This window comes from Pseudomonas sp. GW101-3H06, assembly GCF_059424605.1.
In genome coordinates this window covers 5,968,052-6,082,145 of sequence record NZ_JBWKZO010000001.1, presented here as the reverse complement: position 1 = coordinate 6,082,145, position 114,094 = coordinate 5,968,052, and the positions used below count along the sequence as shown (strand labels likewise).

The 114,094-nt window shown below is 59.8% G+C and carries 99 protein-coding genes, 2 pseudogenes and 1 riboswitch (2 of these 102 cut by a window edge); of the genes and pseudogenes, 54 read left to right on the top strand and 47 right to left on the bottom strand.

Features of this window, described 5'->3' with window-relative positions:
• From AC07ZE_RS28025 to gshB, 3 genes are all read right to left on the bottom strand, one after another.
• Nucleotides 1–452 carry the 5' portion of a YqgE/AlgH family protein gene (locus AC07ZE_RS28025; RefSeq protein WP_207267599.1) on the bottom strand. It extends 121 nt beyond the left edge of the window, so only the first 452 of its 573 coding nucleotides appear in the window; its start codon is at nt 450–452; its stop codon lies beyond the left edge, outside the window.
• A 180-nt stretch (nt 453–632) separates the two neighbouring features.
• A complete protein-coding gene (locus AC07ZE_RS28020; protein ID WP_207267598.1) occupies nt 633–1,532 on the bottom strand; it encodes an energy transducer TonB in 900 nt (299 codons plus the stop codon).
• Between the two features lie 64 nt (nt 1,533–1,596).
• Nucleotides 1,597–2,550 carry a glutathione synthase gene (gshB, locus tag AC07ZE_RS28015; protein WP_207267597.1) on the bottom strand — a complete coding sequence of 318 codons (954 nt, stop codon included), beginning with the start codon at nt 2,548–2,550 and terminating at the stop codon, nt 1,597–1,599.
• 235 nt (nt 2,551–2,785) lie between these two features.
• Between gshB and pilG the strand changes: the two genes are divergently transcribed.
• The 6 genes from pilG to AC07ZE_RS27985 all read left to right on the top strand — a co-directional run bounded on the left by pilG (nt 2,786) and on the right by AC07ZE_RS27985 (nt 12,913).
• Nucleotides 2,786–3,190 (top strand): twitching motility response regulator PilG, encoded by a 405-nt coding sequence (pilG, locus tag AC07ZE_RS28010; protein ID WP_046053663.1) that lies wholly within the window; start codon nt 2,786–2,788, stop codon nt 3,188–3,190.
• Nucleotides 3,191–3,247: 57 nt separating this feature from the next.
• Nucleotides 3,248–3,613: a twitching motility response regulator PilH gene (gene pilH, locus AC07ZE_RS28005; RefSeq protein ID WP_095196378.1), complete on the top strand. Its 366-nt coding sequence runs from the start codon at nt 3,248–3,250 to the stop codon at nt 3,611–3,613.
• Between the two features lie 10 nt (nt 3,614–3,623).
• Nucleotides 3,624–4,163 carry a chemotaxis protein CheW gene (locus tag AC07ZE_RS28000; protein ID WP_207267596.1) on the top strand — a complete coding sequence of 180 codons (540 nt, stop codon included), beginning with the start codon at nt 3,624–3,626 and terminating at the stop codon, nt 4,161–4,163.
• A 150-nt stretch (nt 4,164–4,313) separates the two neighbouring features.
• Nucleotides 4,314–6,374: a methyl-accepting chemotaxis protein gene (locus AC07ZE_RS27995; RefSeq protein WP_207267595.1), complete on the top strand. Its 2,061-nt coding sequence runs from the start codon at nt 4,314–4,316 to the stop codon at nt 6,372–6,374.
• Between the two features lie 49 nt (nt 6,375–6,423).
• On the top strand, nt 6,424–12,453 hold the full coding sequence (locus AC07ZE_RS27990) for an Hpt domain-containing protein (protein WP_207267594.1): 6,030 nt from the start codon (nt 6,424–6,426) through the stop codon (nt 12,451–12,453).
• The gene (locus AC07ZE_RS27985; protein WP_095196382.1) at nt 12,446–12,913 is read left to right on the top strand and encodes a chemotaxis protein CheW; all 468 of its coding nucleotides are present in this window, start codon (nt 12,446–12,448) and stop codon (nt 12,911–12,913) included. The genes AC07ZE_RS27990 and AC07ZE_RS27985 overlap by 8 nt, the downstream gene beginning before the upstream one ends.
• Nucleotides 12,914–13,017: 104 nt before the next feature.
• On the opposite strand, the gene AC07ZE_RS27980 is transcribed toward AC07ZE_RS27985, so the two are convergent.
• Nucleotides 13,018–13,377: a DUF6124 family protein gene (locus tag AC07ZE_RS27980; RefSeq protein ID WP_207267593.1), complete on the bottom strand. Its 360-nt coding sequence runs from the start codon at nt 13,375–13,377 to the stop codon at nt 13,018–13,020.
• Between the two features lie 431 nt (nt 13,378–13,808).
• Between AC07ZE_RS27980 and AC07ZE_RS27975 the strand changes: the two genes are divergently transcribed.
• The 11 genes from AC07ZE_RS27975 (at nt 13,809) to madM (ending at nt 22,312) form a co-directional block, all read left to right on the top strand.
• Complete coding sequence (locus AC07ZE_RS27975; RefSeq protein WP_207267592.1) at nt 13,809–14,438, top strand: transcriptional regulator; 630 nt, start codon at nt 13,809–13,811, stop codon at nt 14,436–14,438.
• Nucleotides 14,401–14,826 (top strand): hypothetical protein, encoded by a 426-nt coding sequence (locus tag AC07ZE_RS27970; protein ID WP_207267591.1) that lies wholly within the window; start codon nt 14,401–14,403, stop codon nt 14,824–14,826. Before AC07ZE_RS27975 ends, AC07ZE_RS27970 begins: the two co-directional genes overlap by 38 nt.
• Before the next feature lie 231 nt (nt 14,827–15,057).
• Nucleotides 15,058–16,728, top strand: coding sequence for a malonate decarboxylase subunit alpha (mdcA, locus tag AC07ZE_RS27965; protein WP_207267590.1), 1,671 nt, complete (start codon nt 15,058–15,060; stop codon nt 16,726–16,728).
• Nucleotides 16,728–17,603, top strand: coding sequence for a triphosphoribosyl-dephospho-CoA synthase (locus AC07ZE_RS27960; RefSeq protein ID WP_207267589.1), 876 nt, complete (start codon nt 16,728–16,730; stop codon nt 17,601–17,603). Before mdcA ends, AC07ZE_RS27960 begins: the two co-directional genes overlap by 1 nt.
• Nucleotides 17,603–17,902, top strand: coding sequence for a malonate decarboxylase subunit delta (locus tag AC07ZE_RS27955; RefSeq protein WP_077048439.1), 300 nt, complete (start codon nt 17,603–17,605; stop codon nt 17,900–17,902). Before AC07ZE_RS27960 ends, AC07ZE_RS27955 begins: the two co-directional genes overlap by 1 nt.
• Entirely contained in the window at nt 17,895–18,746 is an 852-nt protein-coding gene (locus AC07ZE_RS27950; protein ID WP_207267588.1) for a biotin-independent malonate decarboxylase subunit beta, read from the top strand. Before AC07ZE_RS27955 ends, AC07ZE_RS27950 begins: the two co-directional genes overlap by 8 nt.
• On the top strand, nt 18,743–19,546 hold the full coding sequence (gene mdcE / locus AC07ZE_RS27945) for a biotin-independent malonate decarboxylase subunit gamma (protein ID WP_207267587.1): 804 nt from the start codon (nt 18,743–18,745) through the stop codon (nt 19,544–19,546). The genes AC07ZE_RS27950 and mdcE overlap by 4 nt, the downstream gene beginning before the upstream one ends.
• On the top strand, nt 19,540–20,160 hold the full coding sequence (locus AC07ZE_RS27940) for a malonate decarboxylase holo-ACP synthase (protein ID WP_207267586.1): 621 nt from the start codon (nt 19,540–19,542) through the stop codon (nt 20,158–20,160). Before mdcE ends, AC07ZE_RS27940 begins: the two co-directional genes overlap by 7 nt.
• A complete protein-coding gene (mdcH, locus tag AC07ZE_RS27935; protein ID WP_207267585.1) occupies nt 20,157–21,068 on the top strand; it encodes a malonate decarboxylase subunit epsilon in 912 nt (303 codons plus the stop codon). The genes AC07ZE_RS27940 and mdcH overlap by 4 nt, the downstream gene beginning before the upstream one ends.
• 61 nt (nt 21,069–21,129) lie before the next feature.
• Nucleotides 21,130–21,546: a malonate transporter subunit MadL gene (madL, locus tag AC07ZE_RS27930; protein ID WP_095196391.1), complete on the top strand. Its 417-nt coding sequence runs from the start codon at nt 21,130–21,132 to the stop codon at nt 21,544–21,546.
• Between the two features lies 1 nt (nt 21,547).
• Nucleotides 21,548–22,312, top strand: coding sequence for a malonate transporter subunit MadM (gene madM / locus AC07ZE_RS27925; RefSeq protein ID WP_095196392.1), 765 nt, complete (start codon nt 21,548–21,550; stop codon nt 22,310–22,312).
• A 110-nt stretch (nt 22,313–22,422) separates the two neighbouring features.
• Here madM and AC07ZE_RS27920 read toward each other — a convergent pair whose 3' ends face one another.
• Nucleotides 22,423–23,337 carry a LysR family transcriptional regulator gene (locus tag AC07ZE_RS27920; RefSeq protein WP_095196393.1) on the bottom strand — a complete coding sequence of 305 codons (915 nt, stop codon included), beginning with the start codon at nt 23,335–23,337 and terminating at the stop codon, nt 22,423–22,425.
• Between the two features lie 133 nt (nt 23,338–23,470).
• On the opposite strand from AC07ZE_RS27920, the gene trhA reads away from it, so the two are divergent.
• Nucleotides 23,471–24,088 (top strand): PAQR family membrane homeostasis protein TrhA, encoded by a 618-nt coding sequence (trhA, locus tag AC07ZE_RS27915; RefSeq protein WP_095196004.1) that lies wholly within the window; start codon nt 23,471–23,473, stop codon nt 24,086–24,088.
• Between the two features lie 127 nt (nt 24,089–24,215).
• Here the strand turns inward: trhA and AC07ZE_RS27910 are convergent, their stop codons facing one another.
• Nucleotides 24,216–25,133, bottom strand: coding sequence for a LysR family transcriptional regulator (locus AC07ZE_RS27910; RefSeq protein ID WP_207267584.1), 918 nt, complete (start codon nt 25,131–25,133; stop codon nt 24,216–24,218).
• Nucleotides 25,134–25,242: 109 nt separating this feature from the next.
• Here AC07ZE_RS27910 and AC07ZE_RS27905 point away from each other — a divergent pair, with 109 nt between their 5' ends.
• Both AC07ZE_RS27905 and AC07ZE_RS27900 read left to right on the top strand, forming a co-directional pair.
• Nucleotides 25,243–26,481 carry a D-amino acid dehydrogenase gene (locus tag AC07ZE_RS27905; protein ID WP_207267583.1) on the top strand — a complete coding sequence of 413 codons (1,239 nt, stop codon included), beginning with the start codon at nt 25,243–25,245 and terminating at the stop codon, nt 26,479–26,481.
• Nucleotides 26,482–26,514: 33 nt separating this feature from the next.
• Nucleotides 26,515–27,417: a transporter substrate-binding domain-containing protein gene (locus tag AC07ZE_RS27900; protein ID WP_207267582.1), complete on the top strand. Its 903-nt coding sequence runs from the start codon at nt 26,515–26,517 to the stop codon at nt 27,415–27,417.
• Nucleotides 27,418–27,520: 103 nt separating this feature from the next.
• Here the strand turns inward: AC07ZE_RS27900 and AC07ZE_RS27895 are convergent, their stop codons facing one another.
• The gene (locus tag AC07ZE_RS27895; RefSeq protein ID WP_207267581.1) at nt 27,521–28,240 is read right to left on the bottom strand and encodes a 16S rRNA (uracil(1498)-N(3))-methyltransferase; all 720 of its coding nucleotides are present in this window, start codon (nt 28,238–28,240) and stop codon (nt 27,521–27,523) included.
• Between the two features lie 143 nt (nt 28,241–28,383).
• Nucleotides 28,384–29,790: an adenosylmethionine--8-amino-7-oxononanoate transaminase gene (locus tag AC07ZE_RS27890; RefSeq protein ID WP_207267580.1), complete on the bottom strand. Its 1,407-nt coding sequence runs from the start codon at nt 29,788–29,790 to the stop codon at nt 28,384–28,386.
• A 220-nt stretch (nt 29,791–30,010) separates the two neighbouring features.
• Between AC07ZE_RS27890 and AC07ZE_RS27885 the strand changes: the two genes are divergently transcribed.
• Nucleotides 30,011–31,762: a flavin monoamine oxidase family protein gene (locus AC07ZE_RS27885; RefSeq protein WP_207267579.1), complete on the top strand. Its 1,752-nt coding sequence runs from the start codon at nt 30,011–30,013 to the stop codon at nt 31,760–31,762.
• 352 nt (nt 31,763–32,114) lie between these two features.
• Here AC07ZE_RS27885 and llpB read toward each other — a convergent pair whose 3' ends face one another.
• Nucleotides 32,115–32,627 carry a lectin-like bacteriocin LlpB gene (llpB, locus tag AC07ZE_RS27880; RefSeq protein WP_207267578.1) on the bottom strand — a complete coding sequence of 171 codons (513 nt, stop codon included), beginning with the start codon at nt 32,625–32,627 and terminating at the stop codon, nt 32,115–32,117.
• A gap of 398 nt (nt 32,628–33,025) precedes the next feature.
• On the opposite strand from llpB, the gene AC07ZE_RS27875 reads away from it, so the two are divergent.
• Together AC07ZE_RS27875 and AC07ZE_RS27870 are read left to right on the top strand one after the other, a co-directional pair.
• Nucleotides 33,026–33,577: a cytochrome b gene (locus AC07ZE_RS27875; RefSeq protein ID WP_207267577.1), complete on the top strand. Its 552-nt coding sequence runs from the start codon at nt 33,026–33,028 to the stop codon at nt 33,575–33,577.
• Between the two features lie 31 nt (nt 33,578–33,608).
• Nucleotides 33,609–34,205 (top strand): YceI family protein, encoded by a 597-nt coding sequence (locus AC07ZE_RS27870; RefSeq protein ID WP_207267576.1) that lies wholly within the window; start codon nt 33,609–33,611, stop codon nt 34,203–34,205.
• A 248-nt stretch (nt 34,206–34,453) separates the two neighbouring features.
• Here the strand turns inward: AC07ZE_RS27870 and rhlE2 are convergent, their stop codons facing one another.
• The 4 genes from rhlE2 to ahcY form a co-directional block, all read right to left on the bottom strand.
• Nucleotides 34,454–36,322: an RNA helicase RhlE2 gene (gene rhlE2, locus AC07ZE_RS27865; RefSeq protein WP_207267575.1), complete on the bottom strand. Its 1,869-nt coding sequence runs from the start codon at nt 36,320–36,322 to the stop codon at nt 34,454–34,456.
• A 222-nt stretch (nt 36,323–36,544) separates the two neighbouring features.
• Nucleotides 36,545–37,360 (bottom strand): substrate-binding periplasmic protein, encoded by an 816-nt coding sequence (locus AC07ZE_RS27860; protein WP_207267574.1) that lies wholly within the window; start codon nt 37,358–37,360, stop codon nt 36,545–36,547.
• A gap of 193 nt (nt 37,361–37,553) precedes the next feature.
• Nucleotides 37,554–38,399, bottom strand: a complete 846-nt coding sequence (metF, locus tag AC07ZE_RS27855; protein ID WP_095195991.1) for a methylenetetrahydrofolate reductase [NAD(P)H] — start codon at nt 38,397–38,399, stop codon at nt 37,554–37,556.
• A gap of 162 nt (nt 38,400–38,561) precedes the next feature.
• Nucleotides 38,562–39,971, bottom strand: coding sequence for an adenosylhomocysteinase (gene ahcY / locus AC07ZE_RS27850; RefSeq protein ID WP_207267573.1), 1,410 nt, complete (start codon nt 39,969–39,971; stop codon nt 38,562–38,564).
• A 23-nt stretch (nt 39,972–39,994) separates the two neighbouring features.
• A riboswitch (S-adenosyl-L-homocysteine riboswitch) is annotated at nt 39,995–40,097 on the bottom strand.
• Nucleotides 40,098–40,295: 198 nt separating this feature from the next.
• Here ahcY and AC07ZE_RS27845 point away from each other — a divergent pair.
• Both AC07ZE_RS27845 and AC07ZE_RS27840 read left to right on the top strand, forming a co-directional pair.
• Entirely contained in the window at nt 40,296–40,700 is a 405-nt protein-coding gene (locus AC07ZE_RS27845) for an acyl-CoA thioesterase (protein WP_007981658.1), read from the top strand.
• Between the two features lie 111 nt (nt 40,701–40,811).
• Nucleotides 40,812–41,699: a formate/nitrite transporter family protein gene (locus AC07ZE_RS27840; protein ID WP_207267572.1), complete on the top strand. Its 888-nt coding sequence runs from the start codon at nt 40,812–40,814 to the stop codon at nt 41,697–41,699.
• On the opposite strand, the gene AC07ZE_RS27835 is transcribed toward AC07ZE_RS27840, so the two are convergent.
• Nucleotides 41,700–42,869: an MFS transporter gene (locus AC07ZE_RS27835; RefSeq protein WP_207267571.1), complete on the bottom strand. Its 1,170-nt coding sequence runs from the start codon at nt 42,867–42,869 to the stop codon at nt 41,700–41,702.
• Nucleotides 42,870–43,062: 193 nt separating this feature from the next.
• Here AC07ZE_RS27835 and AC07ZE_RS27830 point away from each other — a divergent pair, with 193 nt between their 5' ends.
• Nucleotides 43,063–43,896, top strand: coding sequence for an EamA family transporter (locus AC07ZE_RS27830; RefSeq protein ID WP_207267570.1), 834 nt, complete (start codon nt 43,063–43,065; stop codon nt 43,894–43,896).
• A gap of 31 nt (nt 43,897–43,927) precedes the next feature.
• A complete protein-coding gene (locus AC07ZE_RS27825) occupies nt 43,928–44,311 on the top strand; it encodes an MAPEG family protein (RefSeq protein ID WP_095195986.1) in 384 nt (127 codons plus the stop codon).
• 141 nt (nt 44,312–44,452) lie between these two features.
• Here AC07ZE_RS27825 and mltA read toward each other — a convergent pair whose 3' ends face one another.
• A complete protein-coding gene (mltA, locus tag AC07ZE_RS27820; RefSeq protein WP_207267569.1) occupies nt 44,453–45,637 on the bottom strand; it encodes a murein transglycosylase A in 1,185 nt (394 codons plus the stop codon).
• A gap of 128 nt (nt 45,638–45,765) precedes the next feature.
• On the opposite strand from mltA, the gene AC07ZE_RS27815 reads away from it, so the two are divergent.
• The gene (locus AC07ZE_RS27815) at nt 45,766–46,215 is read left to right on the top strand and encodes a c-type cytochrome (protein WP_207267568.1); all 450 of its coding nucleotides are present in this window, start codon (nt 45,766–45,768) and stop codon (nt 46,213–46,215) included.
• A gap of 126 nt (nt 46,216–46,341) precedes the next feature.
• Here the strand turns inward: AC07ZE_RS27815 and AC07ZE_RS27810 are convergent, their stop codons facing one another.
• From AC07ZE_RS27810 to AC07ZE_RS27795, 4 genes are all read right to left on the bottom strand, one after another.
• Nucleotides 46,342–46,737 (bottom strand): DUF1090 domain-containing protein, encoded by a 396-nt coding sequence (locus AC07ZE_RS27810; protein WP_207267567.1) that lies wholly within the window; start codon nt 46,735–46,737, stop codon nt 46,342–46,344.
• 99 nt (nt 46,738–46,836) lie between these two features.
• Complete coding sequence (gene ligB, locus AC07ZE_RS27805; RefSeq protein WP_207267566.1) at nt 46,837–48,516, bottom strand: NAD-dependent DNA ligase LigB; 1,680 nt, start codon at nt 48,514–48,516, stop codon at nt 46,837–46,839.
• A gap of 207 nt (nt 48,517–48,723) precedes the next feature.
• Entirely contained in the window at nt 48,724–49,914 is a 1,191-nt protein-coding gene (gene metK, locus AC07ZE_RS27800) for a methionine adenosyltransferase (RefSeq protein ID WP_095195981.1), read from the bottom strand.
• Nucleotides 49,915–49,932: 18 nt separating this feature from the next.
• Entirely contained in the window at nt 49,933–50,928 is a 996-nt protein-coding gene (locus AC07ZE_RS27795; protein WP_207267565.1) for an ArsR/SmtB family transcription factor, read from the bottom strand.
• Between the two features lie 273 nt (nt 50,929–51,201).
• Here AC07ZE_RS27795 and tkt point away from each other — a divergent pair, with 273 nt between their 5' ends.
• The 6 genes from tkt to fba all read left to right on the top strand — a co-directional run bounded on the left by tkt (nt 51,202) and on the right by fba (nt 57,464).
• Nucleotides 51,202–53,199 (top strand): transketolase, encoded by a 1,998-nt coding sequence (gene tkt, locus AC07ZE_RS27790; protein WP_207267564.1) that lies wholly within the window; start codon nt 51,202–51,204, stop codon nt 53,197–53,199.
• 152 nt (nt 53,200–53,351) lie between these two features.
• Nucleotides 53,352–54,407 carry an erythrose-4-phosphate dehydrogenase gene (gene epd / locus AC07ZE_RS27785; protein WP_207267563.1) on the top strand — a complete coding sequence of 352 codons (1,056 nt, stop codon included), beginning with the start codon at nt 53,352–53,354 and terminating at the stop codon, nt 54,405–54,407.
• Between the two features lie 25 nt (nt 54,408–54,432).
• Nucleotides 54,433–55,596, top strand: coding sequence for a phosphoglycerate kinase (locus AC07ZE_RS27780; protein ID WP_207267562.1), 1,164 nt, complete (start codon nt 54,433–54,435; stop codon nt 55,594–55,596).
• A gap of 34 nt (nt 55,597–55,630) precedes the next feature.
• On the top strand, nt 55,631–55,852 hold the full coding sequence (locus tag AC07ZE_RS27775; RefSeq protein WP_207267561.1) for a hypothetical protein: 222 nt from the start codon (nt 55,631–55,633) through the stop codon (nt 55,850–55,852).
• A gap of 56 nt (nt 55,853–55,908) precedes the next feature.
• Nucleotides 55,909–56,241 (top strand): MliC family protein, encoded by a 333-nt coding sequence (locus tag AC07ZE_RS27770; RefSeq protein ID WP_207267560.1) that lies wholly within the window; start codon nt 55,909–55,911, stop codon nt 56,239–56,241.
• A 158-nt stretch (nt 56,242–56,399) separates the two neighbouring features.
• A complete protein-coding gene (gene fba / locus AC07ZE_RS27765) occupies nt 56,400–57,464 on the top strand; it encodes a class II fructose-bisphosphate aldolase (protein ID WP_019694035.1) in 1,065 nt (354 codons plus the stop codon).
• A 236-nt stretch (nt 57,465–57,700) separates the two neighbouring features.
• Here the strand turns inward: fba and AC07ZE_RS27760 are convergent, their stop codons facing one another.
• Nucleotides 57,701–58,132 carry a hypothetical protein gene (locus AC07ZE_RS27760; protein WP_207267559.1) on the bottom strand — a complete coding sequence of 144 codons (432 nt, stop codon included), beginning with the start codon at nt 58,130–58,132 and terminating at the stop codon, nt 57,701–57,703.
• 258 nt (nt 58,133–58,390) lie between these two features.
• Between AC07ZE_RS27760 and AC07ZE_RS27755 the strand changes: the two are divergent.
• Nucleotides 58,391–58,534: pseudogene (locus AC07ZE_RS27755) on the top strand (class II fructose-bisphosphate aldolase); the annotation flags it as partial.
• A 74-nt stretch (nt 58,535–58,608) separates the two neighbouring features.
• On the opposite strand, the gene AC07ZE_RS27750 reads toward AC07ZE_RS27755, so the two are convergent.
• Together AC07ZE_RS27750 and AC07ZE_RS27745 are read right to left on the bottom strand one after the other, a co-directional pair.
• On the bottom strand, nt 58,609–59,091 hold the full coding sequence (locus tag AC07ZE_RS27750; protein WP_207267558.1) for a hypothetical protein: 483 nt from the start codon (nt 59,089–59,091) through the stop codon (nt 58,609–58,611).
• A 99-nt stretch (nt 59,092–59,190) separates the two neighbouring features.
• A complete protein-coding gene (locus AC07ZE_RS27745; RefSeq protein ID WP_207267557.1) occupies nt 59,191–59,802 on the bottom strand; it encodes an EF-Tu C-terminal domain-related protein in 612 nt (203 codons plus the stop codon).
• A gap of 1,136 nt (nt 59,803–60,938) precedes the next feature.
• Between AC07ZE_RS27745 and AC07ZE_RS27740 the strand changes: the two genes are divergently transcribed.
• On the top strand, nt 60,939–61,439 hold the full coding sequence (locus tag AC07ZE_RS27740) for a hypothetical protein (protein ID WP_207267556.1): 501 nt from the start codon (nt 60,939–60,941) through the stop codon (nt 61,437–61,439).
• Between the two features lie 831 nt (nt 61,440–62,270).
• Nucleotides 62,271–62,462: pseudogene (locus AC07ZE_RS27735) on the top strand (fructose-1,6-bisphosphate aldolase); the annotation flags it as partial.
• A 130-nt stretch (nt 62,463–62,592) separates the two neighbouring features.
• Here the strand turns inward: AC07ZE_RS27735 and AC07ZE_RS27730 are convergent.
• A complete protein-coding gene (locus tag AC07ZE_RS27730; protein WP_207267555.1) occupies nt 62,593–63,261 on the bottom strand; it encodes a polysaccharide lyase family 7 protein in 669 nt (222 codons plus the stop codon).
• Between the two features lie 323 nt (nt 63,262–63,584).
• On the opposite strand from AC07ZE_RS27730, the gene AC07ZE_RS27725 reads away from it, so the two are divergent.
• Genes AC07ZE_RS27725 through AC07ZE_RS27715 form a run of 3 tightly spaced genes read left to right on the top strand, consistent with a single transcriptional unit; the run spans nt 63,585 to nt 66,556 of the window.
• On the top strand, nt 63,585–65,708 hold the full coding sequence (locus AC07ZE_RS27725) for a putative bifunctional diguanylate cyclase/phosphodiesterase (protein ID WP_207267554.1): 2,124 nt from the start codon (nt 63,585–63,587) through the stop codon (nt 65,706–65,708).
• A 45-nt stretch (nt 65,709–65,753) separates the two neighbouring features.
• The gene (locus AC07ZE_RS27720) at nt 65,754–66,269 is read left to right on the top strand and encodes a M48 metallopeptidase family protein (RefSeq protein WP_207267553.1); all 516 of its coding nucleotides are present in this window, start codon (nt 65,754–65,756) and stop codon (nt 66,267–66,269) included.
• Nucleotides 66,260–66,556 carry a winged helix-turn-helix domain-containing protein gene (locus AC07ZE_RS27715; protein WP_046818280.1) on the top strand — a complete coding sequence of 99 codons (297 nt, stop codon included), beginning with the start codon at nt 66,260–66,262 and terminating at the stop codon, nt 66,554–66,556. The genes AC07ZE_RS27720 and AC07ZE_RS27715 overlap by 10 nt, the downstream gene beginning before the upstream one ends.
• A gap of 97 nt (nt 66,557–66,653) precedes the next feature.
• Here the strand turns inward: AC07ZE_RS27715 and AC07ZE_RS27710 are convergent, their stop codons facing one another.
• Entirely contained in the window at nt 66,654–67,106 is a 453-nt protein-coding gene (locus tag AC07ZE_RS27710) for a GNAT family N-acetyltransferase (protein ID WP_207267552.1), read from the bottom strand.
• Nucleotides 67,107–67,359: 253 nt separating this feature from the next.
• Here AC07ZE_RS27710 and AC07ZE_RS27705 point away from each other — a divergent pair, with 253 nt between their 5' ends.
• Entirely contained in the window at nt 67,360–68,097 is a 738-nt protein-coding gene (locus AC07ZE_RS27705) for a substrate-binding periplasmic protein (RefSeq protein ID WP_207267551.1), read from the top strand.
• Nucleotides 68,098–68,180: 83 nt separating this feature from the next.
• Here AC07ZE_RS27705 and yccS read toward each other — a convergent pair whose 3' ends face one another.
• The 9 genes from yccS to betI all read right to left on the bottom strand — a co-directional run bounded on the left by yccS (nt 68,181) and on the right by betI (nt 81,833).
• Nucleotides 68,181–70,364, bottom strand: a complete 2,184-nt coding sequence (yccS, locus tag AC07ZE_RS27700; protein ID WP_207267550.1) for a YccS family putative transporter — start codon at nt 70,362–70,364, stop codon at nt 68,181–68,183.
• Between the two features lie 137 nt (nt 70,365–70,501).
• On the bottom strand, nt 70,502–71,680 hold the full coding sequence (locus AC07ZE_RS27695) for a BaiN/RdsA family NAD(P)/FAD-dependent oxidoreductase (protein WP_207267549.1): 1,179 nt from the start codon (nt 71,678–71,680) through the stop codon (nt 70,502–70,504).
• Nucleotides 71,681–71,831: 151 nt separating this feature from the next.
• Nucleotides 71,832–73,169: an ATP-dependent RNA helicase DbpA gene (dbpA, locus tag AC07ZE_RS27690; RefSeq protein WP_256590301.1), complete on the bottom strand. Its 1,338-nt coding sequence runs from the start codon at nt 73,167–73,169 to the stop codon at nt 71,832–71,834.
• Nucleotides 73,170–73,274: 105 nt separating this feature from the next.
• Nucleotides 73,275–74,702 carry a multidrug transporter subunit MdtD gene (mdtD, locus tag AC07ZE_RS27685; RefSeq protein WP_207267548.1) on the bottom strand — a complete coding sequence of 476 codons (1,428 nt, stop codon included), beginning with the start codon at nt 74,700–74,702 and terminating at the stop codon, nt 73,275–73,277.
• Between the two features lie 111 nt (nt 74,703–74,813).
• Nucleotides 74,814–76,151, bottom strand: coding sequence for a TldD/PmbA family protein (locus AC07ZE_RS27680; RefSeq protein ID WP_207267547.1), 1,338 nt, complete (start codon nt 76,149–76,151; stop codon nt 74,814–74,816).
• Complete coding sequence (locus AC07ZE_RS27675) at nt 76,151–77,593, bottom strand: TldD/PmbA family protein (protein WP_207267546.1); 1,443 nt, start codon at nt 77,591–77,593, stop codon at nt 76,151–76,153. The genes AC07ZE_RS27680 and AC07ZE_RS27675 overlap by 1 nt, the downstream gene beginning before the upstream one ends.
• 261 nt (nt 77,594–77,854) lie before the next feature.
• Complete coding sequence (gene betA / locus AC07ZE_RS27670; RefSeq protein ID WP_207267545.1) at nt 77,855–79,555, bottom strand: choline dehydrogenase; 1,701 nt, start codon at nt 79,553–79,555, stop codon at nt 77,855–77,857.
• Nucleotides 79,556–79,706: 151 nt separating this feature from the next.
• Nucleotides 79,707–81,179, bottom strand: coding sequence for a betaine-aldehyde dehydrogenase (gene betB / locus AC07ZE_RS27665; RefSeq protein ID WP_207267544.1), 1,473 nt, complete (start codon nt 81,177–81,179; stop codon nt 79,707–79,709).
• A 60-nt stretch (nt 81,180–81,239) separates the two neighbouring features.
• Nucleotides 81,240–81,833, bottom strand: coding sequence for a transcriptional regulator BetI (gene betI, locus AC07ZE_RS27660; protein ID WP_207267543.1), 594 nt, complete (start codon nt 81,831–81,833; stop codon nt 81,240–81,242).
• A gap of 379 nt (nt 81,834–82,212) precedes the next feature.
• On the opposite strand from betI, the gene AC07ZE_RS27655 reads away from it, so the two are divergent.
• Nucleotides 82,213–84,153, top strand: a complete 1,941-nt coding sequence (locus tag AC07ZE_RS27655; RefSeq protein WP_256660428.1) for a BCCT family transporter — start codon at nt 82,213–82,215, stop codon at nt 84,151–84,153.
• Nucleotides 84,154–84,351: 198 nt separating this feature from the next.
• On the opposite strand, the gene choV is transcribed toward AC07ZE_RS27655, so the two are convergent.
• The 3 genes from choV to AC07ZE_RS27640 all read right to left on the bottom strand — a co-directional run bounded on the left by choV (nt 84,352) and on the right by AC07ZE_RS27640 (nt 87,386).
• Complete coding sequence (gene choV, locus AC07ZE_RS27650) at nt 84,352–85,530, bottom strand: choline ABC transporter ATP-binding protein (RefSeq protein ID WP_095195960.1); 1,179 nt, start codon at nt 85,528–85,530, stop codon at nt 84,352–84,354.
• A complete protein-coding gene (choW, locus tag AC07ZE_RS27645) occupies nt 85,527–86,372 on the bottom strand; it encodes a choline ABC transporter permease subunit (protein ID WP_095195959.1) in 846 nt (281 codons plus the stop codon). Before choW ends, choV begins: the two co-directional genes overlap by 4 nt.
• A 66-nt stretch (nt 86,373–86,438) precedes the next feature.
• Nucleotides 86,439–87,386 (bottom strand): choline ABC transporter substrate-binding protein, encoded by a 948-nt coding sequence (locus tag AC07ZE_RS27640; protein WP_207267542.1) that lies wholly within the window; start codon nt 87,384–87,386, stop codon nt 86,439–86,441.
• 436 nt (nt 87,387–87,822) lie between these two features.
• Here AC07ZE_RS27640 and AC07ZE_RS27635 point away from each other — a divergent pair, with 436 nt between their 5' ends.
• On the top strand, nt 87,823–89,199 hold the full coding sequence (locus tag AC07ZE_RS27635; RefSeq protein WP_207267541.1) for an L-serine ammonia-lyase: 1,377 nt from the start codon (nt 87,823–87,825) through the stop codon (nt 89,197–89,199).
• Between the two features lie 513 nt (nt 89,200–89,712).
• Nucleotides 89,713–90,816: a choline metabolism transcriptional regulator GbdR gene (gene gbdR / locus AC07ZE_RS27630; RefSeq protein WP_007975492.1), complete on the top strand. Its 1,104-nt coding sequence runs from the start codon at nt 89,713–89,715 to the stop codon at nt 90,814–90,816.
• 103 nt (nt 90,817–90,919) lie between these two features.
• On the opposite strand, the gene AC07ZE_RS27625 is transcribed toward gbdR, so the two are convergent.
• The 6 genes from AC07ZE_RS27625 to AC07ZE_RS27600 form a co-directional block, all read right to left on the bottom strand.
• Nucleotides 90,920–91,186: a hypothetical protein gene (locus AC07ZE_RS27625; protein ID WP_095195956.1), complete on the bottom strand. Its 267-nt coding sequence runs from the start codon at nt 91,184–91,186 to the stop codon at nt 90,920–90,922.
• Between the two features lie 354 nt (nt 91,187–91,540).
• Nucleotides 91,541–92,704, bottom strand: a complete 1,164-nt coding sequence (locus AC07ZE_RS27620; protein WP_207267540.1) for a gamma-butyrobetaine dioxygenase — start codon at nt 92,702–92,704, stop codon at nt 91,541–91,543.
• Between the two features lie 12 nt (nt 92,705–92,716).
• Entirely contained in the window at nt 92,717–93,193 is a 477-nt protein-coding gene (locus AC07ZE_RS27615) for a thioesterase family protein (protein ID WP_207267539.1), read from the bottom strand.
• A gap of 120 nt (nt 93,194–93,313) precedes the next feature.
• The gene (locus AC07ZE_RS27610; RefSeq protein WP_207267538.1) at nt 93,314–94,279 is read right to left on the bottom strand and encodes an L-carnitine dehydrogenase; all 966 of its coding nucleotides are present in this window, start codon (nt 94,277–94,279) and stop codon (nt 93,314–93,316) included.
• A 141-nt stretch (nt 94,280–94,420) separates the two neighbouring features.
• Nucleotides 94,421–95,308 (bottom strand): 3-dehydrocarnitine:acetyl-CoA trimethylamine transferase CdhC, encoded by an 888-nt coding sequence (gene cdhC / locus AC07ZE_RS27605; RefSeq protein ID WP_095195952.1) that lies wholly within the window; start codon nt 95,306–95,308, stop codon nt 94,421–94,423.
• Between the two features lie 74 nt (nt 95,309–95,382).
• Nucleotides 95,383–96,327 carry a choline ABC transporter substrate-binding protein gene (locus AC07ZE_RS27600; protein ID WP_207267537.1) on the bottom strand — a complete coding sequence of 315 codons (945 nt, stop codon included), beginning with the start codon at nt 96,325–96,327 and terminating at the stop codon, nt 95,383–95,385.
• Nucleotides 96,328–96,535: 208 nt separating this feature from the next.
• On the opposite strand from AC07ZE_RS27600, the gene AC07ZE_RS27595 reads away from it, so the two are divergent.
• The gene (locus AC07ZE_RS27595; RefSeq protein ID WP_207267536.1) at nt 96,536–97,480 is read left to right on the top strand and encodes a GlxA family transcriptional regulator; all 945 of its coding nucleotides are present in this window, start codon (nt 96,536–96,538) and stop codon (nt 97,478–97,480) included.
• Nucleotides 97,481–97,612: 132 nt separating this feature from the next.
• Here the strand turns inward: AC07ZE_RS27595 and AC07ZE_RS27590 are convergent, their stop codons facing one another.
• Entirely contained in the window at nt 97,613–98,029 is a 417-nt protein-coding gene (locus AC07ZE_RS27590; protein ID WP_207267535.1) for a DUF3010 family protein, read from the bottom strand.
• Nucleotides 98,030–98,088: 59 nt separating this feature from the next.
• Nucleotides 98,089–98,490 carry a lysozyme inhibitor LprI family protein gene (locus AC07ZE_RS27585; protein WP_207267534.1) on the bottom strand — a complete coding sequence of 134 codons (402 nt, stop codon included), beginning with the start codon at nt 98,488–98,490 and terminating at the stop codon, nt 98,089–98,091.
• Nucleotides 98,491–98,740: 250 nt separating this feature from the next.
• Between AC07ZE_RS27585 and AC07ZE_RS27580 the strand changes: the two genes are divergently transcribed.
• The 8 genes from AC07ZE_RS27580 to AC07ZE_RS27545 all read left to right on the top strand — a co-directional run bounded on the left by AC07ZE_RS27580 (nt 98,741) and on the right by AC07ZE_RS27545 (nt 108,717).
• Nucleotides 98,741–99,718: a dipeptidase gene (locus AC07ZE_RS27580; protein ID WP_008019494.1), complete on the top strand. Its 978-nt coding sequence runs from the start codon at nt 98,741–98,743 to the stop codon at nt 99,716–99,718.
• A gap of 214 nt (nt 99,719–99,932) precedes the next feature.
• Entirely contained in the window at nt 99,933–100,463 is a 531-nt protein-coding gene (locus AC07ZE_RS27575; protein ID WP_007975505.1) for a DUF5943 domain-containing protein, read from the top strand.
• A 15-nt stretch (nt 100,464–100,478) separates the two neighbouring features.
• Nucleotides 100,479–102,539, top strand: a complete 2,061-nt coding sequence (gene dgcA / locus AC07ZE_RS27570; protein WP_207267533.1) for an NADH:flavin oxidoreductase — start codon at nt 100,479–100,481, stop codon at nt 102,537–102,539.
• A gap of 155 nt (nt 102,540–102,694) precedes the next feature.
• On the top strand, nt 102,695–104,641 hold the full coding sequence (gene dgcB / locus AC07ZE_RS27565) for a (Fe-S)-binding protein (protein WP_207267532.1): 1,947 nt from the start codon (nt 102,695–102,697) through the stop codon (nt 104,639–104,641).
• Complete coding sequence (gene etfA / locus AC07ZE_RS27560; RefSeq protein ID WP_207267531.1) at nt 104,641–105,861, top strand: electron transfer flavoprotein subunit alpha; 1,221 nt, start codon at nt 104,641–104,643, stop codon at nt 105,859–105,861. Before dgcB ends, etfA begins: the two co-directional genes overlap by 1 nt.
• 15 nt (nt 105,862–105,876) lie before the next feature.
• Entirely contained in the window at nt 105,877–106,647 is a 771-nt protein-coding gene (gene etfB, locus AC07ZE_RS27555; protein WP_207267530.1) for an electron transfer flavoprotein subunit beta, read from the top strand.
• A 144-nt stretch (nt 106,648–106,791) separates the two neighbouring features.
• Complete coding sequence (locus tag AC07ZE_RS27550; protein ID WP_207267529.1) at nt 106,792–107,358, top strand: GNAT family N-acetyltransferase; 567 nt, start codon at nt 106,792–106,794, stop codon at nt 107,356–107,358.
• Nucleotides 107,359–107,580: 222 nt separating this feature from the next.
• Nucleotides 107,581–108,717 (top strand): retropepsin-like aspartic protease, encoded by a 1,137-nt coding sequence (locus tag AC07ZE_RS27545; protein WP_259331997.1) that lies wholly within the window; start codon nt 107,581–107,583, stop codon nt 108,715–108,717.
• Nucleotides 108,718–109,471: 754 nt separating this feature from the next.
• Here the strand turns inward: AC07ZE_RS27545 and gbca are convergent.
• The gene (gene gbca, locus AC07ZE_RS27540; protein ID WP_137804991.1) at nt 109,472–110,767 is read right to left on the bottom strand and encodes a glycine betaine monooxygenase oxygenase subunit; all 1,296 of its coding nucleotides are present in this window, start codon (nt 110,765–110,767) and stop codon (nt 109,472–109,474) included.
• Between the two features lie 295 nt (nt 110,768–111,062).
• Between gbca and gbcB the strand changes: the two genes are divergently transcribed.
• Entirely contained in the window at nt 111,063–112,163 is a 1,101-nt protein-coding gene (gene gbcB, locus AC07ZE_RS27535; protein WP_207267527.1) for a glycine betaine monooxygenase reductase subunit, read from the top strand.
• 60 nt (nt 112,164–112,223) lie between these two features.
• Here gbcB and AC07ZE_RS27530 read toward each other — a convergent pair whose 3' ends face one another.
• Nucleotides 112,224–113,048 carry an SDR family oxidoreductase gene (locus AC07ZE_RS27530; RefSeq protein WP_207267526.1) on the bottom strand — a complete coding sequence of 275 codons (825 nt, stop codon included), beginning with the start codon at nt 113,046–113,048 and terminating at the stop codon, nt 112,224–112,226.
• Between the two features lie 209 nt (nt 113,049–113,257).
• Nucleotides 113,258–114,094: the 3' portion of a threonine aldolase family protein gene (locus AC07ZE_RS27525; protein ID WP_207267525.1), read on the bottom strand. It continues 204 nt past the right edge of the window; only the last 837 of its 1,041 coding nucleotides appear in the window; the start codon falls outside the window, past its right edge; it ends in the stop codon at nt 113,258–113,260.

Genomic DNA, 114,094 nt, shown 5'->3' with positions numbered 1-114,094 from the left:
AGCCAGGCGTTCTGGGCCAGTTCGGCTTCCAGCTGGCCGGCTTCCCAACCGGCGTAGCCGAGGGCAATCAGGCTTTTTGCCGGGCCGACGCCATCGGCGATGGCGAACAATACGTCCTGGGAGGTCGACAAGGACAAGTCACCTTCCAGATCAACGGTCGCCTGAAAGGTCTTGCCCGACGGATGCAGAACAAAGCCGCGATCGGTCTGAACCGGCCCGCCGATGAAGATCGGCACATGCTGGCAGAGGACCGGCGGTTCGATATTGGGGCGCAATTGCTCGAGGATATCGGCCAGGTTCAGGTCCTGCGGGCGGTTGACCACCAGCCCCATGGCACCATTGGCCGTGTGCTCGACGATGTAGGTCAAGGTGTGCGCAAAGTTCGGGTCGACCATGTGAGGCATGGCGATCAGGAAGTGATGCTTGAGGTAGCTGGGGCTGACGTTTTTCATGAGCGCTAGTGTGGCGTCGGAGGGGCAAACTGACAAGCTGGGGATGCCTCAATTTGGCAGTCGGCACAGATCAAATGTGGGAGCGGGCTTGCTCGCGAAGGCGTTGTGTCAGTCGACATCAAAGTTGAATGATCGACCGTATTCGCGAGCAGGCCCGCTCCCGCAGGGGATTTGCGGGGATCAATTGCTTGAGAGGCGATCCCCGCGTGCAAATTTCCAGGTGCGGATGATCTCCAGGCGGTCGATATCCGACAAATCCCCGGTAAAGGGTGCGAATGGCGCCGCCAGGCGCACGATGCGCTGCGCCGCCTGATCCAGCAGCGGTTGCCCGGAGGATTCCAGTACCAGCACCTCATACAGCGAGCCGTCACGGTTGATCGACACCATCAGGCGCAAGTTGCCGTAGATCTGTTTGCGCCGTGCTTCGTCGGGGTAATTCAGGTTGCCGATGCGCTCGACCTTCTTGCGCCATTCGTCTTTATACCAGGCGCCCTTGTCGCGCATGGTCGAAGCGGCGCTCAGGCGGTGGATGCGCGGGCGCTTGGCGTAGAGTTGCTGTTCATTGGCCAGCTCCGCTTCCAGGCTGGCGATGTCGCTCGATAGCTGTTCAGCATCGAACGTCGGCGCGGCCACTGCAGGTTTGGTGACGGGCTTGGGTTCTTCGGTTTTTGTGGCGGCTTTTTTCGGCTTCGGCGCGACGGTGGTCACGGCCGCCTTGGGCGCCGTTTCCTGCACTTCAGGCTTGGCTGCCGGTGGTGGCGTGACTTTCTGCACCTTGTTGTCCTGGAAAGGCGCGACCTCGGTGGTCTTGGGGATGGCCTTTTTATCCAGGGTGCCGCTGCCTTGCTGATTCTCTTGAGCAAGAAAATCGGCCTTTTCCGGCTTCTTTTCGCTTTTGAACGTGGCGAGGGTGATTTCCAGGGTTTTGCTGATTTGCTGGGGTTCGACCACCGTAAAACCGACGCCCAACAGCAACGCCAGGTGCACCAGCGCCGCCAGAAACAGGGTAAAACCGAGGCGATCGGCCGGGCGCACGCCGCTATGGGCGAGTTCGGGGGGCAGATCGGACGGGAGGGTCATGACAAGGAAACCAACATCGCGTTTTCACAGGCCGCGCATGATAACGCAATGTTGGTTTGGCTAATCAACGTGCCTTGAGCTTCTGATCGATGGCATCCATCAGCATTGCGCCGATATCGGTGCCGAACGCATTGTCGATCTCGCGGATGCAGGTCGGGCTGGTGACGTTGATTTCCGTCAGGTGCTCGCCGATCACGTCGAGGCCGACGAACAGCAGGCCTTTTTCCCGCAGCGTCGGACCGACTTGCGCGGCAATCCAGCGATCTTTCTCGGTCAGCGGACGTGCTTCGCCACGGCCGCCAGCGGCGAGGTTGCCACGGGTTTCGCCAGCGGCGGGAATACGCGCCAGGCAGTAGTCCACCGGTTCGCCATCGATCATCAGAATGCGTTTGTCGCCATCGACGATGGCCGGCAGGTAGCCCTGAATCATGATCTGCTGCTGACCATGCAGCGTCAGTGTTTCGAGAATCACCGACAGGTTCGGATGTCCCGCGGTGTGGCGGAAAATCGAGGAGCCACCCATGCCGTCCAGCGGCTTGAGGATCACGTCACCGTGATGGTCGGCGAATTCGCGCAGCACATCCGGACGGCGGCTGACGATGGTCGGCGGCGTGCACTGCGGGAACAGCGTGGCGAACAGTTTCTCGTTGCAGTCGCGCAGGCTCTGCGGCTTGTTGACCACCAGTACGCCGGCGTTTTCTGCCTGTTCCAGCAAATAGGTGGAATAGACGAACTCCATGTCGAACGGCGGATCCTTGCGCATCAGAATCACGTCCAGATCGCTCAGCAGCGCGTCGTTTTCGGTGCCCAGTTCGAACCATTTTTCCGGGTTGGCAAACACTTTCAGCGGGCGCATCCGCGCCCGGGCCTGGCCTTCGGCCTGGTACAGGTCGCGCTGTTCCATGTAGAACAGTTCCCAGCCACGCTTCTGCGCGGCCAGCAGCATGGCCAGCGAGCTATCCTTTTTATAGGAGATGCTGGCGATAGGGTCCATGACAATCCCGACGCGAACGCTCATTGGGTTTTCCTCGAAAAATGGCTACCGCAGTGGTATGAAAAAAGTGGCGTCAGAGTGGCGCTGCGTGGGTTTGCGGTCAAGGAAAAACCACCTCGAAGGTCGGCCGATAGATTGGCATTGGAGACTGTGCTAAAAAGGCTGCCATGTTGTGCTGGCCCTTGAGCATCAAGGGTTTGGGGCCCTCGACCCACTGCAAATGGACAAATAGATTCGTAAAGGCGACGGTAGAGCAATTATGGAACAGCAACCCAGCGCCTTGAAGGTCATGGTGATCGATGATTCGAAGACGATTCGCCGTACCGCCGAAACGCTGCTCAAGAACGTGGGGTGTGAGGTCATCACGGCCATCGACGGTTTCGATGCCCTGGCCAAGATTGCAGACAATCACCCCGGTATCATCTTCGTCGACATCATGATGCCGCGTCTGGATGGCTATCAGACCTGCGCTTTAATCAAGAACAACAGTGCGTTCAAGTCCACACCAGTGATTATGCTGTCGTCCAAGGACGGGCTGTTCGACAAGGCCAAGGGGCGCATCGTCGGCTCCGACCAGTTTTTGACCAAGCCTTTCAGCAAGGAAGAACTGCTGAACGCGATCCAGGCCCATGTTCCGGGCTTCGCCGCCGTTTTGCCGCAGTAAGACACCAGAAGTGATGCTCGGCCAACGGGCCTTGTGTCGACAAGAATGGGGAAGACCATGGCACGTATTCTGATCGTCGATGATTCGCCGACTGAAATGTACAAACTGACCGGCATGTTGGAAAAACACGGTCATGAAGTATTGAAAGCCGAAAACGGCGCCGACGGCGTGGCCCTGGCCCGCCTGGAAAAACCCGATGCGGTGCTGATGGACATCGTCATGCCCGGCCTCAACGGGTTCCAGGCAACCCGCCAGCTGACCAAAGATCCGGAAACCGGGCACATCCCGGTGATCATCATCACCACCAAGGATCAGGAAACCGACAAGGTCTGGGGCACGCGCCAGGGTGCCAAGGACTATCTGACCAAGCCAGTTGACGAAGAGACCTTGATCAGAACCCTGAACAACGTGCTGCCGGGTTGATTGTCCGGCCATGACCGAGTCGCTGACGGCCTTTGAGCTGCTGCTGCAGATCGACCAGCGCTGTCGTCTGCTGGCGGCGGACTTGCCTTCCCAGCCGGCCCGGCAGGACAGCTGGAGCGGCATCGGTTTTCGCCTGGGCGAGCACTGGTACGTCGCGCCCATGGGCGAAGTCAGTGAAGTGCTTCATGAGCCACGCTTTACCCAGGTGCCGGGCGTCAAGTCCTGGGTCAAGGGCGTGGCCAACCTGCGCGGGCGCTTGCTGCCGATCATGGATCTTGGTGGCTTCCTGGGCCATGAACTGTCGACAGCGCGCAGGCAGCGGCGGGTGTTGGTGGTGGAGCATCAAGAAGTGTTTGCCGGGCTGATGGTCGATGAAGTGTTCGGCCTCCAGCATTTCGCCCAGGACAGCCTGCAGCCTGTGCCGGCAGATGTCGTGCAGGGGCCGATGTCGGCATTTGTCGAAGGGTGCTTTCAGCGTGATCAGACATGGCGGGTGTTCAGCCCGTTTGCGCTGGCGAGGTCCCAAGGCTTCATGAACATCGCGCTGTAAACATGGACCCTTTGCGGGAGCGGGCTTGTTCGCGAATGCGAAGTGTCAGTCAACATCATTGCTGAATGACACCCCGCATTCGCGAGCAAGCCCGCTCCCACAGGGTTTTTCGGCAAGGTTTGAACGGTGTGGATTAACAGGCGAAGACCGATGATAAAAGCTAAAACAGGCAAGCCAATGGAAGGGTCGCGCAGTCGTTCGCAGATCATCGCGCTGTTTATCGCGCTGATCATCTTCATCATGCTGTTGTTCGCCAATTTCGCGTACCTCAACACCCAGGCCACATACGACAAACAGTACATCGGTCACGCCGGCGAGCTGCGCGTCTTGTCCCAGCGCATTGCCAAGAACGCCACCGAAGCCGCCGCCGGCAAGGCCGCGGCGTTCAAGCTGCTCAGCGATGCGCGCAATGATTTTGCCCAACGCTGGAGCTATCTGAAAAAAGGCGACCCATCCACCGGCCTGCCGCCGGCACCAGCGGTCGTGCGCCCGGAAATGCGCGCGGTGCAGATGGACTGGGAGCGCCTGCTGAAAAACACCGACGCCATTCTTTCCAGCGAGCAGACCGTGCTGTCGCTGCATCAAGTGGCCGCGACACTGGCCGAAACCGTGCCGCAGTTGCAGGTCGAATACGAGAAAGTGGTGGAGATCCTCCTGCAGCGGGGCGCACCGGCTGCCCAGGTGGCGATGGCCCAGCGTCAATCACTGCTGGCCGAACGCATTCTGGGCGCGGTGAACACGGTGCTGTCCGGCGACGAAAACTCGCAGCAGGCGGCCGACGTCTTCGGTCGCGATGCGGCGCGGTTCGGCCAGGTGCTCAACGGCATGCTCCAGGGCAATGTGGCGCTGCGGGTCAGCCAGGTCGAAGACCGTGATGCGCGGGCGCGCTTGATGGAGATTTCCGAGCTGTTCGAGTTCGTCTCCGGCTCGGTGGATGAAATCCTCGAAACCTCGCCGGAGCTGTTCAAGGTCCGCGAGTCGGCCACCAATATTTTCAGCCTGTCGCAGACCCTGCTTGACGAAGCCTCGCACCTGGCCGGAGGTTTCGAAAACCTTGCCAGCGGGCGCAACACCGACACCATTGGCGGCTATGTGCTGGGTCTGGCGGCATTGATGTCGATCATCCTCATCGGTCTGGTGATGGTCCGCGAAACCAACCGCCAGCTGCGGGAAACCGCCGAGAAGAACGAGCGCAACCAGAATGCAATCATGCGACTGCTCGACGAAATCGAAGACCTGGCCGACGGTGACCTGACCGTGACCGCCTCGGTGACCGAGGACTTCACCGGTACCATCGCCGATTCGATCAACTATTCCGTGGACCAGCTGCGCGATCTCGTGGCGACCATTAACCTGACGGCCGGCCAGGTCGCCGCCGCAGTGCAGGAAACCCAGGCCACCGCCATGCACCTGGCGCAGGCTTCGGAGCATCAGGCGCAGCAGATTTCCGAAGCCTCCACCGCGATCAACGACATGGCCGAATCCATCGATCAGGTGTCGGCCAATGCCGCCGAATCCTCGGCAGTGGCTGAGCGCTCGGTGGAAATCGCCAACAAGGGCAACGAGGTGGTGCACAACACCATCCACGGCATGGACAATATTCGCGAACAGATTCAGGACACTGCCAAGCGGATCAAGCGTCTTGGCGAGTCTTCCCAGGAAATCGGCGACATTGTCAGCCTGATCGATGACATTGCCGATCAGACCAACATTCTCGCGCTCAATGCGGCGATCCAGGCGTCCATGGCTGGGGATGCCGGGCGTGGTTTCGCGGTGGTCGCCGACGAGGTGCAACGGCTGGCGGAGCGCTCTTCGGCCGCCACCCGGCAGATCGAAACCCTGGTGCGGGCGATCCAGACCGACACCAACGAAGCGGTCATCTCCATGGAACAGACCACCACCGAAGTGGTGCGCGGCGCACGTCTGGCGCACGATGCGGGTGTGGCCCTGGAAGAAATCGAAGGGGTTTCCAAAACCCTGGCGGCGCTGATCCAGAGCATTTCCAACGCCGCACAGCAACAGACGTCGTCTGCCGGTCAGATTTCCCTGACGATGAACGTGATCCAGCAGATCACCACGCAGACCTCGTCCGGTTCCACCGCCACCGCCGAGAGCATCGGCAACCTGGCAAAAATGGCCAGCCAGCTGCGGCGGTCGGTGTCCGGTTTCACCTTGCCGGCCACCAAAACACAGGTGACCGACAAAGTTTGAACCGCCTGCGGGCGCATGCAATTTGACTGAAGTGGGTAGTGGAGTGGTTATGGGTGATCGGCACGACTATGTGGCCCTCGAATGGGTCAAAGGCGAGATTGCCGAAACGCTGAAGCAGGCTCATCACGCGATCGAAACCCTGCTTGATGATCCGCAGGCGACGCACGCCCTGAGCGATTGCCTGGCGTGCATCCATCAGGTTCACGGCAGTTTGCAGATGGTCGAATTCTACGGCGCAGCCCTGCTCGCCGAAGAAATGGAGCAATTGACCGCCGCCTTGCAACACAATCGCGTCAGTCATCGTGACGAAGCGCTGCACCTGATGCTGCAAGCCCTGGGGCAACTGCCGATCTACCTCGACCGGGTTCAAGGCGCCCGTCGCGACTTGCCGCTGGTGGTGCTGCCGTTGATCAACGACCTGCGCAGCGCCCGTGGTGAAAGCCTGTTGTCGGAAACCAGTCTGTTCAGCCCGCAGTGGCCGGACCTGCCACCCCTGGACGCCGAGTCCCTGGCGCTGCTGGAACCGGCGGAACTGCCGAATGTACTTCGCAAGTTGCGGCAGATGCTGCAAATGGCGCTGGTCGGATTGCTGCGCGAGCAGGATGACGACACCCACCTCGGGTATCTGGCCAAGGTGTTTTCACGCCTGGAAAGCTTGTGCGGCAATGCACCCTTGAGCCCGTTGTGGCAGGTCGCTTCGGCGCTGGTAGACGGCATGCGTGGCGGCGCGATCGCCAATAGCCCGGCCTTGCGCAGCCTGTTCAAGGACGCCGACAAAGAACTCAAGCGCCTGCTCGAACAGGGCATGCCCGCGATCAATCAACCGGCGCCGCCGGAGCTGCTCAAGAGTTTGCTGTTCTACATTGCCAAAGCCGAACACCCCATCGGGCAGATGCTGACCATGAAAGATCGTTACGGACTGGATGACGCGCTGCCTGACAGCGCGATGGTCGATGAAGAACGCGCGCGGCTGGCCGGTCCCGACCGCGACGCCATGCGCTCGGTATTGGCGGCGCTCTGTGAAGAGCTGGTGCGAGTCAAGGAGCGCCTGGACCTGTTCGTGCGCAGCGACCGGCAACACGCCTCGGACCTCGACAGTCTGTTGGCGCCGCTGCGGCAAATCGCCGACACCCTGGCGGTGCTGGGATTCGGCCAGCCGCGCAAGGTGATCATCGATCAACTGGCCGTGGTACTGAGCCTGGCCCAGGGCCAGCGCGCCCCCGATGACGCGATCCTCATGGACGTCGCCGGGGCCTTGCTCTACGTCGAAGCGACCCTGGCCGGTATGGTGGGCACCGTAGAGCCCGAAAGCCAGGAAGAAAGCCGACTGCCGACCACCGACCTGACGCAGATCCATCAGATCGTGATCAAAGAAGCGCGCATCTGCCTGCAAGAGGCCAAGGACATGATCGTCGATTACATCGACGCTGACTGGGACCGTCAGCATTTGCAGGCACTGCCGGCCTTGCTGACCCAGGTCCGTGGCGCCCTGGCGATGATCCCGTTGAGCCGTGCGGCGGGCCTGATCGAAACCTGCAATCACTTCATCCGCGAACACTTGATGATCGACCCTGGCCAGCCCGGCTGGCAGGAACTGGACAGCCTGGCCGACGTCATCGCCAGTCTTGAGTACTACCTCGAACGTCTCAACGACGACCCCGAAGCCCCCGGTGAACAGTTACTCGACATCGCGGAAAAAAGCCTGGCCTCCCTCGGCTTCTTTCCTAACGAAAAGACCAGCGAACAACAGGTGCCAGTGCTTGAGGATGTGCTGAGTCCGAGCGAAGCGCAGGTCATGCAACAAATGCAGGAACGGGATGCGCAGTCGGTCGTCCAGACTTTGGCCGATGTGCTGGCCAGCCCGGTATCCGCCCTCAACCCGCCCGCATTGACCACGCCGGGCAGCCTGTTGCCACCGCCCGCCGGTGAGGAACCGGTGGACGACGAACTGCGGGAAGTGTTCCTCGAAGAAACCGACGAGGTGCTGGAAATTCTTCGCGAGTACTTGCCGCGCTGGTCGGCCAACCCTGAGTACACCTCGGATTTGGGGGAGGTGCGTCGCGCTTTCCACACCCTCAAGGGCAGTGGCCGGATGGTCCGCGCGCTGGTGTTGGGTGAGCTGGCCTGGGCGGTGGAAAACCTGCTCAACCGCGTACTGGAACACAGCGTGGCGCCGGGTGCGGCGGTGCAGCAATTGCTGGGTGACGTACTGGCGCTGTTACCGGAACTGGTCACAGAATTTGCCGACAATGCCCAACGCCAGCGCAATGATGTCGATCAATTGGCCGCCCGTGCCCATGCCTTGGCCAAAGGTGATGAGCCGGCATCCGACGAAGACACGCAAGACGTCGCGGCGCTCGATCCATTGTTGCTGGAGATCTTCCGCAAAGAGGCCGAAACCCATTTGGCCAGCCTCAACCGCTTTCTCGATCAGGCCGCCGAACACCTGCCCTTGCAGGCCAGTGACGAGTTGCTTCGCGCCTTGCACACCCTCAAGGGCAGCGCCTCGATGGCCGGGGTCTTGCCGATTGTCGAACTCGCCGCACCGCTGGATCAACTGGCCCGGGAATACAAGGCCCACCTGATCGCCCTGGACCTGGACGAAGTTGACGTGCTGATGGAAGCCGAGGGCTTGTTCCGCCTTGGCTTGCGCCAGCTCAAGACCGATCCCCTGGCCGAAATTCCCAGCGCCCATGCGTTGATCGAGCAGGCCCGGGCGTTGCTGGCCGAGCGGCTGCAAGGCCTCTTGAATGCACCCAGCAGCGGTCCGCGGATCAAGCGTGATTCGCAGTTGATCAACAACTTCCTGTCCCAGGGCATGGACATCCTGCTGGACGCTGAAAGTCTGTTACAGCGCTGGCAGCAACACCCCGGCGAGCGCCAGGAGCTCAGCGCGCTGCTGGACGAATTGACCACCCTCGGCGAGGGCGCGCACCTGGCCGATCTGCATCCGGTGGACGAACTCTGCGAAGCCCTGCTCGACCTCTACGGTGCCGTAGAAGAAAGCAGCCTGGCCGTCAGCGAGACATTTTTCCACGAGGCGCAAAGTGCCCACGAAGCACTGATCAACATGCTCGACGAACTGGCCGCCGGCCAGGAAGTCAGCCCGCGCCCGGAGCGCATTCGTGCCCTGCACGGCTTGCTCGATCAGAGTCTTGATCCATCGGCCATGGGCCTGATCCGCAGCGACGGCAGCCGCACCCTGAGCATCCGCGACCTCGGTGAGGCCACCGCGGAACTTGAAAACACACCTTCCCCTGTGGGAGCGAGCCTGCTCGCGAAGGACGTTAACGATGACGCGTTGTCATTGGATAAACGCGGTGCCGGTGAGTCCATCGCGAGCAGACTCGCTCCTGCAATGGATCGCGCAGTCGAGCTCGATGATGAAATCGTGTCGATCTTCCTCGAAGAAGCCGTGGATATCCTCGACAGCGCCCATCAGGCCCTGCAACGCTGGTTAGGCGAGCCGCAGAACCCTTCACCGTTGTCGTCCCTGCAACGCGACTTGCACACCCTCAAGGGCGGTGCGCGGATGGCCGAGGTCGCGCCGGTCGGTGACTTGGCCCATGAGCTGGAAAGCCTGTACGAAGGTCTGGTCGATCGCCGCTACAGCTACAGCGAAGTGCTGGCGCAGTTGCTCCAGCACAGCCATGAGCGCTTGGCGCAAATGCTTGAGCAGCTGCAGCGCCATCAGCCGTTGGGCGATCCCGATGAACTGGTCGAAGCGATTCGCGCCTTTCGCCAGGGTCACGCGGGCCACACCGACGTGATCGCGCCAGAGGCCGGCAACGACACGACTCATCATGACAGCGAGTTGCTGGATATCTTCCTCGAGGAAGGCTTCGACATCATCGAGAGTTCCGGCGCGGCGCTGGTGCGATGGCAGGCCGAGCCTTCGAACCGCCAGGACGTGGAAACCCTGCTGCGCGACCTGCACACCCTCAAGGGTGGTGCGCGCATGGTGGAAATCACCCCGATCGGCGATCTGGCCCATGAGCTGGAATTCCTCTACGAAGGTTTATCCACCGGCGTACTGAAACCCACGGCCACGTTGTTTGAATTGTTGCAACGCAGCCATGACCGGCTGGCGCAAATGCTCGACGCGGCCCGTGCGGGGGAACCGTTGCCGCCGGCGGACCGATTGCTTGATGCGATCAGGAATTTCAGCCATCCGGCGGTCCCTGAAATCCCGGCACCGGTCGCGCTGCCTGCTGCGATAAAAGCCGAGACGCCGCTGCTGCAACAGGACGCCGGTGCGGACATGGTCAAGGTCTCGGCGGAACTGCTCGACGACCTGGTCAACCTGGCGGGCGAAACGTCGATCTTCCGCGGCCGGATCGAACAGCAAGTCAGCGATGCCCAAACAGCCTTGAACGAAATGGAAACCACCATCGAGCGTATGCGCGATCAGTTGCGTCGCCTCGACACGGAAACCCAGGGCCGGATCCTCAGCCGCCAGCAAGTCGACGCCGAACGCCTGGGTTACGAAGAATTCGACCCGTTGGAGATGGATCGGCACTCGCAGTTGCAGCAACTGTCCCGTGCCCTGTTCGAATCCGCCTCCGACTTGCTTGATCTCAAGGAAACCCTCGAGCGGCGCAACCAGGATGCGGAAAACCTGCTGCAGCAACAGGGGCGCATCAACACTGAGTTGCAGGAAGGCCTGATGCGAACGCGCATGGTGCCCTTCGAAAGGATGTTGCCGCGCTTGAAGCGCATTGTTCGCCAGGTGTCCGAGGAGTTGGGCAAAGACGTCGAGTTCATCGTCGGCAACGCCGAAGGCGAAATGGATCGCAACGTGCTCGAACGCATGGCGGCACCGCTGGAGCACATGCTGCGCAACGCCGTGGACCATGGTCTGGAGTCCGCCGAGGCGCGTATCGCGGCGGGTAAACCGGCGCAGGGGCGCATCACCCTTGATCTGTCGCGCGAAGGCGGCGACATCATTTTCGACATCCGCGATGACGGTGCCGGCGTGCCGCTGGACGCGGTGCGACGCAAGGCCATCAAGCGTGGCTTGCTCGATCCGGGCACTGAAATCAGCGACCGCGACGTGTTGCAGTTCATCCTGCAGCCTGGGTTTTCCACCGCCGAGAAAATCACCCAGATTTCCGGGCGTGGCGTGGGCATGGACGTGGTCCACGAAGAGGTACGGCAACTGGGCGGCACCATGAGCATCGACTCTGTGGCCGGGCAGGGCGTGCATTTCCGCATCCGCCTGCCGTTTACCGTGTCGGTCAACCGGGCATTGATGGTGCAATGTGGCGAGGATCAATACGCGATCCCGCTGAACACCATCGACGGCATCGTCCGCGTGTTGCCCAACGAGCTCGAAGGGCATTTTCGCCTCGATCCGCCGACCTATGAATACGCCGGGCAACGCTATGAGCTGTGCTATCTGGGCGAGCTGCTGAAAACCAGCCCCCGGCCAAAACTGTTGGGGCAAAGCCTGCCGTTGCCGGTGCTGCTGGTGCAATGCAACGAGCGTCATGTCGCGGTGCAGGTGGACGCCATGGCCGGCACCCGCGAGATCGTGGTCAAGAGTCTCGGCCCGCAGTTCGCGGCGGTGCAGGGCGTCTCCGGGGCAACGATTCTGGGGGATGGCCGGGTGGTGCTGATTCTGGATTTGCTGGCGCCGATTCGCGCCCTGCAAGCCCATGTGCCGCAGCGCCCGGCGAGTCACGAGGCCGAGGTCGAACCACAGCGGCCGTTGCTGGTGATGGTGGTCGATGACTCGGTCACGGTGCGCAAGGTCACCAGCCGTCTGCTCGAACGCCACGGCATGAATGTGCTGACGGCCAAGGACGGCGTCGACGCTATGCTGCTGCTCGAAGAGCACATGCCGGACATCATGCTGCTGGACATCGAAATGCCACGCATGGACGGCTTCGAAGTGGCGACACAAGTGCGCAACGACGAACGTCTGCGGCACCTGCCGATCATCATGATCACCTCCCGCACCGGCCAGAAACACCGCGACCGGGCCATGGCCATCGGCGTCAACGACTACCTCGGCAAGCCGTACCAGGAATCGGTACTGCTCGAAAGCATTGCCCTGTGGAGCAAAACCCATGCTTGAGCAGCGTATCAACCAGCGCAGCATCAACCTCACCGGCCTGCTGCTGCCCCTGGCCGACCGCAACCTGATCCTGCCCAACGTCGCCGTCGCCGAGCTGATCGACTACCAGCCCGCGGCGTTCGACCTCGATACACCGCCGTGGTACCTGGGGCGCGTCACCTGGCGCAACCGGCAGATTCCCTTGCTCAGTTTCGAATCGGCGTGCGGCAATAAAATCGTCATCGGCGAGCGCGCGCGAATCATCATCCTCAATGCGCTGGGAGGTCGTCCCGACCTGAAATTCATTGCGATGCTGGTGCAGGGGATACCACGTTCCTACAAGCTCGACAGCCAGTTGAGCTATGTGGATGTGCCGTTGTGCTCGCTGGAAAAAGCGGCGGTGCAGGTGGCAGATCAGGTGGCCAAGGTGCCGGATTTGATAGCGCTGGAGGAGTTGTTGGTGAATGCCGGGCTAGTCTGACGGGCCCCTTCGCGAGCAGGCTCGCTCCCACAGGGGAATGTATTTCAAATGTGGGAGCGAGCCTGCTCGCGAAGGCGGCCTGAAATTCACCAGAGACCTGCCTGCTAAACCTTGGCCTCAGCCAACACCTCATGCTGATCCAGCGCCCGCTCCACCAATAAATGCACCCCATCGGCCATTCTGCTGAGCGCCAAGGCCACCGAGCGCCGCGAACCTTCCACATCGTCCGCCAGATCGGCCGCAATGGCACTGATGGACAGCAGATCTTCGGAGGCGTTGGCCAGAAGCGCTTCGGTACCGATCTCGGGAGAAACGGTGAAGAGCTGGAATTTTTGGCGCTTGGCCGGTTTTTCGTCGGGAGGCGGGAAGTAGTGGGAGAAGGCGCGGTCGGCGGCTTCCTTGAGTTTCTCGGCTTCGAGGGGATCGGTGTCGGATTCTGGGGGATTGGGAGTAACTTTGAACATAGAGCACCTTCATTTTTGATGAGTGTTAGCTGCTCCACTCGATTTCCAGGCGAGGGGTGGCAGCTGTACGCAGGCTGGAAATCCGGGGCAAATGAAGGCAAACCCGGCAGACCCGAAGGTCTCCCGCGCACAGCCGCCATAACGGAGTGCACGCATCAAAGGTGCGAAAGCATACGTTATGAAAGGCGGTCTTGCTTCATCTACTCCTCGGGTTTCCAGTCCCGGTCGCTGAATTTGCAGCGACACCCACAACAATAAAGATCACCGCAAAACCCCACCAGTCAGCGGGCTCCGGCATTGTTGTAGGTCGCGACGTCAGATTGCGTAGCCTCACACCGTCCCTACGGACAAGCTTTTAAACAAAAATCTCAAGTTGAAGATTCCCAAAAAGGGACCTATCGTTCCCTTTTTGGGACTGATAGGTCGTTGCCGTGAATAAACTATCGCTGAGTGAAGCCTTGTTCACCGCCACCCAGCAAAAGGTGCTGGGCCTTTTGTTCGGTAAACCCGACCGAAGCTTTTACGCCAACGAAATTGCCCGCTGGGCCCAAGTAGGCAAAGGCAGCCTCATGCGCGAACTGGATCGTCTGCAACGGGCGGGGATTCTGATCATGACTCGGCTGGGTAATCAGACCCACTATCAGGCCAATCCCGACTGTCCGATATATGCCGAACTGTTGGGGATCACCCGCAAAACCTTCGGTATCGCCGAACCTTTAATCGACGCACTGCAACCCTTCGCCGAACAACTCGCATGGGCATTTGTCTACGGGTCCATTGCCAAGAATCAGGCGAACGCATCCAGTGACATTGACCTCATGCTGATCGGTGAAGGTCTGCACTACAGTGAAGTGATGGAGCGGCTACTGCCTCTGGAAGAGCACCTGAGCCGCACCCTCAACCCGACGCTCTACACCCCCGAAGACTGGGCCGCAAAACTGGCGGCCGAAAACAGCTTCGTCATGCGGGTAGCGCAGCAGGACAAGATCAACCTGATGGGTGAAAACCCTTTGGAGTCCAAGGATGGGCAGCAACGAGAATCTGGAGAACCTGCTACGTAGTGATGGACTGAAGGCCGAGCCGCCGGATCGCAAGGAGTGCGAAGGCTTGATGCGTTCGGCAATGGATCGACTCAAGGATGCGCAAACCCAATCACTTTCCTTCGCGAGCCGATTCGATCTGGCTTACAACGCTGCCCATGATATTGCGCTGACTGCTTTACGCTTGAGTGGTTTTCGCTCGGACAAGCGCTATCTGGTATTCCAGTGCCTGGTCCATACCGCCGACGTCAGCAAAGTACAGGTTCGATTGTTCGCCCTCTGCCATGAGCGGCGAAACCTGGCGGAGTACGAAGGGTATATGGATGAAGATGAGGCGTTGTTGGCGCAGTTGCTGGAAAGCGCTGCGCAGCTTCAGATTCGAGTTCAGGAACTGATGGGCGAGTTGTGATATTCCATGATGGCTCAAATTCTCGGAGCCTTTTCTGGCCTCTTCGCGAGCAGGCTCGCTCCCACAGGTTTTGTGTACACCGCCGATCCACTGTGAGAGCGAGCCTGCTCGCGAAGGCGTCAGTCCGGACAACCATTAACTTGAGCGTAACAATCCACCACCCAGCTTGATTGATGCCCCCACCCAACCCTCCTACTGTGACCCCCACGACAGCGAACCCGTGGAGTGGTCATGACAACAACAATATCCCCCGACTCGCGATGGACGCGGCGGCGCAGCGAGAAGCAGCGGCGTCTGGCGTTGGTCAAGGGCCTTGCCGATGGTGTGGTGTTGCCCACCGACAAGATCGTGGCGGCGCTGGAGGCGTTGATCCTGCCTGGCGACCGTGTGGTGCTGGAGGGCAATAACCAGAAGCAGGCGGACTTCCTGTCCCGCTCCCTGGCCAAGGCCGATCCGGCAAAGCTGCACGACCTGCACATGATCATGCCCAGCGTCGGCCGTTCCGAGCATCTCGATCTGTTCGAACGCGGCATCGCCCGCAAGCTCGACTTCTCCTTCGCCGGCACCCAAAGCCTGCGCATCAGTCAGTTGCTCGAAGACGGCCTGCTGGAAATCGGCGCGATCCACACCTACATCGAGCTCTATGCGCGGCTGGTGGTGGACCTGATTCCCAACGTCGTGCTCTCGGCCGGTTTCATGGCCGACCGTGCCGGCAACATCTACACCGGGCCCAGCACTGAAGACACTCCAGCATTGATCGAACCGGCGGCTTTCAGTGACGGCATCGTCATCGTCCAGGTCAACCAGTTGGTGGATGACGTCAGCGACCTGCCTCGCGTCGACATTCCCGCCTCCTGGGTCGATTTCGTGGTGGTGGCCGACAAGCCGTTCTACATCGAGCCGCTGTTCACCCGCGACCCCAGGCACATCAAGCCGGTGCATGTGCTGATGGCGATGATGGCGATTCGCGGGATCTACGAAAAACACAACGTGCAGTCCCTGAACCACGGTATCGGATTCAACACCGCCGCCATCGAACTGATCCTGCCCACCTACGGCGAATCCCTTGGCCTGAAGGGCAAGATCTGCCGTAACTGGACCCTCAATCCGCATCCGACGTTGATCCCGGCGATTGAAAGCGGTTGGGTCGAAAGCGTGCATTGCTTCGGCACCGAGCTGGGGATGGAAAGCTACATCGCCGCCCGTCCTGACGTGTTCTTCACCGGGCGTGATGGCTCCTTGCGCTCCAACCGGATGTTCAGTCAACTCGCCGGGCAGTACGCAGTGGACCTGTTCATCGGTGCCACCCTGCAAGTCGATGGCGATGGCCATTCCTCGACCGTGACCCGTGGGCGCCTGGCCGGTTTCGGCGGGGCGCCGAACATGGGGCATGACCCGCGCGGTCGTCGTCACGGCACGCCGGCCTGGCTCGACATGCGCCACACCGACGTGGCCGAGCCGATGCTCGAGCGCGGCAAGAAGCTTGTGGTGCAAATGGTCGAGACCTTCCAGGAGGGCGGCAAACCGACTTTCGTCGAAACCCTCGATGCTATCGAAGTGGCGAAGAAAAGCGGCATGCCGCTGGCACCGATCATGGTCTACGGCGACGACGTCACCCACCTGCTGACCGAAGAAGGCATCGCCTACCTGTACAAGGCGCGTTCGCTGGAAGAACGCCAGGCGATGATCGCCGCCGTCGCCGGGGTGACCGCGATCGGCTTGCGCCACAACCCGAAAGACACCGCGCGCATGCGCCGCGAAGGCTTGATCGCCTTGCCCGAAGACCTCGGCATCCGCCGCACCGACGCCACCCGCGAATTGCTCGCCGCCAAAAGCGTGGCCGATCTGGTGGAGTGGTCCGGTGGCCTCTACAACCCGCCCGCCAAATTCAGGAGCTGGTAATGCACGCATTCAACCTGCAACCGAAAACCCTGAGCCTGGCCGAACGCCTGGCGGACCTGGCGGTGGACGCGCTGATCGACGAAGCGGACCTGTCGCCGAAACCGGCACTGGTCGACCGTCGCGGCAATGGCGCGCACACCGATTTGCACCTTGGGCTGATGCACGCCTCGGCGCTGGCCCTGTGGCCGGCGTTCAAGGAAATGGCTGAAGCCGCTATCGATATTGGCGAGATCGGTTTGCCGCTGCGTGAAGCCATTGGCCTGATCGGTCGTGAGGGCGAACAAGCGATGCTCGCCACCACCAGCGGGGTGAACACCCACCGTGGCGCCATCTGGGCTTTGGGCCTGTTGGTCGCTGCGGTTGCCCTTGAACCTGAATCCAGCGCTGCCGGCTCCATCACGCTGCGCGCCGCACGCCTGGCCTTGCTGGATGACCGCTATATGCCACGTCCGCTCAGCCACGGTGTGCAAGTTGCCCAACGCTACGGTGCGCGCGGTGCCCGTGAAGAAGCGCAACTCGGCTTCCCGGCCGTGACCCAGCGCGCGCTGCCGCAACTCCTGCGCAGCCGTGCTGCCGGCCATGGCGAGCAGAACGCCCGGCTCGATGCACTGCTGGCGATCATGACTGACCTGTCCGATACCTGCGTGCTGTACCGCGCCGGGGAAGAGGGCCTGCACACCATGCAGCTCGGCGCGCAGGCGGTGCTCGACGCGGGCGGCAGTGCCAGCCTCGCCGGCCGTCGTCGTTTGCATGAGCTGGACCAACAATTAATCGCATTGAATGCCTCGCCCGGTGGCGCTGCCGACCTGCTCGCCGCCTGCCTGTTCATCGACCGAATCGAGTCTTTCGACGGCATTACCCAGGGAGCCTATTGATGGAAACCTTATCCTTTGAATTCCCCGCCGGGCAGCCGCCACGCGGTCGCACGCTGGTGGGCTGTGTCGGTTCGGGCGATCTGGAAGTGCTGATCCAGCCGGGTCAACCCGGCAAGCTGACCATCACCGTGCAGACCTCGGTCAACGGCAGCGAACAGCGCTGGCAGCATCTGTTTGCGCGGATGTTCGACGGCCAGACACCGTCGGCGATGGACATTGATATCCACGATTTCGGCGCCACCCCCGGCGTGGTGCGCCTGCGTCTGGAACAGGGCTTCGAGGAGATCGGCCATGACTGACAGTGCCGCACTTCTCAACAAGCACAGCTTTGTCGAACTCGGCGCCCGGCAACGGGCGAAAGCCTTGCTCGATGCTGGCACCTTTCGCGAGTTGATCGATCCGTTTCAGCGGGTCATGTCGCCTTGGCTGGTGCGACAGGGCGTGGTGCCGCAAGCCGATGACGGCGTGGTGATCGCCAAGGGCAACCTCGACGGCTTGCCGGTGGTCATCGCGGCTATCGAAGGTGCGTTCCAGGGCGGCAGTCTCGGTGAAGTCGGTGGGGCGAAAATCGCCGGCGCACTGGAACTGGCGGCCGAAGATAACCGCAAGGGCATCCCGACCCGGGCCGTGCTGCTGCTGGAGACCGGCGGAGTACGTTTGCAGGAAGCGAATCTTGGCCTGGCAGCGATTGCCGATATCCATGCGGCGATTGTCGATCTGCGTCAGTACCAGCCGGTGATCGGTGTGGTGGCCGGCAGTGTCGGTTGCTTCGGCGGCATGTCGATTGCCGCCGGGTTGTGCAGCTATTTGCTGGTGACTCAGGAAGCACGGCTGGGCCTGAACGGTCCGCAGGTGATCGAACAGGAAGCCGGGCTTGAGGAATATGACTCCCGCGACCGTCCCTTCATCTGGAGCCTGACCGGTGGCGAGCAGCGCTTTGCCACGGGATTGGTGGATCGTTACGCCGAAGATGACGTGGCGCAGATCCGTCAGCAGGTCGGTGAATTGCTCCAGCAAGGTTTGCCGGTGCAGCAGCGTAGCGGCCAGGCCGAACTGTACCTGCAACGGCTGGCGCGTCTGGATGCCGAACCGCAAATCGAGCCGGCTACGGTTCGCGACTTGTATCAAGGAGAGCGCTCATGAGTGCGTATTCCCTCAGGGGCTTGAACTGGTTCAACGCCTTGAATGCCGATGGCAAGCCGGTGGGTGGTTTGCCGGCTTCACTGAAAGTGGCCGATGGCTTTGTGGGTGAGCAACCCGTGCGGTTCATCGCCGTGGTGGCCGATCCCGACAACCGTTTCGCCCGCGCCCGCAACGGTGAGGTCGGTTTGCTCGAAGGCTGGGGTCTGGCCAAGGCTGTGGATGAAGTCATCTCGGCTGATCGGGGCACGCCGCACAAACGCGCGCTGATCGCCATCGTCGATGTGCCGAGCCAGGCATACGGTCGTCGCGAAGAAGCCCTTGGGATTCATCAAGCGTTGGCCGGCGCGGCGGACAGTTATGCCCGCGCGCGCCTGGTCGGGCATGCGGTGATCGGTTTGCTGGTGGGCAAGGCGATGTCCGGTGCGTTTCTCGCTCACGGCTATCAGGCCAACCGGCTGATCGCCCTGCGTGATCCGGGTGTGATGGTGCATGCCATGGGCAAGGCCTCGGCGGCGCGGGTGACGTTGCGCAGTGTCGAAGAACTGGAAGCTTTGGCCGCCAGTGTGCCGCCGATGGCCTATGACATCGACAGCTATGCCAGCCTTGGTTTGCTCTGGGAAACCCTGGCGGTGGAACAGATCGAACAGCCCACGAGCGCCGATGTGAGCCGGGTGACTGAGTGCCTGGTTCAGGCCATCGACGATGTTGCCGAGAAAGGTCATGACCTGAGCAGCCGTCTGGGTGCGAGCAATCGCGCGGCATCGAGCCATGTTCGTCAGCTGTTGAGAGAGCAGTGGTGAACGCGTTCATGGCCCACGACCTGCTCTGGGGCATGCCCCCGGGGCAGTTGCCAGCGGATGCGCCTGCGTGGGCGGTCGAATCGCTCGGCGCCGGGCAGCCGGTGGTGGTGCGCCGCGCGGTGTCGGAAGCGGGGCAGGTGGCGGTTGGCGTGCGTGGGCGATTGCGTGAGCAGCGTTATGCGGCGTCGATGGCGATCGCTTCGGTTTCGCGTCGGGTGCAGCCGGAGCAACTTTGTCATGTCGATATCGATCGGGACTTGCCGGTCACTCGGGCACTCAAGCAATTGCGTCCGCTGCTCGACGACTGCGGTTGGACATGGGGTATCAGCGGCAGTACCGGATTTGAGCTGGCCAGTGGATTTACGGCCTTGCACGAGGGCAGTGATCTCGACCTGATTCTGCGCACGCCACAGCCGTTGACCCGTACTGAGGCACGGGAACTGGTGACGATGCTCAAGGTGGCGGCGTGTGTGGTGGACATGCAGTTGCAGACCCCATTTGGCGCGGTGGCATTACGCGAATGGGCCGGTTCTTCTAATCGGGTACTGCTCAAAAACGCCACTCAAGCCTGTCTGGTCATGGATCCGTGGAACCCACAGGAGCAAGCGGCATGAGCAGCTTGCTGGTATTCCCCGGTCAGGGCGCGCAGCAGCCGGGCATGCTCCAGCGTGTGCCACGGGAATTTCTCGGCGAGGCGAGTGATGTGCTCGGCGAAGACGTATCGCTGCTGGATTCTGCCGAGGCGTTGCAATCGACAAGGGCGGTACAGCTTTGCCTGTTGATCGCTGGCGTGGCGGCTTCGCGGCAGTTGGCGCTGCCGGCGGATTACGTCGCCGGGTTGTCCATCGGTGCCTATCCGGCGGCGGTGGTGGCCGGCGCCTTGAGCTTCAGCGATGCGCTGCATCTGGTCAGCCTGCGCGGTGAATTGATGCAGCAGGCGTATCCACGGGGCTATGGCATGACCGCGATCATCGGTCTGGATCTGGCGACGGTGGAGGGCTTGCTGGCGCGGGTCCACAGCGATGATTCGCCGGTGTACCTGGCCAACATCAACGCCGATAACCAGGTGGTGATTGCCGGCGGCGATGGCGCGATGAAAGCGGTGGCCGGATTGGCGAAAGATCGTGGTGCCGCAATGGCCAAACGTCTGGCGGTGAGCGTGCCTTCACACTGCCCGCTGTTGGAGGCACCAGCAAAAATGCTGGCCGAGGCCTTCGCCAAGGTGCAATTGAAAACACCATCGCTGGGTTACTTGAGTGGCAGCCGTGCCCGGCCCGTCACCCACATCGAAGCCTTGCGCGACGACCTGGCTTTCAACATGTGCCGCGTGGTGGATTGGCGCGGCACCGTACAAAGCGCCTACGAGCGCGGCGTACGTCTACAGATCGAACTGCCGCCCGGTGCGGTGCTGACCGGGCTGGCGCGCCGGGTGTTCGAACAGGGCACCGTGATTGCTTTCGACGGTGCCCGGCTCGATACCCTGCAGGCGCTGTTGCGTGAGGAGGGAAACCGCCAACCCTAGATCACTCAAGCCTTCGAACAACAAAAACAACATTCGACGATGCACTTTGAGGACGACAACAATGATTATTTACGGTGTGGCGCTGCTGGCGATCTGTACGCTGGCAGGGGTGATCATGGGTGACATGCTCGGCGTGTTGCTGGGCGTGAAATCCAACGTCGGCGGGGTCGGGATCGCGATGATCCTGCTGATCTGCGCGCGGTTGTGGATGCAAAAACGCGGCGGCATGACCCGGGATTGCGAGATGGGCGTCGGCTTCTGGGGCGCCATGTACATTCCGGTGGTGGTCGCCATGGCGGCGCAACAGAACGTGGTCACAGCCCTGCACGGCGGCCCTGTTGCAGTGCTCGCGGCCATCGGTTCGGTGGTGGTCTGCGGTTGCACCATTGCCTTGATCAGCCGGACCCACAAGGGCGAACCCTTGCCCGACGAGCCGACGGAAATAACGTCGGTTGGCGCACCGGCAGGAGGTCGCTGATATGTGGGATCTCATCGAGAAAGGCCTGGAGCATAACGGCTTGATCACCGCGTTCGCTTTCGTGGGTGTGATCATGTGGGTGTCGGTGATTCTTTCGAAGCGCCTGACGTTCGGGCGGATTCACGGCTCGGCGATTGCCATTGTCATTGGCCTGGTGCTGGCCTGGGTCGGCGGCACGATGACCGGCGGACAAAAAGGCCTGGCGGACCTGACGTTGTTCTCCGGCATCGGCCTGATGGGTGGCGCCATGCTACGGGACTTCGCCATCGTCGCCACGGCGTTCGAAGTGCAGGCCACCGAAGCGAAAAAGGCCGGGTTGATCGGCGTGATCGCGCTGTTGCTGGGCACTGTCCTGCCGTTCATTGTCGGTGCGTGCATGGCCTGGGCGTTCGGCTATCGCGATGCGGTGAGCATGACCACCATTGGCGCAGGCGCAGTGACCTACATCGTCGGCCCGGTAACGGGCGCGGCGATTGGCGCGACCTCGGACGTGATGGCGTTGTCGATTGCCACGGGGTTGATCAAGGCGATTCTGGTGATGGTCGGCACGCCAATGGCAGCACGCTGGATGGGCCTGGACAATCCGCGTTCGGCGATGGTGTTTGGCGGATTGGCCGGGACGGTCAGCGGTGTGACGGCGGGGCTGGCGGCGACGGATCGGCGACTGGTGCCTTATGGCGCGTTGACCGCGACTTTCCATACCGGGCTTGGGTGCTTGTTGGGGCCATCGTTGTTGTACTTCATTGTTCGCGGGATTGTCGGTTAACTGTTGGATCATTGTTGAATGGGCTGACGCTTTCGCGAGCAGGCTCGCTCCCACAGGGGATTGCATTCCAATGTGGGAGCGAGCCTGCTCGCGAATGGGGCGACTCGGTTTCAGGCCTGGCGATTGGCATACATCCGGCACTCCGCCAGCAACGCCAGCAGGTTTGGGTCGCGTTCCTTGGCTTTGAGAAACACCACGCCAATGTGCTGCTGCAATCGATACTTTTCCTGCAACGGGATCAGTTTCACCCGGTTCTCGTACACCGCCGCAATCCGCCCCGGCAACAACGCATATCCTACCCCCGAGCTGACCATGCTCAGCAGGGTGAAGATGTCGTTGACCTGCATCGCCACCTTCGGCTCGAACCCCGCCTGGCTGAACACCCGATTGCCGTCCTGATGGGTGGCGAAGCCCTGGGTCAAGGTGATGAAGGTTTCGTCGCGGACTTCGGCCAGGTCGACTTCAGAGCGTTGAGCAAATTTGGAATCCGCCGGCGTGGCCAGGAAGATATCGTCGGAAAACAGCGGGATGTGCTCCAGGTCCGGATCGTTGATGCTGTCGTCCAGTGACACCAGAATCGCATCGACCTCCATGTTCTTGAGCTTGTACAACAGGTCGAAGTTCGAGCCGAGAATCAGATCGATGTTGAGCTCGCTGCGACGGATTTTCAGGCCCATGATCAATTGCGGTACGGTCTTCACCGTCAGCGAATACAGCGAGCCCAGCTTGAAGCGCTCGGCGGAAAAACCAGCAGCCTCGCGGGTCAGACGTACGCTTTCGAGTACATCCTGAATCAGCTTCTGCGCCCGTTCCTCCAACACATAGGCGCTTTCCAGCGGTGTCAGGTTGCGGCCTTCGTGCTTGAACAACGGACAGCGCAGGGCGCTTTCCAAGGAGTGGATCGCCCGATGCACGCTGACATTGCTGGTCTGCAACTCGGCGGCGGCCCGGGCCAGATTGCCGGTGCGCATGAAAGCCAGGAACACCTCGAGTTTTTTAAGGGTCAACTCTTCGTCGATCAGCATGGGGTGGACTCTTTTTGGAATGACCCGATTGTGCACGCATGCGGGGGTTGTTGTGTTCTGAAACATTGCGCTTTTACGCTTGAGGCCTGAGCCTTGTGCGTTGCGGTAACGATTTTCGAGGGGTAGGCAAGCGATGTATCACGGAGAACGATTGAACGCCTGGACGCATTTGGTCGGGGCGGTGGCGGCGTTTGTCGGCGGGGTGTGGCTGATTGTTGTCGCCAGCCTTGATGGCAGTCCGTGGAAGATCGTCAGCATGGCGATTTACGCCTTTACCTTGCTGGTGTTGTACAGCGCATCGACCGTTTATCACAGCGTGCGCGGGCGCAAGAAAGCGATCATGCAGAAGGTCGATCACTTTTCCATCTACCTGTTGATCGCCGGCAGCTACACGCCGTTCTGCCTGGTGACCCTGCGCGGGCCTTGGGGGTGGACGCTGTTCGGGATCGTCTGGGGGCTGGCGCTGATCGGCATCCTGCAAGAGATTAAACCGCGTTCGGAAGCGCGGATTCTGTCGATCGTGATTTATGCGGTGATGGGCTGGATCGTGCTGGTGGCGGTCAAGCCGTTGCTGGCGGCATTGGGCGGTGCCGGGTTTGCCTGGTTGGCGTTGGGTGGTGTGTTTTACACCGTGGGTATCATCTTTTTTGCTTTGGATCACCGCCTGCGGCATGCCCATGGGATCTGGCATTTGTTCGTGATTGCCGGGAGTTTGCTGCACTTTGTCGCGATTTTGTTTTATGTCCTTTGAATCGCACTGTGACTTTAACCTGTGGGAGCGAGCCTGCTCGCGAAGGCGTCAGTTCAGCCCACATCATCGTTGGCTGATCCACCGCATTCGCGAGCAGGCTCACTCCCACAAGGGGTATTTACTGGATTCAAGAGGGGGGCGGGATCAGGCGATCGAGTTGTGCCTGGGCCCGTCGGCTGAAGATTTGCAGCAGGTCGTTCAAGGTATGGGGTGGCGGTTCGGCGGCGCGGGTCACTGCGTACAGGGTGATGGGCAGCGGTGGCGCCAAGGGGCGAATTGTCGTCGCGGCAGATGACGCACCGAGTGCCGTGAACGGGTCGATCACCGCCAGCCCGGCACCGGACTCCACCATCGCCCGCGCCAAAGAATAAGTCTGCACGGCGATACGCACTCGGGGCGGCGGTTCAACCGCTTCGAGGTAGCTGTCGAGCCGGGCGGCCAACGGGTCGGCGCTGGACAGGCCAATCAAGGGCTCACCGGCCAGGGCCATCAACGGCAGCGGTTGGCCGACGTCCTCGTTCGACCAATAACCCCTCGGCGCCAACGCCACCAGCACCCCCGACGCCAGGGTCTGAGCCTTCAATCCGGGATGATCCGGCCGCTGCAAGGTCAGGGCGACATCCACTTCGCGCATCAGCAGGTTCTGCACCAGTTCGCGGCTATGGGCACTGGACAGTTCGCAGGCGATGTCCGGGTAGCGCCCGGTCCATTCGTGAATGGCCGGCGGCAGCAATGACAGGGCCAGCGCCGGGGTGGCGCCGATGCGCAGGCTGTGGCCCGGCTGGCGGCGCAGGCTCTGGGCCAGGCGTCGCACGCCTTGCAGGCTTTCGCTGACCTTGTCGACTTCGCGCTCCAGCTCCAAGGCTTCCGGCGTCGCCTGCAGCTTGCCGCGTACCCGCAAGAACAACGGGAAACCCAACTGCTGCTCGGCATGCTGCAGCACCTTGGTCACCGCCGGTTGCGAGACGTGCAGCAATTGCGCGGCCGCGCTGATCGAACCGGTTTGGCGGATAGCCTGGAAAATCTCGATGTGGCGAAGACGCATGGCAAGTCCATAACCTTTGTTTATGGGTCAGGTATCTTTATTCATTGTCCACCGCCTGTCATCCGGCTCTAACCTCGGCTTCGTCTTCACTACGGTATTAAGGACGGACATGGCTCAGCGTGTGTGCATCATCGGCGGCGGCGTGATTGGTCTGGCAACGGCCTATGCGCTGGTGCGCGACGGCTTCGAGGTGACGGTGGTCGAGGCCCGGGACTCGCTGGGCAGCGAAACCAGTTTTGCCAATGGCGGCCAGCTCTCCTACCGCTATGTTGCGCCGCTGGCTGACGCCGGTGTGCCGCTGCAAGCCATCGGCTGGATGCTGCGTGGCGATTCGCCCCTGAAGCTGCGCCCACGCCTGGACCCGGTGCAGTGGCGCTGGATGGCATCATTCCTTGCTGCCTGTCGAAGCTCGGTCAACCGAGAGAACGCCGGGCACCTGTTGCGTCTTGCGCTGTTGAGCCAGAGCACATTGAAAAGCTGGCGCGAGGACGATGGGCTGGCCGGTTTCCAATGGCGGCGCAACGGCAAACTGGTGGCCTTTCGCACCGCCGGCAGCTTCGAGCATGCGCGCAAAAAACTGGCCGATCCGCAGCAGCAAGTATTGTCGGCGATCGAGTGTGCAGCGCTTGAACCCGCGCTGGTCGATACCCCCTTTGTCGGCGCGATTTACACCCCGGACGAAGAGGTCGGCGATTGCCATGGGTTCTGTCAGCAGTTGGCCGCACGGTTGAAGGCGTCCGGTCGTTGCGAGTTTCGTCTCGGTCAGGCAGTGACCGGGATTCGCCACGCCAACGGCAGCGTCAATGCCATCGAACTGGGCGAGGAAATAATGGCCGTTGACCAACTGGTCATTGCCGCGGGCCACCGCAGTCCACTGTTGGCATTGCCCGGCCTGCACCTGCCGCTTTATCCGCTGAAGGGCTACAGCCTGACCGTGCCCATCGGCAGCGGACACCGGGCACCGGACGTGAGCATCACCGATTACGATCGCAAAATCGTTTACGCCCGCATCGGCGAACAGTTACGGGTGGCCGCGATGGTCGACATCGTCGGCTTCGACCCTGCCATCGATCCCGAGCGCCTGGCCCTGATCAAGCGCCAGGTACGCGATACCTTTCCCGATGCCGCAGACTATGAGGCCGCCGTGGCATGGGCCGGCATGCGTCCGGCGACGCCCAGTGGTGTGCCGTTGCTCGGAGCCACGGCTTATCGCAACTTGTGGCTCAATCTCGGCCATGGTGCGCTCGGCTTTACCCTGGCGTGCGGCAGCGGTCGCTTGCTCAGCGAGCTGATCGGCCAGCGCACGGCTTCCATCGATCTGAACGGTTTCAATCACCGGACCGCCTGAATCTGAAAGCACAACCCACAACGGAGAATAACAATGCAAAAAATCACGTTGCTCGGCTGCACCCTTGGTCTATTGCTTGGTGGCCAGGTCCAGGCCAATGAAACGCCCCTGACCGGCACATTAAGCAAGATCGCCAGTGCCAACAGCATCACCCTGGGCTATCGCGATGCGTCGGTGCCGTTCTCTTACGTGGGCGATCACACGGGCAAGCCGATGGGCTATTCGGTGGATCTGGCGGGCAAGATTGTCGAGCGCATCCAGCAACAACTGGCACTGCCGGATCTCAAGGTGAAGTACAACCTGGTGACCTCGCAAACCCGCATTCCCCTGGTGCAGAACGGCACCGTGGACCTGGAGTGCGGCTCCACCGGCGTGACCGCCGAGCGCCAGAAGCAAGTGGCGTTTTCCTATGGCTTCATCTACGTCAAAGGCCAGCTGCTGACGGCCAGGGACAGTGGCATCAAGCGCTTCGCCGACTTGCGCGGCAAGAACGTGGTCACCACCGCGGGCACCACCAACGAGCGGTTTCTGAAAAGCTACAACGTCGATAACAAGATCGATATGTTCGTGATCAGCGCCAAGGATCACGGCGAAGCGTTCCAGATGCTGCAATCGGGTCGCGCGGCGGCGTTCTACATGGATGATGCACTGCTCTACGGTGAGCGCGCCAAGGCCCACGATCCGCATAAGTGGGTGGTGGTCGGGGAGGAGCAGTCGCGGGAAATCTACAGTTGCATGGTGCGCAAGGACGACCCGCAATTCCTGGCGCTGGTTAACGGGGTGTTGGGTGATCTGTATAGCTCGGGCGAGATCAACGGTATCTATCAGCGCTGGTTCGAACAACCGATTCCACCGAAAGGCCTGAACCTGGAATTTCCGATGACCAGCGAGCTCAAGGCGATCATTGCCAAACCGGTGAGTGATCCGGTGCAGTAGTTTTTTAATGTCTTGAAGACCGCGTCGCGGCCATTCGCGAGCAGGCTCGCTCCCACTTTGGAATGCGTTCCACTGTGGGAGCGAGCCTGCTCACGAAAGGGCCCTAGAAATCACCCCATAACTGCTGGGCCACCGCCAATGCAACAACAGGAGCCGTCTCTGTTCGCAACACCCGCGGCCCAAGTCTGGCAGCGTGAAAACCGGCAGACCGAGCCTGATCGACCTCCGCATCAGACAACCCACCTTCGGGACCAATCAGGAACGCCAGGGTCGAAGGCCTGGCATGACTGACCAATGGCTCGGCCACCGGGTGCAGCACCAGCTTCAGCTGCGCTTCGGTCTGTTTCAACCAGTCGCCCAACAGCATCGGCGGATGAATCACCGGCACCCTGGAACGCCCGCATTGTTCACACGCGCTGATCGCCACCTGGCGCCAATGCAGCAGGCGTTTATCGGCGCGTTCGTCCTTGAGCCGGACTTCGCAGCGCTCGCTGAAAATCGGGGTGATTTCGCTGACGCCCAATTCGGTGGCTTTCTGAATCGCCCAGTCCATGCGCTCTCCGCGGGAAAGGCCTTGGCCAAGATGAATCTGCAGTGGTGATTCCACCTGGCCGGTGAACTGCTCATCGATCTGCACGACCACGCGTTTTTTGCCGACTTCCACCAGCGTGGCTCGGAACTCATGACCTGAGCCGTCGAACAGTTGCAACGCATCGCCCTCGGCCATGCGCAGTACGCGACCGATGTAATGGGCCTGGGCTTCGGGCAATTCGTGTTCGCCCGTACTCAGGGGGGCGTCGATGAAGAAGCGGGACAGTCTCATGTTGGGTCTCTGTAATTCATGTATAGGTCATGGCGACGCTTTCGCGAGCAGGCTCGCTCCCACAGTTGACCGAGTTCTCTGTGGGAGCGAGCCTGCTCGCGAAGAGGTCATTCCAGACGCTGTGAAAGCTTAGGTGAAATCAATCAGCCCGGATCACGGAAGCCGGGATGGAAGTCCTTCGGCACCGCCACGCTGATGCCGTCGCGAGTGGCGATGTCGATGCCTTCGCTGGCGACCTCGGCCAGAAAGTCGATCTGCTCCGGGGTGATTACGTACGGTGGCAGGAAATACACCACGCTGCCCAACGGTCGAAGCAAGGCGCCGCGCTCCAGGGCGTGCTGAAATACCTTCAAGCCGCGACGTTCCTGCCATGGATAAGCCTCTTTTGTGGCCTTGTCCTTGACCATCTCGATGGCCAGCACCATGCCGGTCTGGCGCACTTCGCTGACGTTCGGGTGGTCCACCAGGTGTGCGGTGGAGGAGGCCATGCGCTGCGCCAGGGCCTTGTTGCTCTCGATGACATTGTCTTCTTCGAAGATGTCCAGCGTCGCCAGTGCGGCCGCACACGCCAGCGGATTGCCGGTGTAGCTGTGGGAGTGCAGGAAGGCACGCAGGGTCGGGTAGTCGTCGTAGAAAGCGCTGTAGACCTCGTCAGTGGTCAGGCACGCGGCCAGCGGCAGATAACCGCCAGTCAGCGCCTTGGACAGGCAGAGGAAATCCGGACGGATGCCGGCCTGCTCGCAGGCGAACATCGTCCCGGTGCGGCCGAATCCCACGGCGATTTCATCGTGGATCAGGTGCACGCCATAGCGGTCGCAGGCTTCGCGCAACAGCTTGAGATACACCGGGTGGTACATGCGCATGCCGCCGGCGCCCTGGATCAACGGCTCGACGATCACCGCCGCCACGCTGTCATGGTTCTGCGCCAGGGTTTGCTCCATCGCCGCGAACATGTTGCGCGAGTGCTCTTCCCAGCTCATGCCCTCGGGACGCAGGTAGCAATCGGGGCTTGGCACCTTGATGGTGTCGAGCAGCAGGGCCTTGTAGGTTTCGGTGAACAACGGCACGTCGCCCACCGACATCGCCGCCATGGTTTCGCCGTGGTAGCTGTTGGTCAGGGTGACGAAGCGCTTCTTGTTCGGCTGGCCGCGGTTGAGCCAATAGTGAAAGCTCATTTTCAGCGCGACTTCGATGCAGGACGAGCCGTTATCGGCGTAGAAGCACCGGGTCAGGCCTTCCGGCGTCATCTTCACCAGACGCTCGGACAACTCGATCACCGGTTGATGGCTGAAACCGGCCAGGATCACATGCTCCAGCTGATCGACCTGATCCTTGATGCGCTGGTTGATCCGCGGGTTGGCGTGGCCGAACACGTTGACCCACCAGGAACTGACCGCGTCGAGGTAGCGCTTGCCTTCGAAGTCCTCCAGCCAGACGCCTTCCCCGCGCTTGATCGGGATCAGCGGCAGTTGCTCGTGGTCTTTCATCTGGGTGCAGGGATGCCACAACACCGCGAGATCGCGTTCCATCCACTGTTTATTCAGGCCCATCTTCAGTCTCCTCGAGGCTGTCCGTGACACACGCGGACATACAGTCGCGCAAGCCTATGCAATGCATCGCACGGGGACAACCCATTGTATCGAATGAGCTACTTTGTATAGGCAGGTAGACGTTGCTGGCGGGCGTCTGAAGGCTGACGTATTCTTCGCGGTTCTTGAGCCGTCTGGCTCGAAAAACCGCTATTTTTCCTGTCTTTCCGGAGTTCGCTGAATGTCTGTCGGTTGGCTGCGCGCCTGTGCGTTGGTGATGTTGGGGCTGTTCAGCGTGTCTGCGCTGGCCAAAGATAAAACCGCGATCGTGATTGGTGGCGGGGTCGCTGGCCTCACGGCCGCTTATGAGCTGCAGAACAAAGGCTGGAAGGTCACTCTGCTGGAGGCCAAGCCGAGCTTGGGCGGCCGCTCCGGCATGGCCACCAGTGAGTGGATCGGCAATGATAAAACCCAACCGGTCCTGAACAAGTACGTATCGACCTTCAAGCTGAGCACCACACCGGCCCCTGAGTTCGTACGCACGCCCGGCTATCTGATCGACGGCGTGTATTACACCGCAGCCGATCTGGCCACCAAGGAGCCGGCGACCGCCGAAGCGCTCAAGCGCTACGAAAAGACCGTGGACGACCTGGCGCGCTCGATCGAAGACCCGCAGAACCCGTCCGCCAACAGCACGCTGCATGCCCTGGACCAGATCAACGTGTCCAACTGGCTTGATCGCCTGAGCCTGCCGCCCACTGCCCGACAGCTGGTGAATCAGCAGATCCGTACCCGTTATGACGAACCGTCGCGCCTGTCGCTGCTGTATTTCGCGCAACAGAGCCGCGTTTACCGTGGTGTGGCCGACCGTGACCTGCGTGCTTCGCGTCTGGTCGGTGGCAGCCCGGTACTGGCCCAGGCTTTCGTTAAACAGCTGAAAACCATCAAGACCAGTGCCCCGGTCTCTTCCATCACTCAGGACAAGGACGGCGTCACCGTCAAGGTCGGCAGCGTCGGTTATCAGGCCGACTACGTGGTGCTGGCCGTGCCGTTGCGTGCCTTGAACAAAATTCAGATGACGCCGGCGCTCGACGCCCAGCACCTGGCCGCGATCAAGGGCACCAACTACGGCTGGCGCGACCAGATCATGCTGAAGTTCAAGACGCCGGTGTGGGAAAGCAAGGCGCGGATGTCCGGTGAGATCTACAGCAACACCGGGCTGGGCATGTTGTGGGTCGAACCGGCCCTCAAGGGCGGCGCCAACGTGGTGATCAACCTGTCCGGCGACAACGCCCGGGTCATGCAGGCCTTTGGTGACAAGCAGATTGCCGACCAGGTACTGATTCGCCTGCACGCGTTTTATCCGCAGGCGCGCGGTTCGTTCACCGGCTATGAAATCCGTCGCTACAGCAACGATCCTTCGATGGGCGGCGCCTACCTGGCCTTCGGCCCGGGCCAGATCAGCAAGTACTGGCGTCTGTGGGAACGTCCGGTTCAGCGTGTAGCCTTTGCCGGCGAGCACACCGACACCTTGTACCCGGGCACCCTGGAAGGTGCGTTGCGCACCGGTCAGCGCGCGGCCAGTCAGGTCGAAGACCTGGCAGCCGGCAAGTCGTTCGAACCGGCGAAGGCCGTTCCAGTGGCTGCCGCCGCTGCAGCCGGCGCCGTGGCGGCGAAGAAGGGCAACTTCTTCAGCAACCTGTTCGGTGGCTCGGACGACGACAAGAAGCCGGAACCGGTCAAGGCGCCTGAGCCTGTTGCTCCGCCAGCCCCGGTACCTGCTCCGGCGCCAGTCGCCGCGCCGGCACCGGTCGAAGCGCCGAAGCCAGCGGCGCCGGTGAAGGCCGAGCCGGCCAAGAAGGCGCCGGCTAAAACCCCGGTGAAGAAGCCGGCAGCCAAGACCGAGGCGAAAAAAGCCCCGGCCAAGGCCCCGGCGAAAAAGACTGAAGTGGCGAAGAAGCCAGCAGCGGCGACTGAGACCAAGGCTCAGTAGCGTTCAGGCGTAGAAAAGCGCGGCCCGAGGGTCGCGCTTTTTTTTGCTCATAGATTGCCGCCCTGCAGAATTTAGCGGTGGGTCAGATGTTTCCCACAAAATAATCAGAAGCAAATGATAGGTAGCGCCTGAGCTTAAATACTATGCTCTTTAAAAACTGGAGAGCGTATGAAAGCACTAGTGGCAGTAATGATATTGATAACGGCCTCTGGTTGTGAAAATGGCCATTTCTTTCCTAAAGGACCTGGTCATGAACTGGCCTATAAGTGCGATATTAATCCGTATGACCCTGATTGCTTAAATCCACCTCCCGTCTTCAAAAGCTCTTGAGTGCATAAGTCATTAATCATGATTAGAGAGGACCAAGTGAAAATTTCCATTCATAAATCTCTTTGCCGTCCGGTAGCACTCGGGTGAATCTTTCCTTCGCCTTTGGAATACGACCAGGGACGAATCCAGAGCGAGCCCAGCACAGATTTCCCGTGCGCTGGTCGTAAATGACCAGATTCCCGTCATCCTGTATAACCATACAAGTGTTGTACCACAGCGATTTATCAGTGCTGTGGGTGCTTTCAGCAATCCATAAACGTCTCCGAGACGGATCATAAAGAAAGCCATTGTTGCTGATCACAAACATTAGCGGCTCACGCATTTTTTTCGGGTACAAGGTTCTGCTATAAATCTGGTTGCCATCTGCAATCCATACTACAGCGCCATTATCCGTAATAACCAAGTTACCATCTGCTTGCAATAGCAATCGAAATCGACCGCTCCCTGATATTAAATACTGCCCCGGAGACATCGTTTGATTGGGAGGTAGCACTGAGGTGCCACTTGCTTGAAATGGGGTATAAGTAATAGCCATATTCTTCACCTTGATCAGTGAGAGTTATTGAGTGCTCATTCAATCAAGTTTAAAAAGGGAAGTGGCCGTACATATTTATCGCCTGTCAAAAAACATCTGCTGCTGATCTATCGCTTTCGCGAGCAGGCTCGCTCCCACAAGGGGTGGATGCGAACAGGAAAACCGAGCTCCCCATCGATCCACTGTGGGAGCGAGCCTGCTCGCGAAGGGGCCTGGACAGGCGGCAAAAATTTCCAGCCCTGCACTCACCCTCTGCCAGACTTTGGCCTTTAATCTTTCCTTAACCCACCCATTTCAGACTCTTGATCGTATTTCTCGATATTTCAAAGCAAAATTTTCCGCTTTAATTCGATAGATAACTCTTTAGTCTTGGTCGCACTTCTCACAGGATTTGGGCAATGCAGCTACGTAACTCTACTTCCCGCTATGGCTTGGTCAGCATGTTCCTGCATTGGGGCGTGGCGCTGGCAGTCTATGGTCTGTTTGCGTTGGGCTTGTGGATGGTCGGTCTCGATTACTACAGCGTCTGGCGCAAGGACGCACCGGATATCCACAAGAGCATCGGGCTGATATTGCTGGCGTTTATGTTGCTGCGTGTGCTGTGGCGTTTCATCAGTCCGCCGCCGCCCACCCTGACCAGCTACAGCCGTATGACGCGCCTCGGCGCCCATTTCGGCCATGGCTTCCTGTATCTCAGTCTGTTCGCTGTGATGATTGCCGGTTACCTGATTTCTACCGCCGAAGGTGTCGGGATACCGGTGTTTGGCCTGTTTGAAGTCCCTGCCCTGGTATCCGGACTACCGGACCAGGCAGATACCGCTGGCGTGATTCACCTCTACCTGGCGTGGGTGCTGGTCATTTTTTCCGGCCTCCATGCGTTGGCAGCATTGAAGCACCACTTTTTCGATCGCGATGTGACCCTCAAGCGAATGCTGGGTCGCAAAGCCTGAAGTTCAACCTCGACTCAAAGGAAAACAAAGTATGTTGAAAAAGACTCTGGCCGCCCTGGCAATCGGTTCCGCACTGTTGTCCGCCGGTAACGCTATGGCCGCTGACTACGTGGTCGACAAGGAAGGCCAGCACGCCTTCGTCGACTTCAAGATCAGTCACTTGGGCTACAGCTACATCACCGGTACTTTCAAGGACATCGACGGCAAGTTCAGCTTTGACGCCGCCAAGCCTGAAGCCAGCAAGATCGAGTTCAATGTGAACACTGCCAGCGTGTTCACCAACAACGCTGAGCGCGACAAACACATCGCCAGCGGCGACTTCCTGAACGCAGGCAAGTTTGGCAAAGCCACTTTCGTGTCCACCAGCGTCAAACCCACCGGTAAAAACGCCGCTGGCAAAGACACTGCCGACGTGGCCGGTGACCTGACCATCGCAGGCGTGACCAAGCCAATCGTGGTCAAGGCCACTTTCCTGGGTGAAGGCAAGGATCCATGGGGCGGCTACCGTGCAGGTTTTGAAGGCACGTTCAGCCTCAAGCGTTCCGATTTCGGCAAGCAGAAAGACCTCGGTCCATCGTCCGATGCAGTTGATATGTACGTAACCTTTGAAGGTGTCAAAGCGAAGTAATTTTCGCGCCTGACACAAAAACGCCCGCTGCTCTCACGAGCGCGGGCGTTTTTTATTGCCGTACAACATCTCTGCCGGTACCAACAATCCCTGTGGGAGCGAGCCTGCTCGCGAAGACGGCGGTATGAGTCAACTTGGAAATGACGGATAGACCGCTTTCGCGAGCAGGCTCGCTCCCACAGGGTTTCTCATTTGCCATAATGCCCCGGGTCTTTCGAGCCCAGGGCATTTTTCATTTCGGCGATAACTCAACGATTGCGGGTCAGCAACGCCGGTTTTTCGCCGCGAGGGCGGCTTGGCAGTTGATCCAGCTGCTCAGGTGTCGGGAAGCGGTCGGCCTTGGACTCCTTGTGCATGATCTTCGGCGCCGGGCCGCGCGGGTTCTGCACGGCCGGTTCCGAACGGGACTGATCGTCACGGGCCGGACGGCGATTGCGCGTGTCTTCGCGACGGGCCTGGCCGTCACGTGGCGCACCGTTGCGTGGGCCGCTGCGTTTGGCTGGCGGCGTACCGGTGCTGGCGCCATCGCTGTTGCGCGGACCGTTCTGACGACCCTGTGGCTTGCCGCCACGTGGAGCGCCCGAACCGGCAGCTGTACCTTGTGCCGCAGCTCCCGGACGGCGGCCACGGCCATGGGCCGGCTTCTGTTGTGGCACGTAGTCGACGCGGTTACCGAAGTTATCGATATCGTCGTCCAGGAACTCGTCCGGTGCACGGTCGGCAGCGGCGCGAGGCGGCTGGCTCGGTTGACGCTGTTCACGGGCCGGAGTGCCTTCGCGCGGCTTCTGTTCACGTGCCGGGCGTTCGCCGCGACCGGAGGCGGCAGGTTTTTCCTTGCCCTTGTCCTTGCCCTTGTCTTTACGACCGCCACCGCTGCCGTTCGGACCATCGCCGCGCGGGCCACGTGGGTTGCGCGGGTTGCGCATATCCGGACGTTCGCGGGCTTCCGGTTTTTCAGCTTCCACGGCGCTGGCATCGAAGCCCATCAGGTCGCCATCGGCGATTTTCTGCTTGGTCATGCGCTCGATGCTTTTCAGCAGTTTTTCTTCGTCCGGGGCCACCAGCGAGATCGCCTCGCCCGAACGACCGGCACGGCCGGTACGGCCGATGCGGTGCACATAGTCCTCATCAACGTTCGGCAGTTCGAAGTTGACCACGTGTGGCAACTGGTCGATGTCCAGGCCGCGGGCGGCGATGTCGGTGGCGACCAGGATGCGCACACTGCCTGCCTTGAAGTCGGCCAGGGCTTTGGTACGGGCGTTCTGGCTCTTGTTGCCGTGGATCGCGACAGCGCTCAGGCCGTGCTTGTCCAGGTACTCGGCCAGGCGGTTGGCGCCGTGCTTGGTGCGGGTGAACACCAGCACCTGTTCCCAGGCGCCAGCGGTGATCAGATGCGCCAGCAGCGCACGCTTGTGGCTGGCGGGCAGGCGGAACACGCGCTGTTCGATACGCTCGACCGTGGTGTTCGGCGGCGTGACTTCGATGCGTTCCGGGTTGTGCAGCAGTTTGCCGGCGAGGTCGGTGATGTCTTTGGAGAACGTCGCCGAGAACAGCAGGTTCTGCCGTTTGGCCGGCAGGCGTGCCAGGACTTTCTTCACGTCATGGACAAAGCCCATGTCGAGCATGCGGTCGGCTTCGTCCAGTACGAGGATTTCCACGTGGGACAGGTCGACGCTGCCTTGGCCGGCGAGATCGAGCAGACGGCCAGGGCAGGCCACCAGCACGTCAACGCCGCGGGACATGGCCTGAACCTGCGGGTTCATGCCGACGCCGCCGAAGATGCAGGCGCTGACGAATTTCAGGTCACGGGCATAGACCTTGAAGCTTTCGTGCACTTGTGCGGCGAGTTCGCGAGTGGGAGTCAGGACCAATACACGCGGTTGGCGCGGGCCGTGACGCTGGGATTTGTCCGGGTGACCGTTGGGGAACAACCGCTCCAGGATCGGAAGGGCGAAACCGCCGGTTTTACCAGTACCTGTCTGCGCCGCGACCATCAGGTCGCGACCTTGCAACACGGCGGGAATGGCCCGCTGTTGCACCGGAGTAGGCTCGGTATAGCCCGCATCTTCGATAGCGCGGACTAAAGCCTCGGAGAGACCGAGGGAAGCAAAGGACATGAGTAATCCTGTTTTAGTTAGGGCTTGGCCCAATGGGAGTCTTGCCTGGCGCGAATGGCGTTTAAGAGGACGCTATCCCGTCCGGTCCTGCCGGGTCTCGAAGGCTCGTCTGGAGCGCTCGCGCGGGCTGAAAAGCTGCGCTGTAGCGGGGTCGAGATGCCTTGAACGATTCCGGGCGTCCGGGCGTGAGCCTGGCGGGAAGGCCGGAGTATAACAGAGCAATCACTGCGCGCCGCTTTCCTGCTGCTCAACGGTTTTTGTACGGGTGGCGCTGACACTTGCGGCACCCGCTGCATTTGTCGGTGCAGCACCGTAGCGGGCGCTCAGCTCGGCATAGGCCGGTTCGCGCTTGAAGCGCTTGAGCTCGGCACCGAAGCGCTGCACCAGCAAATCCATACCGGCATTGCGCCGCACCGCCAGAAATTGACTCTGCTGGCTGATGATCGTGGGGTTTTCGGTAATCCTGTCGCGGATGTTCAGCTCGTCGAGCAGATGCTGGCCGACACGGCGGTCGGTGATCAGCAGGTCGATCCGTCCGCGCACCAGCTTTCCGAAGTTGGCTTCATGGCTGGGCGCCGGCTCGCGGGTGAACAGCGTCGACTCGCTGAAATCCTTGCTGTAGAGGTAACCCGGCGAGGTGCCGATAGTCAGGCCGCGAAGTTCGTCGAGGGTGCGGAACGGGTGTGGTCGTTCATTGGCATAGAACATCACGAACTGGACTTCCGAGAGCGGTTCGCTGGGGTAGAGCAGGGTCGCGTCGCGCTCATCGCTGTGAAAAATGTCCAGCGCCCCATCAGCCTGACCCGTTTCGAGCATCGACAGACAACGTTTCCATGGCAGGAACTGCCACTCCACTTCGATGCCCAGGCGCTTGAAGACAATCGCCGTGGTTTCGTAGTCCAGGCCCAGGGATTTGCCGTTTTCCTCATACACGTAAGGAGCCCACGGTTCTGTGACAATGCGCAATTTCTCGCCCCGAGCGGCAAAGCTCAGGCAAGTGAAGACAAACACGGCGATTAACTGCGTGATCAAAGGCATGGGCTGAGATTACGACGAGAAATGGGAAAGAGCCAGAAACTGGCTGCAGATGCTCTATCTCCGTGTCTTTGCGCACAATAAAAGTGCATGTGAGAACAAAAAATCGCAACCTGCGACAGCTCCTACAGAAACTTCACATTCCAATGTAGGAGCTGTCGCAGGCTGCGATCTTTTGATCTTTCTTTGACGATTTTTAACGCGGCAACTTCAGGTTGTTCCACACCGCCAGGCTCGCTTCGGCCTGATTCAGTGTGTAGAAGTGCAATCCTGGCGCGCCACCTTGCAGCAATCGATCACACATCTCGGTGATGACTTGCTCGCCGAAACGCTGAATGCTTTGGGTGTCGTCGCCGTACGCTTCCAGTTGCTTGCGGATCCAGCGCGGGATTTCCGCACCGCAGGCGTCGGAGAAGCGTGCCAGTTTGCTGTAGTTGGTGATCGGCATGATGCCCGGCACGATCGGGAGGTTCACGCCCAGCGCCCGCACGCGGTCGACAAAGTAGAAGTAGCTGTCGGCATTGAAGAAGTACTGGGTGATCGCGCTGTCGGCGCCGGCGTTGGCCTTGCGCACGAAGTTGGCGATATCGTCTTCGAAGTTACGCGCTTGCGGATGCATTTCCGGGTAGGCGGCGACTTCGATGTGGAAATGATTGCCAGTCTCTTCACGAATGAATTCGACCAGGTCATTGGCGTGGCGCAACTCACCACTGGCCATGCCCATGCCCGACGGCAAGTCGCCGCGCAGGGCAACGATGCGCTTGATGCCGGCCGCTTTGTACTCGGCCAGCAGGCCGCGCAAGTCGTCCTTGCTATCGCCCACGCAAGACAAGTGCGGTGCGGCAGGGATTTTCACTTCGCTTTCGAGCTGCAGCACGGTGTTGAGGGTGCGATCACGGGTCGAACCGCCAGCACCATAGGTGCAGGAGAAGAAGTCGGGGTTGTAGGTGGCCAGCTGACGAGCAGTGGCGAGCAGCTTTTCATGCCCAGCATCGGTCTTCGTAGGGAAGAACTCGAAGCTGTAGCGACGATCTTGGGACATGGTTATACCCTTGAAAACGCGTGAGCCTGTGAGGCTTGCACTTCCCGATGTGGGAGCAGGCTTGCTCGCGAAAGCGGTGGGTCAGGCAACATTAATGTTGAATGATAAGTCGCCTTCGCGAGCAAGCCCGCTCCCACAAGGGGGAGCAGGCTGCAGGTCTGATCAGTAGCGGTAAGCGTGCGGCTTGAACGGGCCTTCGACGGTCACGCCGATGTAGTCGGCCTGGGTCTTGGTCAGTTGAGTCACAACGCCGCCGAAACCGCGGACCATTTCCAGGGCCACTTCTTCGTCGAGTTTCTTCGGCAGTACTTCAACGGTCAGGCGCTCGGCTTTCTGGGCTGGCGACAGGTCGGCGTACTTCTGGCCGAACAGGAAGATCTGCGCCAGAACCTGGTTGGCGAACGAACCGTCCATGATGCGGCTTGGGTGGCCAGTGGCGTTGCCCAGGTTAACCAGACGGCCTTCGGCCAGCAGGATCAGGTAGTCGTCGTTCTGGGCATCGAATGCGCCAGGACCGGTACGATGGATCTTGTGAACCTGTGGCTTGACTTCTTCCCATGCCCAGTTCTTGCGCATGAAAGCGGTGTCGATTTCGTTGTCGAAGTGACCGATGTTGCAGACAACAGCGCGCTTCTTCAGGGCCTTGAGCATGTTTGCGTCGCAAACATTGACGTTACCGGTGGTGGTCACGATCAGGTCGATCTTGCCCAGCAGCGCTTTGTCGATGCTTTCTTCGGTACCGGTGTTGATACCGTCGATGAACGGCGAAACCAGTTCGAAGCCGTCCATGCAGGCTTGCATGGCGCAGATCGGGTCGACTTCGGAGACTTTAACGATCATGCCTTCCTGACGCAGGGACTGAGCAGAGCCCTTGCCCACGTCACCGTAACCGATGACCAGCGCTTGCTTGCCGGACAGCAGGTGGTCGGTACCGCGCTTGATCGCATCGTTCAGGCTATGACGGCAGCCGTACTTGTTGTCGTTCTTGCTCTTGGTTACCGAGTCGTTGACGTTGATGGCCGGGATTTTCAGCTCGCCCTTGGCCAGCATGTCCAGCAGGCGGTGCACGCCAGTGGTGGTTTCTTCGGTCACGCCGTGAACGCGGTCCAGTACCTGCGGGTACTTCTTGTGCAGCAATTCGGTCAGGTCGCCGCCGTCGTCGAGGATCATGTTGGCATCCCAAGGCGCGCCATCCTTGAGGATGGTTTGCTCCAGGCACCACTCGTACTCTTCTTCGGTTTCACCTTTCCAGGCGAAAACCGGAATGCCGGCAGCGGCGATGGATGCGGCGGCCTGGTCTTGAGTCGAGAAAATGTTGCAGGACGACCAGCGTACTTCGGCACCCAGGGCAACCAGGGTTTCGATCAGCACGGCAGTCTGGATGGTCATGTGGATGCAGCCGAGGATCTTCGCGCCCTTGAGCGGTTGCTCTTCGGAGTACTTGCGGCGCAGACCCATCAGGGCCGGCATTTCGGATTCGGCGATGATGGTTTCGCGACGACCCCAGGCAGCCAGGGACATGTCGGCGACTTTGTAATCGGTGAAATCTGCAGGCGTGATAACAGCGCTCATGAAGAGCCTCCATTCGTAATGTATGCGAATGGGCGCCGTTGTGCGTTTAGTGTCGGACCGATCAAGGCCCGGCAACGCCCCATCCGAGCCTGACAGGTCTAGCCTGCTGCAGCGCCCCTCGGACAGGTGGCGGGAAAACGGTATCAAGTTGAAGTTACCGTTTTGAAACGGGGGCGATTATAGCGGGCTATGCTGATCTTCCAAAGGGTTTCTGTCGGTCAATGTGCGAACGGTAATAGTGGCTATAGAAGATGCCGAATAGAGCTCTGGCCCGGGGTCTGCCAAGATACCGTCCATCATTGGGCAAGACGCAAAGGAGTGAACATGAATTTCCACACCCGCAAATGGGTCAAACCCGAAGACCTCAACCCCAACGGCACGCTGTTTGGCGGCAGTCTTCTTCGCTGGATCGACGAAGAAGCGGCGATCTACGCCATCGTTCAGTTGGGTAACCAGCGCGTCGTCACCAAGTACATTTCCGAAATCAACTTCGTCAGCGCTTCCCGTCAGGGCGACATTATCGAACTGGGCATCACCGCCACCGAGTTCGGCCGCACCTCGATCACCCTGACTTGCGAAGTGCGCAACAAAATCACCCGCAAAAGCATCCTGACGGTGGAGAAGATGGTCTTCGTCAACCTGGGCGAAGACGGTTTGCCTGCACCGCACGGCCGGACCGAGATCAAGTACGTCAAAGATCAGTTCAAGGATGATGACGCCGTTCAATGAATACGGTGGCGGCCCCTTCGCGAGCGGGGAAACGGAGATTGATCGGGCTACTGAACAGGTGTGATCCGCGCGGGTCGTAACTACATCGCACGCCAGCGGTTCAGGAGCTCCATGGACACTCATAAAGACGGCAAGACCCCCGAGCTCTCGGCTCACGAACAGCACGAGGTCGAAAAGAACCAGCCACCGCGCGCGGCGGTGCTGCACGAAATCATCCGTACCCAGGGCGATAAGGAACTTGAACGCAGCGTTGCAGCGTTGTGGTGGTCGGCGCTGGCTGCCGGCCTGACCATGGGGCTTTCGTTGATGGCCATGGGGTTGCTCAACTCCCGCTTGCCGGATGACGAAGGCTTCAAGGTGATTGCCAGTTTCGGCTACTGCGCCGGATTTCTCGCGGTGATCCTGGGTCGCCAGCAACTGTTCACCGAGAACACCCTGACGGCCGTGCTGCCGATCATGAGCAAGCCCACTTTGTGGAATTTCGGTCGTTTGTTGCGACTGTGGTCCGTGGTGCTGGTCGGCAACCTGTGCGGCACCATCCTGGTGGCTTACGTGATGCTGGAGCTGCCGATTTTCGACAGCAAGACCGATGTGGCCTTCCTCGACATCGGTCGCAAGGTCATGGAGAACGATGCCAGCAAAATGTTCGCCAAAGGCATCGTCTCCGGCTGGATGATCGCCACCATGGTTTGGATGATTCCGTCCATGGAGAGCGCAAAGATGTGGATCATCATCCTCATCACCTACTTTATGGCGCTGGGAGATTTCACCCACATCGTGGTCGGCTCGGTGGAGGTTTCATACCTGGTGTTTGCCGGTGAGTTGCCGTGGCAGGATTTTTGGCTGGTATTCGCAGGGCCCACGCTGGTGGGGAACATTGTCGGTGGCAGCTTTATCTTTGCCCTGATCAGTCACGCGCAGATCCGCAGTGAAAGCGGCCCGCCGAAAGAAACGGCGAGCCGCACCGAAGAGCCAGGGCCGCAGAAAAGCGAAAAGTGATCAGCCTGGCACGTTCACCGCAATGGCCCGGCGTCGTTGCAGGTAAATGAAGAACAGCGCGGTCAGTACCGTCAGCCCGCTGACCAGAGCGCCCGTCCATGGCAAGTCCGCCAGGTCCGCGCCGCTGGCCACCACCAGGCCGCCAATCCATGCTCCCGCCGCATTGCCGAGGTTAAAAGCGCTCTGGTTCAAGGTCGACCCCAGGTTAGGCGCTTCGTGGGCTTGATCGATGATTAGCAATTGCAGGATCGGGCACAGCGCGAAAGCGAAGATCCCCCACAATACCAGGGTAATCGCAGCCGGGATGACGGAGTGGCTGGTCTGGCTGAAGGCGGCCAAAACCAGCGCCACGGCCAACGCCATACCAACCAGCGACGGCAACAAGCGACTGTCGGCCAGGCGGCCACCTAGCATGCTGCCCGCCGTCAAACCCACCCCGAACAACAGCAGCATGATCGTCACGCCATGGGGGCTGACACCGGTGATGTCCTGCAGGATCGGCGCGATGTAGGTGAATACGCTGAACAGGCTGGTCGAGGCCAGCACGCTCATGCCCAGTGCCAGCAGCACGTTGACCTTGCCCAAAACCTTGAACTCGCTGGCGAGGTTGGCCTTGTCCATCGCAATGTCCTTCGGCAACCAGATCCATTGCGCGATGGCGGCGATCACGCCGATCACCGACACCGCCCAGAACGTCGAACGCCAGCCGGCGTATTGCCCAAGTGCGGTGCCCAGCGGCACGCCCAGCACGTTGGCCAGGGTCAGGCCGGTGAACATCATCGCAATCGCCTGAGCCCGTTTGTTCGGCGCCACCAGCCCGGCGGCGACCACCGAGCCGATGCCGAAAAACGCTCCGTGGCACAGCGCGGTCACCACTCGGGCGGCCATGAGCGTGGCGTAGTTCGGGGCCAGGGCGCAGAGCATGTTGCCGAGGATGAACATCAGCGTCATGCCCAGCAATGTGGCTTTGCGCGGCATGTTGGCGGTGCCGACCGCGAGGATCGGTGCACCGAACACGACGCCCAATGCGTAACCGGTGATCAACAGACCGGCATGGGGAATGCTTACCGCGAGGTCGCGGGCAACGTCGGGCAGCAGACCCATGATGACGAATTCAGTGGTGCCGATGCCGAATGCGGCAACAGCGAGGGCAAACAAAGCGAGTGGCATGCGCAAGGTCTCTGTCGGTAGTCTTGACGCTGTGATCAGGCATACGCATGCCGAAGACCGTTCTCGATGAGAGCGGGCAGGGGCGAATGTTATTGGAATTAGTCTGTGCGCAACTGAGTGCGGCGTGGTCGCTTGCAGTATAAACAGCTGCTGATATATCGCGAATCAATTCAGACAACAAAAGGAGTGTGCCGTGCTTGCGACGGCTCTGGTGTTGGTGGCGGCGCTGTTGCACGCGGCGTGGAATACCCTGATCAAATTCAGCGCTGAACGCTTGTTGGTGGTCGCCTGCATGGACAGCGTGGCGATGCTTTTTGTCGCATTGATGCTGCCTTTTGTGGAACTGCCGCCTGTGGAAATCTGGTCCTGGATTTTGGCTTCCGCAGCGTTCGAGTTGCTCTATCGCTATCTATTGATCCAAGCCTACCGGGTCGGTGACCTTGGGCTGGTCTATCCGTTGATGCGCGGGTTGTCACCCTTGGTGGTGCTGGCGCTGACGCTGATCTTCGCCGGAGAAGCGCTGACCCATCAGCAGATCTTCGGGATTCTGCTGATCCCGCTTGGCATGCTGTGTCTGCTTTGGCAGGGTGGAGGCGGGGCGCGCCTGCCCTGGTCGATGTTGCCGGTGGTGGCGCTGATCGGCCTGTGCATCGGTTGCTACACCTACATCGACGGTCAGGCGCTGCGGCGCTGGTCGCATCCGCTGGACTATCTGGTCTGGGTGACGCTACTCAGCGCCTGGCCATTCCCGTTGCTGGCCTGGGTGCGAAAGCGGCCGGCGTTCAGGTTGTTCTGGCGTGAGCAGTGGCGTTTGGGGCTGGCGGTCGGGTTCTGCGTGTTGTTCAGCTACGCTTTGGTGCTGTGGGCCATGCAGCTGGGCTCGATTGCCGAGGCGGCGGCGTTGCGCGAGATCAGTGTGATTCTGGTGGTGCTGTTCGGCATGCGTTACCTGAAAGAGCCTTTTGGCAGGCCACGGCTACTGGCCTGTAGTCTGGTGCTGATCGGCATGCTGGTGATGAAATTCTGACTGCTCTGTAACGTGAAGAAGGGACTGCTTTATGACGGTTGCTCTGTGGTGCATTTTGATTGCGATTTTCCTGCCGTATGTGTGTGTGGGTGTGGCCAAGATCAGCGGCGGGTTCAGGTTGAGGCACAACCATGACCCCCGGGGTTTTCTCGATTCGCTGGAAGGATTGGGCAGGCGCGCAAATGCGGCGCAACTGAACAGCTTTGAAGTGACCCCGGCGTTCGCTGCGGCGGTGATCGTGGCTCACCTGGCCGGTAATGCGGAATTGGTGACGATCAACGTGCTGTCGGTGTTGTTCATCACCAGCCGGCTGCTGTACATCATTTTTTATCTAACGGATCTGGCGACATTGCGGTCGTTGATGTGGTTTGTGGGGATGGGGTTGATTGTGGCGTTTTTCGTTGTATCAGCCTGAACCTTCGTTGCCAATTCAGGCCCCTTCGCGAGCAAGCTCGCTCCCACAGTTGGATTTCTTCATGCACAGGATTTGTGTTCACTGAAGATCCTTGTGGGAGCGAGCCTGCTCGCGAAAGCTATCTAATGGCCAACGCTTGAATCAGGGTTTGGTCTTCTCTGCATCAGCCACCTGCGGAACTTGCGGCAGTGCCGCACCCTTAGGCCACAGCATCCAGATCTGCCCCTGTTGCTTCATGTCCCCGGCCAGTTGCCCGGCCGCATCGCCCGTGCCCCAGAACAGATCTGCGCGAACCTCGCCGGCAATTGCGCCACCCGTGTCCTGCGCCGCCACCGGTCGAACCAATGCGGTGCCGTCCGGTTTGGTGGTGGATAGCCACAACAGGCTGCCCAGCGGAATGACCTTGCGATCCACCGCTGCGCTGTAACCCGCGGTCAATGGCACATTCAACGAGCCGCGAGGCCCTTCGTTGCTGTCGGGGTTACGGGTGAAAAACACATAACTTGGATTGCTGCCGAGCAGTTCCGGAATGCGCGACGGATTGGCCTTGGCCCAAGCGCTGATCGTGCCCATCGTCACGTCCTCTTTCTTCAGTTCGCCTTGCTCCACCAGCCAGCGTCCGATCGGCCGATACGGGTGGCCATTCTGGTCGGCGTAAGCGATGCGCAACTGGCGACCGCTGTCGAGCTGGATACGACCCGAACCCTGGATCTGCAGGAACTGCAGGTTCATCGGATCAGTCAGCCAGGCCACCACCGGCGCCTTGACCCCTTTGGTTTCAATCGTTGCCGCATCGTCGTATGGCTTGAGGACGCGACCTTCGAGCCGGCCGCGCAGGCGTTTGCCTTTTAGTTCCGGGTAGATGCTGTCCAGGGCAACGATGATCATGTCTTCGGGCACGCCATACACCGGGATGTTCGCCGTTGCCGTCTGGGTCAGGCTGCCGGGGTAGACCGGTTCGTAGTAACCGGTGATCAAACCGTTGGGGTTGTCATTGGCGGCCCGCAGGCCATAGACGTCGAGGTTCTGCTTGAGAAAGCCACGAATCTCGCTGGCGGTTTGCGGCACGTTGGCGGCTGCTGCGCAGGTGGTACCCCAGACCGGGTCGGCCTTGAGTCGTGTACAGGCGCTGCGCCACGAGCCGAAGCCAGCAACCAGGTCATTGTCGGAAACTGCCGGCAGCGCCTCCCACGTGGCACTGGAGTAGGTGGCCAAGGCGTGGGTTTTCGGTTGTTGTTTGTCACCACCGGTGCAGCCTGCGAGCAGGGCCACCAATGGCAGGGTCCAGGCCAGGCTGCGTCGCCATGCCTTGATACGGCTGTTCATGGAGTGATTCCTTTGCCGGTTGCCTGAGTGCTCCATGCGCTCGTGCAACCCGTATTGATAATAGGGCTATTGGTGTTTGCCGATGACGCGAGGATACTGGCCGCCGTTTCCCGTGACCTGAAGCCGACATGACTCTTAAAAGACTTACTGTTGTATTGCTGGCCTGCCTGGCGTTGTCCGCCTGCGGCGGTGTCGATCCTAATTCGCCACTTGGTCAGCGCAAGGCCATTTTCAAGCAAATGCTCAAGACCGGCGAGGACCTGGGTGGCATGTTGCGTGGCCGTATTCCGTTCGATGGCCCAAAGTTCGCTGACGGCGCGGTAAAACTTGACGCGTTGTCCCGTGAACCATGGAAGCATTTCCCGCAGGTGCGTGAAGAAGACCATACCAGTGCCAAAAGCGATGTCTGGCAACAGCAGGAGCGTTTTCAGGAAATGGCCCGCACCCTTGAAGCCGCTACCGGCGAACTGGTGATCGCCAGCCAGGTTCAGCCCTATAAGGCCAGCAACCTGGGGCCGGCGGTGCAGAAAGTCGAAGACGCCTGTAGTGCGTGTCATAAAGAGTTTCGGGATCATTAATTGGCGGTGCCGGGTCTGACGCCTTCGCGAGCAGGCTCGCACAGTTAATCGCATTCCCCTGTGGAAGCGAGCCTGCTCGCGAAGACGGATCTGGCAACGCCAACGATCCACGTTTTTTACCGTTTCTTACTTATCCAACTCGTCGACCGCTTCCTGCAATTGCTTGCGGGATTCGGCGAGCTTCTCTTTGCGCTTGTCGATCCTCTCGGGATCGCCTTTTTTCATGGCCTTGTCGAGGTCGGACTGACGCTTGCTGACTTCGTGCTTGGCGTCGAGCACCTTGTTTTCCCGTTCCTTCTTCAGCGAGGCGTCCGTGCAGTTCGCGGTGACTTCGCTGAGGGCTTTTTCCAGTCCTGCCTGCTGTTCAGCATTAGCTCGGGACTTGGCCAGTTCGATCTGATTGATGATGCCTTGTTTCTTGGCGGCGCAGCCGGTCAGTTCCGGTGCATCTTCGGCCGCCATCAACGGGGCGGCCATCACGCTGCAAAGGGCCAACAGGGCGAGCGGTGAAAGAAATTTCATAAAAGCTCCATGTGAAAAGGCAATCGTGACGATGCAGCGATGGCTTGTTTGAGCTCATCGGTACTAGAGGGTTCCCGGGTGCCAAGGCATTGGCGGTCGTTAAAAGCCGTCAATCCCTGCCGCCCGTAATGCTTCACTCAAGGCCAGGACCTGCGGGTCGCGGAAAAACGCGCTCAGCTGCGCTGCGCGTCCCGGGCCGATCCCGGATTCGGCCTGCCATTGTTCGGTGTTTCGATTCGCCAGCGCCTGCCATGAATCAACGAGATGTGCCTGGCCTGTCGGTGGCATGCCCAGGGCTTTGAGCCAACGGGTGAATGGTCGTTGCCGGGCACTGTCGAAACTGCTCGAAAGTCGCGCGGCACTGCGCTTACCGAAACCATCAATGTTAGCAAGCTCTTGAGCATCGAGGGTCAACCAATCGAGCAGACCTTTCAGGCGGCCTGATTCAAGAAGCTTTTCCCAGGTGCCAGGGCCGACATGGGACAAAGCCAGGCCCTGTTTGCCACTGAGCCAGGTCAGGCGGGCGAGGAATTGACCCTCGCATCCCGGTGTCGGTTGCCAGCAGCTTAGCGAATGAAAGTCCGTTGCCAGCGGCACGTTCAGTTCCGCTCGCTCGGTGCTGCGCAGCACCACGCCATCCAGTCTGGGAATGGTCAGGCCGGCCAAGCTGATGGCGACCTGGTCACCGGGCCGAATGTCCAGAAATTGCCAGCGTTGCAAGGAGCTCACACTGACACGCTTGATTTGCCGGTCATCGAGCATCACCGGCGTCAGCTCCAGTACCGGGGTGATCCGCCCGGTCCGGCCGATCTTGAAGTGAACCTTGCGTACTTGCGCCAGTGCCTGGGCGAAAGGGTATTTCCAGGCAACGATCCAGTAAGGCGGTTTGGCTTGCCAGCGTTCGGCGGGTGGTCGGTTTCCCTGGCGCAGGACGATGCCATCGCTGGTAAATGGCAGGGGCGAGCGATACCAGTGCTCGCGCCAGCGCTGTGCATCGGCCAATGGGCTGATCGGTTGGCTGTATGCCGTGGTGCCTGGAAACCCCAGTGCATCCAGCATCGCGACGCGCTCCGGCAAACTCACCGGACCTTGCGGCCAGTCCCAGACGAACAGGCCTATCCCGATTGCCTGCTGCGCAGTTAATGCTTTGCGGGCCATCAAGCCAGCGACCGTGGCACGGGCATTGAGGCTGCCGTCCCGAGCCTGCACATGCCCGTCCAGGCGCCAGTAGAGTTCGCCTTGCACCAACAGGTCCAGGGGTTGCGAGAGGTGTTGGGGGATGGCTGCAATCTGACGTGCCGAAGTCGTCCAGTCCTGGCCATGTGAACCATCGCCACGACTGATCGCCTGGGTCAGCAGGCCCTGGCAATAGATCAAAGTCACGGCAACGCCGTCGACCTTGGGTTGGGCCCAGACGTCCGTACGATCACGCAGCCAGCGTTCGACGGCTTGATCGTCGTGGAGTTTTTCCAGGCCGGTGTGGGCGATGGGGTGGGCAATCGTGCCGCGCGCGGTGCGCAGTGGATTTGTGGGTGAGCCGCGATTGAAGCATTGGTGCCACTGGGCGAGGCGCGCGCGGGACTGGTCATAGAGTTCATCGGTGACCAGGGATTTTCCTTCGCGGTGATAGCTATCGTCCCAGAGGTCGATCTGTTTTTGCAGTGCAGCGACTTCGTTCGAGGCGCGTTCGGGTGGCCAGTCAGGGCATGGGGTGGCGTTGGCGTTCAGGCTGGAGAGGGTCAGCAGGCAAGTGAAAAACAGGCGCAGGGTGACGGGCATCGCGAGCGTCCTTGCTCATTGGGGTGCCTGAAGGCTAGGCGAGTACTGGCTGGCTTGAAGGGTGGGTGTTTTGCCGAATGTTTTGTTGTCTGGACTGGCTCCTTCGCGAGCCTGCTCGCGAAGGGGGCGATGTGGTCTCGAATGCAAGGCAATAAAAAGCCCCGCACGGCAAAACCGTGCGGGGCTCTTGGTACAGCCGGAAAAGGCTTACAGGCCGGCGGCAGAACGCAGGGCGTCGGCGCGGTCGGTTTTTTCCCAGGTGAAGGTGGTGAAAGTATCGTCACCCACAGTCTTGGTTGCCGGAGTACGACCGAAGTGGCCGTACGCTGCGGTTTCCTGGTACATCGGGTGCAGCAGGTCGAGCATCTTGGTGATCGCGTATGGACGCAAGTCGAACACTTCGCGGACCAGCTTGACGATCTTGTCATCGCTGATCTTGCCGGTGCCGAAGGTGTTCAACGAGATCGAAGTCGGCTGGGCGACGCCGATGGCGTAGGACACCTGAATCTCGCAACGCTCGGCCAGGCCGGCGGCGACGATGTTTTTCGCCACGTAACGACCGGCGTAGGCAGCCGAACGGTCAACCTTCGATGGATCTTTACCGGAGAACGCGCCACCGCCGTGACGGGCCATGCCGCCATAGCTGTCGACGATGATCTTGCGACCGGTCAGACCGCAGTCACCCACCGGGCCGCCGATGATGAACTGGCCGGTCGGGTTGATGTGGAACTGGGTGTCCTTGGTCAGCAGCTCGGCAGGCAGCACGTGCTTGACGATCAGCTCCATTACGCCTTCGCGCAGGTCGTTGTACGACACTTCCGGGTTGTGCTGGGTCGACAGAACAACGGCGTCGATACCGACAACCTTGCCGTTTTCGTAACGGCAGGTTACTTGCGACTTGGCGTCTGGACGCAGCCAAGGCAGCAGGCCGGATTTACGGGCTTCAGCTTGCCTTTGCACAAGCTGGTGCGAGAAGGTGATCGGCGCTGGCATCAGCACGTCGGTTTCGTTGCTGGCGTAGCCGAACATCAGGCCCTGGTCGCCGGCACCCTGATCTTCAGGCTTGGCGCGGTCGACACCCTGGTTGATGTCAGGGGACTGCTTGCCGATGATGTTCATCACGCCGCAGGTCGCACCGTCGAAGCCGACGTTGGAGCTGGTGTAGCCGATGTCGGTGATGACGTCACGAACGATCTGCTCCAGGTCAACCCAGGCCGAGGTGGTGACTTCGCCGGCGATGATTGCCACGCCCGTTTTCACCAGAGTCTCGCACGCCACTCGGGCGAACTTGTCTTCAGCAATGATGGCGTCCAGTACCGCATCAGAAATCTGGTCGGCGATTTTGTCCGGATGCCCTTCAGACACGGACTCGGAGGTGAAAAGGGAGTATTCGCTCATCTCGATTTTTTCCTGAAATTACCGATGGTGAGTGTCGCCAGCCGGCCGCTGAAAATGGCGGACCTGAATCTGGAAACCATTACGTAAGCCTACATAGAGGCTTTCCCCGGGATCGAGTCCCGCAGCGGTGGCCCAACGGGCCAGGTCGTCCTGTTCAAACCCCAGCCAGAGATCACCGCAGGCCTCCTTGGCCCAACTCTGGTTGTGGCTACATAACTCTGTCACTAACAGGCTACCGCCTGGTTGCAGCAAATTGGCCATGTGCTTGAGCGCATCGGCCGGCGCGGCGAAGTGGTGCAGCACCATGTTCAATACAACGCAATCGGCCTTGAGGCTCACGCCGTTCAAGGCATCGGCCAGCTGCAGGCTGACGTTGGTCAGCATCTGGCGCTCGCACACCTGGCGCGCCAGTTCGAGCATCGCCTGGCTGTTGTCCAGTGCCGTGACCTGGGTGAAGCGGCGCGCCAGTTCCGGTAGAAAAGCACCGTCTCCGGGGCCGACCTCGATGGCTGTGGCACCTTCGCTGAAACTCAGTTTGTCGAGCAAGGCCACCACGCTATCGCGGTATTGCGGCAGGCCGGCGATCAAATCTTGCTGGGCGCGAAACTTCTCCGCGACCCGTGAGAAAAAGTCCTGGCTGGCCGCCGCCCTTTGCCCGTGGACCTGAGCGATCCGCGACTGCACATCGGCAGGCAGGGTCAACTCGTCCACTTCATCGAGCAAGGCCGTGTGCAGTTTGCCGCCCAGCATTTCAGTGTGGGGCAGGGCGCGACGGTAGAAAATCGCGTTGCCTTCACGGCGGGTCGCTACCAGGTCGGCCTGGGCCAATACCTTGAGGTGATGGCTCATGCCGGACTGGCCGATACCGAAGATCTGCGCCAGCTCAAGCACGCCAAACGAATCGTTGGCCAGCGCGCGCAAAACATTCAGCCGCAAAGGATCGCCAGCGGCCTTGCACAAGGCCGCCAACTCATCGCAATCGTCATGGCGAATGGAGGGCACACGTAAATTCATAAGGCCGGCAGTCTAGTCATGCGCCGGAAGCACCGCAAGAGCAATATCAAAAAGTTTTGATATTGCTCGATAGATGGCACTTCTTAACGTTAGCTTCAGTCAACAAACGAGTGGCGGAAAGGTTTCACCAGCCGAAACCGTCGTTATCGATTGGAAAAACGCCTTCAGATGACTATCTGTCATTGCCCCGAGGCGGCCCGGTGAGGGAAAATGCTCGCCTTTTTTCCGTTTCGTTTTATTCACTCTCGATTCAGAACCCGCAGGAGAACAGCGATGCCTAGCCGTCGTGAGCGTGCCAACGCCATTCGTGCCCTCAGCATGGATGCCGTGCAAAAAGCCAACAGCGGCCACCCCGGTGCCCCTATGGGTATGGCGGATATTGCCGAAGTGCTTTGGCGCGACTACCTCAAGCACAACCCGAGCAATCCATCGTTCGCCGACCGTGACCGCTTCGTGCTGTCCAACGGTCATGGCTCGATGCTGATCTACTCGCTGCTGCACCTGACCGGTTACGACCTGTCGATCGAAGACCTGAAGCAGTTCCGCCAGCTGCACAGCCGCACCCCGGGTCACCCGGAACTCGGCTACACCCCGGGTGTTGAAACCACCACCGGTCCACTGGGCCAGGGCCTGGCCAACGCCGTGGGTTTTGCCCTGGCTGAAAAAGTCATGGCGGCGCAATTCAACCGTCCTGGCCACAACATTGTCGATCACCACACCTACGTGTTCCTGGGTGATGGCTGCATGATGGAAGGCATTTCCCATGAAGTCGCTTCCCTGGCCGGCACCCTGGGCCTGGGCAAGCTGATCGCCTTCTACGACGACAACGGCATCTCCATCGACGGCGAAGTCGAAGGCTGGTTCACCGATGACACGCCCAAGCGTTTCGAATCCTACAACTGGCAAGTGATCCGCAATGTCGACGGTCACGACCCGGAAGAGATCAAGATCGCGATCGATACCGCTCGTAAAAGCGATCAGCCAACCCTGATCTGCTGCAAGACCACCATCGGCTTCGGCTCGCCGAACAAGCAAGGCAAGGAAGATTGCCACGGTGCCCCGCTGGGTGACGCGGAAATCGCCCTGACCCGCGCTGCGCTGAAGTGGAACCACGGTCCTTTCGAAATTCCGGCGGACATCTATGCCGAGTGGGATGCCAAGGAAGCCGGTCGCGCCGTTGAAGCCGAATGGGATCAGCGTTTCGCCGCCTACTCCGCTGCTTTCCCGACAGAAGCCAACGAGCTGATCCGTCGTCTGAGCGGCGAACTGCCGGCTGACTTCAGCGAGAAGGCCGATGCCTATATCGCCGAAGTTGCCGCCAAGGGCGAAACCATCGCCAGCCGTAAAGCCAGCCAGAATGCCCTGAACGCGTTCGGCCCGCTGTTGCCTGAGTTCCTTGGCGGTTCGGCTGACCTGGCCGGTTCCAACCTGACCCTGTGGAAAGGCTGCAAAGGCGTCACCGCTGAAGACGCCAGCGGCAATTACATGTACTACGGTGTGCGCGAGTTCGGCATGACCGCGATCATGAACGGCGTTGCCCTGCACGGTGGCCTGGTGCCTTACGGCGCGACCTTCCTGATGTTCATGGAATACGCCCGCAACGCCGTGCGCATGTCGGCCCTGATGAAGCAGCGTGTAATCCACGTCTACACCCACGACTCCATCGGTCTGGGCGAAGACGGCCCGACTCACCAGCCAATCGAGCAACTGGCCAGCCTGCGCTGCACGCCGAACCTCGACACCTGGCGCCCGGCCGACGCCGTTGAATCGGCGGTGTCCTGGAAGTATGCGCTGGAGCGTAAAGACGGCCCTTCGGCCCTGATCTTCTCGCGTCAGAACCTGCAGCACCAAACCCGCAACGCCCTGCAGATCGCCGACATCAACCGTGGCGGCTACGTGTTGAAGGACTGCGCCGGCGAGCCTGAGCTGATCCTGATCGCCACCGGTTCGGAAGTCGGCCTGGCCGTTCAGGCCTTCGAAAAACTCACCGAGCAAGGCCGAAAGGTGCGTGTGGTTTCCATGCCTTGCACCAGCGTGTTCGATGCCCAGGATGCCGGCTACAAGCAATCGGTCCTGCCGTTGCAGGTCAGCGCCCGTATCGCCATCGAAGCTTCCCACGCCGACTACTGGTACAAGTACGTCGGCCTGGAAGGTCGCGTGATCGGCATGACCACCTACGGCGAGTCGGCGCCTGCGCCTGCCTTGTTCGAAGAGTTCGGCTTCACCCTGGAAAACATCCTGGGTCAGGCTGAAGAGCTGCTGGAAGACTGATCCGAAAGACGCGGCGTCTGAGCCGCCGTCTTCGCGAGCAGGCTCGCTCCCACCGGGATCTACATCGCCCATGTGGGAGCGAGCCTGCTCGCGAAAGCGGTGGTTCAGGCAACGCTGCAATCACGGTTTCACCCAGGTAATCGAGAACCCCCATGCCTCAACCGCGTCCTTACAAAGTTGCACTCAACGGCTACGGCCGGATTGGTCGTTGCGTCTTGCGTGCGTTGTTCGAACGAGGCGAGAAGGCCGGGTTTGAAATTGTCGCGATCAACGATCTGGCCGACATGGCCAGCATCGAATACCTGACACGCTTCGACTCCACCCACGGGCGTTTTCCCGGTGAGGTGAAGGTCGACGGTGATTGTCTGCATATCAATGGCAACTGCGTGAAAGTCCTGCGCAGTACCACCCCCGAAGGCATCGATTGGGCGTCGCTGGGCGTCGATCTGGTGCTGGAATGCTCTGGTGCTTACCACACCCGTGCGGACGGCCGGCGCTTTCTCGACGCCGGCGCGCCGCGCGTGCTGTTTTCCCAGCCGATGGCCAGCGAGTCGGATGTCGACGCCACCATCGTCTACGGCGTGAACCAGGATTGCCTGACCGGCGATGAACTGTTGGTGTCCAACGCCTCCTGCACCACCAACTGCGGCGTGCCGCTGTTGCGCTTGCTGGACCAGGCTATCGGCCTGGAGTACGTATCGATCACCACCATTCACTCGGCCATGAACGATCAGCCGGTGATCGACGCCTATCACCATGAAGATCTGCGTCGTACCCGTTCGGCGTTCCAGTCGGTGATTCCGGTGTCCACCGGTCTGGCGCGCGGCATCGAACGCCTGTTGCCGGAACTTGCCGGGCGAATTCAGGCCAAAGCCGTACGTGTGCCGACGGTGAACGTGTCTTGTCTCGATATTACGATGCAGACGGTGAGTGACACCGACGCCACTGAGGTCAACCGGATCCTGCGCGAGGCTGCCACCAGCGGCCCGCTCAAAGGCCTTCTGGCCTATACCGAGCTACCCCATGCAAGCTGTGACTTTAACCACGACCCGCATTCGGCGATCGTCGATGCCAGTCAGACCCGCGTTTCCGGCCCTCGGCTGGTGAACATCCTGGCCTGGTTCGACAACGAATGGGGTTTTGCCAACAGAATGCTGGATGTTGCAGAGCACTATCTGCAAACAGCGACTCCAACAACTGCTCTCTAAATCAGTAACCCAGGAAATGCGACCCATGACCGTGTTGAAGATGTCCGACCTCGATCTGCAAGGTAAGCGCGTACTGATCCGCGAAGACCTCAACGTCCCAGTCAAGGACGGTGTAGTCACCAGCGATGCGCGAATCCTGGCTTCGCTGCCGACCATCAAGCTGGCCCTGGAAAAAGGCGCGGCAGTGATGGTTTGCTCGCACCTTGGCCGTCCGACCGAAGGCGAATTCTCCGCCGAGAACAGCCTCAAGCCAGTCGCCGACTACCTGAGCAAGGCTTTGGGGCGTGAAGTGCCGTTGGTAGCCGATTACCTGGGCGGCGTCGACGTGAAAGCCGGCGACATCGTGCTGTTCGAAAACGTGCGCTTCAACAAGGGTGAGAAAAAGAACGCCGATGAACTGGCCAAGCAATACGCCGCCCTGTGCGACGTGTTCGTGATGGACGCCTTCGGCACGGCACACCGCGCCGAGGGTTCGACGCATGGTATAGCCAAGTTCGCCAAGGTCGCTGCTGCTGGCCCGCTGCTGGCCGCCGAACTTGACGCGCTGGGTAAGGCACTGGGCGCGCCGGCCAAGCCGATGGCGGCCATCGTTGCCGGTTCGAAGGTCTCGACCAAGCTCGACGTGCTGAATAGCCTGAGCCAGATCTGCGACCAGTTGATCGTCGGCGGCGGCATTGCCAACACCTTCCTGGCGGCTGCCGGTCACCCTGTCGGCAAATCCCTGTACGAGCCAGACCTGCTGGACACCGCTCGTGCCATCGCCGCCAAGGTCAGCGTTCCGTTGCCAGTGGACGTGGTGGTTGCCAAGGAATTCGCCGAAAACGCAGCGGCCACCGTGAAACTGATCGCTGACGTCGCTGCCGACGACATGATCCTGGACATCGGTCCTCAGACCGCAGCGAACTTTGCCGAACTGCTGAAATCGTCGAAAACCATCCTGTGGAACGGCCCGGTCGGCGTGTTCGAATTCGACCAGTTCGGCAACGGCACCAAAGTACTGGCCCAAGCCATTGCGGACAGCGCGGCGTTCTCCATCGCTGGCGGTGGCGACACCCTGGCAGCCATCGACAAATATGGCGTTGGCGAGCAAATTTCCTACATTTCCACCGGTGGCGGCGCGTTCCTCGAATTCGTTGAAGGCAAAGTGCTGCCAGCCGTCGAAGTCCTGGAAACCCGGGCCAAGGCCTGAGGCCGCCCGTTTGGCCAGGCAAGGGAGTGTTTACATGGTCAAGACGTTAGCGCTGTTGATCGTCGCGGGTTCGCTGGCGGCTTGCGGGAGTCACCCGAAAGCCACGCCGGAGCCTGCGCCGGCTGCACCACAGAATGGCTGCTACCAGGCCGACTGGCAGGCGGAAACCAATCCGGTGCTCAACAAGCGTTCCGGGCCTGACGGCCTGGACAAATACGAGACACAGACCCCCGCCAAGGAACATGGGTGTCCTTGACGGGTCTGACTCTTTACCCAGGGCCGGCGGCGTGTGCTGTCGGCCGAGGAACACGGATGAAAGGTTTTATCGCCATTACGGCGCTGGCTTTGCTCGCCGGATGCACTAACTTGAACCCGTTCCAGTCGTCCGCTGCGACCGACAACTGGACTACCTGGACCTGCGATAGCCAGGCCAAAGTGCTCTGGCGCTACACCGACGACAGCCGCAAGGAAGTCGATGTACGTCTGGGCGGCGCCGATCAGGTCTACCGTTTGAAGCAGGAGCCGGGTGCGTCGGGTGCGCTGTACAGCAACGACATGCTGGCGTTTCACGTAAAAGGTGAGGAAGGCCTGGTTTACTGGGTCGCCACCAATGATTTGATTGGCCGCGGTTGTAAAGCGCAATAACTGACACGACACGGACCTAATGTCGTTCATGAGATGTTGGCAATAAACACCCAATTCGCAGCCCGGGCTCAACCCCCGATCTGCAATAACTTGAATAGCCGCCGCCGCTACGGCAGGCTGGCACGATTAACGACCCTCAACCGGGAGAGACACACACAATGGCACTTATCAGCATGCGCCAGATGCTGGACCACGCAGCCGAGTTCGGCTACGGCGTTCCAGCCTTCAACGTCAACAACCTTGAGCAGATGCGCGCCATCATGGAAGCCGCTGACAAGACTGACTCCCCGGTGATCGTCCAGGCTTCGGCCGGTGCTCGCAAATACGCCGGTGCGCCGTTCCTGCGTCACCTGATCCTGGCGGCAATCGAAGAATTCCCGCACATCCCGGTGTGCATGCACCAGGACCACGGCACCAGCCCTGACGTCTGCCAGCGCTCCATTCAACTGGGCTTCAGCTCGGTGATGATGGACGGTTCCCTGGGCGAAGACGGCAAGACCCCGACCGACTACGACTACAACGTGCGCGTTACCCAACAAACCGTGGCCATGGCTCACGCCTGTGGTGTTTCGGTAGAAGGCGAACTGGGTTGCCTGGGTTCGCTGGAAACCGGCATGGCCGGTGAAGAAGACGGTATCGGTGCTGAAGGCGTTCTGGATCACAGCCAGATGCTGACCGACCCGGAAGAAGCCGCTGACTTCGTCAAGCGCACTCAGGTCGATGCCCTGGCCATCGCCATCGGCACCAGCCACGGCGCTTACAAGTTCACCAAGCCGCCTACCGGCGACGTACTGGCGATCGACCGCATCAAGGAAATCCACAAGCGCATTCCGAACACTCACCTGGTGATGCACGGTTCGTCTTCGGTTCCGCAAGAATGGCTGGCGATCATCAACCAGTACGGCGGCGACATCAAAGAGACCTACGGCGTACCGGTTGAAGAAATCGTCGAAGGCATCAAGCACGGCGTGCGCAAGGTCAACATCGACACCGACCTGCGCCTGGCGTCCACCGGTGCGATGCGTCGCCTGATGGCCACCAACCCGAGCGAATTCGACCCACGTAAATTCTTCGGCGCCACCGTGACCGCCATGCGCGACGTGTGCATTGCACGCTACGAAGCCTTCGGCACCGCGGGCAACGCTTCGAAGATCAAGCCGATCTCTCTGGAAGCGATGTTCCAGCGGTATTTGAAGGGTGAATTGAACGCTAAGGTTAACTAAGAACTTAAGCGTTTGAGTTGCATAAAAAACCGCCGAGAGGCGGTTTTTCTTAGCCTGCGAATTAACACCAGCGCGCGATCTGATATAAGGCGCTTGAACGTCAGCAATTGATTGAGTTGATTTGACAATGTTTAGCGACCACAAAACGATTGCCTAAGTTGTCGCCACAGATTGATTCTCTACGCGGCGATTCCCAAGAAGTAGTTTGCTGATGGGGGCTCATCGCGTGTTTGTTATTAAAAAACGGTAACGTTCAACCTGGAAGAGACGCTCACCAGTACATTCGTAGCGGATGTTTGCGTCCACATAATGTCATAGGATCCTGGTTGAATTTGTGCTTTGACAATCGCATCCCAAAGCCCATACCACATATAAACTCCTTTTTGATCATTAAATATGGTCGACAGTAGCTTGGTGTCCAGTAACGCCTTGTGAAGGCTCCAGGATTGGCTCGGGTTTACCAAATGAACTTCAAGATTATCGCCTGCTCTGGTAACTGCTGGAAGATAGCAATGAACAACGCGATTCGATGAGTCCAGTATAGGTGACAATGCAACTTTTGATACACCGGGAGGGGAGAGTGCAACGGGAGGCCCAAGTGCTGTTACAAGTGGGATTGATGAGCTTGTCGGCAGTGGCGTTGGTAGTTGATTCTGCTTGACGGGCATGTCGTTTTCCTTTTGCAGTTTGAATGTAATCAGGTTGGGCTTGGCTATTTTTCCTGCAGACAGTGCATTTTGTTTCAATTGAATTGTGTTGTGTTCCAGGAGAAAGTGTCTACTGTCAGTTTTTACAGGTTTTAAGTAGTTTTCTAAATTAAAAAATACTGCTAATAACGAAGTGCGCTGGAAGAGGGCGCGCGCTGGCTATCCCTACGTCAGTGACATGAGAGAGCGTGGCGGTGTACCGGATGAAGAGTCGGCGTGACCATGACGGCGATGCGTGATGTGTATATTGTGCGTTATGAGTAATTCGGTAGGGTCGGTAATGCTTCGAAGATCAAGCCGATCTCGCTGGAGGCGATATTCCAGCGGTATTTGAAGGGGGAGTTGAACGCAAAGGTGAATTAGGCCTCCAGGGTTAAAAAAACCCGCAGTGATGCGGGCTTTTTAGGCGTGAAGAGTGGATTCTTCTTTTTGGCTAATCATCGGCCGTGTACTGGCTCATCAGAAAATAAATAACAGGCGGCAACACCTAAAGTACTGATAGCAAGCTCAAGTCCACAGGGAGATTTCTTGCGGTCACCTCCATATAAAGAAAGAATGGCTTTAGAGTGGTCAAGATGTCCAGTATTATTAGAAATACTTACGTTCGTAGAAAATGAAAGCGCGTCACCCTTTGCAAATTGAATTTGTTGATTTTCAGTGTCGTATTTTAAGTCACTTCCTGGAAGTTCCAAGGTTGCGTACTCCTTAAAATCTGGTGATACTTTTACAAGCGCAATTGCGGACAGATCTGCCCAGCGGAAGAGCGGTCCAACCCCGGTCTCTATGGAAAGTCTGTTGTTGGGTTCATCTATATCGCCTACTTTTCCTGTGAGAACTTTTCTAGTGCCGTCTGAGTTACGTACTAAAAGCTCAATAGCACTGCCTTGATAAAACTTAATGGATCCTATTGATTGGGTCATTTGATTTGCTCCCTATTTATGGGGGGTAAGTCGAATTGTTAGTGCTTTTAATTTGTGCATTACCGTCACTCGGGTGAGGTGTTTTGATCTGGTGACGGATTACTCAAGGAGCGTGGTCACAGCGCCTATCGCGATATTACGTCCTCCTTCTCTGATAGCGAATCTCTGACCCACTTCAAACGCGATAGGTAAAACTAGTTCGACACCGACTTGGATGTTGTCACCTGGCATCACTATCTCAGTTCCCACTGGCAATATCACGATCCCAGTTATATCGGTGGTGCGCAGCTGAAATTCCATATTAATACGATGTTGGAGTGGAGTTGGTTCACCACCTTCTTCTGGACGCAGTTTGTAGATGTTGGCCTTGAACTTTTTGTATGCCTTAATGGTGCCTGGTTTAGCCAGAACTTGGCCGCGCTTAATATCGTTTGGATCAACATCGTCCAACGATATTTCTAAGGTGTCTGGACCTTTAAATTTACTATTAGGATTAGGGGTTATTTTGATGTTGGTGCATATGACCTTTTTAGTACTCCCCATTCCAACAATTTCTACTTGCTCATTGACGTTGATTGTGCCACGTTCTAATTTTCCCTTCACCGCAACTCTACGGCCAGTTATCGGCATAACATCTTCCACTGGCATTAAGAACGCTCCATTATTATAGTCAGGACGTTGGAGTTTTTCGAGAAAATCACTTAGATCCATTATGCTTCTCCTGGCGATTCATATGTTTCATAGAAGAAAGAAGGGAGCGTTTCTGGATGAGATATAATTTATCCGAACAACTAAACCATTCCCTTTTAAGTCTTGAGCTTTAAGGGAGCCAACATGTAAATATGGATTTGCCATATCCATACTCATAACCACTGGCAGTAGTTATTGCATAGCGAATTTCAAAAACAGGGTCGGGGCTGATGACTCCCACACCGGTCTTCGCTATATACCAGGGTAAATTGAACGTTAAGGTTTGATTAGGATTTATCGGTAAACCTGCTTGCCCAAGAGGGGGGTGATAATAGATTTTGGTGGGGGGGGGAGAAGGGGTTCCGGTAGGGCTCATGATAATCTCCGCCTCTATTCTCACTGTACTGTTAGGGACAATGTTTGGGTCGCCCGGCAATATGAACCGCGTTCCGCTGGCTTGATTCCAAGGCGGTGGGATTTTACCGACACCTGCAGGTAGGTTGTTACCTGGTGCGCCAGGGGGCACTATGGCTGTAGACATGAGCGCTGGCAAAATCATGAGTGGTGGGGTGGTTGGTGTAGCCATGATGGTTTCCTTATCTTGGGTTTCTGCGTGATTAATCAGGCGAAGCTAACGGTATATTTAAGTTTCTTGTCTTGGTTAATGTTTGAACCTGCTTTTGTTTTGCTGCTCCTCGGAGCCAGGTGTTGCTCCTCCGACCGCTTGATAATCACTAGAATGCTGACGAATCAATTATTGGATTGGGTTGTGCTTGTTGGGTACTGTTATTTCTAACAGGTTGTTTGATTATTTTGGAATAAAAACAGATTTTTATAGTGAAATTTACTTGTTGGCTTTTGGATAAGCTGTTTGTTTCGTGCGATCCTATCAAGAAGTAGTGAAGGACAATAGTCTAAGTCGCAGAGCGTGTATTTAATTTGGATTCTTTGGATTAAAAGGGGGCGCCCATCTTGCTGTTCTTGGATAATGAGTGATTCTGATTTTTATAGGTTATAAGGTATATCGCAAGATTTTATAAAGAACTGTTATTTATTACAGGTGTTTAGAGCATGAGGGGATGCTAGTTTGGTTTCGCAGAGGATTCACTTGGTAAGTTGGTCTGTCCGATAAGTTGATGTGATATAAGGAGTTTTAAATGAAATTTACTGCAACCCCTGCGCATGTGCCATTTCCCCTTGCGGCTACGACTTTGAGCACTGTATTTTTACCAACACCCGCCACCTTGTTTCCATCCGGAGCTCCGCAGGCGAGCGTAGCTGTGCAGTTAGAGCAATCTCTAAGCCCCGATTGGTTAGAATTGGCATATCTCCTTCCAACCTGTACCAGGGCAGGTGATGAGCTTGAAGTTTATCTCGTGAATAATTCCGGTCCTAATCCCGTGTCTGTACTGATTTTTACTTTTAGACTTGAGCCCTACGATCTTTTTGTGGCCCTTCAAAATCATCGGGGTATATTTAAGAGGGGGGAGATGAGTTCTGATTTAAGTGCTAAAGGCATTACCCCAGGAATGTGGGACGCTATAGTGGTTCAAAAAAGCCTCCCTATACCGCTTGCCCCTGCCCCGTCCACCCCAGGTCCTCAGACAGCGTCGCGGGTAGTTGCCGTTACTCCGGCTCAAACTTATAACGTTGTCTAAGTGATGGGTTTCTGAGGCACGAGACCGTAAACGATCCGCAAGATGTGATTAAAAGGGGGCACCCATTATTGTTTGTCCCCTTTGTTGTTCATCCCATTTTCTTTTGTTCTGTTTTTCTACGCCTTTATAGCAAATTAATATGGGGGGCTGTCATATATAACAGGTGCCTGGCGCGCGAACGCTTGATAGGGTTGAGCTGTGCAAAGCAGGTCTGAAAGGAAACCTTAAATCGGCATTCTATGAACTAAGGGGCTGAAATGAACGTTACTCCAATTCTTCCGCATGTGCCATTTCCTCCTGCGGCTACGACCTTGTCCAGGGTATATACGCCACTGGCCTACATTTTGGTCCCAGCCGGAGTTCCGGTGGTTAGCGTACCTGCGCATCTAGAGCAACCTCAAGGCCCAAAATGGTTCAATTTTTTATATCACCTCCCACGTTGTACCAGGGTGGGTGATATGATTGATGTTTATCTGGATAGTCTCGGTGCTAATCCTGTGTCTATGCTGATATTGACTTTTGAACTTGAGCCCCGCGATCTTTTTATGGTCCTTCAAAATCAGCAAGGTATATTTAAGAGGGAGGAGATGGATTCTGATTTACGTGCTAAAGGCGTTACGCCAGGAATGTGGAATCTTAGAGTGGTTCAATCCAGCGTCCCGGTACCGCCTTCCCCAGCTCCGGCCCCTGCAACGCCTCGGACACCGCTGCGGGTAGTCGCCGTTAGTGCGCCTCGAACTTATGCGGTCCTCTAATTAATGGACTTCAGAGGCACGGGACCATAAACGATTCGCCAGATACGGGTTTAATGAAATGGTATGAGCAGTCCTGATGGCCACCAACCCGAGCGAATTCGACCCACGTAAATTCTTCGGCGCCACCGTGACCGCCATGCGCGACGTGTGCATTGCACGCTACGAAGCCTTCGGCACCGCGGGCAACGCTTCGAAGATCAAGCCGATCTCTCTGGAAGCGATGTTCCAGCGTTACCTGAAAGGTGAGTTGAACGCCAAGGTCAACTAAGCCCTGAGCGTTCCAGCTCCACAAAAAACCCGCAGAAATGCGGGTTTTTTTATGGGTGATCGTTCAGGGTCGACGCGGTCATTGTGGGAGCGAACCCGCTCGCTCCCACAGGGGCACCGGTACTTCGGGGTTACTTATCGTGATCAATATCCAGCTTGCTGAACGTCACTTTCCCGCCTTCACTGGTGTACCCGGTGTTGTCCTGCACATACACCCCGGCCTTGAAGTACAACGGCTTGTCGCGCCATTTCGCGCTGATGATGGTGTCCCACTGGTAACCCGCGGCACTGATGCCCAGCGCGCCGCCGGGGCTCAGGTGGATGAGGTAGGAGAACTCGCGGTCCAGTTTCACGCCAGTGGCGATGGTGATGACCCGGCCGGTGTCGTCATCGGGGTGCATGCGTACTTTGGCGACGATGTTGCCGGTCTCGGTGGTTGTCTTGTATTGATACTCCACTTTCACCATGGGCTTCTGGCTTTGATAGGCGTGGATCTGACCGATGACGATCTTGCCCGAGCTTGGCACCTGGTTGACTGCCAGGGTAGCGCGCAGGTAATTGTCGGCGTCCGGGTAGTACCAGTTTTTCAGGGTGCCGTTGCTGTAGGTTTCCCGCAGTTCAGTGCGGGGATATTTGGCATTTTCGGTTCGGGTACCGGTCACCGGGGACCAGAAAAATAATGTGCCGGTGTCGGAGTGGAAGTATTGATCCTTGAAGCCGTTCACCAGTTTGGAGGTTTCTACGGTGTATGGCGGGCTGCCGACAGGAACGCTGAGGTTCCAGGTTGCGAGGTCGATCATAGGCAAAGCTTCCACGAATTTTTACAGCACGAACGTACCAGAAGCTCTAGCACGGACCTTTTAGGGCGGTCTTTATAAGCCTAGAAGGCTATTTTGTTAATGCCTGCCTGACAAATGGGTGACGTCAAAATCCTGTTAAAAGGCCATCTCTCCCGGTTTTAGTGGTCTTCAGGCATGACCGTTAGTCGGCAAACGAACCTATTGGTTAAATGATGGCGTACTGACACCTTCTGCTTTAATGGATCCAGGTCTAGAGTGAAGTATTAAAATTTGTCCGGTTTTCACGAGAGGCCGGCCTGACGTCCTGAACAAAGAGAAGCAGCATGGAATGCGCGCAATCCCCGCCAGCTGAAGGCCGTTCTACGTTATTAATTGTCGACGATTACCCGGAAAACCTGATCAGCATGCGCGCGTTGTTGCAGCGCCAGGACTGGCAGGTCATGACCGCTGCTTCGGGTTTCGAAGCACTCAGTCTGTTGCTTGAGCACGATATCGACCTGGTGCTGCTGGATGTGCAGATGCCGGGCATGGACGGTTTTGAAGTGGCGCGCCTGATGCGTGGCAGTCAGCGGACCCGGCTGACGCCGATCATTTTCCTGACCGCCAATGAGCAGTCCCAGGACGCGGTGATCAAGGGCTATGCCAGTGGCGCCGTGGATTACCTGTTCAAACCGTTTGACCCGCAAATTCTCAAGCCCAAGGTCCAGGCGCTGCTGGAACACCAGCGCAATCGCCGGGCCTTGCAGCGTCTGAGTCATGACCTGGAGGTCGCTCGCGCCTTCAATGCTTCGGTGCTGGACAACGCCGCCGAGGGTATTTTGGTGGTCGACGAAGGCGGTCAGATCCGCTTTGCCAACCCGGCGATGTCGCGCCTGCTCAATGCCACGGTGCAAGAACTTCAAGGTCGGGCGTTTCTGGATTTCCTGCAAAAGCCGCACATCCCGAACTGGGCCACTTCGGACTTGTTGGCCGGTTACAAACGCGGTGAAACCCTGCGTTTGCATGATGCGTCGCTGCGCACCGCGCCCGGTCAGTTGGTGCCGGTGGCGCTGTCCTGTGCGCCTTTGCCTGCCGAGCAGCACGCCATGGTGGTCACGGTGCTGGATATGTCGGTAGTGCGCCACCTGCATCAGCAACTCGAATTTCAGGCGGTCACCGACCCGCTGACCGGGCTGCTCAACCGACGTGGTTTTTACCAGACCGTGGAAAATCTTTTGCTGCGTGGCGAGCGCACCGACAGTGCCTGGGTGCTCTTGTACCTCGACCTGGACGGCTTCAAACGGGTCAATGATTCCCTCGGTCACGATGCCGGTGATCGGGTGTTGCGCTGGGTGTCCGAGCAGTTGAAGGCTTGCCTGCGGCCCTTCGACATTCTGGCGCGTATAGGCGGTGATGAATTCACCGCATTGCTGGACCTGGAATTCCCCGAGCAAGCGGCCAAGATTGCCGAGAAATTGATCGAGCGAGTCTCGATCTGTCAGCAAATCGACGGTCTGGATATCGCCTTGGGTGCCAGCATCGGCATCGCCACGTACCCGGATTGCGGGGCCAATCTGGACGGATTGCTGCGGGCATCCGACATCGCGATGTACGAGGCCAAGCGCGCCGGTCGCCAGCAATATCGTTTCTACGATCATGAAATGAATGGTCGGGCGCGCTCGCGGCTGATGCTTGAACAAAGCGTGCGTACGGCCATCGAGAACCGCGATTTCAATCTGGTCTATCAACCGCAGGTGGCCATCGCCGGGGGACAGATCCGCGGCTTCGAAGCCTTGTTGCGTTGGCAGCACCCGAGCGTCGGTGATGTGCCGCCGGGACTGTTTTTACCGTTGCTGGAAGAGGCACGATTGATCAGTCGCCTGGGCAGCTGGATTTACCAGCGTGGCGCCGGACAGCGTAAAGCCTGGGAAGCACTGTTTGCCGAGGATCTGGTGTTGGGCGTCAGTTTGAGCGGCACCCAGTTCGCCATGCCCAATCTGGTCACCGAATTGCGCCAGGTACTGGAGCGCCATGGCTTGCAGCCCCGTCATCTTGAAGTAGAGGTCACGGAAGAAGCCTTGACGCAAAACCCGGAAGAAACCCGCAAGCAACTGCGTTTGCTGCGTAACCTGGGCATCAGGGTGGCGCTGGACGATTTCGGTTCCGGGCAGTGTTCGCTGGCGCATTTGCGCGATCTGGAACTGGATACGCTCAAGCTCGACCGTCATTTGATCGCCCGGCTGCCTGAGTCTTCACGGGACGCAGCGCTGGTGCGCAATGTGATTGAGCTGTGCAAACAGTACGACATGCTGGTGATCGCCGAAGGCGTGGAAACCATGGCGCAATATGAATGGCTGCTAGCCAATGGCTGTGAGTATGTGCAGGGGTTTCTGGTTGCGCGGCCGATGATGGCCGAGGACACCGGTCACTTCGTGCAGCCCTTCGACTGGAGCGCGCTGACCCGCTGAATTCGCTACACTGCTCATCTTTTCGTCACTTGTGTTGCCGTTGCGATGACCGTGTTGAAATACCTCCAGGCCTATCCCGCTTCGTTGCAGGATCAGGTACGCCAACTGATCGACGACGGTCGGCTGGGTGACTACTTGAGCAAGCGCTACCCGCAAAAGCACGGGGTGCAGAGTGACAAGGCGTTGTATACCTACGCCCTGGAACTCAAGCAGGAATACCTGCGTAACGCCCCGGCCATCGACAAGGTGTTGTTCGACAACCGCCTGGACCTGACCCACCGCGCCCTTGGCCTGCACACCACGATCTCACGGGTGCAGGGCGGCAAACTCAAGGCCAAGAAGGAAATCCGCATCGCCTCGCTGTTCAAGGAGGCGCCCTCCGAGTTTCTGAAAATGATCGTTGTTCACGAGTTGGCGCATTTCAAGGAGTCGGATCACAACAAGGCGTTCTACAAGTTGTGCGAACACATGCTGCCGGGTTATCACCAGGTGGAGTTCGATGTGCGGGTGTACCTGACCTGGCGGGATATGTCATCTTTCGAGGAGCATAAATGGACGTAAGCAAGACCAAGAGCAGCTTCTATCGTCGTTTGTATGTGGCGTACCTGATCGACAGCGGTCTGGCCAGCAGTGTTCCGGCATTGACCGAGGTCACCGGAATGCCGCGGCGCACGGCTCAGGACACCATCGCCGCGCTGGCGGATCTGGATATCGTTTGTGAGTTCGAACAGGAAGAGGGCGCGCGAAATCACGCCGGGCGCTACCGGATTCGTGGCTGGGGGGCGATTGATCGGGGGTGGATCGAGCGTAATCTTCGGCAGATCAAGGCGGTGCTTGAATATCCCTGAGTGTTGTAGTGATTGATCTGACGCCTTCGCGAGCAGACTCGCTCCTACAGTTGAAATGCATTCCAATGTGGGAGCGAGCCTGCTCGCGAAGAGGGCCTTACGAGCGACGCATCCCGATGTGCGCAATACCATCCTCGACGAACTCTTCACCCGCCACCTCAAACCCGTACCGCCCGTAGTACCCCTGCAAATGTGCCTGGGCCGAGAGATAGATCGGCATGTCGGGCCAGTATTTCTCCGCTTGTTTCAGCGCCTGTGCCATCAACTCATGCCCCAGCCCGGTGCCACGTGCCTGTGGTGCAATGATTACCCGGCCGATCACCACGTCGCCACCCTGTAGCTCGGGATCGAGCAAGCGCAGGTACGCCACCAATCGATCCCCGTCCCAGGCCATCAAATGGCAAGTGTCGCCTTCCAGATCCTGGCCATCGATGTCCTGATAGACGCATTTCTGTTCGACGACGAACACCTCGGCACGCAACTGCAAAATGGCGTACAGCTGCTCCTTGCCCAGATCGCTGTGGTGTTTGCAGACCCATTCGATTGTCATGTCCTGATTCCTTGAAAACGTCCCTGTGATGGTAAGCGCCCTGGCGATGGATGTCTTTATGGCAGAGAAATCTGTGACAAAGACCAAAATGCCATCATTCATTTCGCGCGCCTGTGTCTTCTTTGTGTAATCTGGAATCAAGCGATGTGCTGGCTTCAATGAGCTAACGTTTAGTGCCTGGGTGTGCCGGTAAGGGGCTTGGAGTTTTAGCTGAAAACACGTCGGGCAGCCCGCCCGCTAAGGATTTTCTAGCATGCCGCGATTGCATCGAGCCTTTGCTTTGATTGGATTGCTGTTGCTCATTCAGGACGCGGCGGCGGAAAAGCTGCGCCTGGTGGCCGATGCCTGGCCGCCCTTTACCGATGCCACGCTGGTCAATGGTGGCCTGGCCACCGATATTGTCAGTACCGCGCTGGCGCGGGCCGGTTATGCCAGTGATTTCGAGCAGGTGCCCTGGGCGCGGGCGTTGCTCGGTGTGGGCGAGGGGCGATACGACGTGCTGGTCAATGCCTGGTACACCGACGAGCGCACCAGGCTCGGCCAGTTTTCCAGCGAGTATCTGGTCAACCGTGTGCGCTTTATCAAGCGTAAAGACGCGCCGATCGAATTCAACAATCTGCAGCAACTGCACACCTACCCGGTTGCGGTGGTGCGCGGTTACGCCTATTCGCCGGCGTTCGATGACGATGCGTCGTTGCAGAAGGTTCCCGTACACAGCTTCGCCATGGCCGTGCGAATGGTTGCCGCCGACCGGGTCAAGCTGACCCTGGAAGATGAATACGTTGCGCGTTATTACCTGGCCCGTGAGTCCGCCAAGGTGCGCAATGCCGTGGAATTCCTGCCCAAGCCGCTGAGCGAGAACAGCCTGCATATTCTGGTCAGCCTGAAGAATCCCAAACATGAGCAGATCGTCGCCGGTTTTGACCGGGAGATTGCCAGGATGAAGGCGGATGGGAGTTATGAGCGGTTGATGAAGCAGCATGGGATGTGAGTGGGCTGATCCAGAGTTTGCTCCGTTGCTGATGGCGCCTTCGCGAGCGGGCTCGCGAAGGCGCCAGATCCGACACGCCAGTCTCAATCCTCGCTCGTGTCCTTGATCAAATGCGCCGCCAGGGTCCGCAACGGCCCCAGTTGCCGACAGATCAGTGCCAGTTGCGTCTGCACCAGCCGCTGGCCTTCATCGATCTCATCGGGCATTTGCTCAAGCTCGTTGGCCAGCGCTTCTTCCTCATCACTCTGAATCGCAATGGCGGTTTTGCTGGCCAGCCCCTGAGCGATTTCGTCGATGCTGGCTGCCAGTTTCACGCCGGCACCCTGGATCAAATGCTCACGTACATCCGACGGCAGCAGGGTTTCCCGGTGCGCGCCCAGGCCTGACAAGTAACTGAGCAGCGTGTGCGAGAGCACCAGAAAACGGAACCCCACATCCGCTTCCTTACGGAAATGTCCCGGTTCCATCAGCATGTTGGCCAAGGTGGTCGACAGCGCCGCATCGGCGTTGTGCGCGTTGCGCCGGGCCAGGCGATAGGCCAGGTCGTCGCTCTTGCCGGCAGCGTATTGTTGCATGATCTGGCGCAGGTAAATGCTGTTGCAGGTCAGAGTGTTGGCCAGCACTTTGTTCAGGCGCCGACCCTGCCAGTCCGGCAGGAACAGGAATACCGCCAGACCCGCGATCAGGCTGCCAAGCAGGGTATCGAACAGCCGTGGCAGGAGCAGCCCGTAACCATCGCCCACCTGGTTGAAGCAGAACAGCACCAGCAGGGTGATCGCTGCCGTCGCCAGGGTGTAGCGGGTGGTGCGGTTGGTAAAGAACACCACCCCGGCGGCAATCGCGAAGCATGACTGAATCAGCGGGTTGGGGAACAAGTCGAACAGCGCCCAGGCCAGGGTCAGGCCGATGGCCGTGCCGATGATCCGTTGACCGAGCTTGCGCCGTGTGGCGCCGTAGTTCGGTTGGCAGACAAAGAGCGTTGTCAGGATGATCCAGTAGCCCTGGGACGGGTGGATCAAATGCACCATCGCGTAGCCGATGCTCAAGGCCAGGGGCAAGCGCAGGGCATGGCGGAACAGCAGCGACGTCGGCGTCAGCTGCGTGCGCAGGCGTACCCAGACGTCCTTGAGGTTGCGCGGCGAGCGGTCGAGCAGGCTGCTGTCGGTGGCGTCGGCGAGGGCATCGGGGTTGCTGGCGTCGCTGAGCAAGCGGTCGAGGGTGCCAAGATTCGCCGCCAGCGCTCGCAACGAACGCAGCAAACCGCGCCAGTTCGGGTTGCTCTGGATGCGCAGGTGTTCAAGGGAAGCGTGCAGATCGCTCAGGGCTTCGGCAAAGCTGGCGTCATAGACGAACGGCTGGCGCATCTGGATCGACTCGGCCAGCGCCCGGCAGGCTTTCCCTTGCTGACGCAACAGGCGCTGGCAGCGGAACAGTACGTCGCTGTGGAAAAACGCCTCGGCCAGGGCGTTGTAAGGGTAGTGCGAGGAACTGGCGCGCTCGTGGATGTCCTGGGCGAGGAAGTACAGCTTCAGGTAACGGCTGACTTTCGAGCCCGGGCGACCGTTGCCCACGCGGTGGAGAATGATCTCCTTGGCCGCGTTGAGTGCGGCGACCACGCGACCGTTCTGCTGGGCCAGCTCCAGCCTCCGCGCCTCCACGTCCATCTGCCGGATCGGCTCGAACAGCGACGACTTCAGCTTCAGGTAGAAACCCAGCTCACGGAACAACCGCGCCAGACTCTGCTGCACGGGCTGATTGGAAAATAGCGCCTGCCACAACACCGAGAGCAGGCCGTACCAGGCCGCACCGGCCACCAACAGCACCGGCTCATGCCAGACATCGGTCACCGCGCCGCCGCGCTGGTCCACGCCGATCATGGTGTAGACCGACAGAATCAGCGTCGCCGAGGCAATCGCGCCATAGCGTTCGCCCAAGGCGCCGAGCATGGTCAGGCAGAAGGCGGCGAGGGCGAAGGCGATGATGAAAAAGATGGGGTAGGGGAACAGCAGTTCGACCGACAGTGCGGCGACCAGGAAACACACCAGCGTCACGGCCAGCGCATTGAGGCGGCCCTGCCAACTGTCGTCGGTCTCGGCCAGGGCGCTGGCGATAATCCCCAGGAACAACGGGATCAGCAGTCCCATTTCATCCTGATACCAACACAGCGCCATGGTGCCGGTCAGGGCGATGAACACCCGCACGCTGTAGCTGAATTTATCCAGCGCCCAAAGGCGGCGTAGAGACTGACTGAACGAGGTCGATGACATGAAATGCGAAGGCCTTCCGAGGCGATGCCGCTAAATTGAGCCAGTAATGACGCCGACGCAATGGCGGCGATCACATCCGACAGCAAAATCTGTTCCTTTACCGAACACCCCACATTTAATTTGTGTGCAGCCTCAAGTCAGACGTATTGCGCAGCTGCGTAGCCCGAAGCCCACGCCCACTGGAAATTGAACCCGCCCAGATGCCCGGTCACGTCCAGCACTTCGCCGATGAAGTACAAGCCAGGGCTTTTCAGCGATTCCATGGTCTTGGATGACACCTCGTTGGTATTCACCCCGCCCAGGGTCACTTCGGCGGTGCGGTAGCCTTCGGTACCGGCCGGCACGACTTTCCAGCTCGCCAGTTTTTCGGCGATGTCCGCCAGTTCCGCGTGGGTGTATTGCTTCATCGGTTTGGAGACAAACCAGCTATCCGCCAGCAGGTTGGCCATCTTCTTGGTGAAGATTTCACCGAGCAGGGTTTTCAGTTCGCTGTTGGGGCGTTCGGCTTGCTGTTGTTGCAGCCAGGCAGGCACGTCATGGTCTGGCAGCAGGTTGATTTCGACTGTGTCGCCTGATTCCCAGAACGAGGAAATCTGCAAAATCGCCGGGCCGCTGAGGCCGCGGTGGGTGAACAGGATGTTCTCGCGAAAACTCTGGTCGTTGCAGCTGACCAGGCAATCCACCGATGTGCCGGACAGTTCGGTGCATAGCGCCTTGAGCTGATCGGTGATGGTGAACGGCACCAGGCCGGCGCGGGTCGGCAGCAGTTCGTGACCAAACTGCTTGGCTACCTGATAGCCGAAGCCGGTGGCGCCCAGGGTCGGAATCGACAGGCCACCGGTGGCGATCACCAGGGACTCGCAGGTAATTTGCCCCATCGTGGTATCCAGCAAATAGCCTTTCTCAAGCTTTTCGATGGTCTGGATCGAGGTGTCCAGGTGCAGGCTGACGCCGACCTGATTGCACTCATCGAGGAGCATTTCGAGGATGTCGCTGGATTTGTTATCGCAGAACAACTGGCCGAGCTTTTTCTCGTGGTACGGCACGCCGTGCTTGGCGACCATGCCGATGAAGTCCCACTGGGTGTAGCGGGCCAGGGCGGATTTACAGAAATGCGCGTTCTGCGAGAGGAAATTGCCCGGTTCGGTGTACATGTTGGTGAAATTGCAGCGACCACCGCCCGACATCAGGATTTTCTTGCCAGCCTTGTTGGCGTGGTCGAGCAGCAGCACCTTGCGCCCGCGCCCGGCGGCGGTCAGCGCACACATCAACCCTGCGGCGCCAGCGCCAATGATCACGACTTCGGTAGAGCGCAAAACGGTGTCCTCTCAGTGTTCACCACAAAACAAACTGTGGGAGCGAGCCTGCTCGCGAAAGCGGTGTGTCAGTCAACCATGGGCCAACTGACAGATTGCATTCGCGAGCAGGCTCGCTCCCACAGGGGATCTTCGTAGGTTGGAAGATCGCTTACAAAATACGCACGCGCAATGACCGGCCCTTGATCTTGCCGTCGTTCAGGCGCTGCAGGGCCTGCTTGGCGACGCCTCGTTCCACGGCCACGTAGGCCTGGAAATCGAAAATCGCGATCTTGCCGACCTGGGCACCCGGGATCCCGGCATCACCGGTCAGTGCGCCAAGGATGTCACCCGGACGAACCTTGTCCTTGCGGCCGGCAGCGATGCACAGGGTGCTCATCTGCGGCAGCAGCGGGCCGCCGCCCTTGGAGGTGAGGTTGTCCACCTGATCCCAAGTCAATGGCGTCTTCTGCAATTGTTCGATGGCTTGTGCACGCTGCGCCTCGGACGGCGCGACCAGGCTGATAGCGATGCCTTTCTCGCCGGCGCGACCGGTACGGCCGACGCGGTGGATGTGGATTTCCGAGTCGCGGGCCAATTCGACGTTGATCACCATATCCAGGGAATCAATGTCCAGGCCGCGCGCCGCGACGTCGGTGGCCACCAGTACCGACGTACTGCGGTTGGCGAACATCGCCAGCACCTGGTCGCGGTCACGCTGTTCCAGATCGCCGTGCAGGCCGACGGCGGAAATGCCTTTGGCGGTCAGGTGATCGACGGTTTCCTGGACCTGCTGCTTGGTGAAGCAGAAGGCCACGGTGGACGCTGGACGGAAGTGGCCGAGGACCTTGGTCACCGCGCTCATGCGCTCTTCCGGGGAGATCTCGTAGAAGCGCTGCTCGATCTGGGTGTCGTCGTGGAACGCCTCAGCCTTTACTTGCTGCGGGTTGCGCATGAATTTCGAGGCCAACTGCTTGATGCCCACCGGGTAAGTGGCCGAGAACAGCAGGGTCTGGCGACGTTCCGGGGCCTGCATGATGATTTCTTCGATGGAGTCGTAGAAACCCATGTCGAGCATGCGGTCGGCTTCGTCGAGGATCAGTGTGTTCAGGCCATGGAGCACCAGCGAACCCTTGCGCAAGTGCTGCTGGATGCGTCCCGGGGTGCCGACGATGATGTGCGCGCCATGTTCCAGCGAAGCGATCTGTGGGCCGAGGGAAACGCCGCCACACAGGGTCAGGACCTTGATGTTGTCTTCGGCACGGGCCAGGCGACGGATTTCCTTGGCGACCTGGTCGGCCAGCTCGCGGGTCGGGCACAGGATCAGCGCCTGGCAACCGAAATAGCGCGGGTTGATCGGGTTCAACAGGCCGATACCGAAGGCGGCGGTCTTGCCGCTGCCGGTCTTGGCCTGGGCGATCAAGTCCATCCCCTTGAGGATCACCGGCAAGCTTTGCGCCTGAATCGGCGTCATCTGGGCATAACCGAGGGAGTCGAGGTTAGCCAGCATGGCGGCGGACAGCGGCAAAGTATTAAAAGCGGTGGCGATGGTGGTCACGGGACTGGCCTGCAAAACAAAATGTCGCGCAGTGTACCAGCCCGATGGCCATTCGCCCTAAGGTTCGATGTGCTCTTCCGGACGTTTGACGCGCCGTCCGTCTTCCTTTGATAGCTGGGAAAAGATCGTCGCAGCGAGCATTGCCATGATGCCAACGGTCACAAACGTCAGCTGGAACGCGCCTAAAACCGTGTCCACGCCATCATTTCCGATCTCCGCCGTGAAGCCGCCAAGCAGCGCGCCCGCGCATGCAACCCCCAGGCTCAGCGACAACTGCGCCACCACCGACAGCAAACTGTTGCCGCTGCTGGCGCTGGCGTCGTCGAGGTCGATCAGGGTCACGGTATTCATCGCGGTGAACTGCAAGGAGTTGATCGCCCCGAGGATCGCCAGCAGGCACAGCAGCAGCCAGTACGGCGTCTGCTCGCTGACCAGGCCCATGCTCGCCAGCATGATGCCCAGCGCCAGGGTGTTGCCGGTCAGGACGATGCGGTAGCCCAGGCGCTCGATCAGCGGTCGTGCCACCCACTTGGCGATCATCGCCGCCGCGGCCAGCGGCAGCATGCTCATCCCGGCCTGTGACGGTGAATAACCCAGCGCCACTTGCAGCAGCAACGGCACCAGAAAGGGCAGGGCGCCGCTGCCGAGTCGGGCGAACAGGTTGCCGAGGATGCCGACGGCGAAGGTCCGGGTCTTGAACAGCGACGGTGCGAACAACGGGTTGTCGATATGCCCAGCGCGCAACCAGTAGGCCGCCAGGCAAGCCATGCCGCCGAACAGCAGCAACATCACCCGCAGGTGCGGTAAATGCAGTTCGCCCAGGCCTTCCATGGCGACGGTGATCAGGATCATCGCCGCCCCGAACAGCACAAAGCCAAGGCTATCGAAACGGGTGCGTTCAGAGCCGCGCAGGTCGGGGATGTATTTCCACACAGCGTAGCAACCGATTACCCCCACCGGCAGGTTGATCAGGAAGATCCAGTGCCAGGTCAGGTATTCGACCATCCAGCCGCCCATGGTCGGGCCAATCAACGGGCCAAGCAGGCCGGGGATGGTGATGAAACCCATGATGCGCACCAGCTCCGACCGCGGGTAGGCGCGCAGTACCACCAGCCGCCCGACCGGCAGCATCAACGCGCCGCCCAGCCCCTGGATCACCCGGGCGCCGATCAGCAGGGTCAGGCTGTTCGACATGGCGCAAAGCAGTGAGCCGAGGCTGAACAGCAGAATGGCGCCGAAGAAGATTTTCCGGGTGCCGAAACGGTCGGCGATCCAGCCTGAAGCAGGGATCAGCAACGCGACCGTGAGCATGTAGCCGATGATCACGCCCTGCATGCGCAGCGGGTCTTCCGCCAGGTCAGCGGCCATGGCCGGCAGGGCGGTGTTGAGGATGGTCCCGTCCAGGGACTGCATGAAGAAGGCAATGGCGACGACCCACGGCACCCAGCGGGCGGTGACAGGGTCGAGAGGCGGGCGGTTGGGCATGGGACCTCTTGTCAGTGTGAATCAGGGAGTCCGTGGTGGCTTCTTCGCGAACAGGCTTGCTCCCACAGGGTATTGACCGTCCATGTGGGAGCGAGCCTGCTCGCGAAGCTTTTAAAGGGTCAACGTGAGTCGGCTGACCAGCGCCCCCGGCAACAATGCCGAAGCCGTCGCCCGCTGGCTGTAGGTGCTGGCCGACAGCAGCAACTCGCGTTCAGCGGTCAGCGCCTGCAGCTGCGAACCCAGCAAACTGTAGGCACTGTCATCGAAGCGCATGGTGCTGACCGGTGCCTGGATCTCGCCGTTCTCGACCCAAAAGGTCGCGAACCGGGTCATGCCGGTCAGGCGGGCCGCCGGCTGATCCGAGAAGTTCAGGTACCACAGATTGCTGATATACAGGCCCGTTCCCAGCTGCTTGAGGATGTCTGCCTCTGCCAGGGTTCCGGCCTGCATGTTCAAGGCGCTCGGCGATTCCCCGCCGCTGGCGCCGTTGGCGGTCAGGCCATACTCGGCGGCGCTGCGTGAGCCGACCAGTTGCGCGCCGGCCCTGCCTTCGACAATCAACTTGAGATCACTGCGCGGATAGCCTTCGTCGGAGAACGCCGGGCTCAACGAACCACTGACTTTTTCATCCAGCGACACCAGCGGGCTGAAGCTTTGATCACCCCCATAGAGCTTCTGCAACGGGCTGCTCTTGCTGGCAATCGACTGCGCCGAGAAACCACCCCAGCACAGCATACCCATGATTTCTTCCAGCGCGGCCGGCGCCAGGTAAGCGCGGTATTGACCCGGCGCCAGGGTGCGCGTTGGTCGCCCCAGGTAGTCAAGCTGCTCGCGGGCCTGCTGGAAGCGCTTGGCGAAACCTTCGCTGCTCCAGTCGTGCCCCGCGTAGCTGGCCTTCACGGCCTGGCCGTTTTCATGGAACAGGCTGAAGTCGAAGTTGAAGCTGTTGGCCTGATGCCAGCCGAATGCCCCGGCGGAACTGGCGAAACCACGGCTGATGGGACCTGCCGCGTAGAAACCGACCAGGTCCAGGCCCTCGGCGGCGCGGGCGATTTGGGCGACGACTTGCTCGGTATCCGGCAGTGGATGCTCTTGAACATTCTTGCTCTGCCAACCGTTGTAGTTGAGCAGCAGATAGGGATCTTGCGGCAGCAGCGGCAGGGTTTCGCGCAATTGTTGCAGGCCTTCGGCCAGACGTTGTCGGTCCACCTGCGGATCGCCGGACAGGGTGATGTCGAGGTCGGCGTGACGGCCATCGTTGATCAGTTTCAGACTCAGGCTCGCCTGCTGAACCTGCCCGGCCTGACGCACCTTGGCGTGGTTGAAACGCACGAAGGCCGACGATTCGGCAGCGTAGCCGAGGGTGAACTGTTCAGGCTCCTGCAAGGCTTCGCGCAAGCCGTTGACCAAGGCCTTGAACGACTCGCTCTGAGCTTTTGACGTACTCATCAGGCGTCTCCCCCAAACACATCAACGTTGCTGAACACACAGGCTGGTGACGCATGGCCGACGCGGATCACCTGGTTCGGTTCGCCCTTGCCACAGTTCGGGGTGCCGAGGACCTTGACGGTGGCGGCATCGCCGACAGCGCTGAGGCTCTTCCAGAACTGCGCGGAAATCGCCCGGTAATTCGGGTTCTTCACCACGCCCTTGAGTTCGCCGTTCTCGATCAATTGGCCCCATTCGCAACCGAACTGGAACTTGTTGCGCGCATCGTCGATGGACCAGGAGCGGTTGGTGCTCATCAGGATGCCGTGTTCGATGTTGCCGATCAGTTGTTCCAGCGGTTGATCGCCCGGCTCGATGTTGAGGTTGGCCATGCGATCGATCGGCGGACGGTTCCAACCGCAGGCGCGGCTGTTGGCGACGCCGTCCAGGCCTGCGCGAAATTGCGACAGCGCTCCGCCCAATGGTCGCAACAACAGGCCTTCGCGGATCAGGAACTGTTTGCTGGCGGCGGTGCCGTCGTCGTCATGGCCGTAGCTGGCGAGCTGTTCGGGAATGTCCGGGTCGAAGGTCACGTTGAGCAGTTTCGAACCGTACTGCAGGCTGCCGAAGTCTTTGGCTTTGACAAAACTGGTGCCGGCGTAATTGCGCTCGTCGCCGAGGATGCGGTCCAGTTCCAGCGGGTGGCCGATCGATTCGTGGATCTGCAGCATCATCTGGTCGGGCATCAGCAGCAGGTCGCGCGGGCCTTGTGGGGTGTTCGGCGCCAACAGCAATTGCAGCGCCTGATCGGCGATTTTCGGGCCGGCACCGAACAGGCCGCAGCGACTGATCACATCAAAGCCGCCCTGTTGGCCGAAGTTCTCGCGGCCCAAGGTGCGGGTCTGGCTATCGCTGCCGTCGTAGGCAGTGACTTCCAGGCCGGGATAGACGAAGCGCTGAGCCTGGCGCAGTTCGGCGCCTGCGGTATTGAGGTAGATCTGCTCGACATGGGTGATGCCGATGCTCACCTGCCAGTTCACCAGGCGTTCGTCCTTGGGCACGGAGGCGGATTCGGCACCGAGCAGTTGATAGCAATCGCTCAGGGACGGGAACGGCTGGTCGAGGTTTGGCGAGAAGTAATCGGCGCGGTCGCTGGACACGGTTTGTTCGCGCAGGTCCAGCAAGGCGTGGGGCTTGAGTCGACGGGCCTGCTGTTCGGCGCGTTCGAGGGCGGCCTGCAAGCCCTGTTGCGACAGGTCATTGGTGGCGGCATAGGCTTCGACGCCGTTGACCCGTACGGTCAGCATCGCGCCTTCGTCACGGCGCAGGCTCGGCGGTTCCGCCACGTTCTTGCGCACCGACAGGTACTGGCCGGACTCGCGCACATAACGCAGGGAAAAGAATTCAGCGCCCGTGCGCAAGGCAGCGAAGCGCTGCTTGAGCTGGGGGTGGAAATCGAACATTCGGGAACCTCCTTGGTGTGGCGCATCGATGTTGCGAGGGGAGGGTGAATCGTTTGCGTGGCGCTAGAGTAGGCCTGCGGGGGGATGGGATCAAGGAGGGGGGCGGTGCAGGAAGGTTTGACTGGGTGAGTCAGGTCGAGGTGTGTTGTTTCATAAGGCCTCTTCGCGAGCAGGCTCGCTCCCACAAAAGACCTGAGTTGTTCACAGATCCAATGTGGGAGCGAGCCTGCTCGCGAATAGCCGTGATGCGGAGTAACAGAGTTACGCGGTCTGAGGCACTTCGCGCAACGGCTTGCCCTTCACCGGTGCATCACCGGCCACATAATAGGCGGCCTTGCTGCGCGGCAATGGCTGGCGGCCACGGATCTTGTCGGCGATTTTCTCGGCCATCATGATCGTCGGCGCATTCAGGTTGCCGGTGGTGATGATCGGCATGATCGAGGCATCGACCACGCGCAGGCCTTGCATGCCATGCACGCGACCTTCGCCATCAACCACGGCCATCTCGTCGGTGCCCATCTTGCATGAGCAGGACGGGTGGAATGCGGTTTCGGCGTGCTCGCGGATGAACTTGTCCAGTTGCTCATCGGTTTGCACTTCGATGCCCGGGCTGATTTCGCGGCCACGGAAGGCGTCCAGTGCAGGTTGCTGCATGATTTCACGGGTCAGGCGAATGCCGTCACGGAATTCCTGCCAATCCTGCTCGGTGGCCATGTAGTTGAACAGGATGCTCGGGTGCTGGCGCGGGTCCTTGGACTTGACCTGGATGCGACCACGGCTCGGCGAACGCATGGAGCCCATGTGCGCCTGGAAACCGTGTTCTTTCACACCGTTACTGCCGTTGTAGTTAATCGCCACCGGCAGGAAGTGGTACTGGATGTTCGGCCATTCGAATTCCGGACGGGTACGAATGAAACCGCCGGCTTCGAACTGGTTGCTGGCGCCGATGCCGGTGCCGTTGAACAACCACTCGGCACCGATGGCCGGCTGGTTGTGCAGGAGCAGCGACGGGTACAGCGAGACCGGTTGGGTGCAAGCGTATTGCAGGTACAACTCAAGGTGGTCCTGCAGGTTTTCACCCACGCCCGGCAAGTCGTGGACCACTGGAATGTCGAGCTTGTTCAGCAGCTCGGCAGGGCCGACGCCGGAGCGTTGCAGGATCTGCGGCGAAGCGATGGCGCCGGAGCACAGCAGGACTTCCTTGCGTGCTTTGACTTCAACGCGCTCTTCAGCCGCGCCGACCAGGTAACGCACGCCGACCGCACGCTTGCCTTCAAACAGGATTTTGTCAGTCAGGGCGTGGGTGACGATGGTCAGGGTCGAACGCTTCTTGGCCACGTCCAGGTAGCCGCGAGCAGTGGAAGCGCGACGGCCTTTGGGCGTCACGGTGCGGTCCATCGGACCGAAACCTTCTTGCTGGTAACCGTTGAGGTCTTCGGTGCGCGGGTAACCGGCCTGCACGCCGGCTTCCACCATGGCGTGGAACAACGGGTTGTTGCCGGCTTTAGGGGTGGTCACGCTGACCGGGCCGTCGCCACCGTGGTAATCGTTCGGGCCGATATCACGGGTTTCCGCTTTGCGGAAATACGGCAAGCAGTCCAGATAAGTCCAGTCTTCCAGGCCGGGCAGCTTGGCCCAACCGTCGTAGTCCATGGCGTTGCCACGGATGTAGCACATGCCGTTGATCAGCGAGGAGCCACCCAGGCCCTTGCCGCGACCGCATTCCATGCGGCGACCGTCCATGTGTGGCTCCGGATCGGTTTCGTAGGCCCAGTTGTAGCGACGGCCCTGCAGCGGGAACGCCAGCGCGGCAGGCATCTGCGTGCGGAAGTCCATGCGGTAGTCCGGGCCGCCCGCTTCGAGCAGCAGGACGGTGACGCCTTCGTCTTCAGTCAGACGGGTCGCCAGGGTGTTACCGGCCGAGCCGGCACCGATGATGATGTAGTCGAATTCTTGGGACATTGAATGCACCCTCTTTGAAGTTGGTTCAGGTCAGTCCTGATGAGTGCTTTGCACTCAATCGCCAGCAGGCTGGCTCCCACATTGGAGTGCGTACTCCTGTGGGAGCGAGCCTGCTCGCGAAGACGGCCTCGCAGGCAAAACGAATGTCGCCTTAGAACACCGAGGCGTAGTCGCCCAGCTCGACCTGTACCGATTTGATGCGGGTGAAGTTGTTCAGCGAGCTGATCCCGTTCTCACGGCCAACACCCGACTGCTTGTAGCCGCCGACCGGCATCTTGGCGTCGGATTCGCCCCAGGCGTTGATCCAGCAGATACCGGCTTCGAGCTGATGAATCACGCGGTGGGCGCGGTTCAGGTCCTTGGTGACGATACCGGCGGCCAGGCCGAAGTCGGTGTCGTTGGCGCGGCGGATCACTTCTTCTTCGGTTTCGTAAGTGAGGATCGCCATCACCGGGCCGAAGATTTCTTCACGCACGATGGTCATGTCGTCGGTGCAGTCGGTGAACACGGTCGGCGCAACGAACGCGCCCTTGGCGAATTCGCCGTCGGTCAGGCGCTCACCGCCGCACAGTAGGCGTGCACCTTCTTCTTTGCCCTTGGCGATGTAGCCCAGCACGCTTTCCATGTGGGCGAAGCTGACCAATGGACCGAAGTTGGTGTTTTCGTCTTGCGGGTTACCGATGCGGATGCGCGCTACGCGCTCAACGATCTTGGCTTCGAATGCGGCTTTCAGATGGGCCGGTACGAACACGCGGGTACCGTTGGTGCAAACCTGGCCGGAACTGTAGAAGTTGGCCATCATCGCGGTGTCGGCGGCGCGGTCGAGGTCGGCGTCGTCGCAGATGATCAGCGGGGATTTGCCGCCCAGTTCCATGGTCACGTCTTTGAGCGAAGAGCTCGAAGCGCTGGCCATGACTTTCTTGCCGGTGTCAGTGCCGCCGGTGAACGAGACTTTCTCGATGCGCGGGTGCTCGGTCAGCCAGGTGCCGACTTCGCGGCCGCTGCCGGTCAGGACGTTGAACACGCCTGCTGGAACGCCGGCTTCGGTGTAGATTTCGGCCAGTTTCAGGGTGGTCAGCGAAGTGACTTCGCTTGGCTTGAAGATCATTGCGTTGCCGGCCGCCAGGGCTGGTGCGGATTTCCACAAGGCGATCTGGATCGGGTAGTTCCACGCGCCGATACCGGCCACGACACCCAGCGGCTCACGACGGGTGTAGACGAAGGACGTGGTGCGCAGCGGAATCTGCTCGCCTTCGATGGCTGGCACCAGGCCTGCGTAATACTCCAGCACGTCGGCGCCGGTGACGATGTCGACGTAACGGGTTTCGGAGTAAGCCTTGCCGGTGTCCAGGGTTTCCAGGGCCGCCAGTTCGTCGTTGCGCTCGCGCAGGATGTCCACGGCGCGACGCAGGATGCGCGAACGCTCCATGGCGGTCATGGCGGCCCAGATCTTCTGGCCCTTTTCGGCGCTGACGACGGCGCGCTCGACGTCTTCCTTAGTCGCACGTTGTACTTTTGCGAGGACTTCACCGTTAGCCGGGTTGATGGCTTCGAACGTGGCGTCGCTGCCAGCGTCGGTGTATGCGCCATCGATGTAGAGTTTTTGCAGTTCGAAACGGGCCATAGTGTCCTCGCAAGTGCATTGGTTATTGGCTCGGTTCAGGGGTTGAGCGTTCTGTGTGCTCTAACTCACCTGCTTGGCCAGTTGTAGATCCATGTATTCGTAAGCGATCCGGTGCGCCTGCTCGGTGTCGAAAGCGTCTCCCGACAGCGCACCGCGCAGCCACAAACCGTCAATGAGGGCTGCCAGGCCACGGGCTGCACTGCGCGCATCGTCGAGCGGCAGAACGCGGCGGAACTGGCAGCACAGGTTGGAATACAGACGGTGATCGTTGATCCGCTGCAACCTGTGCAAAGACGGGTGATGCATGCTGGTGGCCCAGAAGGCCAACCAGGTTTTCATTGCCGGGCCATTGACCTGGCTGGCGTCGAAGTTGCCTTCGATAATCACCTGAAGGTGCGCCCGCGGGCTGTTGTCCTTCAGCGCCTGACGGCGCACGGTGACGTTCTCGCTCAGGACGCTCATCAGATACTGCGCCGTGGCAGCAATCAGGCCGTTCTTGTCCTGAAAATAGTGACTGATGATGCCATTCGAGACACCGGCCAAACGGGCGATCAGCGCAATGCTGGCGTCCCCCATTCCGACCTGGTCGACGGCCAGCAAAGTGGCTTCGATCAATTGCTGGCGGCGAATGGGTTGCATACCGACCTTGGGCATCTTGCACATCTCCTTGGGCCTTCCGGCAGACGCAAAACGTCTATCGGATTGAGGGCCAGTCTATTTTGTTTTGATTGAACGTTCAATCAACAAAGAATAAGATCTGCGACAAATCGTCGCTGCCTACAGGTTTTTCCTACGTGTAGTTGGCGGAAAAACGACATCCCAAATCGCTCGAAACCCCTGCGCACTGGCGCTCCCGGGCTTCGGGCTTTTTTCGGGCTGTCTTTATATCACCCACTGGTCGGCTGCCCACTAACCGATTGGTCGGGTTCCGTGTTGCCTTGCGTTCTTCACTCGCACTGCCTGGAGCATCTGTGCAATGAGTTCTGCCTCGCTTATAAAGACCCCACCGGAGAAGGTGACGGTCAACGGTTGGGTGTTCTACACCTCTACCGCGTTGATTCTGTTGTTGACCGCCATTCTGATCATCGCCCCGCAAGAGGCGGGCAGAATGCTCGGAACGGCTCAAGCCTGGTTGTCCCGCAGCTTCGGCTGGTACTACATGGTGGTGATTGCCGCCTACCTGATCTTTGTCGTCGGCCTGGCGTTTTCGTCCTACGGCAAACTGAAACTGGGCAGTAAGGACGACACCCCGGACTTCAGCTACGGCGCCTGGGCGGGGATGCTGTTCTCGTCGGGTATCGGCATCTCGTTGCTGTATTTCGGCGCGTCCGAGCCGCTGGATCACTACTTCAACCCGCCGGAAGGCACGGCCGGCAGCAACCTGGCGGCACGTCAGGCGGTTCAGCTGACGTTCCTGCACTGGGGCCTGCATGGCTGGGCGATCTACGCGCTGGTCGGCTTGGCCGTGGCTTACTTTGCCTATCGTCACAACCAACCACTGGCGTTGCGTTCGGCACTGTACCCGCTGGCGGGCGAGCGTTGGGTCAAGGGCGCGGCCGGTCACGCGGTGGACGGGTTCGGTATGTTCGTGACCCTACTGGGTCTGGTGACCAACCTGGGGATTGGTTCGCTGCAAGTGTCGTCGGGCCTTGAGAACCTGTTCGGCATGGAACACAGCAACACCAACCTGCTGATCGTGATCATCGTGATGAGCACCGTGGCGACCATTGCTGCCGTGTCGGGTGTGGAAAACGGCATTCGCCGCCTGTCCAACCTGAACATCGTGCTGTTCAGCGGCCTGCTGATTTTCGTGCTGCTGTTCGGCCCGACCCTGCACCTGCTCAACGGCTTCGTGCAGAACATCGGTGATTACCTGAACGGTGTGGTGCTGAAGACTTTCGACCTCTATGTGTACGAAGGCGACAGTGAGAAGTCCGACCGCTGGTTGGGCCTGTGGACTCTGTTCTACTGGGCCTGGTGGATTTCCTGGGCGCCATTCGTGGGCATGTTCATCGCGCGTATTTCCCGTGGTCGCACCGTGCGTGAGCTGGTGGCGGGTGTACTGCTGATTCCGTTGGGTTTCACTCTGGCGTGGCTGTCGATCTTCGGCAACTCGGCCCTGGACCTGGTGATGAACCACGGGGCGGTGGAACTCGGCAAGACGGCGCTGGAACAGCCGTCCATGGCGATCTATCAGTTGCTTGAGCACTACCCGGCGTCGAAAGTGGTGATCGGCGTCTCGATTTTCGTTGGTTTCGTGTTGTTCCTGACACCGGCGGATTCCGGCGCGGTGATGATGGCCAACCTGTCGTGCAAGGGCGGTAACGTCGACGAAGACGCCCCGCACTGGTTGCGGATTTTCTGGTCGGCAGTGATCACCCTGGTGACCATTGGTCTGCTGTTCGCCGGTAACTTCGAAGCCATGCAAACCATGGTGGTGCTGGCGGGTCTGCCGTTCTCGGTGGTGCTGGTGTTCTTTATGTTCGGCTTGCACAAGGCCATGCGCCAGGACGTGCAGATCGAACAGGAACAAGCGGAGCTGGCGGCACGCGGTCGCCGTGGTTTCACCGAACGTCTGACTCAACTGGACCTGCAACCGAGCCAGTCGGTGGTACAGCGCTTCATGGACAAGCATGTAACGCCGGCGCTGGAAGATGCCGCCGTGCAAATGCGCGCTCAAGGCCTGGATGTACAAACGTTGCTAGGCAAGTCCAAGCGTTGCATGGGCCTGCGGATCGAGATGGAAGAGGGCAACCCGTTTGTCTACGAAGTCAGCCTGGACGGTTACCTGGCCACGCCAACCGAATCGGCTCAATCCGATGAGGCGCGCCAGCGTTACTACCGCGCCGAGGTGTACCTGCACAACGGCAGCCAGGACTACGACTTGATGGGCTTCACCCAGGATCAGATCACCCGTGACGTGCTCGATCAGTTCGAAAGCCATCGGCAGCTCCTTGGCCGGGTGTATAGCTAAGTTGTAAGTGGCGCGGTGTTTCTGTCTGAAACACTGCGTCGGCCCCATCGCCAGCAGGCTGGCTCCCACATTCGAAAGCATTCCCTTGTGGGAGCCAGCCTGCTGGCGATGGGGGTTTCAACTTCAATACAGCATCGCCCGCTATCCCCATAAACAAAAACGCCGCGATCCTCTCGCGGCGTTTTTGTGTCTGTTGCCTTACCCCAGGTTCTTGCCGAGCAGTGCGTGGTATAGCTCGCTGTCGCCGAGAATCCCGACCACATGGTTGTTGTCGTGCAGTACAAGCTTGTTGCCGGTCTGGTAGCGGATCTGCAGCGCGTCGCGCATGCCGATGCTCGAATCCACCAGGGTAGGTCGACGACCCAGGCCTTCAACCGCTTGTCCCGGTACCCAGTTCTGCAGGTCCAGCACCGAGCCGTTCTGGCGTGCGCCCTTGATGGTGTTGCCTTCTGCCAGGTCGAGCCACGAATCGCCGCCCGGATCCAGGCAGACCGAACCGTTGATGCGCTTGCAGTTGTCCAGGGTGCGCATCAGGCTGCGGCCGCACAGGACGTTCAGCGGGTTGGTGTGGGCCACGAAGGTGCGCACGTAGTCGTCCGCCGGGTTGAGGACGATTTCTTCAGGCTTGCTGTACTGGATGATCCGGCCGTCTTTCATGATCGCGATACGGCTGCCGAGCTTCAGGGCTTCATCGAGGTCGTGGCTCACGAACACGATGGTTTTGCTCAGCTTGCGTTGCAGTTCCAGCAGTTCATCCTGCAGGCCCTGGCGGATCAGTGGGTCGAGGGCCGAGAACGGTTCGTCCATCAGCAGAATGTCGGCGTCCATCGCCAGCGCACGGGCCAGGCCTACACGCTGTTGCATGCCCCCGGACAGCTCATCGGGTTTCTTGTTGCGCCATTGGGTCAGCCCCACCAGTTCGAGCTTTTCATCGACCAGCTTTTTGCGTTCCTTCTCCGGCCGACCCTGCATTTCGAGGCCGAAACTGATGTTCTCGCGCACCGTCAGCCAAGGCATCAGGGCAAACTTCTGGAACACCATTGCAATGCGCTTGGTGCGCATCATTTTCAGTTCGGCGGCCGTGCAGGACGCAATGTTGATCTGCTTGCCTTCGTGCTCGACGAACAGCTTGCCGCGGCTGACGGTGTTGAGGCCGTTGATGCAACGCAGCAGGCTGGATTTGCCGGAGCCGGAAAGGCCCATCAGCACGCAGATTTCACCTTTTTCGATATCCAGGCTGGCCTTTTCGACGCCAACGATCTGCCCGGTTTTTTTCAGGATCTCGCTGCGGGTCAAGCCTTGATCGAGAAGTTTCAGTGCTTCGCGCGGATCTTTGGTGAAGATCACGTCGACGTCTTCGAAGCGAATTATGCTCATGCGTCACCCCCTACTTTGGCTTCGGGTTGTTTGCAGATACGGTCGAGCATGATCGCCAGCAGTACGATCGCCAGGCCCGCTTCGAAGCCCAGGGCGATATCAGCAGTGTTCAGTGCGTTGACCACCGGTTTGCCCAATCCATCGGCGCCCACCAGTGCCGCGATCACCACCATCGACAGCGACAGCATGATGCACTGGGTGATGCCGGCCGCGATGCTCGGCATGGCGTGGGGCAGTTCAATCCGTGTCAGCAGTTGACGACGCGAGCAGCCGAAGGCTTTGCCGGCGTCCATCAATTCTTGTGGGACATCGCGGATGCCCAGGTAGGTCAGGCGGATCGGTGCGGCAATGGCGAACACCACCGTGGAGATCAGGCCTGGCACCACACCCAGCCCGAAGAGGGTCAGGGTAGGAATGAGGTAAACGAAGGTCGGTACGGTCTGCATCAGATCGAGTACCGGACGCATTACAGTGTAGAACATCGGCTTGTGCGCGGCGACGATGCCCAGCGGCACACCGATGACCACGCAGACCAGGGTGGCGAACAGCACCTGGGCGAGGGTCTCCATGGTTTCCTGCCAGTACCCCAGGTTGAGGATCAGCAGAAAGGAGGCGACAACAAAGGCGGTCAACCCCCATTTGCGCTGGATCAAGTGGGCCAGGAGGGCGATAAGGCCGATCAAGACCAGCGGGTTGAACCAGGTCAGCGCGAAAGTCACGCCGTGGATCATCGTTTCCAGCGTCACGGCAATGGCGTCGAAGGTGTTGGCGCCGTGTTGCGTCAACCATTCGACAAAGCTCGCAATGTGCTGGCCTAAAGGGATTTTCTGATCAATCAGCATGGTAGTGAACGTCCGCATGCAAGGAAATAAACAGCCCGGACGGCCGGAGCCGTCCGGCATAAGCGATTACTGGTTAAGCTTGGCTTTCACGGCCTCCAGGCCTGGTTTACCGTCAATGGTGGTCACGCCAGCGAGCCAGGTATCGAGCACCTGTGGATTCTTTTTCAACCAGGCCTTGGCGGCCGCGTCAGGCTTCATCTTGTCGTCCAGGATGTTGCCCATCAGTTCGCTTTCCATGTCGACAGTGAACTCCAGGTTTTTCAGTAGCTGGCCAACGTTGCTGCATTCCTCGGCGTAACCCTTGCGGGTGTTGGTTGCCACGGTGGCGGCACCGAAATCCGGGCCAAAGAAATCGTCGCCGCCGGTCAGGTATTGAATCTTGAAGCGCTTGTTCATCGGATGCGGCGCCCAGCCGAGGAAGACCACGGCGGTGTCGCGTTTCTGTGCACGGTCGACCTGGGAAAGCATCCCCGCTTCGCTGGACTCGACGACCTTGAAGCCGGCGTCCTTGAGGCCGAAGGCGTTCTTGTCGATCATGCTCTGGATCAGGCGGTTGCCGTCGTTGCCCGGCTCGATGCCGTAGATCTTGCCGTCGAGTTCTTTCTTGAATTTGGCGATGTCGGCGAAGTCATGCAGCCCCTTGTCGTACAGCGCCTGCGGTACGGCGAGGGTGTACTTGGCGCCCTTGAGGTTGGTGCGCACGGTTTCCACGGTACCGGCATCGCGGTAGGCCTTGATGTCGTTTTCCATGGTCGGCATCCAGTTGCCGAGGAACACGTCCATATTCTTGCCGTCGGCCAGTGACTTGTAGGTTACTGGCACGGAAATCATGGTGGTCTTGGTCTTGTAGCCCAAAGCGTTGAGCACGACGCTGGTGGTGGCGGTCGTTGCGGTGATGTCGGTCCAGCCGACATCGGAGAAGTTTACGGTGCTGCATTGGGCCGGTTCGGCGGCTTGCGCCAGAACCGGCAGACTAAGCATGGCGGCCAACAACAACGACGGGGAACCTTTCATGGATGGACTCCTTGGTGTTTTTTTTGGCAGTGTTCCGACTGGACCACCGCACTTATAGAGTTGCGGTTGGATGGCGTTTTGGAGACAGCTCTACCACGGCGCCTTGCAATCGAGTCGATATGATCATGTACCAGTGAAAATCTGACGCCTACAGGGTGCGTCGTAACCAGTACAGGGATGGTCGCATCCAGTGTCAGTGACGTCGTTTACAGATTTTTTCAGCCCCATTTCTCCCTCTGCATCGCAAAAAAACGCCGAAAACATGGCGTAAAACGCCCACGGCGTTAGTGGACATGAGTGCGTCGGTTAGAGACGTCGAACGACATGACAAAAGCCTGATGATGCAGTCATCTCGGCGGATTGCAGCTTGAGCGTAGCAGCTCCGCCACCGGGCGTTTTTGCGCCTGGAGTTGGCTCATCCAGGAGTTCGGCAGTAATGGCTATCAGTGTTTTCGACCTGTTCAAAATCGGCATCGGCCCTTCCAGTTCGCACACCGTGGGCCCCATGCGGGCGGCGGCTTTGTTTGTACAAGGTTTGCGTGAGCGGGGTCTGCTGGAGCAGGTACGCAGAGTCGAAGTTCAGCTCTATGGTTCGTTGTCGGCCACCGGCATCGGCCACGGTAGCGACAACGCGGTGATCATGGGCCTGATGGGCGAGTGGCCGGATGCGATCGATCCGTCGCAAATCGGCATCCGCATCGCCACCCTGCGCGAAACCGACACGCTGTTGCTCGACGGTCGCTTGTCGGTGCCGTTCATATGGGATCGGGACATGCGCCTGATCGACGAAAACCTGCCGTTCCATCCCAATGCCATGACCTTGATTGTCGAAGGCAATGACGGCGAGTTGCATCGCGACACCTACTATTCGGTCGGCGGCGGTTTTGTCGTCGACGAGGCCCAGGCCTCCAGCGGGGTGGTCGACCTTGACCGCACCGTATTGCCCTATGATTTTTCCTCAGCCGCGGAGTTGTTGGAGCTGTGCAAGAAGCACAACTTGCGCGTAGCCGAACTCATGATGGCCAACGAGAAGGTCTGGCGCAGCGAAGAGGAAATCCGCAGCGGCCTGATGAAGCTCTGGCGCGCCATGCAGGATTGCGTCGATCACGGCCTCAGGCACGAAGGCATCCTGCCCGGTGGCCTGAATGTACGCCGGCGTGCGGCCAAACTGCATCGCAGCTTGCAGGAGTTGAATAAGCCCAACGTGATCGGCTCGACCCTCAGCGCCATGGAGTGGGTCAACCTGTTCGCCCTGGCGGTCAACGAAGAAAACGCCGCCGGCGGGCGCATGGTCACGGCGCCGACCAATGGCGCGGCGGGGATCATACCCGCGGTGTTGCACTACTTTATGAAGTTCAGCGAGGACGTGACCGACGCCAACGTCGTCGACTACTTCCTCGGTGCGGCGTCGGTGGGGATTCTGTGCAAAAAGAACGCTTCGATCTCCGGTGCCGAAGTCGGTTGCCAGGGCGAAGTCGGCTCGGCCTGCGCCATGGCGGCGGCGGGGCTGGCGGAAATCCTCGGCGCCACCCCGGAGCAACTGTGCAACGCGGCGGAAATCGGCCTGGAACATAACCTGGGGCTGACGTGCGATCCGGTGGGCGGTCTGGTGCAAGTGCCGTGTATCGAGCGCAACGCGATTGCCGCGGTGAAAGCGATCAATGCGGCGCAGATGGCATTGCGCGGCGATGGCCAGCACTTTATCTCGCTGGATCGGGTGATCCGCACCATGCGTGATACCGGTGCCGATATGCATGACAAATATAAGGAGACATCGCGGGGTGGGTTGGCGGTTAGCGCGGTGGAGTGCTGATACCGGGTTGGCCCATTCGCGAGCAGGCTCGCTCCCACAGGGGTATGCGGTCAAATGTGGGAGCGAGCCTGCTCGCGAAGACGTCAGACCAGTCAAAACTGCGCGTAAACTGAACACTCGATCCAAACCGCGCCACCTTTTGGCGCGTCGCTAACAGATAAATAGCCTTACCGGCGGTGAGGTATCATGGGTTCCCTGACCGCCCGTCACCCGTGCCTGCGGTGACACTCTTTCCGGGCTGCTCGCAGCCCTGTTCCCACAAGTGCTACCGATTTGCTCACACGCAACGGGGCAGAGCGCTTGTCGCCACTGATGGCACTTATAACCCCTGCTCGCCGCGCGTCATATATAGACACATTCCGACGTCGTTTTTAGGAGTTATTGAACGCACATTCAAATTTAGGCATGGCAATTGCTCTGTCATTACAAAGCCCGTCTCCCACGCGAGAACGATGGCAATAACAAGAGCCTCCGCCTGAGGCCATCACCCGCTTTGTGTGAGGAGATACCGCGATGACGACGTTCAACTCCGGGGCCCAACCCCAGAACCGTGCGCCTCAATCCATCGGCTTTCTGCTGCTGGACAATTTCACGCTGATTTCCCTGGCCTCCGCAGTCGAACCCCTGCGCATGGCCAACCAGTTGTCTGGCCGCGAGCTGTATCGCTGGACGACCCTCACCGTCGATGGCGGTCAAGTCTGGGCCAGTGACGGCCTGCAGATCACCCCCGACGCCTCCATGCACAAAGCCCCTCCGATGGACACCGTGATTGTCTGCGGCGGCATCGGTATCCAGCGCACTGTTACCCGTGAACACGTTTCATGGCTGCAAAGCCAGGCGCGCCAGTCCCGTCGCCTGGGTGCGGTCTGCACCGGCAGCTGGGCCCTGGCCTGCGCCGGCCTGCTGGACGGTTTCGATTGCAGCGTGCACTGGGAATGCCTGGCGGCGATGCAGGAAGCCTTCCCGCGGGTGGCCATGAGTACCCGCCTGTTCACCCTCGACCGTAACCGTTTCACCAGTTCCGGTGGCACCGCGCCGCTGGACATGATGCTGCACCTGATCAGCCGTGATCATGGCCGTGAACTGTCCGCCGCGATCTCGGAGATGTTCGTCTACGAGCGCATCCGCAACGAACAGGATCACCAGCGCGTGCCGCTCAAGCACATGCTCGGTACCAACCAGCCGAAGTTGCAGGAAATCGTCGCGCTGATGGAGGCCAATCTCGAAGAGCCGATCGATCTGGACGAACTGGCGGTGTATGTCGCCGTGTCCCGTCGTCAGCTGGAGCGGCTGTTCCAGAAGTACTTGCACTGCTCGCCTTCGCGTTACTACCTGAAGCTGCGCCTGATCCGCGCGCGGCAGCTGCTCAAGCAGACGCCGATGTCGATCATCGAAGTGGCGTCTGTGTGTGGTTTTGTATCCACGCCGCACTTCTCCAAGTGCTACCGCGAATACTTCGGCATTCCGCCGCGTGACGAGCGCGTAGGTTCCAACACCACGCAGCAAGTGGCGATGATGCCGCTGCCGCAAGCCCTGGTGCTGTCGCCGTTGTCCGGGCCGTTGTCGGCGCTGAGCCAGGCGCGCAATGAGTCGACTTTCGCTAGCGTAAGACTCTAAAACCGAGTCGCACCCTTCGCGAGCAGGCTCGCTCCCACATTTGACCGCATTCCGCTGTTGGAACCCGGTCAGCTGTGGGAGCGAGCCTGCTCGCGAAAGCGTTTTATCGGGCGACGTGGCTTTGTTGGTATTCGGCCAATGCCGGCAGCAATTGCTTGTCGATAGCCTGGCGCACAGCTGGCAGGATGGTCGCGCTGCTGGTGTACATCTGCTTGACCATGGTGCGCAGCACGATGGCCCGTTCGTTGTTCAAACCTCGCACCGCACACTCGCAAGCCTGCTCGGCTGTGGCACCGTTCGGCACTTGAAAGCCCAATGCCTTGAGCTGGCCCAACAAGTCTTCCTGATCAATCAAATCGGCGTGCATCATGACGCAAATCCTTCTTCTGGGAATGGAGTCGTGGCTCGATTCTGGTAGGGGGGCAGGGTGGCGGCAAGGGCGATTTGTCGCAATGGCCGCATTGGCTATGAAAGCGTCGTTTTCGGGCTATTTACCCGCGAGAGGAGTCGGCACACTGGACTCAGCTCGCTTCACGAAGGTTTGGTCACCCTCGCACGGCAGCTCCTCAACAGTACCTATTGCCTCGATCCTGTCACGGCTTGATCGGGGCTTTTTTTGTCGGTGAATCAGGGACGTATCGGGTGTCTGGAGTGACGCCTTCGCGAGCAGGCTCGCTCCCACTAGGACCGCGTAAAACCTGCCCGCGAAGAACGATGACGCGGTTTACCTTTGCAATACCAAAATGCGTGATAACAATTCATCCCGATCGACATAACACCCCTGGAAATGCCGCGCACCGGTAGCGGGATCGAAGGCGTTGCGGGCGTGGAGGGTGCGGCGGTTGTCGAAGCACCAGAGCTCGCCGGGGTTGAGCCTTTGCATCAACCTGAACCGGGGCTCGCGGGTCATCGCGATAAAGCGGCGATAGGCGCGATAGAGACTGGGCATCTGTTCCACCGACGCATCGAACGGCCCGCGCAGAAAATTCGCCATGCGGATTTCCGACACTTGTCCCAAGGCGTCCAGGGCGATGATCGGTGCGAGGCAACGGTAGTCGCTATGGCGGTCTTTGTTGCGAAATTCCACAGGGATCTGGCAGAGACTTTTGAATGACTCAGGGTCCTCCCGGCGCAAGGCGTCGGCGATGGCAAAACCGTCGACAAAAATACTCTCGCCTCCCTCAGCGTCATTGACCAGGCAATGCAGGAATTGCAGTCCCGGTTGCAACTCCCGGGTCGGCAAATCGCTGTGCAAAGGCAGGTTGAAAGCGGTGTAGGCGTTGCTGTCGGCATCGGCCTTGGATTGCACGTTGAACAGCACGCCGAAATTGCTCTCGCGGATGAAGGAAATGCGCTGCGCGATCAGCTTCAATGAGCCGGGTTCGGTGGGCACGCCACGCACTTGGGTCAGGCCGGTGTCCCGCACGGCCAGCAGCCATTGCAACAGGGCATTGTTGTCGTTCATCAGCGCTCGATACTCGAACACCGGCAACTGCAAATCGCTATGCCAAAGGCTGGCTTTTGGCTTGCCTGCCAGGCGCTCGGCGCGGGATTCGTCATCGTAGGCGTGGGCACGCAACCAGCCAGGGTCGAAGCGGCTGTGGTGGCCGTCTTGCCATTGGACGCAGAGGCAACCCTCAGCGTCGATGCGGGTGTCGGCCAATAGCAGGTTTTCCGGGACATCGACGATTTCCAGCACTTGCTCGCGGGTCACCGTGTAGACGCAGTGCGGGCACGGGCAGTTGTCCCGTAGCCATTGATGATGGAAGGGGCTGACGCGGTGGTCGGCCCACTTCACCAAAACACGGTCCGCCATCGCCTGCACGCCTTTCAGCGCGCTGATCAACGGATAAGTACGGAAGTCGGCAAAAGCAGCGGCGGTGTTCATGCGATCTCCTTGTTATTTTTTTGGCGGTAATGCGATCACTCGGCCAACGTAGGCGGGGGTTGGCAGGTCGGTCTGTTCAGCGACGATGGCTTGCAGTTTGCCCAGGGTCACTTCGCTGAACGGTGTGGAACTTGGTCCGGCGAGGTCGACATGCAGCAGCATTTGTTCGTTGCCCGCCAGCTCTTTCGCGTCACCCACCAGATGCAGGCTGTGGTAGAGGTGCAAGCGTTTGCTGTCGTGGGCGATGATCTGCGTATGCACTTGGACTTCGGCATCGAGCTTCACTTCGTGCAGGTAGTTCAGGTGCAGTTCCAGGGTGAACAGCGAGTTGCCGCTGGCTTCGCGGTTGTTGCTGTCCATGCCCAGGCGATCCATCAGCGCATCGGTGGCATAGCTGAAGATCAGCAGGTAGAACGCGTCGCGCAGGTGGCCGTTGTAGTCGACCCAGTCGGGAATGATGCGGGTTTGGTAGGTGGTGAGAGTGGGCATGATTTCTTTCCAACATTGATGGTGGCTGCGCCGCTTTCGCCAGCAGGCTGGCTCCCACATTGGAATGCATTCCCCTGTGGGAGCCAGCCTGCTGGCGATGGGGCCGGTCCTGCTCGTCGCTTATTCGCTGAAGGCCATCCCATGCTTCTCTTTGGTGGTCTTTACCGCCTCCAGCACCGCCAGCAGGCAGTCATCACGATAGCGCTCCAGCGCCGAAATGCTGTGTTTACCCAACTGATCGCTGGTGCCGTCCACCACATCGTCGATCAGTTTGTCGGTCAGTTCCGGCGCCGGCAGGTAGGTCCACGGCAACTGCAGGGCCGGGCCGAACTGTGCCATGAAGTGACGCATGCCGGCGTCGCCACCGGCCAGGGTGTAGGTCAGGAACGTGCCCATGAACGACCAGCGCAGACCGGCGCCAAAACGGATGGCGTCGTCGATTTCACCGGTGGTCGCCACACCGTCGTTGACCAGGTGCAACGCCTCGCGCCACAGCGCTTCGAGCAAACGGTCGGCGATGAATCCCGGCACTTCCTTGCGTACATGCAGCGGGCGCATGCCGAGGGATTCGTAGACGTTCATCGCCGCCTGCACGGCTTCCGGGGCGGTGTTCTTGCCGCCGACCACTTCCACCAGAGGCAGCAGATAAACCGGGTTGAACGGGTGCCCGACCACGCAGCGTTCCGGGTGCGTCGAGCTCTCGTAGAACTCGCTCGGCAACAGGCCTGAAGTACTGGAGCCGATCAAGGCATTGGGCTTGGCTGCGGCGCTGATTTTGCTGTGCAGCTCCAGTTTCAGTTCAAGACGTTCAGGGGCGCTTTCCTGGATGAAATCGGCGTCGCGAACACATTCTTCGATGGTGGTGACAAAGCGCAGGCGATCCTGCGAGGCACCCGGCGCCAGGCCTTGTTTCTCCAGTGCGCCCCAGGCGTTGGCGACGCGTTTGCGCAGGGCGGCTTCGGCACCGGGCGCCGGGTCCCAGGCCACCACATCGAGACCGTGGGCGAGGGCGCGGGATACCCAGCCACTGCCGATGACGCCGCTGCCCAGGGCTGCGAAGGTTTTGATTTCGGTGATAAAGCTCATGGTGATTTCCTAAAGGATTCGGTGATGTCCTTGTGGGAGCGAGCCTGCTCGCGAAAGCGGTGTGTCAGTCGACTGAAATGTCGGCTGTGACGGCCTCTTCGCGAGCAGGCTCGCTCCCACAGGGTGAGGTGCATGTTCAAATTAGCCGCGCTGTTTCAGGCCCATTTTCTTGCGGCCTTCAGCCGGGGTGAGCACCCGGGCACCAAGGCGGCTGAGGATTTCGCCGGCGCGTTCGACCAGTTGGCCGTTGGTGGCCAGAACGCCCTTGTCCAGCCACAGGTTGTCTTCCAGCCCGACACGCACGTTGCCGCCGAGCAGCACGGCCTGCGCGGCCATCGGCATTTGCATGCGACCGATGCCGAAGCCGGCCCAGACCGCATCGGCCGGCAGGTTGTCGACCATGGCTTTCATGGTGGTGGTGTCAGCCGGGGCGCCCCACGGGATGCCCAGGCACAGCTGGAACAGCGGGTTGTCGAGCAGGCCTTCCTTGATCATCTGCTTGGCGAACCACAGGTGACCGGTGTCGAAGATTTCCAGCTCGGCTTTCACGCCCAGCTCTTGAATGCGTTTGGCACCGGCACGCAACTGCGCTGGAGTGGACACGTAAATGGTGTCGCCATCGCCGAAGTTAAGGGTGCCGCAATCGAGGGTGCAGATTTCCGGCAGCAGCTCTTCGACGTGGGCCAGCCGGGTCAGCGGGCCGACCAGATCAGTGTTCGGGCCGAACTCCATCGGGTTCTCGCCCGCGCCGATTTCCAGGTCGCCGCCCATGCCGGCGGTGAGGTTGACGATGATGTCGACGTCGGCTTCGCGGATGCGCTCCATCACTTCGCGGTACAGCGCCACGTCGCGGCTGAACTTGCCGGTTTGTGGGTCGCGAACGTGGCAGTGAACCACGGTGGCGCCGGCCTTGGCGGCCTCTACGGCAGCGGCAGCGATTTGTTTCGGGGTGACCGGCACGTGTGGGCTCTTGGCGGTCGTGTCGCCAGCACCGGTGAGTGCGCAGGTGATGATGACGTCGTGGTTCATTTTTTGGTTCCTTGCAGGCGTAGTGATCCCGTTCGCAGCCCGGTCGGGCTGCGAATCGGTGGTTCGATTGAGGGTTACTTGCTGGTGAGCTTCAGGTTTTCAGCCGCGGGCTTGCCGTCGAAGGTGGTCACGCCGTCAAGCCAGCGCTGCTTGTCTTGCGGGTGATCCTTGAGCCACTGTCGGGCCGATTCGAAGGCGTCCTTGTGATCCAGCAACGGCTGCATCATCCGGCTCTCGTCTTCGGCGGTGAATGTCAGGTTGCTCAGCAGTCGACCAATGTTCGGGCATTGCTCGGAGTACTTCGGCGCGGTGACGGTCCAGACTGTGGCCATGCCCTCGTTCGGGCCGAGGGCGTCTTCACTGCCGGTGAGGTAAGTCATCTGCACGTTGACGTTCATCGGGTGCGGCGCCCAGCCGAAGAACACCACGGCTTCCTTGCGGCGCACTGCGCGATCCACCGCGGCGAGCATGCCGGCCTCGCTGGATTCGACCAGTTGGAATTTGCCGAGGCCAAACTGGTTCTTGGCGATCATCGCCTTGATCTGGGTGTTGGCGCCCGAACCAGGCTCGATGCCGTAGATCTTGCCGCCCAGCTCTTTTTCGAACTTGGCAATGTCGGCGAAGGTCTTCAGACCCTTGTCGGCGAGGTAGGTCGGAACGGCGAGGGTGGCGCGGGCGTCTTTGAGGCTGGGTGCTTCAAGCACTTTGACCTGATTGGCGTCGACGAACGGGGTGATGGTCTGGGTCATCAGCGGGTTCCAGTAACCCAGAAACAGGTCCAGGCGCTGATCGCGGATGCCGGCGAAGATGATTTGCTGGGAGGCGCTGGTTTGTTTGGTGTTGTAGCCGAGGCCGTCGAGCAATACCTGGGTCATTGCACTGGTGGCGATAACGTCGGTCCAGTTCACTACGCCCATGCGCACGTTCTGGCACGACGCGGGTTCGGCTGCCATGACACTGGCGTTCAGCAAAGCGGTACCGCTGAGTGCAAGAACACAGCTGCTGATCAGTCGTTTCATCTCAGGATTCCTCGGCAGTTTCGTTATTGTGGGCCCGGTCGTCTTTGTGCGCCGGTGATGTCACGTTACGCAGCAAATCAGCCATGAAAGCGCACTGCGGCGACCGACTCTTGCACTGCAGCGACCTGCCCTCTTGAATGCCAGTTGCAAGTGGCGTATCAACGTCCTCACGCTACCCGGCTTTTCGTTACCTGCCCGAGTGCACTCCATGTCCCAGGATTTCTATTTCTTGTTGATGCCGGGTTTCTCGGCCATTGGATTTATCTCGGCCATCGAGCCGCTGCGGGTTGCCAATCGCTTTCGCGGCGAGCTTTATCGCTGGCATGTATTGAGTGCCGATGGCGGGGCGGTGCTGGCCAGTAACGGCATGTCGGTCAATGCCGATGCGGCGCTGGAGCCGCTGAAGAAAGGCGCGACGCTGTTGGTGGTCGCCGGCTTCGAACCGCTGAAGTTCACCACCCCGGCCCTGGAGCACTGGCTGCGTCGTCTGGACAACGAAGGCGTGACCCTCGGCGCCATCGACACCGGCAGTTTCATCCTGGCCCAAGCCGGTCTGCTCGATGGCCATCGCCTGACCCTGCACTGGGAAGCCATCGATGCCTTCAAGGAGTCCTATCCGCAGCTCAGCGTCACCCAGGAACTGTTCGAGATTGACCGTCGACGCATCACTTCCGCCGGCGGCACCGCATCGATCGATTTAATGCTGGATCTGATCGCCCAGGCCCATGGCCCGGAACTGGCGATCCAGGTCAGCGAGCAGTTCGTGCTGGGCCGCATCCGCCCGCGCAAAGACCACCAACGCATGGAAGTCGCCACGCGCTACGGCATCAGTAACAAGAAATTGGTGCAAGTGATCGGCGAGATGGAGCAGCACAGTGAACCGCCGCTGAGCACGCTGGAACTGGCGGAATCGATCAAAGTGACGCGCAGGCAGCTTGAACGGCTGTTTCGCCTGCATCTGAACGACACGCCAAGCAATTTCTACCTGCGGCTGAGGTTGGAAAAGGCGCAGCAGTTGTTGCGTCAGACCGATATGAGTGTGCTGGAAGTGAGTATTGCCTGCGGCTTTGAATCGCCGTCGTATTTCACCCGCAGCTATCGAGCGAAGTTCGAGCGGTGCCCGAGGGAAGATCGCCGTACCGCGAAAGCATAAAACCCCGAGAAACCTGTGGGAGCGAGCCTGCTCGCGAAAGCGGTGGATCAGTCAATGATGATGTCGGCTGACTTGACGCCTTCGCGAGCAGGCTCGCTCCCACAGTTGATCTGCTTTGTCTGGAAGAAGGGGTTACTTTTTCAGGAGTGCCGAACAGGCCGCCTTGTAAGCCTCATGCTGATACTTGTTCAGCGTCCCCGGCAGCTCAAAACCGTGCTTCTTGGCCTGCGCATTGATCGTCTGCGGCGACAGCAGCGTCACCTCGCAATTTTCCAGCAGCTGGAAAACCCCCTCGATCTTGAACGTGGTCGGCCCACCGGCGAATTCGCCTTTTTTGCTGCGCTTTTTGATCGCGATCCGATCTATCGAATTCTCGCGAACAAACGACGCCACCTGAGCGGCAAACACTTTGACGTTGGCGGCCTCGTCGTCATCGTCCAGGGTGATTTTCTTGGTGGCGAGCGCGACGTGGCTCAGAGCCGAACCATCAAGGGCGGCCACGGCAATGATTGCTTCGCTGCCTTTGATTTCGATGCCGCAGATTTTCATGGTGAATCCCTTTTAGGTGAAGGCGTGCAGCCTACCGCTCAATTGAGTGAAGTGTTCATTTACTCCTGCCCAATCGACTCCAGAAACTCCGACCGCTCATCACTGATCCGCGCCACGCAATCATTTTGCGCAATGGTGAAGGCTTTGCTGCCGGTCGTGGCCGGGAAGGCTTCGACGGCGCAGTCGGCGTCGCGGGTTTTCAGCCATTGCTGCTGGGATGCCTTGAGCTTGGCGGTGATGTCGGCCAGTTGCGACGGGTTTTTGCCGTAGAGCGACTGCAGTCGATCGTTCAGGCTTTTGTAGTTTTCGCTCAGCAGGTCTTCGGCGGTGGTTTTGCTGAAGGCGGAGCATTCCAGGGTCTGGACGTCATTTTCGACCTTGTCGCAGGGGTTGTCGTCGGATTCTTCCGCTGCGTGTACGCCGGTCGCAATCAGTGCCAAAGCCAGGAAGATCGATTTCATTTACGTCACCACCCCTATTCGAGTAAAGCATCCAGTGAAGCACTCTTATGATGCGGCGAATTCTGGCCCATGCGGGCGGCCTTGAACAGGTCGTGGATTGTGCCTGGCGACGACCCTTTGTCGCGGATTGACGCTTTCGGCAAACCCCCTGTCGTTTTTGCACCCGGCTGCCCCGGTCCTCAGGCATATGCTGGCCCCAAAGCGCCGGCAGACGATTCGGCGCATGAATCGCTAATAAGGGGACAGCCTGATGAGCCCAGCCGAATTGCACGCCGACAGCATCGTTATCGACGGGCTGATTATTGCCAAGTGGAACCGCGAGCTGTTTGAAGACATGCGCAAGGGCGGTCTGACCGCAGCCAACTGCACCGTATCGGTGTGGGAGGGCTTCCAGGCCACCGTCAACAACATCGCCGCCAGCCAGAAACTGATCCGCGAGAACAGCGACCTGGTGATTCCGGTGCGCACCACCGCCGATATCCGTAAAGCCAAAGAGCAAGGCAAGACCGGCATTCTCTTCGGCTTCCAGAATGCCCATGCCTTCGAAGACCAGATCGGCTATGTCGAGGTGTTCAAGCAGCTCGGCGTCGGTATCGTGCAGATGTGCTACAACACCCAGAACCTGGTGGGTACCGGTTGCTACGAGCGCGATGGCGGCCTGTCGGGCTTCGGACGTGAAATCGTCGCGGAAATGAACCGTGTCGGCGTCATGTGCGACCTGTCCCACGTCGGTTCCAAGACATCCGAGGAAGTCATCCTCGAATCGAAGAAACCGGTCTGCTACTCCCACTGCCTGCCGTCGGGCCTCAAAGAGCACCCGCGCAACAAGTCCGATGAAGAGCTTAAGTTTATTGCTGACCACGGCGGTTTCGTCGGCGTGACCATGTTCGCGCCGTTCCTGGCCAAGGGCATCGATTCGACCATCGACGATTACGCCGAAGCCATCGAATACACGTTGAACATCGTCGGCGAAGACTCGATCGGCATCGGCACCGACTTCACCCAGGGTCATGGCCAGGACTTCTTCGAATACCTGACCCACGACAAGGGCTACGCCCGCCGTCTGACCAGCTTCGGCAAGATCATCAACCCGCTGGGCATCCGCACCGTGGGCGAGTTCCCGAACCTGACCGAAACCTTGCTCAAGCGCGGCCATTCCGAGCGCGTGGTGCGCAAGATCATGGGCGAGAACTGGGTGAACGTCCTAAAGGACGTCTGGGGCGAATGAATAACTCTGGAGCCTACTCCGCTCGCCGATAGCTGCGTCAGGTCCTCGCGCCAAACTCGCCGTACGTCCCGTACTGTCTCGCTTGTCGCTCCGGTCCTTCCTTGCTCTCGACGTGCTCGCTACGGCTCCAAAGTCATTCATACGGCTTTTTTATAAGAGCAAAGCGAAAGCTTTGCTAAGCACCGACCACGAATTTTTCTGGAGTTAAGTTTCCATGGCCAAGATCGCCCCGCAATTGCCTATCGAAGTCGACAGCGAAACCGGTGTCTGGACCTCCGACGCCCTGCCAATGCTGTACGTGCCGCGCCATTTCTTCGTCAACAACCACATGGGTATCGAGGAAGTGCTGGGCGCTGAAGCCTACGCCGAGATCCTCTACAAGGCCGGCTACAAATCCGCCTGGCACTGGTGTGAAAAAGAAGCCGAATGCCATGGCCTGGAAGGCGTTGCGGTGTTCGAACACTACATGAAGCGCCTGTCCCAGCGCGGCTGGGGGCTGTTCAAGATCCAGGACATCGATTTGGACAAAGGTACTGCCAGCGTCAAGCTCGAACACTCTGCATTCGTCTACGTGTACGGCAAGGTCGGACGCAAGGTCGATTACATGTTCACTGGCTGGTTTGCCGGGGCGATGGACCAGATCCTCGCCGCTCGCGGCAGCAAGATCCGCACCGTGGCCGAGCAAGTCTATGGTGGCTCCGAAGAGGGCCACGAAGACGGCTTGTTCATCGTCAAGCCGTTGTAAGTTGAGGAACCCGCCATGGCTTTCGAAGCAATGTTCCAGCCGATCCAGATCGGCAAACTGACCATCCGTAACCGCGTGCTCAGCACCGCGCACGCCGAGGTCTACGCGACCGACGGCGGCATGACCACCGACCGGTACGTCAAGTATTACGAAGAGAAGGCCAAGGGCGGGATCGGCCTGGCGATTTGCGGCGGCTCGTCCGTGGTGGCCATCGACAGCCCGCAGGAGTGGTGGAGTTCGGTCAACCTCTCCACCGACCGCATCATTCCGCACTTCCAGAATCTGGCCGACGCCATGCACAAGCACGGCGCCAAGATCATGATTCAGATTACCCACATGGGCCGTCGCTCCCGGTGGGACGGTTTCAACTGGCCGACGCTGATGTCGCCGTCCGGCGTGCGCGAGCCGGTGCACCGTGCTACGTGCAAAACCATCGAGCCGGAAGAAATCTGGCGGGTGATCGGTAATTACGCGCAAGCGGCACGCCGCGCCAAGGCCGGCGGCCTGGACGGTGTCGAACTGTCGGCCGTGCACCAGCACATGATCGACCAGTTCTGGAGCCCGCGGGTCAACAAGCGTACCGACGAATGGGGCGGCAGCTTCGAAGGCCGCATGAAGTTCGGTCTGGAAGTCTTGAAAGCCGTGCGTGCCGAGGTCGGCGACGATTTCTGCGTGGGCATGCGGATCTGCGGTGACGAGTTCCACCCCGATGGTCTGTCCCACGAGGACATGAAGCAGATCGCCCAGTATTACGACAACACTGGGATGCTGGATTTCATCGGCGTCGTGGGCTCGGGTTGCGACACCCACAACACCCTGGCCAACGTGATTCCGAACATGAGTTACCCGCCGGAGCCGTTCCTGCACCTGGCCGCCGGCATCAAGGAAGTGGTCAAGGTACCGGTGCTGCACGCGCAGAACATCAAGGACCCGAACCAGGCCACCCGTATCCTGGAGGGCGGTTACGTCGACATGGTCGGCATGACCCGCGCGCACATCGCCGACCCGCACCTGATCGCCAAGATCAAGATGGGGCAGGTCGACCAGATCAAACAATGCGTCGGCGCCAACTACTGCATCGACCGTCAGTATCAAGGCCTGGATGTGTTGTGCATCCAGAACGCGGCAACCTCCCGTGAATACATGGGCCTGCCGCACATCATCGAAAAGACCACCGGCGTGAAGCGCAAGGTGGTGGTGGTCGGTGCCGGTCCTGCGGGGATGGAAGCCGCCCGTGTAGCCGCCGAACGTGGCCACGATGTGACCCTGTTCGAGAAAAAGGAATTCATCGGCGGGCAGATCACCACGGCGTCGAAAGCGCCGCAGCGTGACCAGATCGCCGGTATCACCCGCTGGTATCAGCTGGAACTGGCACGGTTGAAGGTCGACCTGCGCCTGGGCACCGCGGCAGACGTACCGACCATCATGGACCTGCGTCCGGATGTGGTGGTACTCGCCGTTGGCGGCCACCCGTTCATCGAGCAGAACGAACACTGGGGTGCGGCTGAAGGCCTGGTGGTCAGCAGCTGGGACATCCTCGATGGCAAGGTGGCACCGGGCAAGAACGTGCTGGTCTACGACACCATTTGCGAATTCACCGGCATGTCGACCGCGGACTTCATCGCTGACAAAGGCAGCCAGGTCGAGATCGTCACCGACGACATCAAGCCAGGCGTGGCGATTGGCGGTACATCGTTCCCGACTTACTACCGCAGCATGTACCCCAAAGAAGTGATCATGACCGGGGACATGATGCTGGAGAAGGTATACCGCGAAGGCGACAAGCTGGTGGCGGTACTGGAAAACGAATACACCGGCGCCAAGGAGGAGCGGGTGGTGGACCAGGTGGTCGTGGAAAACGGCGTGCGCCCGGACGAAGAGATTTACTACGCGCTGAAGGAAGGCTCGCGCAACAAAGGCCAGATCGACGTCGAAGCCTTGTTCGCGATCAAGCCGCAGCCATGCCTGGAACAGAGCGGTGATGGCTACCTGCTGTTCCGCATCGGCGACTGCGTGGCCCAGCGTAACGTACACGCGGCGATCTACGACGCGTTGCGGTTGTGCAAGGATTTCTAACGGCTTGCAGTAAGCCCTGTGGGAGCGAGCCTGCTCGCGAATGCAATCTGTCTGCCGATGTTGATGTCGACTGACCCACCGCTTTCGCGAGCAGGCTCGCTCCCACAGACGTCGCCGACCAAGATTCTCCAAGTTGTACTGGCGGGAGCTCCACCATGTTGAACACCCTTCTTCCAATCCTGTTGTTCGCTGCCCTGGGCCTCGCGGTTCTGGGCGCGTTGCGGCGGGTGGCTATGTGGCGCCGGGGCCGTGCCTCGAAGGTCGACCTGATCGGCGGCCTTTTCGCCATGCCCAAGCGCTACATGGTCGACTTGCACCATGTGGTGGCGCGGGATAAATACATTGCCAACACCCACGTCGCCACGGCCGGCGGCGCGGTCGCGTCCATCGTGCTGGCGATTCTGGTGCATGGTTTCGGTCTGCATAACCGCTTCCTCGGTTATGCGCTGCTGTTGATGTCGGCGGTGATGTTCGTCGGCGCAATCTTCGTGTACTTGCGTCGGCGCAACCCACCTTCGCGCCTGTCGAAAGGCCCGTGGATGCGCCTGCCGAAAAGCCTGATGGCGTTCTCGGTATCGTTCTTCCTGGTGACCCTGCCGGTGGCAGGCATCCTGCCGGAAAACTTCGGCGGCTGGCTGTTGGCCGTAATCCTTGGCGTCGGCGTGTTGTGGGGCGTGTCGGAACTGTTCTTCGGCATGACCTGGGGCGGGCCGATGAAGCACGCCTTCGCCGGTGCCCTGCACCTGGCCTGGCACCGCCGCGCCGAACGCTTTGGCGGTGGTCGTTCCACCGGGCTGAAACCCTTGGACCTGAATGACCCGGCCGCCCCGCTGGGCGTGGAAAAACCCAAGGACTTCACTTGGAACCAACTCCTCGGCTTCGACGCTTGCGTGCAGTGCGGCAAGTGCGAAGCCGCGTGCCCGGCGTTCGCCGCCGGTCAGCCGCTGAACCCGAAAAAACTGATTCAGGACATGGTCGTCGGCCTGGCCGGTGGCACCGATGCCAAGTTTGCCGGTAGCCCTTATCCGGGCAAGCCAATTGGCGAACACGCCGGCAACCCGCATCAACCGATCGTCAACGGTCTGGTGGATGCCGAAACCCTGTGGTCGTGCACCACCTGCCGCGCCTGCGTCGAGGAATGCCCGATGATGATCGAGCACGTCGATGCCATCGTCGACATGCGTCGTCATCTGACCCTGGAAAAAGGCGCGACCCCGAACAAGGGCGCCGAAGTCCTGGAAAACCTGATCGCCACCGACAACCCGGGCGGCTTTGCGCCGGGCGGGCGGATGAACTGGGCGGCGGACTTGAACCTCAACCTGATGAGCGAGAAGAAATCCGTCGACGTGCTGTTCTGGGTCGGCGACGGTGCTTTCGACATGCGCAACCAGCGCACCTTGCGTGCCTTCGTCAAAGTGCTCAAGGCCGCGAAAGTCGACTTCGCCGTGCTCGGCCTCGAAGAACGCGACAGCGGTGACGTGGCCCGTCGCCTGGGCGACGAAGCGACCTTCCAGTTGCTGGCCAAACGCAACATCCAGACCCTGGCCAAGTACAGCTTCAACCGCATCGTGACCTGTGACCCGCACAGCTTCCACGTGCTGAAAAACGAATACGGCGCCTTCGACGGCAACTACCTGGTGCAGCACCACAGCACCTACATGGCGGAAATCATCGAGGCTGGCGCGTTGAACCTCGGCCAGCACAAGGGCGACAGCGTGACGTATCACGACCCGTGCTACCTCGGCCGCTACAACGGCGAATACGAGGCGCCGCGTCAGGTACTGCGTGCCCTCGGCATCGAGGTCAGGGAAATGCAACGCTCCGGTTTCCGCTCGCGCTGCTGCGGCGGTGGCGGCGGTGCGCCAATCACCGACATTCCGGGCAAACAACGGATTCCCGACATGCGCATGGAAGACATCCGCGAGACCGGTGCCGAACTGGTGGCCGTGGGTTGTCCGCAGTGCACCGCGATGCTTGAAGGCGTGGTCGAACCACGACCGTTGATCAAGGACATCGCCGAACTGGTGGCTGACGCGCTGCTGGAGGACCAGGCCCCAAAGTCGTCCACCCCGGCCAAACGTGAACCTGCGGAGGTGCACTGATGAGCGACATTATCCGCCGCGACCCCCGCGCCGAATGGATCGCCCGTAACCGCCTGCACCCGCTGCACGCGGCCATGCAACCGGCGCAACACAGCTGGATGGGGCCGAACGGCGTCATCCGCAAGAATCCCCATGGCATTGGCTTCATCGGGCCGAACGGGATCAAACGTATCGACCGCAGCGGCGCGCAACAGGGCGGGTCGGCCAAGCGCTCGGCGGCCGTTGAAGTGCAATTGCCGCTGCATCAAGTGCCAGCGCCGGCGTTCTACATCTGCGTGGCGCCGGACATGGTCGGTGGTCGCTTGAGCAGCCACGACAAGGACGTGCTGGGCCTGGCCCATCAATTGGCCGGCAAGGACGGCGCGGTCCTGGCCGTGGTCTTCGGCGAACACAAGGAAAGCGCGTTTGCCACCGCCGGCGTCGATCGCTTGCTGGTGCTCGAAGGCGACGAGTTCAGCGGTTATGCACCGGAACAACGGGTCCAGGGCCTGCGGGCTGTGGATAACCAGTTCAGCCCGCGTCACTGGCTGCTGCCGGACAGCCGCAGCGGTGGTGGTGAATTGGGTCGGCGCTTTGCCGCCGCCCTGGGCGAGCGCCCGGCCACGCGGGTCTGGCAAGTCAAGGATCAGGAGTGCATCGGCCGTGCCGGTGCTGGCTTGCAAGACCTGGCGCGCCCGGTCGCACGCTTGATTCTGGCCGCCGTCGAATGCGCCGAGCCGGTCAGCGAAACCCGTCATGAAGCCTTGCCAATGGAGTTATCCACAGCCGTCGCGCGCAGCTTGTCGCGCATCGAGGATTTGGGCGCGGTGGCAGTGGACCCGGCAGCGATTCCCATGGCCGAGGCCGAATTCATCTTCTCCGGGGGCAACGGCGTCAAGGACTGGGATCTATTCCACCAGACGGCTGCCGCGCTCGGCGCCACCGAAGGGGCATCCCGGGTGGCGGTGGACGATGGCTTCATGGCACGTGACCGCCAGGTTGGCGCGTCCGGTACCTGGGTCACCGCACGGGTTTACGTGGCGGTGGGGATTTCGGGGGCGATCCAGCACCTGCAAGGCATCGGTGCCTGCGACAAGGTGGTGGCGATCAACCTCGACCCAGGCTGCGACATGATCAAACGGGCCGACCTGTCGGTGATCGGCGAGAGCGCCGAGATTCTTCGGGCCTTGATCGACGCGGTAGCGGCTTACCGCAACGACGCCAAGCGCGATGCGGCTTAAGGGAAGGAAAGGGTTATGAGCACGAAAATCATCAGCCTGGTGTCCATCGGCGCCCATCCGACGTCCGGTCGACCCCGTCGCGCGGAACAAGATGCGCGGGCGGTGGAGCTGGGTCTGCAACTGGCTGGGGATAACTTGCAGGTGCTGCACGCCGGTGACGTTGCCGAGCCAGCGCTGCGCGCTTATCTGGGTATGGGCCTGGAACAACTCCATGTGCTGGAACAACCGGAAGGCGCCGATGCGCTGCCGGCGCTGACCGCGTATTTGCGCGATGCCGGCGCCCAAGTGGTGTTGACCGGCAGCCAGGCGGAAACCGGTGAGGGCTCGGGCATGTTGCCGTTCCTGTTGGCCGAAGGCCTGGGCTGGCCGCTGGTGGTGGGGCTGGCGCAGGTCGAGTCCATCGACGGTGGCTCGGCGCTGGTGCTGCAAGCCTTGCCTCGTGGCCAGCGTCGTCGGCTGAAGGTGCGCCTGCCGTTTCTGGCGACTGTGGATAACGCTGCGCCCAAGCCACGGCAGAGCGCCTACGGTCCGGCGCGGCGCGGGGTGTTGCAGGCCGATGAAGTGGAGGTCATCGACGATGAACTGCTGGCGGTCGCCACTCTGCAACCGGCCAAACCACGGCCTAAACGCTTGAAAGTGATTAAGGCCAAAAGTGGCGCTGATCGTATGAAAGCCGCGACGGCGAAAGCCAGTGGCGGTGGGGGACAAGTGCTCAAGGGCGTTACGGCGCAATCTGGGGCTGAAGCGATCCTCAAGTTGCTGATCGAAGAAGGCGTGGTTCGCTGACCAACAATCACCCAGATCCGATGTGGGAGCGAGCCTGCTCGCGAAGGGGGCGTGTCATTCAGCATTCAATTTGACTGACCCACCGCAATTCGCGAGCAGGCTCGCTCCCACAGGGTGTCGTGTCACCTAATTGATGGGAAAACAATGGCAGTTGAATTTCGTTCGGCAGTGCGCGCTGATGCGCGAGAGATTGCGCGGTTGTTCCAGATTTCATCCGAAGGCGCTGCAGATTACATCTGGAGCCAGATTGCCGAACCCGGCCAGGATCTGCTCGACGTCGGCGCCCTGCGCTACGCCCGTGACGATGTGGACTTCTCCTGGCAGAACTGCCTGATCGCCGAGGCACACGGGCAGGTCGTGGGCATGATGCACAGTTATGTGATGCGCCACGATCCATTCGCAGCGCCGGTGACCGATCCGGTATTGGCGCCTTACGCCACGATGGAAATCCCCGACACCCTCTACATTTCCAGCCTGGCGCTGCATGAGGGTTGGCGTAACCAGGGGCTGGGCAAGGTGTTCCTGGCGTATGCCTACGACCGTGCCAACCAGCTCGGGCTCAATGGTCTGAGCCTGATCGACTATGCCGCCAACACCGGTGCCCGGCGTTTCTATGAGCGCCATGGTTTTCGTATCGTCGATACCTGCACGATCGCGCCGCATCCAATGATTCGGGTGACGGGTGAGGCCTATCTGATGTATCGGCCCTAAGGGCCAACCCTGACCTTTAGGAGAGCGTTCCACCCCTCAGACTGAGCTACATTTTACTGTGCGCTGGTCAGGGTGCAGCACGCTGTTACGGAGTTTTGAGAGGTTCAGCGCAAATCATAAAACCTGGTTTTTATGAATGGGTTGGCCATGAAGCCTGTAACGCTGTTGCTGCTTCTCGCATGGGTTACGGCCGTTTCTGCGGGATCGGTGGAGGGTGCCCGGATGAACACGCCTGAGCGTCGCCACGAGCCCGAGCAGGACTTCTATCAATGGCTGGAGTCCGATCAGGGGCGCAAAGCCTCCCTTGCGCAAATGCGCCAGCGCTGCGACCGCGTGCTGGAGGCCAGCAAGAGCCTGGACTGTTCAGTATCGGTGGTCGCCCGCATGTTCGAGGTCAAGGCCGCCAATCAGTTGCCGGATTACTACCGGGCGATCAAGCGCAAGCACGCTCGGGCCATTGAGGCCGATCCGGAGCTCAAAGCATTGTTTTCAATGTTCGGCGCTCAGTCGCTATCAACCCTGAAGACAACCGGCGATTTCACGGTGAAAAGAACCTCGCGCCGCGAGGTGCTCAGAATTCATCCGTATTCCAGCGACTATTTCATTGCCCAAGAGGTGTTGCCGTTCATCGATGTCGATGCGGTCAACGGTCACTCGGCACGTTTCGTTCTCGATACCGGTGCGCCGCAAACCCGGGTCAATCAAGACACCGCGAAGCTGATGGGGATCAGGTTGTTGACCGACTCCCAGTATGCCTACAGCACGTTTTATGGCGAGCGGGATCTGTCCGCCCGACTGGGCATACTCGACGCCATCAAGGTAGGCGGCAGCGAATTCAGGAACGTGCTGGTGTTTGTCAGCGATCGGGACAACTTGCTGGGACTGGACCTGATCAGCAAGCTGGGGCGGCTTAAAATCACCCGTAAAACCCTCGAACTCAATTCCGCACCGCCCGCCCGCTGTGAATCGCCGATTGTGTATAGCCGCCTGGATATCAACCAGCGACTGGTTATCGCTGCACGGCTGGATTCCCGCGCCACGCAGGCGATTGTCGACACCGGTAACGTCGATTACCTGACGTCGGCTTCACCGGGGGATCAGGTCAATGTTCATAGCGCCGGCAACTGGCCCTTGAATGTTGACGAAAAGCAGCGCTATCAAACGTTCAAGGGTGTCCTGAAATTGCCGGGCACCACCCTGGCAACCACCTACAAATACTACCCGGACTTCACTATTCCACCGTCGTGGGTGCTTGGCCGCTATGTACCGTCGATTTTGATGGGGTGGCGTGCATTCGATGATTTTGTGCTGCATCTGGATATCGAGGCGGGGCGATCGTGTTTGAACAAGATTGGATAAGTACGGGCGGTTTTGATGTGTTTACCCACAATGCCTGTTGGCGGAGCTGTGGATAAGGTGTTTGCCCATTGCTGCAGGCCAGGTTAATCGGGGGTTGTAGCCCTCAGTTCAAAAAATAACCAGCCTAAGCTCCGGTTTTTCATGGGTTTTTTCACAGGATAAGTGCAAGACTTGCCCCCAATCTCTGTTGGCTCTTCTGTGGATAAGATGTTCGCTTACCGCTACAGGCCATATAAAACGAGGGCTTCAGGCTTCTGGTTAAAAAATGATCATTTACGTGATTTCCACCGTTAAACCTTGCGCCAGCCCGTATTTTTCGCGGCTCACAGCGGTTTTCCACAGCGGTGGAGAAGTTGCCCCCAAAGTCTGTTGGCGCTTCTGTGGATAAGGTGTTCGCCATCCTCTACAAGCCACGATTTACTTGCTGTCCAGCGAGTTGGTCAATAAATGATCGGTCGCTGTTGAAAACCCTGCTTTTGAATAAGTCACGGATTTTCTTCGGTTTCTGTGGAGGAATTTTGCAGCCCTTCCACAGTTGTCCCCATTTGCTGTGGGTGGAGATGTGGATAACTTGTTTGCGGAAGGCTGGGAGGCGCGGGCGGTATAGCTCTGAACGGAATAGGTCATATTTCGTACAGTTCTGAAGCGGCGGGGGGGTGTCAGGGGGAATGTGTTGTGAGAGGGGGCGCTTTCGCGAGCAGGCTCGCTCCCACAAGGAATCTGTGGGAGGAGCCTGCTCGCGAAGCTTTTGAACTTAGCCTTGAACCGGAACCCCTTTGAGGTAGGGTGCAGGCTCCGCCCCCAGGTTGCTCAGCAGGCGCTCGCTGTACCAATCCACAAAGTTCACCACACCAAACTCATAGGTCTTGGAGTAAGGCCCTGGCTGGTAAGCGGTGGAGTTGATGCCGCGCTGGTTCTCTTCGGCCAGGCGACGGTCCTGGTCGTTGGTGGCATCCCAGACCTGGCGCATGCGCTCCACGTCGTAGTCCACGCCTTCGACGGCGTCCTTGTGGACGATCCACTTGGTGGTGACCATGGTTTCCTGGGCGCTGATCGGCCACACGGTGAACACGATGATGTGGTCGCCCATGCAGTGGTTCCAGGAGTGCGGCAGGTGCAGGATGCGCATCGAGCCCAGGTCCGGGTTTTTGATGCGGCCCATGAGTTTGGCGCAGCCCTGCTTGCCGTCCATGGTCATCGACACGGTGCCCTTGAGCAGCGGCATGCGCACGATACGGTTGCGCAGGCCGAAGCTGGCGTGGGCGTAAGGGATCTTCTCGGCTTCCCAGGCAGCGGCGGAGGCGGCAACGTGGTCCTTGAACGCCTGGTCGGCGCGCGGGTCGGTGACGTCGTCCCATTCAAGCAGGGTTTTGAGCAGTTCCGGGTGCGACGCGTTGCAGTGGTAGCACTCGCGGTTGTTTTCCAGCACCAGTTTCCAGTTGGCCTTTTCCATCAAGGTGGTGGTGATCGCCACCTTGGTGTTCTCCATGTCGTACGGTTCCATGTAATGGCTGAGCGTCGACAGGAAGTCATCGATGGCCGGCGGATTTTCCGCGAGGCTGACGAAGATGTAGCCGCCAGCGGTCTTCACATTCACCGGCTTGAGGCCGTACTGCTTCATATCGAAGTCGTCGCCCATCTCGGTGCCGGCGAACAACAGGCGACCGTCAAGCTCGTAGGTCCACTGGTGGTAGTGACAAACCAGTTTGGCGACCTTGCCCTTGTCGCTGGTGCACAGGCGCGAGCCACGGTGACGGCAGACGTTATGGAATGCATGCACCACGCCTTCGGCGCCACGGATCACGATGATCGGGTTCTTGCCGATTTGCAGCGTCAGGTAGTTGCCCTTGGTCGGGATCTCGCAGGTCATGCCGGCGATCAACCACTCCTTCTGGAAAATCTCCTGCATGTCGATATCAAACAGGCGCTCGTCAGAGTAAAACGGCTGCGGCAGCGAGAACGTGCGTTCGCGCTCTTGCAGCATCTGGGCGGTGGCCTTGCGTGCGGGTTCCAGCGGATCGCCCAAGCTCAGGGTAGTAGTGACGTCCATCGTTTAATCCTCAAGGCCATCTGCGTGGCCGGCGAAAAGTGGCTAATCGGTGTACTGCTAAGGGTTGCTACGCAAGGTGTAAAGATTGTGTCTTGGTATGGGGCGAGTGTGGGGCCGGCGCTGGCCAGAACCTTATCCATGGGCGACATGATGCAATCTGTTCCCGACGCGCAAGCCCCGGTAGTTGCGGGCTGGTCGCGATAAGCATGTGAATGTCGCAGATAGGTAAATGGGTGGTTCGCGCTATACGCAGAATCGCCAACATGAAGGCCGACAGTCGGCCGTGGAGATCAGCATGTCCAACAACTTCCTGAACCCGGTAACCACCCAGACCTGGGCCAATGGTCGGCACATCGTCCGTTGCGTCAAAGTCATCCAGGAAACCTGGGATGTGCGCACCTTTTGCTTCATGGCCGATCAGCCGATCATGTTCTTCTTCAAGCCGGGGCAGTTCGTCACCCTGGAGCTGGAGATCGAAGGCCAGCCGATCATGCGTTCGTACACCATTTCCAGCTCGCCATCGGTACCGTACAGCTTCTCGGTGACCATCAAGCGCGTACCGGGCGGCAAGGTCTCGAACTGGTTGCATGACACCCTGCATGAAGGCTACGAACTGGCGGTGCACGGCCCGGTCGGGCTGTTCAACGCCATCGATTTCCCGAGCCCCAAGGTGCTGTACCTCAGCGGCGGCGTGGGCATCACGCCCTGCATGTCCATGGCGCGCTGGTTCTACGACACCAACGGCAATGTGGATATGACGTTTATCCACAGCGCCCGTTCGCCGAAAGACATCATCTATCACCGCGAACTGGAGCACATGGCGTCGCGGATCGATAACTTCAGCCTGCACCTGATCTGCGAGAAGCATGGGATGGGCGAGCCCTGGGCCGGTTATCGCGGTTACCTGAACCACAAAATGCTGGAACTGATGGTGCCGGACTTCCTTGAGCGGGAAGTCTTCTGCTGCGGCCCGACCCCGTACATGACCGCGGTCAAGCGCTTGCTGGAAAACGCTGGCTTCGACATGAAGCGCTACCACGAAGAATCCTTCGGAGCGACCCCGCCCGAGGCGCGTGCCGACGCCGAAGAACACGCCGAACAAGCGGCCGAGGCACCGGAAGTGGACGCGGCGGACTTGCATCAGGTGGAGTTCACCGCGTCCGGCAAAAGCATTCGCGTAGCCCCCGGCGAGACTGTTCACGCAGCCGCAGCCAAGGCCGGTTTGTTGATACCCAAGGCGTGCGGCATGGGCATCTGCGGCACCTGCAAGGTGTTGAAGCTGGGCGGCGAAGTGGAGATGGAGCACAACGGCGGGATCACCGAGGAAGACGAGGCCGAAGGGTACATCCTGTCGTGCTGCAGCGTGCCGAAGGGCGATGTGCGGATCGAGTATTAACCTGTTTGTGGAATAGCCCTTGTGGGAGCGAACAGGCTCGCTCCCACAATGATCGGTGTTTTAATCCACAAACAAATCCGGCATCAGTGTATCGATGGTGCCCGGTGCAAACCGATAGTGTTCGAATTCGGTGGTGCCGTTTTCCCGCAGAACTGCTTCATCAATCAGCAACCGCCCGGTCAGGCTGCGCTCGGTGCTGCTCAATATCACGTGGGCGGCATCCGCCATGATCGCAGGCGTGCGTGCATGTTTGAACGACTCCCGTGACCCCAGCTGAAACTCGATCGCAGCGGTGGCAATCATCGTCTGCGGCCACAGCGAGTTGACGCTGATGCCGTAATTCCTGAACTCCTCGCTCATGCCCAGCGTCAGCATGCTCATGCCGTATTTGGTCACGGTATAGGGGCTGTATTGGGCGAACCATTTGACGGCCAGGTTCAGCGGTGGCGACAGGTTGAGAATGTGCCCCTTGGACTGCTTCAGGTAGGGCAGTGCGGCCTGGCTGCACAGCAGCACGGCGCGGGTGTTGATCTGGTGCATCAGATCGAAGCGCTTGAGCTCGAGGTGTTGAACTCCGGTCAGTTTGATTGCCCCGGCGTTGTTCACCAGCGCATCGATACCGCCGAAATGTTCGTTGGCCTGGGCCAAGGCTTGATGCACGGCAACTTCATCGCGCACATCCACCTGCAGCGCCAACGCCTTGCCACCTGCGGCCTCGACTTCCTTGGCCACGCTATAAATGGTGCCCGGAAGCTTTGGATGCGGTTCGGCACTCTTTGCGGCAATCACGATATTGGCGCCGTCACGCGCGGCGCGTAGCGCGATCTCTCGGCCAATGCCACGGCTGGCGCCGGTGATGAACAGGGTTTTGCCTTGCAATGACATGCGTACGCTCCTGATTGTTATTGTCTGTACGGCTCGTCAGACAATGTAGACCAAGACTTCAGGGGCGAACGATCAGGGGCGATTGGTTTGACTTTTGGTGGGAGCGAGCCTGCTAGCGAAAGCGTTGGAGCAGTCAACATCAATGTTGAATGTCAGGACGCCTTCGCGAGCAGGCTCGCTCCCACAGTGATTGCATTAGTTCTGGATAATTAGTGGGACATCACTTCGCGGATGTCTCGGGCCAGCTCGCGCACACGCTCTTCCTCGGTATCCCACGAGCACATGAAGCGCGCGCCGCCGTTGCCGATGAACGTGTAGAAACGCCAGCCCTTGGCCGTCAGGGCGGTGATGGCCGGTTCCGACAGTTGCAGGAAAACGCCGTTGGCCTGCACCGGGAACATCAGCTCCACGCCCTGGATGTCGCTGACCAGTTCGGCCAGCAACTGCGCGCAGTGGTTGGCGTGGCGGGCGTATTTGAGCCAGGCGTCGTTTTCAAGAATCCCGACCCAGGGTGCGGACAGGAAGCGCATTTTCGACGCCAGTTGCCCGGCTTGTTTGCAGCGGTAGTCGAAGTCTTCGGCCAGTTTGTGGTTGAAGAACAGGATCGCCTCGCCCACGGCCATGCCGTTTTTTGTGCCGCCGAAGCACAGCACGTCCACACCGGCCTTCCAGGTCAGGTCGGCGGGCGAGCAGCCGAGGAACGCGCAAGCGTTGGAGAAGCGCGCGCCGTCCATGTGCAGGTTCAGGCCCAGCTCTTTGCAGGTGGCGCTGATGGCGCGAATTTCGTCCGGGGTGTAGACGCTGCCGACTTCGGTGGCCTGGGTCAGGGTCACGACGCGCGGTTTCGGGTAGTGAATGTCCTGGCGCTTGAGGGCGATTTCGCGGATCGATTCCGGGGTCAGCTTGCCGTTTTCGGTGCGGGCAATCAGCAGTTTCGAGCCGTTGGAGAAAAATTCCGGCGCGCCGCATTCGTCGGTTTCGACGTGGGCGGTTTCCGAGCAGATCACGCTGTGGTAACTCTGGCACAGCGAGGACAGGGCCAGCGA

What these genes read in the sequence shown, in the direction of transcription:
- AC07ZE_RS28020 (WP_207267598.1), bottom strand. Translation starts at nt 1,532, where the DNA reads ATGACCCTCCCGTCCGATCTGCCCCCCGAACTCGCCCATAGCGGCGTG.
- gshB (WP_207267597.1), bottom strand. Translation starts at nt 2,550, where the DNA reads ATGAGCGTTCGCGTCGGGATTGTCATGGACCCTATCGCCAGCATCTCC.
- pilG (WP_046053663.1), top strand. Translation starts at nt 2,786, where the DNA reads ATGGAACAGCAACCCAGCGCCTTGAAGGTCATGGTGATCGATGATTCG.
- pilH (WP_095196378.1), top strand. Translation starts at nt 3,248, where the DNA reads ATGGCACGTATTCTGATCGTCGATGATTCGCCGACTGAAATGTACAAA.
- AC07ZE_RS28000 (WP_207267596.1), top strand. Translation starts at nt 3,624, where the DNA reads ATGACCGAGTCGCTGACGGCCTTTGAGCTGCTGCTGCAGATCGACCAG.
- AC07ZE_RS27995 (WP_207267595.1), top strand. Translation starts at nt 4,314, where the DNA reads ATGATAAAAGCTAAAACAGGCAAGCCAATGGAAGGGTCGCGCAGTCGT.
- AC07ZE_RS27990 (WP_207267594.1), top strand. Translation starts at nt 6,424, where the DNA reads ATGGGTGATCGGCACGACTATGTGGCCCTCGAATGGGTCAAAGGCGAG.
- AC07ZE_RS27985 (WP_095196382.1), top strand. Translation starts at nt 12,446, where the DNA reads ATGCTTGAGCAGCGTATCAACCAGCGCAGCATCAACCTCACCGGCCTG.
- AC07ZE_RS27980 (WP_207267593.1), bottom strand. Translation starts at nt 13,377, where the DNA reads ATGTTCAAAGTTACTCCCAATCCCCCAGAATCCGACACCGATCCCCTC.
- AC07ZE_RS27970 (WP_207267591.1), top strand. Translation starts at nt 14,401, where the DNA reads ATGGGCAGCAACGAGAATCTGGAGAACCTGCTACGTAGTGATGGACTG.
- mdcA (WP_207267590.1), top strand. Translation starts at nt 15,058, where the DNA reads ATGACAACAACAATATCCCCCGACTCGCGATGGACGCGGCGGCGCAGC.
- AC07ZE_RS27960 (WP_207267589.1), top strand. Translation starts at nt 16,728, where the DNA reads ATGCACGCATTCAACCTGCAACCGAAAACCCTGAGCCTGGCCGAACGC.
- AC07ZE_RS27955 (WP_077048439.1), top strand. Translation starts at nt 17,603, where the DNA reads ATGGAAACCTTATCCTTTGAATTCCCCGCCGGGCAGCCGCCACGCGGT.
- AC07ZE_RS27950 (WP_207267588.1), top strand. Translation starts at nt 17,895, where the DNA reads ATGACTGACAGTGCCGCACTTCTCAACAAGCACAGCTTTGTCGAACTC.
- mdcE (WP_207267587.1), top strand. Translation starts at nt 18,743, where the DNA reads ATGAGTGCGTATTCCCTCAGGGGCTTGAACTGGTTCAACGCCTTGAAT.
- mdcH (WP_207267585.1), top strand. Translation starts at nt 20,157, where the DNA reads ATGAGCAGCTTGCTGGTATTCCCCGGTCAGGGCGCGCAGCAGCCGGGC.
- madL (WP_095196391.1), top strand. Translation starts at nt 21,130, where the DNA reads ATGATTATTTACGGTGTGGCGCTGCTGGCGATCTGTACGCTGGCAGGG.
- madM (WP_095196392.1), top strand. Translation starts at nt 21,548, where the DNA reads ATGTGGGATCTCATCGAGAAAGGCCTGGAGCATAACGGCTTGATCACC.
- AC07ZE_RS27920 (WP_095196393.1), bottom strand. Translation starts at nt 23,337, where the DNA reads ATGCTGATCGACGAAGAGTTGACCCTTAAAAAACTCGAGGTGTTCCTG.
- trhA (WP_095196004.1), top strand. Translation starts at nt 23,471, where the DNA reads ATGTATCACGGAGAACGATTGAACGCCTGGACGCATTTGGTCGGGGCG.
- AC07ZE_RS27910 (WP_207267584.1), bottom strand. Translation starts at nt 25,133, where the DNA reads ATGCGTCTTCGCCACATCGAGATTTTCCAGGCTATCCGCCAAACCGGT.
- AC07ZE_RS27905 (WP_207267583.1), top strand. Translation starts at nt 25,243, where the DNA reads ATGGCTCAGCGTGTGTGCATCATCGGCGGCGGCGTGATTGGTCTGGCA.
- AC07ZE_RS27900 (WP_207267582.1), top strand. Translation starts at nt 26,515, where the DNA reads ATGCAAAAAATCACGTTGCTCGGCTGCACCCTTGGTCTATTGCTTGGT.
- AC07ZE_RS27895 (WP_207267581.1), bottom strand. Translation starts at nt 28,240, where the DNA reads ATGAGACTGTCCCGCTTCTTCATCGACGCCCCCCTGAGTACGGGCGAA.
- AC07ZE_RS27890 (WP_207267580.1), bottom strand. Translation starts at nt 29,790, where the DNA reads ATGGGCCTGAATAAACAGTGGATGGAACGCGATCTCGCGGTGTTGTGG.
- AC07ZE_RS27885 (WP_207267579.1), top strand. Translation starts at nt 30,011, where the DNA reads ATGTCTGTCGGTTGGCTGCGCGCCTGTGCGTTGGTGATGTTGGGGCTG.
- llpB (WP_207267578.1), bottom strand. Translation starts at nt 32,627, where the DNA reads ATGGCTATTACTTATACCCCATTTCAAGCAAGTGGCACCTCAGTGCTA.
- AC07ZE_RS27875 (WP_207267577.1), top strand. Translation starts at nt 33,026, where the DNA reads ATGCAGCTACGTAACTCTACTTCCCGCTATGGCTTGGTCAGCATGTTC.
- AC07ZE_RS27870 (WP_207267576.1), top strand. Translation starts at nt 33,609, where the DNA reads ATGTTGAAAAAGACTCTGGCCGCCCTGGCAATCGGTTCCGCACTGTTG.
- rhlE2 (WP_207267575.1), bottom strand. Translation starts at nt 36,322, where the DNA reads ATGTCCTTTGCTTCCCTCGGTCTCTCCGAGGCTTTAGTCCGCGCTATC.
- AC07ZE_RS27860 (WP_207267574.1), bottom strand. Translation starts at nt 37,360, where the DNA reads ATGCCTTTGATCACGCAGTTAATCGCCGTGTTTGTCTTCACTTGCCTG.
- metF (WP_095195991.1), bottom strand. Translation starts at nt 38,399, where the DNA reads ATGTCCCAAGATCGTCGCTACAGCTTCGAGTTCTTCCCTACGAAGACC.
- ahcY (WP_207267573.1), bottom strand. Translation starts at nt 39,971, where the DNA reads ATGAGCGCTGTTATCACGCCTGCAGATTTCACCGATTACAAAGTCGCC.
- AC07ZE_RS27845 (WP_007981658.1), top strand. Translation starts at nt 40,296, where the DNA reads ATGAATTTCCACACCCGCAAATGGGTCAAACCCGAAGACCTCAACCCC.
- AC07ZE_RS27840 (WP_207267572.1), top strand. Translation starts at nt 40,812, where the DNA reads ATGGACACTCATAAAGACGGCAAGACCCCCGAGCTCTCGGCTCACGAA.
- AC07ZE_RS27835 (WP_207267571.1), bottom strand. Translation starts at nt 42,869, where the DNA reads ATGCCACTCGCTTTGTTTGCCCTCGCTGTTGCCGCATTCGGCATCGGC.
- AC07ZE_RS27825 (WP_095195986.1), top strand. Translation starts at nt 43,928, where the DNA reads ATGACGGTTGCTCTGTGGTGCATTTTGATTGCGATTTTCCTGCCGTAT.
- mltA (WP_207267569.1), bottom strand. Translation starts at nt 45,637, where the DNA reads ATGAACAGCCGTATCAAGGCATGGCGACGCAGCCTGGCCTGGACCCTG.
- AC07ZE_RS27815 (WP_207267568.1), top strand. Translation starts at nt 45,766, where the DNA reads ATGACTCTTAAAAGACTTACTGTTGTATTGCTGGCCTGCCTGGCGTTG.
- AC07ZE_RS27810 (WP_207267567.1), bottom strand. Translation starts at nt 46,737, where the DNA reads ATGAAATTTCTTTCACCGCTCGCCCTGTTGGCCCTTTGCAGCGTGATG.
- ligB (WP_207267566.1), bottom strand. Translation starts at nt 48,516, where the DNA reads ATGCCCGTCACCCTGCGCCTGTTTTTCACTTGCCTGCTGACCCTCTCC.
- metK (WP_095195981.1), bottom strand. Translation starts at nt 49,914, where the DNA reads ATGAGCGAATACTCCCTTTTCACCTCCGAGTCCGTGTCTGAAGGGCAT.
- AC07ZE_RS27795 (WP_207267565.1), bottom strand. Translation starts at nt 50,928, where the DNA reads ATGAATTTACGTGTGCCCTCCATTCGCCATGACGATTGCGATGAGTTG.
- tkt (WP_207267564.1), top strand. Translation starts at nt 51,202, where the DNA reads ATGCCTAGCCGTCGTGAGCGTGCCAACGCCATTCGTGCCCTCAGCATG.
- epd (WP_207267563.1), top strand. Translation starts at nt 53,352, where the DNA reads ATGCCTCAACCGCGTCCTTACAAAGTTGCACTCAACGGCTACGGCCGG.
- AC07ZE_RS27780 (WP_207267562.1), top strand. Translation starts at nt 54,433, where the DNA reads ATGACCGTGTTGAAGATGTCCGACCTCGATCTGCAAGGTAAGCGCGTA.
- AC07ZE_RS27775 (WP_207267561.1), top strand. Translation starts at nt 55,631, where the DNA reads ATGGTCAAGACGTTAGCGCTGTTGATCGTCGCGGGTTCGCTGGCGGCT.
- AC07ZE_RS27770 (WP_207267560.1), top strand. Translation starts at nt 55,909, where the DNA reads ATGAAAGGTTTTATCGCCATTACGGCGCTGGCTTTGCTCGCCGGATGC.
- fba (WP_019694035.1), top strand. Translation starts at nt 56,400, where the DNA reads ATGGCACTTATCAGCATGCGCCAGATGCTGGACCACGCAGCCGAGTTC.
- AC07ZE_RS27760 (WP_207267559.1), bottom strand. Translation starts at nt 58,132, where the DNA reads ATGCCCGTCAAGCAGAATCAACTACCAACGCCACTGCCGACAAGCTCA.
- AC07ZE_RS27750 (WP_207267558.1), bottom strand. Translation starts at nt 59,091, where the DNA reads ATGACCCAATCAATAGGATCCATTAAGTTTTATCAAGGCAGTGCTATT.
- AC07ZE_RS27745 (WP_207267557.1), bottom strand. Translation starts at nt 59,802, where the DNA reads ATGGATCTAAGTGATTTTCTCGAAAAACTCCAACGTCCTGACTATAAT.
- AC07ZE_RS27740 (WP_207267556.1), top strand. Translation starts at nt 60,939, where the DNA reads ATGAAATTTACTGCAACCCCTGCGCATGTGCCATTTCCCCTTGCGGCT.
- AC07ZE_RS27730 (WP_207267555.1), bottom strand. Translation starts at nt 63,261, where the DNA reads ATGATCGACCTCGCAACCTGGAACCTCAGCGTTCCTGTCGGCAGCCCG.
- AC07ZE_RS27725 (WP_207267554.1), top strand. Translation starts at nt 63,585, where the DNA reads ATGGAATGCGCGCAATCCCCGCCAGCTGAAGGCCGTTCTACGTTATTA.
- AC07ZE_RS27720 (WP_207267553.1), top strand. Translation starts at nt 65,754, where the DNA reads ATGACCGTGTTGAAATACCTCCAGGCCTATCCCGCTTCGTTGCAGGAT.
- AC07ZE_RS27715 (WP_046818280.1), top strand. Translation starts at nt 66,260, where the DNA reads ATGGACGTAAGCAAGACCAAGAGCAGCTTCTATCGTCGTTTGTATGTG.
- AC07ZE_RS27710 (WP_207267552.1), bottom strand. Translation starts at nt 67,106, where the DNA reads ATGACAATCGAATGGGTCTGCAAACACCACAGCGATCTGGGCAAGGAG.
- AC07ZE_RS27705 (WP_207267551.1), top strand. Translation starts at nt 67,360, where the DNA reads ATGCCGCGATTGCATCGAGCCTTTGCTTTGATTGGATTGCTGTTGCTC.
- yccS (WP_207267550.1), bottom strand. Translation starts at nt 70,364, where the DNA reads ATGTCATCGACCTCGTTCAGTCAGTCTCTACGCCGCCTTTGGGCGCTG.
- dbpA (WP_256590301.1), bottom strand. Translation starts at nt 73,169, where the DNA reads ATGCTGGCTAACCTCGACTCCCTCGGTTATGCCCAGATGACGCCGATT.
- mdtD (WP_207267548.1), bottom strand. Translation starts at nt 74,702, where the DNA reads ATGCCCAACCGCCCGCCTCTCGACCCTGTCACCGCCCGCTGGGTGCCG.
- AC07ZE_RS27680 (WP_207267547.1), bottom strand. Translation starts at nt 76,151, where the DNA reads ATGAGTACGTCAAAAGCTCAGAGCGAGTCGTTCAAGGCCTTGGTCAAC.
- AC07ZE_RS27675 (WP_207267546.1), bottom strand. Translation starts at nt 77,593, where the DNA reads ATGTTCGATTTCCACCCCCAGCTCAAGCAGCGCTTCGCTGCCTTGCGC.
- betA (WP_207267545.1), bottom strand. Translation starts at nt 79,555, where the DNA reads ATGTCCCAAGAATTCGACTACATCATCATCGGTGCCGGCTCGGCCGGT.
- betB (WP_207267544.1), bottom strand. Translation starts at nt 81,179, where the DNA reads ATGGCCCGTTTCGAACTGCAAAAACTCTACATCGATGGCGCATACACC.
- betI (WP_207267543.1), bottom strand. Translation starts at nt 81,833, where the DNA reads ATGCCCAAGGTCGGTATGCAACCCATTCGCCGCCAGCAATTGATCGAA.
- choV (WP_095195960.1), bottom strand. Translation starts at nt 85,530, where the DNA reads ATGAGCATAATTCGCTTCGAAGACGTCGACGTGATCTTCACCAAAGAT.
- choW (WP_095195959.1), bottom strand. Translation starts at nt 86,372, where the DNA reads ATGCTGATTGATCAGAAAATCCCTTTAGGCCAGCACATTGCGAGCTTT.
- AC07ZE_RS27640 (WP_207267542.1), bottom strand. Translation starts at nt 87,386, where the DNA reads ATGAAAGGTTCCCCGTCGTTGTTGTTGGCCGCCATGCTTAGTCTGCCG.
- AC07ZE_RS27635 (WP_207267541.1), top strand. Translation starts at nt 87,823, where the DNA reads ATGGCTATCAGTGTTTTCGACCTGTTCAAAATCGGCATCGGCCCTTCC.
- gbdR (WP_007975492.1), top strand. Translation starts at nt 89,713, where the DNA reads ATGACGACGTTCAACTCCGGGGCCCAACCCCAGAACCGTGCGCCTCAA.
- AC07ZE_RS27625 (WP_095195956.1), bottom strand. Translation starts at nt 91,186, where the DNA reads ATGATGCACGCCGATTTGATTGATCAGGAAGACTTGTTGGGCCAGCTC.
- AC07ZE_RS27620 (WP_207267540.1), bottom strand. Translation starts at nt 92,704, where the DNA reads ATGAACACCGCCGCTGCTTTTGCCGACTTCCGTACTTATCCGTTGATC.
- AC07ZE_RS27615 (WP_207267539.1), bottom strand. Translation starts at nt 93,193, where the DNA reads ATGCCCACTCTCACCACCTACCAAACCCGCATCATTCCCGACTGGGTC.
- AC07ZE_RS27610 (WP_207267538.1), bottom strand. Translation starts at nt 94,279, where the DNA reads ATGAGCTTTATCACCGAAATCAAAACCTTCGCAGCCCTGGGCAGCGGC.
- cdhC (WP_095195952.1), bottom strand. Translation starts at nt 95,308, where the DNA reads ATGAACCACGACGTCATCATCACCTGCGCACTCACCGGTGCTGGCGAC.
- AC07ZE_RS27600 (WP_207267537.1), bottom strand. Translation starts at nt 96,327, where the DNA reads ATGAAACGACTGATCAGCAGCTGTGTTCTTGCACTCAGCGGTACCGCT.
- AC07ZE_RS27595 (WP_207267536.1), top strand. Translation starts at nt 96,536, where the DNA reads ATGTCCCAGGATTTCTATTTCTTGTTGATGCCGGGTTTCTCGGCCATT.
- AC07ZE_RS27590 (WP_207267535.1), bottom strand. Translation starts at nt 98,029, where the DNA reads ATGAAAATCTGCGGCATCGAAATCAAAGGCAGCGAAGCAATCATTGCC.
- AC07ZE_RS27585 (WP_207267534.1), bottom strand. Translation starts at nt 98,490, where the DNA reads ATGAAATCGATCTTCCTGGCTTTGGCACTGATTGCGACCGGCGTACAC.
- AC07ZE_RS27580 (WP_008019494.1), top strand. Translation starts at nt 98,741, where the DNA reads ATGAGCCCAGCCGAATTGCACGCCGACAGCATCGTTATCGACGGGCTG.
- AC07ZE_RS27575 (WP_007975505.1), top strand. Translation starts at nt 99,933, where the DNA reads ATGGCCAAGATCGCCCCGCAATTGCCTATCGAAGTCGACAGCGAAACC.
- dgcA (WP_207267533.1), top strand. Translation starts at nt 100,479, where the DNA reads ATGGCTTTCGAAGCAATGTTCCAGCCGATCCAGATCGGCAAACTGACC.
- dgcB (WP_207267532.1), top strand. Translation starts at nt 102,695, where the DNA reads ATGTTGAACACCCTTCTTCCAATCCTGTTGTTCGCTGCCCTGGGCCTC.
- etfA (WP_207267531.1), top strand. Translation starts at nt 104,641, where the DNA reads ATGAGCGACATTATCCGCCGCGACCCCCGCGCCGAATGGATCGCCCGT.
- etfB (WP_207267530.1), top strand. Translation starts at nt 105,877, where the DNA reads ATGAGCACGAAAATCATCAGCCTGGTGTCCATCGGCGCCCATCCGACG.
- AC07ZE_RS27550 (WP_207267529.1), top strand. Translation starts at nt 106,792, where the DNA reads ATGGCAGTTGAATTTCGTTCGGCAGTGCGCGCTGATGCGCGAGAGATT.
- AC07ZE_RS27545 (WP_259331997.1), top strand. Translation starts at nt 107,581, where the DNA reads ATGAACACGCCTGAGCGTCGCCACGAGCCCGAGCAGGACTTCTATCAA.
- gbca (WP_137804991.1), bottom strand. Translation starts at nt 110,767, where the DNA reads ATGGACGTCACTACTACCCTGAGCTTGGGCGATCCGCTGGAACCCGCA.
- gbcB (WP_207267527.1), top strand. Translation starts at nt 111,063, where the DNA reads ATGTCCAACAACTTCCTGAACCCGGTAACCACCCAGACCTGGGCCAAT.
- AC07ZE_RS27530 (WP_207267526.1), bottom strand. Translation starts at nt 113,048, where the DNA reads ATGTCATTGCAAGGCAAAACCCTGTTCATCACCGGCGCCAGCCGTGGC.